The sequence below is a fragment of the Erwinia sp. ErVv1 genome (genome assembly GCF_900068895.1).
Taxonomy (GTDB): Bacteria; Pseudomonadota; Gammaproteobacteria; order Enterobacterales; family Enterobacteriaceae; genus Erwinia.
In genome coordinates, this window is the sequence record NZ_CDPK01000005.1 from 299,580 (window position 1) to 403,109 (window position 103,530).

Sequence of the window (103,530 nt, forward strand, 5' to 3'; positions counted from 1 at the left end):
AAGTAATATTACAGGGTTACTTACCGCCACTGCCTGCGTGGCAGTGAAAAACGGCAAGGCTGGGGCTGCTAATGAAGCCCCAGTGTGACTGCTATTGACGGGGCAGGGTGAAGCTTACAAAACCTCTGTTTGTTGTTGCCAGCGGGGTATCCGTCGGGTAATAACCTAACGGAAGCGGTATAGCCTGAATAACTGTGTAATCCCGTTCCACACTGTCAGGTATCACGGTATCCAGTCCACTGCCGAAATGGCCCGTGAAAACACACGGCAGACATCAGCTCTCTGACAAAAGTGGTTCATTCTCTCTTGGTGCCCAGTCTTTCTCGGAAAAATCATCCGTTGGGTAGGTTCGTGCGCTCAGGCCACACTTTAAAATAAAATCGTTCGCGCCGGCTGGCAGGTTCTCTTCCCTGAAAAGTTCGGCCAGTACAAACAGGCTGTCGTTAAACGATAGCGATCTGATCTCGACGGGCAGCCAGCCGGTGCGTTTGAAAATCAGATGGTGCAGGGCATCCTCGCCTGAAAGGGGAAGGTAGCGCGTTGAATAGGTTTTGCGGTGTTTGGCCAGCAGCACCTCAAGGATAAAAATCTGCGCAATACGCTGTTTTGCCGCGTTTCCCGCTGCACTATTGCTGTCGCTGATCTCCGCAGGCGTTGTACCGCTATTCTGGCAAACTCTGGCAGCGATAACGTCCCACAGAACATTGTAGTGACTCATTGGATGGCCTTATCTGATATTCCTGTACGAATGAACATATCAGACCTCTGTCGGACCTGCCAGAGGCCTTCGGGCAATAATTTCTACCCTTGCCCGTCAGCGCGTACGGGGATTAATGGCGACTGGCGCAGCCGCATTTTGTCATTGTCTCATGGACCTCTTTTCCCAGATGTGAATGCCTGATTTGCAGCTCGCTTTTACGGCGTGCATCGCTCTGTATGGCACTGCCGCCCAGCAGCTGATCCAGTGCTTCGGCAATCTGCTGGTCGCAGGGCGGTGCCCAGCTGGTCAGGTGCCAGGTAGACGCGCGCGCTTCATCCACGTCGGCAAATCCCACCACGCCAATGTGCACTCCCTGGCCGAAATCACGAATCGCCTGCATAGCACCAAATGCCAGCAGATCGTTTTCACAAAACAGGGCATTAATGCGTTCGGATGCTCGCGTCTTTTTCAGGTAACCGAGCATCGCCTGATACGCCAGCTCACGGTCAGCGCCGCCTGCCGTCAGCACCTTGTTCAGCGTTTTATCCTGCTGGATTAAGGCATCGGCAAAGCCTGTCATTTTCTGTGCAGACGCGGGATTGCTCTCCCGTTCCTGCAGGTAGCCAAAGCGCTGGAATCCCTGCGACAGCAGCAGGCGTGCCGTCTCCGCACCTGCCGCAGCGTAGTCAGCGCCCGTCCAGGTTGTGCTGGCTTCGCTGATACTGCCCGGGCAGACGACGGGAATATCCGACAGCGCTTTGAGGGTGCTGATTAGCGCGTCGCTGTGATCCGTCCCGATGATAATCAGCCCGTCTGGCAGTGAACGCTGTGCCCCCTTCAGCACCGATTGCCAGTGATTATCAGATTCAACGTTCAGCAACAGCGTCAAAGCGCCGCGGTTATTAAGTTGCCTGGTAACTTCACCCAGCATGTTCAGGGTACAGGGATGGGTCAGCCCGTTAATGACCACGCCGACAGTTCGGGTGTCAGGGGACTTCACCGGATGCTCATTTATGGCGTTATTCATTATGGTTTATCCGATTTCACGTTGGACAGAACGACATATCAACAGGTTACAAAGTAAAGGAATCAATCCGCTTACGACAGTCTGGCGTCTGAAATTTGCGGCACATCTCGATTTTTAAATCCCGCTGCGGCCTAAACCAGGCTGTAGCCGCGAGAGCACATCGGCTTTTTTGCAGAATTAAATGGCCGCTTTTAAGATTTTATAGCATTGTGACTGAGTCATTACTGAGTAGAATCCCCTTCACTGAAAGAGGGTAATTTATGAAAAATGTCATACTGAGCATGCTGGCAAAGATATCCCGACTGGATGCGGAAACCAAACGGCTAACCGCCAGAGTGGAAGCACAGTCTCTGCTTATCAGCGCGCTGGTGTTAGCCGTCGGAAAGAAGGGCGGGGTGACACGCATGATCGAAAGCGCGAATAAGGCCATAAATACGGTGATTGAAACGTCTCAGGCTGATGAACTCCTGCGCTCCGACGCGGCACTGCTGCTTGCAGAATTTCAGGATTTACTGTTGATCGCCAAACTGATCGAAACGGCTGATGCTGAAATCAACCACGACGATCTCTCTAAGCTGATCAACTCGCCCGGCGGCCAGCTGGATAATAAAGGCGAATCTGATAGTAAAATATAATGTTCAAATAACGTTGTTGTTGATTCAAACAGCCGTCGTCAATAAACGTCATGTCTCATTATTCACAGACCCGCCCGTAATCTCCCGCTAAAGGGCGGTGCGCTTGCCCCTTGCTACCTTCCCTCTGCCCATATGGTAATAATGGTATCAATCAGCCGGTCTGAGATGCCAATCGCTAAGGTGAGTAATGCTGCCAACGTCAGAACAACATAAAGCCGCTTTATCGTCATTTTCCCGTCATCCAGTGGAGTTAATAGCAGAACAATATCATTCACGTCATGAATTTACTCAAAAAACGTAAATATATCCACAGAAGGGTCGATAATGTTAATACGGCTGAACATTGAGATAACTGACTGTGAATAAAGGGCTTAGAAGGTATTGTGCACTGATCCTGCTGGCGTTAACGCTTGTTACCACGCCTGCTTTAGCAAAAAAATCTCATCAAACAGCACCTGACAGCGCGCTGATGGAGCAGGGCAGCTACGTTAATGCTGACGGTGAAAGGATTCATCGGCCTGCCCATACAAAAAACAATCAGGTGCCCGAAGGGGCCACCGCACGCTGTCGCGACGGCTCTTATAGTTTTAGTCGCCATCATCGGGGAACCTGTTCGCACCATGGCGGCGTAGCGGAGTGGCTGGACCAGGAGTAAAGATGACATCACCCTTGTCGCTGGTATGATGATAGTTTGATACCGAACCCTGCGGCACTTTATGCACTCACTTGACGATCTCTTTCAGCGGCTTTCGCACTCCCCCTTTCGCCGGCGCTTTAAGCTCGGTAGCGCAGAGTACCAATACTGCCTCAGTAAAGGGGAAGAGGCGATCGGACAGCATGCGACGGACTTTATCAGCGCGCGGCTGGCACCGGCAGAGCCGCCAAATGATGGCCGGCAGACACCGATGCGTGGTCACCCGGTATTTATTGCTCAGCATGCGACAGCAACCTGCTGTCGCAGCTGTCTGCATAAATGGCACGGGGTTGATCAGCACCAGGAGATGACCGCTGAACAGCAGGCCAGGGCAATAGCGGCTATTTTGCGCTGGATCGGGCAGGAGATGCAGCGTCCCGCTCCCCTGACCAAACCCCGAAAGTCTCAAAAATCCCGCCCGAAAAAAGAGGGATCCCCTCAGCCGCAACAGCTCGATCTGCTCTGAGTGATTATTAATGCTAAAGATTTCCAGTTTGCAGCGGGTATAAATCCCCCGACATTTTTCCTGCGGCAAGGCCTGAATTCCACTTATTTACCCACCTGTGAAGATTTAACCACCACGACTACAGGGTTTTTTTGGTAAAAATTCTGAATGTAATAGGAAAGTGTATGTTTCGTTATATCCTCCCTATTTGAAGGTGTATTATCCCGTCGTTGTATAACGTGACAGCTATAGGATCATGATGGGCGATTATTATTATCTGGAGCAAAAACCGCACCAGCAGACTCTTAATGTAGTTCACCGCAACGGATGCCAGAAGCTAGGGATCCTCAGACGGCAGAGAGAGTTTTTAGGTACTTTCTACACCTCAGCAGATGCGTTGTTAATAGCGAAAAAGCGTTATGGTCGCAGTGGGCTTTGTCCTCTCTGCTGCCAGGAAAAGCGCTAAATAGCGGCCGCAGGCAGCGCGTTCTCCTTATTGCCTGCCTGCGGTACCGCTGATACTCTGTCGCCGAAAGTCTTACCCTCTACAGGACAATGAATGATCTGGCTGATGCTTGTAACGCTGGTGGTGGTGTTTATTATTGGATTTCGCGTCCTTAACTCAAAGGTGCGCCGTGCCACTAAGGCATTAAACCGACGGTTGAATCTCGATCCTGTCTATGTGGAATCACTGATAAGTCAGATGGGTAAAACCGCAGGAGGGGAGTTTGTCGACTACCTTTCCGCTGACGATGAGGCTCATACCGTCAACGCAGCCAGCGTGCTGCTTATCTATCAGGTATTTATTCTTGATGAATCGGATGAAAGCCTCACTTTCTGGCACGGTGTGCTGCGTAAAGCAAACATTCCGGTTGAAATAACGCATGAGCAGGTCAGGCTTGCGCTCGAATATCTTCGTGAGACAGAGCCTGATGCGCAGGAAATGCAGGCCTTTCGTCTGCGGTATAACGCCCGTTTCGCGCCGGAAGCGATAGTCATAGAGGGTGAGTACAATAATGTCTACTTTCTCAATACTCGCTCAGGACGCCACTGATCGGTCCCCCCCTCGTTGAAAAAAAAGGGTATTTTTTAGACGAGTTTTTCCCATTTATTTACTGGGGGTATGATTTCATTTCCATATTAATTTCCGGCACTGTCTGCCGTAATTTTGGGGTTTTGGGCACTAATAACGCAGGAAGCGGGGCTTTTCCACATATTTGATGCGGGATACCTGTGACTGCCTCCTGCAATAACATGAGCAACGCTTAACAAATATATATTTCCTCTTCAAATATTACATTCTGTAACTCTTGTTTCCATAACATTACGAATAGATCCGTCGATAACTATTTTAATTAACTCAAATTACATTTCGTTAGCATGTGAGAGTCGTAATGTTATGCTTCTTCAAAAAGAAACTACCCGTCGTAAGTTTTTACTAGGGTCGCTACTGGCATTGCCATTAAGTGACATGGTATTCAAAGGATTAACCGCAGCGCAGGCTGCAGAAATGGCCGCACCCGAGCTGGTCGACTATAAGCCGATTTTCTTTTCCGCAGATGAGTGGCAGTTCATTATGGCCGCCTGCGATCGCCTGATCCCGGCGGGCGGGAAGGGTAAAGCCCCAGGCGCGCTGGAAACCAATGTGCCGATCTTCATCGATCAACAGATGCATGGCGATATCGGCGACGAAATCTATATGCAGGGGCCGTTCGATGTTCACGCACCCGCAACTATGGGCTATCAGATCCCTTTCCGTCCCCAGCAGATCTATAAAACGGGCATCCGGCTGATTGACGTCTGGTGTCAGCAGCAGCATCAGCAGCCTTTCCATGAGCTGTCGACGGCCGATAAAGACGCGGTCCTGACCCAGGTGCAGAAAAACGATATTAACTTCGCCGAACTGGGCGAAGGCTCACTGAAGGGATCGCAGTTCTTTAGCGAACTGCTTTCGGATACCAAACACGGCTACCTTTCCGACCCGATGTACGGCGGCAATAAGGGGATGAAGGCGTGGATCGCCATCGGCTTCCCCGGCGCGCGCGCCAGTTACACCGAGTGGGTCAAGCAGCATAACGTGCCCTATCCGCTGGGCCCGGTCAGTCTTCTTGGCCAGCGTGCCTGAATTCACTGAGTACTTTCCCGTTTTTTGATACTGGCAGGATTTAAGATGGCATTGGTAAATAAAGAAGAAGTCGACGTCGTTGTCGTCGGCCTGGGCTGGGCTGGCTCGCTGATGAGTATTGAACTGGCGATGGCCGGGCTGAAGGTGCGTGCGCTGGAACGCGGCGGCGATCGCGATTATGCTGATTTCGCCTACCCGAAACCGGCGGACGAATATGCCTATGCGGTGCGTAATAAGGTGTTTGCCACACCCGCAGAGGCGGCAGTAACCGTACGCTATAATATGAGTCAGACTGCACTTCCGACCCGCAAATGGGGCGCATTCTGCCCGGGTAATGGCGTCGGGGGTTCGGGCCTGCACTGGACGGCGGTATTGATCCGTCCAACGCCAACCGATCTGAAGCTGAAAACCTATGCGGACCAGGCCTATAAGCCGGGTATTCTGCAGGACGATATGACTATCGGCGACTTCCCGTTCACCTGGGAAGAGATTGAGCCGTACTATGAGAAATTTGAACATATCTGCGGCCAGTCTGGCCTGACGGGTAACCTTCGCGGCCAGATTATGCCCGGCGGCGATCCTTTTGAAGGTCCGCGCGCGAATCCTTACCCACTGCCCCCGCTGGAGGATACGCTCAACAACACGATGTTTGTTGATGCGGCAAAAAAGCTGGGATACCACCCGTTCCCGAACCCATCCGCCTGTGTGTCTCGCGCATGGACCAACCCTTACGGCAACCAGATTGCACCCTGCAACTACTGTGGCTACTGCAGTAAATATCCCTGCCTGAACTACTCCAAGGCGTCGCCACAAACCGCCGTCATGGACTCGCTAAAACGTATGGATAACTTCTCATACGAAGTTCATGCCAACGTAATGAAAGTTGTGCTGCACGACGATAAGAAAACCGCCAAAGGCGTTATCTATATTGATGCCCAGGGCAATGAGTGCTTCCAGCCGGCAAAAATCGTGGTGCTGAGCAGCTTCCAGTTCTGTAACGTGCGCCTGATGCTGCTATCCGGTATTGGCCAGCCGTATAACCCGATTACCAACGAAGGGGTGATCGGGCGCAACTACGCGTTCCTGAGCAACGGCGGTGCCACGCTGTTCTTTAAGGATAAAAACTTCAACCCGTTTGCTACCGCAGGCGCCACCGGCCAGATGTTTAATGATATCTCTCCGGGCAACTTCGACGGTCCTTCACTGGGCTTTATCGGCGGGGCAAAAATTCACAGCTCGCAGGCGACCGGTACGCCAATCAGCACCGCGCTGCCAAAAGGCACGCCGACCTGGGGTACGGGCTGGAAAGAGGGTATGGAGGAGTGGTACGGCCACTCAATGAAAATCAGTATCACCACCACCTGTATGTCATATCGCGATATCTATCTTGACCTTGATCCAAACTATAAGGATGAGCACGGTTACCCGCTGCTGCGCATGACCTTTAACTGGAAAGAGAACGAACTGAAGCTGCAACAGCACCTGAAAGGGATCGTGGGTAACATTACCAAAGAGCTGAACCCTGACAGCTACAGTGAAAGTTTCCTGCCAATGGATGCCAACTTCGACCTGACCAAATATGTTTCCACCCACAACGTGGGCGGCGCAATCATGGGCGCAAACCCGAAAACGTCTGCGCTGAACCGCTACCTGCAAAGCTGGGATGTCCACAACGTCTTTGTGCCGGGCGGCAATGCTTTCCCACAGAATTTCCAGGCGAACCCGACCGATACTATCGGCGCGCTGACGCTGATGGCTGCGCAGGCCATTAAGGATATGTATCTGAAGAACCCCGGCCCACTGGTACAGGCATAGGCGATATGAAAAAAATGACACTGAAGGGATTGTTACTCGCTAATGTTTTGCTGATAAGCGGGGGATATGCGCAGCTGGCGCAGGCCGATGATGCCGCCCTTATCAAGCAGGGGGAGTATATCTCCCGCCTGGGTGACTGCGGCGCCTGCCACTCACTGCCTGGCAAACCGGCGTTTTCGGGAGGGCTGGCGATTGAATCCAATCTGGGCACCATCTATTCAACCAATATCACCCCGGACAAAGAGCACGGAATAGGGCGCTATAGCGAGCAGCAGTTCTCTGATGCGGTACGTAAAGGCGTGTTACCCGACGGTAAGCGTCTTTACCCGGCTATGCCTTACCCGGATTATGCGAAGATCAGCGATGCTGATATGCATGCCCTTTACGCCTACTTTATGCAGGGCGTGAAGCCCAGCGCTGAGCAGCCGCCAGAAACCGATCTGAGCTTCCCGTTCAGCCAGCGCTGGGGAATGCGCTTCTGGAACTGGGCGTTTACCTCTGATAAGCCCTTCAAGCCATTAGACGGGGCGTCTGACGAGGTTAACCGTGGGGCTTATCTGGTTGAAAGCCTGGGCCACTGCGGCAGCTGCCACACGCCGCGCGGGCTGGGAATGAACGAGAAAGCCATGGACAGCAGCGATGCGAAATTCCTTTCTGGCGGTAGCCTCAACGGATGGGAAGTGCCTTCGCTGCGCGGATTGCCGCGCTGGACCGCGCAGGAAACCGTGGATTACCTCCAGACCGGGCGTAATGATAAAGCGGCTACCGGCGGGGAGATGACCTCCGTGGTGGAGCACAGCACCTCATGGATGACGCCAGCGGATCTGCAGGCGATTAGCGCTTATCTTAAATTCCTCGGCGGTAATCCTGCCGTCCCGGCTACGGATGACAAAGCCGCCAGCGCGACGGAAGCGAAGCTGACCACAGCGAAAAACCTGTCGGAAGGCGAACGTCTTTATCTGGATAACTGTGGTGCCTGCCACTTTGTCACCGGTAAAGGCGCGCCAGGCGTTTTTCCACAGCTTGATGGTGCCACCATTGTTAACGCGTCGGATCCAACGGGTTTGATCCACACGATTCTGGCTGGCGCACAGCAGCCCTCAACGGCGAAAGCGCCTTCTACGCTGGCGATGCCAGGTTTTGCTCACCGTCTTAGTGATGAAGAAGTTGCGCAGCTCGCAACCTTTATTCGTCAGGGCTGGAGCAACAAGGCCGATGCCGTCACGGCCAGCCAGGTGGAGAAGGTAAGAAAAACCCTCCAACACTAAGAGGACACAGAAAGGGGGTGAAAACCCTCTTTCTGACCCTTCCACCCCTTCCACCCTCTCTGACCTTTCCAGCCGTTATGCCTCTTCACATCCCTTTTATCCTCTCTGTCGCGCACGCTGCATCGGCGGGCCCNCCCCTTCCACCCTCTCTGACCTTTCCAGCCGTTATGCCTCTTCACATCCCTTTTATCCTCTCTGTCGCGCACGCTGCATCGGCGGGCCCACCGGCTTACCCTAAGTTATTGTTCTTAATCGATGGCGGGGAAATAAATCCCCCCTGGCTGGGAACCTCGACGGATCCAGGACCACGTAATAACCGAGCTTTGATGTGAACCTTTCAGGAGAAAAGCCCATGTCTTCGGTAACCCAAAAACTTGCCTCGGCTTTCAGCCTGCACAACACCCAGCGATCGGCAGCCGTACAACGTCCTCAGCAGAGTCATCCTGCCCTGGCTCAGCGTCCGGCAGCAGCCAGAATTACCGGAAGCGATACGCTTCAAACCGTCGCGCAGGAGCAGGGGGAACCGACGCTGGACCTGGTCCAGGGAGAAGCCCGGCCAACGTCATCGAATAGTCGCTTCAGGGCATTCAGCAGGTTGCCGTTATTTAGCCGCAATGCTGCATCTTCCCGTAAATCGCCGGGGCAGGGTGCAGCGTCCTCCCGCATATCGCCGGGGCAGGCGGCAGAATCAATCGAAATGGTCGGGTTAAGCGGCCAGCGCCATGCACCGCAGATCGTGCTGGAGCACGAGATCCCGCATACCTCACCCGGCTCTCTGGAGCAGGACATTAATCAGGCGCTTGCGGCCGGGCAGGCTCACCCATCGGGTGCCGAAGGAGGAAGCGTCAGCGGGGCGGCGGTGCACAGGCTAGGGGAGAGCCAGGGGGAAGCCGCCGTTACGCTAAGTCTGGACGCGCACGGGAAGCCACAAATCACGGCACCCGCGCTGCGCCACACGCTGCTGAAACAAACCCTCGGACAGGCTACACAGCACTACCAGAGCGCGGTGTCCAGTGCCAGCGGAGAGCAACATGCCCTGCTGGAAGAGAGCGGTCGCCTGCTGGCGCTGCACTCGTCGCCTGAAAGCCTGGTGGGCGTGTCGGGCAGCGCCGCTAAGCCTGAATGGAAACACACTAACGCCGTGAAGGAGAGTCCCTGGTCAGGCACCAGTGGTAAGGCGGCTCTCTCGCACAGGCTGGCGCTGGATGCGGCAGAAAATGAAGTCAGCGTCAGTCGAACCGACACCCCGGCAATGGCAGTGGGCAGAATGAAATTACCCGATGCAACCCTACTCGGGCAGATTTCGGGCATATACCCTGAACGGACCGACGCGGGTAAGCAGTCATGGCGAGTACATGAAGGTAAACTCTATCGGCTGAACGATCATCAGACCGGCTGGCAACCAGCCTCGCTTCCCGGTAGCAGGCAACATGCGGCACAGCAGGGCGAATCCGACGAGGAGAAGTCGTACGGGCAGCTCTCCAGACAGGGTGATAATCAGCTTTACTGTGTTTATGACGACAGGCAGCTGCACAATGTGTCCACGTCGGGTCATAGCGAGCCGCTGGAGGATAAAATCAGTAAGGTCTCGGTCGCGGAAGAGGGTCAGACGCTGCTGTTGCTTAAAAATGAAAAAACGCACCAGCAAAGCATCAAACTCCTGCCGCAGCCCGATGCAGCCGTCGACAGCCACAGAACCCTCAGCGTTTCCCCTCCTGACATCCGGCTGGCTGCCCTGGCGCAAACGGCGCAGCACATTATTGCCGCCGATTATCAGGGGAAAATTCGGGTTGCCAGCCGTCCTGGCCCTGAGCAGAGCGATCTGGACTTTGCTGCGGTAGAGAATCGCAGCCTGCAACAGCATCTGCACGACCAGATAAAAGCGGTAGTGGGCGATCGCTTTCACCTGGAGGATATTTTGAATGGTGAAAATGGCCAGCTGCACGCGGTGGTAAAAGACGGGGCGGACCGCCAGCATGCCATTGCGCTTAATACCTCGGGCAGCACCCGGCAGGCTCCTTCGCACTGGAACCTGAGTGACAGCATGGTAATGAACTATCAGAAAGGATTGCCGGTGGTGACGCCCTCGCGCCACGAAATTGTCGATCTGGGTACTGACAGTCATCTGGCGCTGAAAGAGGGAAAGGTCCACTTTTTCAACGGGACGACGCAGAGCTGGGAGGCCTCTGACGTTAAGGCCGACCAGCTCCGGCTCGGGCAGGATCGGCAGGCCTGGGTGTTAAAGGATAATGAACTCAAGCGATTGAAGATAAACGTCTCCAGCAACAAGATTAACGCCGATCGCAATGTCTTCGCCCTGCCGCAGGTTAAGAAAAGCGTCAGCGACGACCTGGCCCTGCCGGGGGTCAACAAAGACAAGACGCTCACCTCGGCCGCCGTGCTCGATAATGGTCGATTTATCACTCTGGATGAAGGGGGCGATCTGCATCTTCACCATGTCAACGGCGAAACCCGGCGCGATATCAGGCTGCCTGTCACGCTCAGTCGCGCGTCGCTTAACCAGGCTATCCAGCAGGCTATCAGGTCACATTCTCCCGCAGGTGGCACACCTGAGGATCAAAAAGTCATGGACGTGGCCATTGGGCCGGGGCGCGATCTCTTTTTACTTACCGACCGGGGCGAAATGTACCGCGTACCGGAGCAGAGCTGGATGAAAGGAAACATGGCTCAGATGCGCCAGGTCCAGCTGTCCGCAAAACCCGCAAAGCTGTATAACGACCGTAATAATCATCTGATGCTGGAAATGGATAACGGCAAGCTTTTGTCGCTCAGGGATGATCTCTGGCACCCGGTGGCGGCGGTGCCAACGTCGCCTGCAAATGAGGTCACCCCGCCCGGCGGCAAAGAGAAGAAAAATATGGCCGATAAGCACTACGGTCGGCTGATGAGCGCCACCCGAGATTCCCGCCTTGGCCGCACCGGCATGACCTATAAGCGGGAGGTGAACACGTTCGGGCAAACGGGCCACGACGGTCACAAAGTGCATACGCCGTTTCGCACCCGTCTGAGCACCTTTGTCTTTCGCCCCACGCTGCAAACGCCCAGGCCATTGAAAAATCTCAGCTACCTGGCGCAGCACGGTCATCGCGGGCGAAACGGGCTGGCGCATATTTATGAACTTCAGAACGATCAGCTCACTCAGCTTAATCAACATCTGGAGAAGCCCGCTGCCGATCGGGGCCCGGCTGAGCCTCTTAGCCTTAAGCTAAAAACCCTTGCCGGTCAGGGGGACCTGCCCGCCTGGTTTGAGGATATGCAGAAATTTAGCGTTCGCCTGGCCGACAGCAGCGGACACAAAGCGGATCAGCTTAACCAGCACTATTCACAGCAGGGAGAAGTGAAAAAACAGCTTAATAATCTGACCGGAAGCCTCAACCCGGCCATGACGCGCGACGGCGATTTGACGGCGAAGCTGAAAGATATTTTTTCACGCTACCCCACCGGTAAGGGAAATACCGCGCTGCTGGCGCTTGCGGCGCTGGAAGAGAACGGCGTGAAGCTCTCGCATCAGAAGGCGAGTGAAGCGATCCCGCTGGGTCATCGCCGTGATAAACACGATGAGATGGGGCTGGCGAAATCACGTCTTATTATTGATGGCTTAGCCCACGTAAAAATGCATGACCTTATCGATCGGTTAACCGCAGCGACGGCACTCCCGGAGGATGAAAAACGCCAGGCGCTGGCAGCCATTGAAACCGATTTTCATACGCTTTATCAGGATTGGGATAACAATCCGCTTCGCCAGGTGACCAGTTTTGGCTACAACAGCATTAGTGCCCTTGAGGCGTCTTATGATGCGGTGAAATCGCTAACAAAAGCCTTCGCTAAGGAAAACCACAGTATCAACGTCACGGCGCGGACGGTGATGCATGCGAAGGATCAGTCGGTACTGGCGCAAAAGCTGGAGGACACGGTCAGGTCGATGGAGAAGGGAGAAAGTCTCTCTTTCAGCCGCTCTTATGGTGCGGCAACCACGGTGTCAGGCATTCCGGGAACCCAGGTGATTGCGGGCGTCGGGGGACGAGGCAGTCTGGATCGCACCTATAATTTGAGCTTCACCCGGGGAGAGGGTGGCGTTAACGTTAGCTTTGGCCGCGACGGGGGCGGAACCTTCACACCCTTTGTGGGAATGGGTTATAACCTGCTTACCGACTATTTAGAAACGCATAAAACTCATCTGGACGATCGGCGCGATCTTGCGCCTGCCGCGCGCCTCGGCGCGGTGGTTTCCGTCACCCCACTCGACATTAAAAAACAAAACGGCGTCAGCTTTGATATTACCGATGCCGAACTGCCGCACTTTATTGCCGGGCTGACCGAGGGGACACTTGACCCGCTGGCGCTGATTAACCGCGGGAATCAACACAGCGTCAAACAGGGTAACGTGATGAACGTGAGCCTGGACGTCAACGCTGCCGCGCTGGCCTCGGTGGGGTTTCCGCTCACCGACAAAAATGCCGGACAGGCGTCAGCCAGTTCGCGGATAGGCGGTGGCGCTTACGTGGGGGTTAACCTGATGTCTGGCACCCGCGAGCGCGGCCGGGCTACCACCGAAGAGAGCACGACCCTCAGCCAGAGTAACAACCGCCTGCGAGGGCTAAATAAAGCCTCCGTCGGCGCAAACGTAGCGCTACCGATAGGGACGATAACCAAAAGCGATGAGGGGCGTTTTGCGCTATTTGCCGGCCCGGCGGCGACTTTCCAGCTCTCGATTGATGATCGAACTCGCCAGAGCCTGTCGCTGCAAACCAAAAGGGCACAGCTGCTGGAACCCGTGCATATGGCAAAACTGATGGAGTCACTGGGCAAGAGCTTCAGCGACCCTGAAACCAGCGCGCTGCTGGCGTCGCTGAAAAACGACGAAGAGAGTGAGCCTCAGCAGGCGTCAGCCGCTGAAGACCGGCAGAGCACAGCCCGCACGGCTCGACAGAAACTCAATGCGCTTGACGTGCATTTTGAAAGTCGACGGGGGGAAGAGGGGACTAACGGGCAGAAGGCCGCTCTGCGCGAGCTGGATAAGCATCTGCGCCAGCAATATGCCGCTGAGCGTGGGCTAACGCTGCTGCAAAATGGTGAATATCAGACGACCTATGCGAATACCTCTAAAGTGGATAACAACGGGCTCTGGCATCAGTTTTCTCACTGGCTGGATGGTGAACTCAACGCCAGTAATGCCACCCGAATTCGCCAGCTGATGACGGACGATCACCGGCTGCAAACGCTGATTGCCCGGTTGAAAGATAATGTCAGCACCGATGCTACCGTCACGCTCGAGCTAAAAAATGATGTTCGTGAACGGCTGGAGCAGCGCTGGCTGAAAGAGGGGATCGGGGCTGATGAATTAACGGCTGAGCTAACGGATCGTAATAATCTCAGGCTTAAAGCGATTGGTTTTAGCAAGGGCCAGTCAAAAAGCGATGGTTTTTCAACCCCGGCGTTCCTTCTGGGCGGCGGAAACAGCGCAGCGGTGGCGATGAAGCGAAATCTGGGGAAAATCAATTTTAGCTACGGTGAAGATGAGGACAAACCGACCGGATATACCCTGGATGGCCGCATCGCGAAGATAAACGATGAGCTGGCTGCTGCGCTTTTGCATGGGCAGCAGGCACACTATCAGTTAAAAAGTTAAGGGGTCACGATGTCAGCAACCGAACAGCTTAATCACCTGCTTGAGCACTATGGTCGGCAGCATAATAGTGCACTCACGCTTAAAGATGGCGTATGCGCCCTGGTTGATCGCGATAACCGCGAGGCGGCAGTTATCGAGCTGCCGCCGGGCAGCGACAGCCTGATCTTTCACTGCAAAATAGAGGATCTTCACGAGCCGTGCAGCGAGCGTTACCTGCGAACGCTGCTGTCCCTGAACTTTGAAATGAACGCCATGCGCGGTTGCTGGCTGGCGCTGGACAACGAGGAGAGCCTGAGACTCTGTAGTCAGCTCTCCGTCAGCGGGCTGGATGCCGCGGGATTTCGGATGGCGCTGAGCGGCTTTATGACCCAGGCGCGGGAGGTCAATGAATTTATCACCTCACTGCGCGAGGCGGCCTGAGGCTCTGTGTTCTGCTCTTTAACACAAATTTTGCGCAGGCGGAAGATGCTTAATTCCTTCACACTGTTAAGAAAGCGAAAGTCTTGGTTAAGCTACCGCAAAATAAGGGGTTTTAGGATAGTTAGAGATTTTTTTACCGTCGGGTTTCGTCGATAGTGTCCTTCAGCGGCGGATGATAAGCCGTGCGCAAATGAGAGGATGTACCGATGAAAAAAACGACTCTGGCACTTTTAATGACCGTCTTCACAGCAAGCACCCTGTTTTCCACCGTCTCGCAGGCAGATGGCCCGCCGGATCAGCAGTGGCACCAGCAGGGTGGGCATGGCGACCACGGTGATGGGCCGGGGCGTGGTCCGGATCGTGGGCCTGGCGATCGCGGCCCTGGCCCTCACGATCGTGGCGATTATCACGACGGTCATGGTCCCGATCGCCACTTTGAAGAGCGCGATCGCTTTGCCTGGCAGGGGCACGACTTCCGCAGGGGACGCCCGTTGCCGCCGGATTTCCGCGGGGACGACTACCGGGTTAACGACTGGAACGACCGCGGCCTGCGCGAGCCACCGCGTGGTCAACACTGGGCTTATATTGACGGTAACTATGTGCTGATTGCAGCCGCTACCGGCGTCATCACCTCAATCCTGTTGAACAACGCTTTCCACTAATCCCTGTTCTGCTGCGGGTCCGTCAGGGCCCGCATCTTTTCCAGCAATTATCTCTTAGCTCCGGTTGGACCGGGCACAACCACGATACAGGGCCAAATCTAATCTGCCAGGTTAGTATGTGCCAGGAGCGGGCGTGGCTAACATTAGTTCGTGCTGAACAATGGGTAGCACATCAACACAATGCCTTTGCGAAACAGACTGCCTCTTCTCTGCCTATGTATGGGCCATAATTCTCAATACGGGCATACCCATTTTTCTCGTAAAAATATACGGCCCGATTGTTGATATATCGGGTTTCTAACCTCAGCTCGAGATATCCCATTTCTTTGGCGGAGTTTTCCAGAAAAGTGAGTAAAGCGCGTCCAACTCCGGGCACACTTCGGTCTGAATACATTCTTTTAAGCTCGGCTACATTTTGCGTTAATGGCCGAATAGCGCCGCATCCTATCGGATCACCATGGGCATTTTTTGCCAATACCCATAACGCTTTATCACTATTCAATGCATCAATAGTGAAATTGCTTTTGCCGTCATCACCAGTAACAGCGGCAAGTTCTACTGACAGCATTTCGATTAAGCGATGAGATTCTAAAGAAAATGGATCTGATTTCTCTACTGTTATCATGGTCATATCCTACAAAGAGATTATGGCCAGTATAAAGTATACTACCTGTAAAAGCTTAATACTGTAACGGGTGATGGGACACCTCTGATTCCTGTCTGTCCTGAGGATGTGATGTTCGCTGTTCGCTCACAGCGGCCCGCTGGTTCTGTCTGATGTCCGCCGTGCCAAAAGCGGTGTCTATCCATATTGATAATGTCACCCTGACTTTTTGTCCCATTCGGCGTGGGTCAGTGTAAACAGCATGCTGGCGGGCGCATTTTTCACATCGTGAATGTCCCGTACATACCTGAGTGCGGCATTCGCCAGGACTTTCTGTGATGCCGGGTGATTTGCTCTTACTACTGCAGATATCTCAGGCAATTTGAGCTCACTAAATCCATAGCTGACCGCATGTTTAGCAAACTCTGTCGCCAGGCCTTTTCCCCATGACTCAGCAGAGAAGCGATATCCCAGGTTATTGATGGAGGCATCGGCATAACTGCGGATACTTAACCCACCAAAACCGATGATCCTTTCGGGATTATCCCTCAATGAGATAGCCCAGTTTCCAAAACTGTAATCTTCCCAGTGTTTAAGCCAGCGAGCCAAAACATCGCGGGCATAATCAGTATCAGGATACGGGCCTGCAGGATTAAACGTATTCGTGGTAGGATCGCCATAAATTATGAAAAGGACATCTGCGTCTGAGTTGATTACAGGCCGAAGATGCAGTCGAGAGGTAATTAGCTGCAAAGTGTCTCCTGAGTTTTTGATTCATTCTATGAGTTATCTTTCTGTTTTATAGCCAGAAACCTTCAGGTTTACAACAGCACTTTTATGTAAAAAGCGTGATAACTAGTAGGCACTAAATATTTCTTTTTGGGTGCGCTTATGCCTGGACGGCGGATGCCGATAATAATGATGTGACACACCTGGTACGTGACGACCGAATCCACTGCATTAATTCGGCTCCCATGCTGGAGCCAGCTCTTTGCGCAGTAAATTGCGAACGATTTTCTGTTGTTCAATCCGCTAAAGATGACGGATTTTTCATTTATTAAAACTAAACCGGGAAAGATTGAAGTGCGCGGGCTGATGAAAATATTTAGGAGTGTGCCGAAAAAGGTCTGCTGTTCGCTCAAAGCGGACCTCCTGCCTCACCCACTCTGTCCGCTCCGTGCCATAAGTGGACATTGAGTATATTACTGTGCACCCGTGTTTGCATACGTATGTTGCTGATCACATCGCGTCGGAAGACAATTCCACGGGTGTGTCTGAGCTCCTTCCGTGTCCACTCATCGCGTGCACAAATCACTTAATACACCTCACCAGAAAGATGGGGTTCGTCAGTAATCTGACTACGCTTTCACGGCGTATTTTTTTTATGTGGTGAATTCCTGCTTAGGATGATGATCCATAGCAGGCCGCCAAGCATTGAGAGGGCTATGGCGAGGCATACGGCGAAGTAAATACCCGCAGCGAGAGGTTTTACAGCGCTAAGCAATCCGCCAAAGATGGCGACTCCCAGCGCAGATCCCGTTTGTCGGCTAGCGTTAAGTACCCCGGCGACAATTCCCGCCTGCTCTTTGACTATTGAGCCCATGACAGCTGCCGTGGCGACCGGTGTAATGACTCCTGCGGCAAGACCGAGAGCCGGAAAGCAAAGCGCGATCCGCCAATAGGATGCATTTTCTCTTAATATCAATAACCCTGCGAATCCGGCGACGTAGAGTCCGCAGCATCCTGCTATCAGCCAAAAGGGGCCAAACAGGCGGTTAAGTTTTCCGGCGCTAAAGCTGCCCAACGTAACCAGCAAGGTCAAGGGAAGAAAAGCGAGACCCGCGTCCAGCGATGACCAGCCGCGCACGGTCTCGAAGTACAGGCTGAGCAGGAAAAACAGCCCGTAAAATACTAACCCTGAAATAAGCGAGACGGTAACCGAGGCCGAAAAATCAGCAAGACGAAAGAGCTTCATCGGCAACATCGGCTGGCTGATTGTGCACTCGGTAAAGATGAAAAGCCCCCAGGCCATGGCCGCCACCACTATTCCACCGCTAATCCACGGGTCATACCATCCTCGATGGCCCCCTTCAATCAATACGGCAATAGACAAGCCCAGCGCGATAATGGCGAATAACTGCCCTGCAATATCCATCGTTCTCTCGTTGGCAGAGATTTTTATCACAGGAATGCGCGTTGCCAGCACAATCCCGAGCAGCACGATTGGAACATTGACCAGAAAAATACTTCGCCAGCCTAATAGTTGGATCAGCAATCCGCCAAATAACGGGCCGGCAGCCATCGCAATTCCACCGCAACCAGCCCAGATACCTATGGCTTTAGCGCGCTCCTTAGACTGTGGAAACTCACTGTTAATCAAAGCAAGAGAGGCGGGGACCAGCAAGGCTGCACCGATGCCCTGCAATATTCTCGAGAAGATCATAGTGGACAATGTTGATGAAAAGCCGCATCCCGCCGAAGCAAATCCAAACAGCAACAGGCCAGTGAGATAAACGTTTTTTGCCCCCAGTTTGTCGCCCAAAGCACCACCACTGAGCAGCAAACTGGCGAAAGTGACGGTGTAGGAACTGACGACCCATTGTAGTCCGCTAATGGTCGAGTGCAGAGCTGCTGCCAGCGGTGCAAGTGCAACGTTCACAATCGAGGTATCAAGAATCACGATGATGTAACTGATACTGGTTGCAGCTAACAACCATTTTTTAGCCGAAGAAGTGTTGTTCATTGGTAGAAGCAATTGTCCAAATATGGGATTCATTGACTATACCTTGAGCGCGCTAAATAATGGTTCGAGCTGTATCGAACTATTAACTCCCTGGTAAACACTGACTTCACTTTCAATGGCGCGCAGAATGAATCAATTTCATATTTCAGTCGTGGCACATCTCATCGCCGAGCCGGTGCGTTCGATAATGCTAATTAACCTGTCTGGAGGCGAAGCGCTTTCTGCCAGCGCTCTGGCTGAGGCCGCCAGCATTACAGCGCAGACCGCCAGTTTTCATCTCGCAAAACTGCGTGATGGCGGCCTGATCACCGTAGAGTCTGTGGGGCGCTATCGTTATTACCGCTTAGCCGGGCCACATGTTTCCCAGCTCTTAGAAAGTCTGGCCTCGGTAGGGCAAGTCACTTCTCAGTGGCAAACGACACCGAATCTTTCAGCGAAGGAGCTGCGTTTTGCGCGCTGTTGTTACGATCATTTAGCCGGGCAAATCGGCGTGGTCATTTCGCAGGGGATGCTCTACCGCCGATTGATTGCCATGCAAGAAGATCAACAGTACGTACTGACGGTTCAGGGGCATCTCTGGCTTAAACAGCAAGGCGTGGAAATCAGTGCAGATCGCGCAGGAAATAACCGAATGTGCCTCGACTGGACCGAGCGACAGTATCACCTCGCAGGACCTCTTGGTTCCGCGCTGCTGGAGGCTTTTATCGCGTGGAAGTGGCTGAGCTGCTCGAGTAAATCAAGAGCGTTGAAAGTCACCGCATTGGGTTGGATAGCCTTAGAGCAACACTTTGGAATTCGCCAGCAGCAAGGGATCATCTTTGCGGAAGAATAATGCTCTTTTGTTTCCTTTGCTAATGGCGAAAATAGACGTATTTAATTTCCAAGACCGTGGCTCGCAGCCATGGCTGTTGGGATTTTACATTGCACTGCTGACTTCGATTTCGACAAATCCGAATCAATGCTGTCAGGAATGCATTTTCAAGCCTTAAACGTCCGCTTCTCGCTGTGAGTTCAACCAATGGACGCAACACACTTATTGAACCGCTCTGCGGGTGATTCATAGTCTGGCGTTTTTCTCGGCCTTTCGTTGAGCTGTCTGGCAACACTGTTAAGTCTTTGCTGGCTGTGAACCGATAAGTCAGTTCCTTTTGGAAAATATTGTCTGAGCAATCTGTTCGTATTTTCATTTGAGCCACGTTGCCAGGGAGATTGAGGATCACAGAAATAAATCTGAATGTCTGTCGCTACAGTAAATCGGGTGTGGCTGGTCATTTCAGCGCCACGATCCCATGTTAATGTTTTATAAAGCTCAACAGGCAATTCCCGTGCTTGTTTGATGAGCGCTGATATAACCGTTATGGTCTTGTTGTCCCTGATTTTGGCGAGCATAACAAAGCGGGAATGGCGCTCTACCAGAGTGACGATATAGGAGTTTTTCGAACCCTGGATCAGGTCTCCTTCCCAGTGACCCGGTATGGCTCTGTCTGCGGCTTCAGATGGTCTTTCGCTGATAGGTATCGCATCCGGGATTGACCCTAATCCTTTCCCTTTAAGCGATGAGGTTCTGGATCTACGCACTGCTCTTCCGCTTCTGAGGCATTGCTGCAGCTCTTTTTTTAATGCTCCCCGGGTTTGTATAAAAAGCGTTTTATAAATTGTTTCGTGTGACACATGCATTTCCTGATTATCGGGATAACAGCGTTTTAGCCAACCGGCGATTTGTTCCGGCGACCAGTCCTGATGCATCTTCTCTGCAATGATTTTACACAATGTGGGGCTTTCAATTAGCTTGCAAGGTTTTGGTCTCAGGGCACTTTCCCATGCAGTAGCATCCGCTTTTTCTGCACGATATTGTTTTGCACCTCCGTGCCTCTTGATCTCGCGGCTAACCGTTGAGGGAGCTCTTGATAATTTGGCAGCGATGTCCCTGATGCTGCGTTTTGCTACCAGCCCTCTGGATATCTCCTCTCTTTCATCAAGCGAAAGCGCTAACCGGTGCCGCTTTCGGACAGGGGGACGGTATCCACCACTCTGGTGGATAGTGGGCATGATAGAAGAATGATATCTGTCGAACATTCTGGCGATATCATGCAGGGAATCACCTTGCTTATATCTGTCCCAGATAATCGCTTTCTGTTCTGGCGTGTAGTAAATGCGCGTTCTTCGTTTCATGGCAACGTCCCCCTCGTTTAAGGATAGCGTTGCATCGACCTGTTGAACTCACAGCCACACGCGGACAAGCGCCCGCCTGCCCGTTAACTTCTCTATGAATGAATGGTAGCATTGCCCGGTTCACTGGCATGCCTTATAACCTACAGGGAGCGTTTAATGCAGTTAATGAGAATGACCTACGACGATCTGACAAAGGGCGGCGGCGAGGCAAAGCTGCACGTTTACGGCGTGGGTACCTTCCCGGTCTTTTCCGGCCAAAAGCCTTATACCAATGATCCAAACTGTACCTACAAGCCTAACAGTGCCATTCCGGTCGGGCGCTACTGGATTGTTCCGCGTCCTGAAGGCAGTATCGCTAACCGGATCAGAGGATGGGCCGTCGATACCTGGAACAACTCAAATCATTCAGAGTGGTTTGCGCTCTTTAATTCGAAAACGATGAGTGATTCCATCTTCATCAATGGCGTTGCCCGCGGCGGTTTCCGCCTGCATCCTCTTCGGCCAGACGGCTCCGGAGAAAGTGAAGGGTGTATCACCTTCGTGCGGCGTACTGATTTCTATACGGTAAGACAGGCGCTGCTCCGGAGAAAAACAATTCGCGTGCCGGGTTCGCGAAACAGCTTGATGGCATACGGCTACGTTGACGTTCAGGGAGAAAGTAACTTTGCAAACTGCAAAATTCGCTAGAAAAGCAGCGGGTTTTTTCGTCTGCTTTATTGTGGCCTTTATGGTGTCGCGTTACGGGATGCCACTCTATCCGCTGACGGCGTGGCTCGTTGAACATTCTCACCAAATTTTCAGCAGTTATCAGGATGACGTATACGAAGCCGGTACGGATCCGGTTACGTTCTTTTCCCTTGTGACCGTTATCGCGTTTTACGCTTTAGCCATGTATTGGTTAGTAAAAATGGCAATTAAAAAAGTAAAACGTGGATAGACTGGTTGCAGTAAAAACCGGGGGTTTTATGCTGCCCTGCACTTCCGTCTGAAAAATCAACACCAAAAAGGGTTCGCGAGCGGGTTGTTATATTTATTATGGCAGAACGTCCCTGCCGCTATCATTTTGACGTCCGCTTTTCGCTCATAGATGCCCTTTGGTATTGTCGTGGGTAGTCCTGTGCCAAAAGCGTAGGTTACCCCTCGGGGCCATTAAAGATTAGCCTTGGGATGTTATGATAAATTCCTTCAACTGTCAGGGTTCAATTAGGGTGAGCAGAATGCTCCTGGAAAAGCTAAAAGCACTTGAATGCAGTCTTCACGGTGCCCGGAGGAATGATCGGAAATGGCTTGAACAGATTTTGCATCCGGAATTTCGGGAAATTACACGGTCAGGCGTAATAGTTGACCGCGCGGAGACGATAGCATCTCTGACTGGCGAATTAAGTCCTACGATCATTCTTAGCAGTGATTTCCGGCTGATCAGCATGGGAGAGTACTGCGCCATTCTGCACTACAAGACGTACAATTCGGACGGCAGCCGAGCATCCCTGCGTTCTTCCTGCTGGATGTATTCTGACAGGGAGCGATGGGAGCTGGCATTCCATCAGGGAACACCAGAGGCAGGTGCGGTATAAGTTTGGCAATGACATAGTGAAAAAGCCTACCCAGCCGGTGGGTATCTCTTATAGGCACGAAAAGCCAATGTCCGTCCCTCGCTCAAACCAGACTGTCAGATTTGATAATGTTCTACCTACAAAATCTGTCAGATCAAGTCTGAGCTAAAACCCATTATCCTCGGTCATTCATTCTTGTGTATTCGGCCTCGCTCCTTAATCCTCCTGCGTTATTCCATTTAGCCCGAAATCACTGCACCTTATACCACTTCAGCGTGTTACTCCCCCCGGATGCGCCATGCATAATTCATTATCAGGCCAGGTTGCATATTTTTCATGCAGTTTCTGGAGGTGGCCTCGCAGGAATACGTCGCCTTTTAGCTGACTCGTGTTTGTTGATCGGGTATCGTTTTGTTGAGAATTTGAACATGTCGTTAAAAGGAGAAAACGATGATTGAACGCGTTACGCTGCTGGAAAGTAAGGTGGAAAGGCTGTTGATTGACGTTGCCGTTATCAAGGCCAACTACGCCACACGGGAAGATGTCGAAAGCGTCAGAATAGCGCTCCACTCCTCGCTCTCTACGCTGACTAAATGGCTGGTAGGGGTATTACTGATTGTACCGGGTGTCTGGCTGGGTCTGGCCCGGTGGCTGAACTGAGGGTACCCGTGGCTGAATAATGCCAGAGGGTACATCGTCGTATGAAGCACCTGGCGAAAAGAGGCTTTCACCAGGTGAGTGACATTAGTGGTGGGTGATAACGGAGGTGATAACGCCCGTTGCGACGGCTATCAGCACGTAGTTACCATCGATATTCTGCCAGCGATGACCGGCAGGAGGTGCCTTCAGGCCGCGCTGATGCCAGTCATTGACCTGGTAACCTTCACCCCGGTATTTCTCCGGTAGCGGTCGACCCTGACGGAAGTCGGGCTGTGAATGACGGGGTTGCTGGTGGTGACGCTGCCCCGGTGCGCGATCTGCCTGAGCCATATGCTGCGGCTGCTGGCGTTCGCCACGCTGAGGCTGAGAATGCTGAGCCTGCCCACCGCGCCCGGGCTGTGAGTTCTGCTGTGCCCGATCTCCGCGCCCGGGTTGTGAATTTTGCTGCGCCTGCCCGCCATGCTGCGCTTGCGCATTGTGTTCACCGCCACCCTGCTGGCGTGCGTTGCCATTCTGTTCGCCCTGAGGCGGACGCTTTAGCGGTGACTGCTGCGTGTTACCCTGTCCCGGCTGGGGGCCATCGGCAAACGCGCCGGTGCTGGCTGTCGCAAACAGCAGTGCGCTAAGGGCAATAATGCCTGATTTTTTCATCATGGTTCCCTTCTGGTGTGATTCATTTGCTGACGGACAGGCACAATCTGCGGGCGAAGCCGGCGTATAACAATGTCAATAATCCTAAGCCGGGCGGCCTTAACGTAAAATTTACGCTTAGCTTGCGAAAACCGCCCACTATCCCTGTGCAGCCAAAGGGTTACGCCATCAGTATTTACACCAGGGTAAATGCCGCCTCGAGCATCTGGCGCTGCTGCTCCACGCTGTAATTCACCAGCGAGTTTTTGCTGCCCGAACGGGCCAGGATCCACTGCATCTCATCCTCCGTCAGCGTCGGTGGCTCCTGCCAGAAGGGCATAATGGCATTGTCCTTCAACCACTGGGCCAGCTGCCGTGCAGGCGGGAGCGTAAATCCGGGGAACAGCGCGTCGCCCAGCGCGCTCATCAGTTCCTGCTGCTGGGTGTTTTCACTCCGTTCCAGTATGGTCAGGAAGGGTAGCAGCAGACGGCCACAGACTTCACCGTGGTGGTAGTCTTTGATCGCGCCCAGCTCGCCGGCAATGCCGTGGATAACGCCCAGGCCCGACATGCTGAGACTTAATCCTCCCTGCCATGACGCAAACAGGATCTGCTCACGCGCGCTGTCGCCCAGCGCATCAGTGCGGTTGAGATGGGGCCAGGCGCTAATAAATGCACGCATGCCGTTCAGCGCCGTCAGGCGGGTAAGCATGTTCCCCTTGTTGGAGAAGTAAGCCTCAAACAGATGGGTAAATGCATCAATGGCGCAGCAGGCAAGCACGTGGTCGGGCGCACCGCGCAGCAGGTCAGCATCGAGGATGGCTATTTGTGGCACAAAATTAGCGTGGCGCAGCGAGGCCTTTACCTTAATCTCCGCCTTATCCGTGACGACGGCATTCTGCGTCACTTCGCTACCGGTTCCCGCCGTGGTAGGAATGGCGATCAGCGGCAGCGTGTCACCGCTCACCGGCGTATCGCCCACCTTCTCCAGATAGCGCAGCGTGTTAAGCGGATGCTGGCTCAGCGCAGCAAAGGCTTTTGCCGCATCCAGTACGCTTCCTCCGCCTATCGCCACCACGCGCCGGGCATCGCCGCGCCAGCGGCTTACCCAGGCGTCAATCTCATCCGGAGATGCCTCATGGCTGACAATTTCATGTCCGATAAGGAGCGGTTCCAGCTCAGATTTCAGTGTCTGCCACGCTGTGCCATTCAGAAAAGAGCGTCCGCAGAAGAGTAGCGTGGGCATCGGTGCCGCGCGCAGTATCGGCAGCAGCTGCTGCAGGCTGCCACGACCAAAAAAGGTTTGTCGGTTGTTGATCATCTGGCTGGCGAACATGGGCATTATCCTCAGAGGAAGAGTTAAAAGGGTAAAGGTCAGAGCGCGCGGGCAGGGCAGGACAAAATTATCATCCTGTCCTGTGGCGCGCCGATAACGCTAAAGCGGGTGTCGGAAAGCCTCTGCGCCAGCCAGCCCTCTTTGGTTACCGCCGAGGGAATATACTGGCGTGGATCGCTGCTCTTAAGCGGCCCGCTTTCCAGCGCGAGTTCAGGCTGCGACAGGGTGAGTCTGAACGAGGTGAAGCGATCGGTAACCCTTCCTTCAACGTTGCCTAACGGCGCACCGGCCAGCGTTTCCATTTTCCCGTGGCAGGCCATGCTGTGGTTATCTGAAGAGCAGCCGCTCAGCAGCATCAGCGTAAGGAGAATCCCCCCGCCAATGATACGAGCGGGTGAGCATAACTGCATAAGCCTGTTGGTGGCATTCCTGCGCATAGCCGGTCCTTTTTTGTAGGTGTAAGTTGATTATAGTCGCTACTCCTGTACGGATGAGTCTGAAAAAAACCGCTTATAAATCATGGTTAAACACACCTTATATATTAACTTTCACACCCTTTTTACCATTTTGTGGCTTTTAGTAAATCAAATGGGCGAAAATCATAACAACGATTCGCAAAGTCATTATTGAGTGCTACACTTTTGCCGCCTTTAATACCCCCGTCTCTTATTCGGTGGCCTGATATGCACGCCGCTGCCCCACACTTTGGTGGCCTGAAATGCGTACCGCATGGCCCACTGGACAGGCGCTTTTTTGCTCTTTTTTTATCAGCAAAGCGGGGCAGGCGGGCAAGTTTTCAAACTGCTTGTATACTTTCGCTGCAATGATGCGCACGGGCTTTTCGCGCTGGCGACCGGGCAGGAGAAGGATTTCTGCTGCCGGGCTTCAGGCTGAAAGGGCTAAATGACGGATGACTCTTTAGATATTGAATCGACCCAGTGAAAAACAAAACCTCTGCTTTTCTGCTAACGCCGCTACTCTGCCTGCCCGCTTTTGCAGCCAGCTCTGCGCCGAACTCATCCGCTCAGGCATCGGCTGCGGCGGAGGGATCCCTTATCGTCATTCGTCAGCGCAGTGGGGTATCCGAACTGGATACGCCGGCTGCGGTCAGCGTGTTGAACGGCCAGGATCTGCGTAGCAATAATGCTCAGGTCAACCTTTCCGAAGGTCTGGGGAGCGTACCCGGTCTGCAAATCCAGAACCGCCAGAATTATGCGCAGGATTTACAGCTGTCGATACGTGGCTTTGGCAGCCGCTCCATGTATGGCGTACGGGGCGTGCGGGTTTACGTCGATGGTATTCCAGCCACGATGCCCGATGGGCAGGGGCAAACCTCGAATATTGATATCAATTCAATTGAGCGTGTAGAAGTGCTGCGAGGCCCCTGGTCAGCGCTCTATGGCAACGCTTCCGGAGGCGTGGTCAACATCGATACCGAAACCGGCAGCCAGCCAGCCACCCTTACCGCCGGGACATACTTTGGCAGCTACGGCAGCTGGCGAAACAGCGTCAAAGCCAGCGGCGCAACGGGGGATGGCACGCACGTCGGCGACGTGAACTACACCCTTTCAGCTTCGCGCTTTACTACTCACGGCTATCGCGATCATAGCGGAACGCAAAAAAGTCTCGGTAACGGTAAATTTGGCGTGCGCCTGGATGAAGCCAGCACGCTGACGCTGATGTTTAACACCGTCTCCGTGGACGCCAACGACCCCGGTGGACTGACGAAAGCGGAATGGCAAAATAATCCCCGTCAGTCTCCTCGCGGCGATAGTTTTAATACGCGCAAAAGTCTCGATCAGACCCAGGTGGGCCTGCGCTACCAGCGTGAACTGACGGATAATGACCAGTTAACCCTGACCACCTGGCACGGTGAGCGGCACACCACCCAGTATCAATCTATCCCGCTGGCACCTCAGCTAAAGCCCGCCTATCCCGGCGGCGTGATTGTGCTGGAGCGGAAATATTCCGGCATTGATACCCGTATCAGGCATGACGACCAGATAGGTACCGTGCCGTTCTCGCTTACTGGCGGTCTGGACTATGAAACCATGACCGAACGCCGCCAGGGTTTTGAAAACTATCAGCTTGTTAACGGCGTGCCGGCGTTTGGCGAGAAGGGCCGCCAGCGGCGCAATGAAAGGAACCAGATGTGGAATCTGGACCCCTATCTGCAAACGCACTGGGCGCTAACGCAGAAGTGGGCACTGGACGCGGGCGTGCGCTACAGTACGGTGAGCTTTGACTCACAAGATTATTACGTGACCACCGGGAACGGCGATGACAGCGGCAGCAAACGCTACCATAAATTGTTGCCGATGGGATCGCTGAACTATGCGCTGACAGACGCATGGAACCTCTACTTCTCCGCCGGACGCGGCTTTGAAACGCCCACCATTAATGAGCTCTCCTACCGCTCCGTTGATGGCAGTCAAACCGGACTTAATCTGGGGCTAAAACCTGCGACCAGCGACACGTTCGAGCTGGGAAGCAAAACCCGCCTCGGCTATGGACTCCTGACCGCCGCGATTTTCCAGACCAACACCGACAATGAGCTGGTGGTGGCGGACAGCAGCAACGGGCGTTCGGTCTATAAAAATGCCGGTAAGACGCGTCGGCGGGGTATTGAAACCTCGTTTGATCAGCAGTTCGCTGAAAACTGGCAGATGAAAGCGGCCTGGACGTATCTTGATGCCACCTACCGCAATGAGTCCTGCGACGACAGTGGTAATTGCACACCCGCTGGTAATCGCCTGCCGGGTATTGCGCGTAATATGGGATACGCCTCGCTGGCCTGGGCACCGGAGCAGGGCTGGCACGCGGGCGCGGATATCCGCTATCTCAGCAGCATTCAGGCCGATGATGAAAATGATGCTAAGGCGCCCTCCTGGACGGTGGTCAGCCTGAATACCGGCTATCGCTTCAACTGGGACAAGTGGTCGCTCGATCTGTTTAGCCGCGTCGATAACCTCTTCGACAGGGCGTACGTGGGCTCGGTTATTGTCAATGAGGGCAATGGCCGCTTTTACGAACCCGCACCGGGCCGAAATTATGGTGGAGGAGCAACCCTCACCTATGCTTTTTAATCAGATATCCACAACAGTCTGCCACTCTGGCGTAGGCCAGCGGGCAGGGTAAAAACACCGGCATGGATAAGCAGTAAGAAACCGGGTGTTTTAAGCGGTTAAGATCCCGATCTAAATCGAAGACGTTAAATATTGGTAAGGTTCATACTATGCAAACTAAAGCACCGTTATCACGGAACCTCGTGATCCTCACGGCTGTGTTTGCCGCCCTCAGCGGGTTATACCTGCTGATTGGCGGTATCTGGCTGGCTAAGCTGGGTGGTTCAGTCTATTACATCATCGCTGGTGTGGTAGAACTGGCTGTCGCCTGGCTGCTGTTCCGTCGCCGCTCATCAGCACTGTTGCTGTATGCGGTGTTCCTGCTCGCGACCCTTGTCTGGTCGCTCTGGGAAGTCGGGACCGACTTCTGGGCCCTGACGCCACGTCTGGACGTCACCTTCTTCCTCGGCCTGTGGATGGTTCTGCCATTCATTTACCGCGGCCTGAGCACGGGGCGGTTTGCACGCGGTGCGCTGGGCGTAGTGCTGTTGGTCACGGTGATTGCCCTGGGCTGGTCGGTCTTTAACGACCCGCAGGAAATTAACGGTTCGCTTAGCCCGGCACAGGCGGCGAACGTGGAGAAATCCGCTGACGGCGTTGCAGCCGGTGACTGGCCAGCCTATGGCCGTACCCAGGCGGGAACGCGCTACTCACCGTTAACGCAGATTAACGATAAGAACGTGGGTCAGCTCAAAGAAGCCTGGACTTTCCGTACCGGTGATATGAAGCGCCCAACCGATCCGGGTGAGCTGACGGATGAAGTGACGCCAATCAAAATTGGTGATTCGCTCTATCTCTGTACCCCGCACCAGATCCTGTTTGCACTGGATGCGGCTACCGGTAAAGAGAAATGGAAATTTGATCCACAGCTGAAAACCGATCCCTCTTTCCAGCACGTGACCTGCCGTGGTGTCTCTTATCATGAGACGCCTGACGCTGCTGCAACGCCTGCGGGCGGTAAGCCTGCTCTGTGCTCACGCCGCATTATCCTGCCGGTGAACGATGGACATCTGTATGCGCTGGATGCTGAAACCGGTGCGCTCTGCCCGGGCTTCGGCGACAACGGTAAACTGAACCTGCAGCAGAATATGCCTTTTGCACGCGCGGGGGCCTATGAGCCGACTTCACCTCCCGTCATTACCGATAAAACTATCGTTATTGCCGGTGCGGTAACCGATAACTACTCGACCAAAGAGCCATCCGGGGTCATCCGTGGTTTTGATGTGAACAGCGGTAAGCTGCTGTGGGCATTTGATACCGGCGCGAAAGACCCTAACATCCTGCCGCAGGGCGAGCAGAACTACGTTGCCAACTCGCCTAACTCCTGGGCACCTGCCGCCTATGACGCGAAGCTGGATCTGGTGTATCTGCCTATCGGCGTTGCTACGCCAGATATCTGGGGCGGCAACCGTACGCCAGAAATGGAACGCTTTGCCAGCGGCCTGCTGGCACTGAATGCCACCACCGGCAAACTGGCCTGGTTCTACCAGACCGTTCACCACGATCTGTGGGATATGGATGTACCGGCACAGCCAACTCTGGCCGATATCAATGACAAAGACGGCAATAAAGTCCCAGTCGTTTATGTTCCGGCCAAAACCGGTAATATCTTCGTGCTGGATCGCCGTAACGGTAAGCTGGTTGTGCCTGCGCCAGAAACGCCGGTTCCACAGGGCGCCGCTAAAGGTGACCATGTTTCCCCAACTCAGCCTTATTCAGAGCTGACCTACCGTCCGAAGAAAAACCTGACCGGTGCGGATATGTGGGGGGCAACAATTTATGACCAGCTGATCTGCCGCGTGATGTTCCACCAGCTGCGTTATGACGGCCCGTTCACTCCGCCATCCGAGCAGGGCACCCTGGTATTTCCGGGTAACCTGGGCATGTTTGAATGGGGCGGTATTTCTGTTGATACCGACCGTCAGATCGCCGTGACTAACCCAATGGCGCTGCCGTTTGTTTCCCGTCTGATCCCGCGTGGGCCAAATAACCCACTGTGGCCAGGCGAGAAAGATAAAGGCGGTAGCGGCACTGAAACGGGCGTACAGCCTCAGTACGGCGTACCGTTTGGCGTGACGCTGAATCCGTTCCTGTCACCGCTTGGCTTCCCCTGCAAGCAGCCGGCATGGGGCTATATCTCCGCCGTTGATCTGAAAACAAATGATATCGTGTGGAAAAAACGCATCGGTACCGTGCGTGACAGCTCGCCGGTTCCTCTGCCGTTTAAGATGGGTATGCCAATGTTGGGTGCGCCAATCTCGACTGCCGGTAACGTGATGTTTATCGGGGCAACGGCAGATAACTACCTGCGTGCGTTTAACGTCACCAACGGTAAGCCGCTGTGGGAAGCTCGCCTGCCAGCGGGCGGTCAGGCCACGCCAATGACTTATGAAGTGAATGGCAAACAGTATGTGCTGATCGCTGCCGGTGGCCATGGCTCATTCGGCACTAAGCTGGGCGACTATATTGTGGCCTATGCACTGCCGGACGACGCTAAGAAGTAACGCCTGGCGCCGGCTCCTGCCCGGCGTCAAACGATAAAAAAAGGGCAGCCCATGGGCTGCCCTTTTTGTTTTTTTATCCGGTATTAAGACCCCATTCCATATACAGCCGCTCGATCTCTTTGACCGATCCTGCCCGTACCCTGGGTAATCTCAACTGTTCAAACAGGGCGGCATTACGTTTCCGTCCCCCGGGGGTGACAAAGAGAATGTGGTGGAGCATTTCCCAGCTCAACCGATCCTGCCCATCCATTCCGCCATAGCGCCCGGGCTGCCATAACGTTCTTCGGATATAGCGCAGCAGGCTGGAAGCCGTTGAAATATCGAGCAGAATCACGCCGGTTGCCCGCTCAAGGCGCTGTGGAAGACAGCGTGAATAGTTTCCTTCCATTATCCAGCTTTCTTGTGCAATGGCTTTCTCATGAAGGGCCAGGAATTCGTCAGCAGGGCGGGGATACCAGCTGGACTGTGGGTAGTGGTGATAAAGCCGGTCGAGATGAATAATCGGTAGTTCGCACTTTCGGGCGATGGCCGTTGCAAGTGTGGATTTCCCGCTATTTGAAGGACCGAGAATGCAAATCCGCGGGCCTAATGCGTTCATATTCTTCCCGGAAGAGAGAGTGCAGCGGGCCACTATAGCCTGGCGAGCAGCCGCCCGGGAATCGGGTACTACTGTCCATCGGACCGTTGGTGGACAAAATGTGATCTGGATCGCACAAATGGTTAAGATGCTAATAGTTAGCAGGCTTATTATAAACACATCCAAGGCGAGCTGCCTTGTCCCAAACATCTCAAAGAAGGAATTTGACCATGAAAACCATCAAAACACTGAGTATTGCCGCCGTTGCCGCGCTCTCTATGATCTCTTTCGGTAGCTTTGCTGCCCAGAGCATTTCGGCTCACGGCAGTACGCTGGACAGCGCTCAGGCGCACATCGCCGCCCAGGCTAAAGCGGCCGGTGCCTCCAGCTATAAAATCACCAGCGCCCGTGCCGAAGATGGCGTCTATATGACCGCCGAAATCTATAAATAAACCCGGGACGTACCGTAGCAAATCAGAACAGGCTGCCATCAGGCAGCCTTTTTTATTGGGTTCTTGTCCCGGGCAGGGCAAAACGCCGCGCTGAGCGCGCCTGAGTCGTTTTGGACACTGTCATAAATATGAAACTTTGCTTAAGTTTCAATCTTCCCCCCATTTTTCAGTTCCACCCCCTCGCAAACATCCTCTAAGAGTAAACCGATTCTAAATCATCTTTAGATAATTTCCGGTTCGACCGCATTTATCGGGAGTTCTTAATTTTCAACTAAGAATTGTTGTTTATCGTTCATTAAGCATTGAAATTTGGCCTTTTTGCTCATGCGATAATGCCGCCGCTGAAAAGTTAGCCATTTATGACCTGCGCGGAGAAAGAGAGTTACCGATGAGAAAATTCACAGCAAATTATATGTGATGGTTAAATTTCAACGCATAACAGTTGCCAGTGGACTGGAAATAGCACACTCTGCTAAAGTTTATTTTGGTTACAATTAAGGAAATTTTAATGATGTCGGATTTTCTTCCTTTTTCGCGCCCCGCAATGGGGGAAGCTGAGCTGGCAGCGGTCAGGGACGTGATGAATTCCGGCTGGATCACTACCGGGCCTAAAAATCAGCTGCTCGAAGAGGCTTTTTGCCAGTTAACGGGTAACCAGCATGCGATTGCCGTCAGTTCGGCAACGGCAGGCATGCATGTGACGCTGATGGCGCTGGGCATCGGTCCCGGGGACGAAGTTATCACCCCTTCACTGACCTGGGTTTCCACCCTGAATATGATTGCGCTACTGGGCGCAGAGCCGGTCATGATTGATGTCGATCGTGACACGCTGATGGTGACCCCTGAGCTTATTGAAGCCGCGATTACGCCGCGTACTAAAGCCATTGTGCCCGTACACTATGCAGGCGCTCCGGCGGATATTGATGCCATTCACGCATTGGGTAAGCGCTACGGCATTCCGGTCATTGACGACGCCGCGCATGCGGCCGGAACCGGATACAAAGGCCGCCACGTGGGGGCAACCGGCACGGCTATTTTCTCCTTCCACGCCATTAAAAACATGAGCTGTGCGGAAGGCGGCCTGGTGGTAACCGATGATGAAACCCTGGCGAGCCGTATCCGCAGCCTGAAGTTCCACGGTCTGGGTGTCGATGCCTTTGATCGTCAGACCCACGGCCGCGCGCCCCAGGCTGAAGTTATTGCGCCCGGCTATAAATATAATCTGCCCGACATCAGCGCCGCTATTGCGCTGGTGCAGCTGGATAAACTTCCCGAACTGAACGCCCGGCGTGCGGAGATTGCCGCCCGCTACCTGAAGGAGCTGGCGGATACGCCGTTTTTACCGCTGTCCGTGCCGGAGTGGGCCCATCAGCACGCCTGGCACCTGTTTATTATCCGCGTTGATCCTGAGCGCTGCGGGCTGTCCCGTGACGAACTGATGCAGGCCCTGAAGGATCGTAATATTGGCAGCGGCCTGCATTTCCGTGCGGCGCACACGCAGAAATATTACCGTGAACGCTTTCCCGACTTAACCCTGCCTGAAACCGAATGGAACTCCGATCGCATCTGTTCGATACCGCTGTTTCCAGGTATGACCGACGGCGATGTCAGCCGCGTCATTACCGCCCTGCGCGATATTGCCGAGAGATAACATGACGCCCGAACAACCTATCAATAAAGTTTCTATTGTCATTCCCGTTTATAACGAGCAGGAGAGCCTGCCCGAACTGCTCCGCCGCACGACAGCGGCCTGCGACCAGCTGCCGATGGACTATGAAATCCTGCTGGTCGATGATGGCAGCAGCGATAACTCTGCCGAGATGCTGGCGAGTGCCGCGTCCGAAGAGGGCAGTCATATCGTTGCGGTATTGCTTAATCGTAATTATGGCCAGCATTCGGCCATTATGGCTGGCTTCAGCCACGTCAGCGGCGACCTTATCATCACCCTTGATGCGGATTTACAGAACCCACCTGAAGAGATCCCGAGACTGGTTGCGGTGGCTGCCGAGGGGTATGACGTGGTGGGGACCGTGCGGCAAAATCGCCAGGATAGCTGGTTCCGCAAGCGCGCCTCGCTCCTGATCAATCATCTGATCCAGCGCACCACCGGTAAAGCGATGGGCGATTATGGTTGTATGCTGCGCGCCTATCGCCGCCATATTATTGACGCCATGCTGCACTGCCATGAGCGCAGCACCTTTATCCCTATTCTGGCCAATACCTTTGCCCGCCGGGCCATTGAGATCCCGGTTCATCACGCCGAGCGCGAATTTGGTGATTCCAAATACAGCCTGATGCGCCTGATCAATCTGATGTATGACCTGGTGACCTGCCTGACCACCACGCCGCTGCGTATGCTCAGCGTGGTCGGTAGCCTGATTGCCCTGGCCGGGTTCGCCTTCTCACTGTTTTTGATCGTCGCGCGCCTGTTTTTCGGTTCGCACTGGGCTGGCGACGGCATGTTTGTCCTGTTCGCCGTGCTGTTTATTTTCATCGGCGCACAGTTTGTCGGAATGGGTCTGCTCGGAGAGTATATTGGCCGCATTTATAACGACGTCCGTGCCCGCCCGCGCTACTTCATCCAGCGCGTTGTCAACTCATCCGTTTCTGTTTCCGAATCCTCAGAGGATAACAAAGAATGAAAGCTGTTGTTTTTGCCTACCACGATATGGGATGCGTCGGCATCAATGCGCTGGTTGAGGCCGGCTATCAGATTGAAGCCATCTTTACCCATCCTGATTCCGCCAATGAAAACCACTTTTTCGGTTCGGTCGCGCGTGCGGCAGCGGAGCTGGGTATCCCGGTTTTTGCGCCGGAAGACGTTAATCACCCATTATGGGTTGACCGCATTCAACTGATGGCACCGGACGCTATCTTCTCGTTTTATTACCGTAATCTGCTGAGTGACAAGATTCTGGACTGTGCTCAGCATGGCGCATTTAACCTGCATGGTTCTCTGCTGCCGAAATATCGTGGCCGCGCGCCGCTGAACTGGGCGCTGGTCAATGGCGAAACCGAAACCGGCGTTACCCTGCACCGTATGGTCGCCCGCGCGGATGCCGGTGAGATTATGGCGCAGCAGAAAGTGGCGATCGCGCCAGAAGATAACGCGTTAACCCTGCACCGTAAGCTGACCAGCGCGGCCACTGAGCTGCTTACCGACGCGCTGCCCGCGCTCAAACTGGGCAAACTTCAGGGATGGGCGCAGGATGAAAGCCAGGCAACAACGGTTAGACGCCGGTCGCCGGAGGATGGCTGTATCGACTGGTCGCTGCCCGCAGAGAAGGTCAACAACCTGGTGCGTGCGGTTACCGATCCCTGGCCTGGCGCGTATGGCTACGTTGGCTCGGCAAAATTCATCGTCTGGAAAGGGAAGGTTCATCATGACCTGCCTGCGGCCAAAGCCGGTACGGTACTGTCGGTCGCACCATTAATCATTGCCTGCGGTGAGGGTGCGCTGGAAGTGATGACGGGGCAGAGCGAAAACGGCGTGTATATGCAGGGTTCACAGCTCGCGCAAACGCTGGGCCTGGTTAGCGGTGCGCTACTGCACAACCAGCCGGTATCGGCAGTTAAGCGCCGTACCCGGGTACTGATCCTGGGCGTTAACGGATTTATCGGTAACCACCTGACCGAGCGACTGCTACAGGATGATAACTTCGATATCTTCGGTCTGGATATCGGTTCAGACGCTATCAGCCGCTTTGTTGGCCATCCGCGCTTTCAGTTTGTTGAAGGGGATATCAGCATCCACTCGGAGTGGATTGAATATCACATTAAAAAATGTGACGTCATTCTGCCGCTGGTGGCCATTGCCACGCCAATTGAGTACACGCGCAATCCACTGCGGGTGTTTGAGCTGGACTTTGAAGAAAACCTGAAAATTATCCGCGACTGCGTGAAATATAAAAAGCGTATTATTTTCCCGTCGACTTCCGAAGTGTACGGCATGTGTACCGATCCTAATTTCGATGAAGACAGCTCAAATCTGGTGGTCGGTCCGATCAACAAACAGCGCTGGATTTACTCGGTCTCCAAACAGCTGCTTGACCGGGTGATCTGGGCCTACGGCGATAAAGAAGGCCTGCGGTTTACGCTGTTCCGCCCGTTCAACTGGATGGGGCCGCGTCTCGATAACCTTAACGCCGCGCGTATTGGCAGCTCCCGTGCGATTACCCAGCTAATCCTGAATCTGGTTGAAGGGTCGCCCATTAAACTGATGGACGGCGGGCGGCAGAAGCGCTGCTTTACCGATATCAGCGACGGGGTAGAGGCGCTGTTCCGTATTATTGAAAACAAAAACAATAACTGCGACGGCCAAATTATTAATATCGGTAACCCGGACAACGAGGCGAGCATCAAAGAGCTGGCACAGCAGCTGCTGGAGAGCTTTGATCGCCATCCGCTCCGCAGCCATTTCCCTCCTTTTGCCGGCTTCCGCGACGTTGAAAGCAGCAGCTATTACGGCAAGGGCTATCAGGACGTGGTGCATCGTAAGCCCGCCATCCGCAACGCCCGCCGCCTGATTAACTGGACGCCGGAAGTGAAGATGGAAAAAACCATCGATGCTACGCTCGATTTCTTCCTGCGCACGGTTGACGGCGTGGATACGGAGAAATGAAAAAAGTCGGCCTCCGTATAGATGTCGATACCTGGCGGGGAACGCGTGACGGCGTCCCCCGGCTGCTGGAAACGCTCAGTTTACATCGCACTCAGGCCACCTTTTTCTTCAGCGTAGGGCCGGATAACATGGGGCGCCACCTGTGGCGCCTGATGAAGCCGAAATTCCTGTGGAAGATGCTGCGCTCGGGCGCGGCCTCGCTGTATGGCTGGGATATTTTGCTGGCCGGTACGGCCTGGCCCGGGCGCAACATTGCTAAGGGCCTGTCAGAAACGATCGCCGCCGCAACCGAACATCATGAAGTCGGTCTGCATGCATGGGATCACTTCGCCTGGCAGACCTGGGCAGGCGTATGGCCTGAGGAGACGCTAACAAAGCAGATCCGCCGGGGGCGCGATGCGCTGCAAAACGTGACCGGGCAGCCGGTGACCTGCTCAGCGGCCGCGGGCTGGCGGGCAGATGGTCGGGTGATTCACGCAAAGGAGTCTTTCGGCTTTCACTATAACAGCGACTGCCGGGGGACGACGCCTTTCCTGCCCCTATTGCCGAATGGCGCACTGGGTACGGTGCAGATCCCCGTTACGCTGCCCACCTGGGATGAGGTCGTCGGTTCGGTTGTCAGTAAAGAGGCGTACAACGCCTTTATCCTGGAGAAAATTCACCAGGATAAAGGTACGCCCGTTTACACCATCCACGCTGAAGTTGAAGGTATCGCCATGAGCAGCCAGTTTGACGAACTGCTGCGGCTGGCCGCAGAGCAGGGCATTCAGTTCTGCCCGCTTGGTGACCTGTTGCCTGAGGACCTGTCTGGCCTGCCGACGGGAAAAGTTGTCCGGGGAACCCTTCCCGGGCGTGAGGGATGGCTGGGATACCAGCAACTATCTGAGTAAGCCAGTATGAAAATAATGAGAAACGGTGCCCTGCTGCTGGCACTGTTTGCCCTGTACTACCTCGTTCCTCTTGAGTTCCGCGACCTGTGGCAACCTGATGAAACCCGCTATGCCGAAGTCAGCCGGGAGATGCTCGCCAATGGCGACTGGGTGGTGCCACACTTTTTTAACCTGCGCTATTTTGAAAAACCCATCGCCGGTTACTGGATAAACAACCTCAGCCAGCTACTGCTGGGCCATAACAACTTTGCCGTGCGCTTTGGCTCCGTTTTTTCCGTCACGCTGACCGCGCTGATGGTCTACTGGCTGGCGCTACGCATCTGGCGCGAACGCTACACGGCGATAATGGCCAGCGTTATTTTCCTGACCAGCCTGCTGGTGTTTAGCATTGGCACCTATGCGGTGCTCGACCCGATGATTACTCTGTGGCTGGTGGCGGCCATGTGTAGCTACTGGTTGACCATTGCCGCGTCCAGCCGTAAGGAAAAGGTGCTGGCCTGGCTGGTGATGGGGCTGGCCTGCGGTATGGGCTTTATGACCAAAGGCTTCCTCGCGCTTGCCGTACCGGTGATCGCCATTGTGCCCTGGGCGATTCATCAACGGCGCTTCAAAGAGTTGCTGCTCTTCGGCCCGCTGGCGGTGATCGGTGCAGCGGCAATTAGCGCGCCCTGGGCGATAGCGATTGCCAAACGCGAACCCGACTTCTGGCACTACTTTTTCTGGGTGGAACATATTCAGCGCTTCGCCGATGAGAGTGCACAGCATAAAGCGCCTTTCTGGTATTACCTGCCGATTATGGCAATTGGCTGCCTGCCCTGGCTGGGGCTGTTACCCGGCGCACTGAGTACCGGCTGGCAAAAGCGCAAAGAGAACGTTGGAAGCCTCTACCTGCTAAGCTGGACGGTAATCCCCCTGCTGTTTTTCAGCATTGCTAAAGGCAAATTACCGACCTACATCCTTCCCTGCTTTGCCCCGCTGGCTATTTTAATGGCGAAACGGGCCACCGATCTGATGTTGGTCAGCGGCAAAGCCCTTAAAGTGAATGGCTGGATAAACTTTGCTTTTGGGCTGCTGTGTACCCTGGCGATTATTGGATTTCTGGCCCCCTGGGGGCTGGCACGACATCCTGTATATGGCCATAGCGAGCTGCTCAAGGTCATATTGGGCGGGGGCGCCTTTCTGCTGTGGGGCATTACAGGCTGGCTGACGCTGGCATCACCCGCGAAGCGCTGGAGCTGGGCAGCCTGCTGTCCGCTGGCACTGGCTCTGGTGGTAGGAATGGTGATCCCCAATCGGGTCATTGACTCCAAGCAGCCGCAGCAGTTTATCCGTGCCATTAAAAGCGATATCGCGCCGAGCCGGTTTGTACTGGCAAATAACCCGGGGATCGCCTCCGGGCTGGCCTGGGAGCTTAAGCGCAGCGATATCAAGCTTTACGATCAGCCGGGTGAGGTGCAGTACGGATTAAGCTATCCCGACGCAAAAGGGACATTTATTTCCGGGGCTGATTTCGCCGGCTGGCTGGCTGCGCATCGCCATGAGGGGGAGGTCTCACTGATAATGCTGCTGTCGCACGATGAGAAGCTTACTCCAGGCGATCTGCCCGAAGCGGACCGGGTACTCCGCCGAGGACGGCTGGTGATGTTCCAGTACAGACAGCTGCCATGAACATCCTGTTTATCGCCTTTGCCAGCCTGTTAAGCTGTGCCGGCCAGCTCTGCCAGAAGCAGGCCGCACAGCATGGCCTGCTGAAGGGGCGATGGCATTTACTGTTCTGGCTGGGACTTAGCGCCATACTGCTTGGCTGCGCCATGCTGGTATGGCTGATGGTGCTGCAAAAGGTGCCGGTAGGCGTGGCGTATCCCATGCTCAGCCTGAACTTTATTTTTATCGTGCTGGCGGCCCGCTGGCTGTGGAAAGAGCCGGTTACCCTCCGTCACTGGCTGGGCATTGTGCTGATTGTGGCTGGCGTAGTGATAATGGGCGTACGGGCATAATGGATATGTACCGATGTTTGCAGGCAGCAGAATGACCAGAGGTAGCGTCTGATGGGTATTGTACTGGCACTTTGTAGCGTCCTGCTGGTCAGCGGCGCACAGCTGCTGATGCGCTGGGCGATGATGAACCTGCCGTCGGCCAGCGATCCGGCCCGGCTGTTTAACGCGCTGCTCAGCCTGCCGCCGGCTGCTCTGGCGCTGGTCGGCGGCCTGTTTGCCTATACGTTATCAATGCTGTGCTGGTTTCTGGCGCTGCGGAGAATACCGCTCAGCAAGGCGTATCCGCTGTTAAGCCTGAGCTATGTGCTGGTGTGGGGGGCAGCGCTCTGCCTGCCCGCGCTTAATGAAATCTTCGTCTGGAGTAAGCTGGCCGGGGTAGTACTGATTTTTGGCGGCCTGTTGCTGATCTGCTGGCCCTCGCGGGTAAAAGGCTGAACGCCTCCTTCTTCTCCACCTTCTTTATTCCTTTCTGAGCCGTTATCGGTCCAGCCTAATGTAATGCTAAGTTTCCCCCGGCAAACTGGGTTCATCTCTGTTTTCCTGGAGGGGAACGATGCATTACGCCATTAGGCTAGCGGCGGCAAGCCGCAAAAACGTCAGGTTCACGCAGTTAACACCTGTTATTCGGAGGGTGGGATGAGAATTCTGCTGACTGAAGAGAATTGCCTGCAAAGTGAAGCAATTCTCCCCCCGCTCAGAGAGGCAGGCTACGCCATGGAGTGCATAAAACACCCGACGGGGGAGCTGCTGGCGGATGGCCATTTTGATATTGTCATTCTCAGTGCCGGACTGCCGCCAGGCGAGAGGGAGAGTCTGAAGGATCTGCTGCGCGTGACGGGCCGTGAGTTACCCCTGCTGATTATGATGACGTGTTCGGAGACGGCAGGCGAACGTTCAGGCTGCACAGATACCGACATTGACGGCTACATTGCCACGCCCTTCGATGCCGAATCACTGCTTGCCTGCCTGCATAATGCCCGGCGACGGCGGGAGGGGCAGGGCGCACCGCTGATCAGCAATGGTGAAATCGTGCTGGATCCTGCCAGCTATCAGGCCGTTAATCTGCTCAGCGGTGAGGTGCACCGCCTGTCTATTCGCGAGTTCGCGTTAATGCAGGCACTGATATCCCAGCCGGGCAGGCCGCTTTCACGGCGTGAGCTTGAGTCTAAACTCTACGGCTGGGGAGAGGGGATTGAGAGCAATGCGGTTGAATTTTTTATCCATTCGCTGCGAAAAAAAATGGGCAGTGGCGCCATTAAGAACATTCGGGGCGTGGGATGGATGGTATCATCATAAATGATTCTTGCTCTGATTCTTATTCTCAGGAGACAATTAGTGAAAACTCGTTCGTGGCTGTTATTGGGCACTATGCTGGCCAGCGCAGGCTGTGCCGCCACCACCTATCCGGTGCAGATCACCGATATGGACAATCAAAAAATCACCCTGAGTAAGGAGCCACAGCATGTGATCCTGCAGGACGGACGGGATGTACTTTCTCTGGCCCTGCTGGACAGGGAAGATCCCTTTCGGCGGGTGGTCGCATGGAATAACCTGCCGAAAAAACAGGATACCCAGACCTGGGATTTGCTGAAGAAAACCTGGCCGGAAGCGACGAAAATTATCGATATGGGCTTCAGCGATCGCGGAGAGGTCAATCTTGAAAGCGTCATTGCTGAAAAGCCCGACCTGATGATTGCCCAGCTGCGCGCGAAGCCTGCTCTTAAGCAGACGGGCGTGCTGGACCAGCTGCAAAAGCTGCATATCCCGGTGGTGTTCATCGACTATGAACTGCACCCGGCGCAGAACACGGCAAACAGCATCACCCTGCTGGGAACCATTCTGAATCAGGAATCCAGGGCAAAGGCGTACACCGACTTCTACCAGGCACATTGGAACAATTTACAGCAGAAAATTGAACCGATTAAGCCTAAGCCCACGGTCTTTATCGAACCTATTGCCGGGAACTCAGATGGCTGCTGCTTTACCCACGGACACAACGGCTGGGGCGGTCTGGTTGAGGCGGTAGGCGGGAAGAATATTGGCTCCAGCCTGCTGCCCGGTGCTTCAGGGTTTGTTGCGCTTGAGAAGATTATTGCGATGAAGCCTGACGTCTATATTATGACCGGATCAAAGCGCCCGGATAAAAACGTGCTGCCGTTTGGCTTCGGCGTGGCACCGCAGGAGGTGACGGCCCCCTTTAAGAAACTGATCGAACGCAATGGTCTCCAGCAGATAGCGCCGGTCAAAGCGGGGCGTGTCTACGGGGTTTATCACCATTTTTATAACCATCCGTACAATATTATCGGCATGGAAATCCTGGCGAAGGACCTCTACCCGGCGCAGTTCAGCGATCTGAATCCAACGGCAGACTTCCATCAAATCCTCACCCGCTTCACAAAAATTCCGGATGGACCTGTCACCCTGAGCTATCCCTCAGACAAGCCGTAAACTAAAGCCATACCAAATAGATTTCATCCCTGAAAAGGCGACATTTTGTTGCCTTTTCGCGTTATGATCGGCGGCATAAATAATTTGCAGGACGCCACTATGTCGACCCATCCTCCCCTGCTGGACGTACAGGGTGTGAGCTATGCACTGGCCGGAAACACGCTGCTGGCTCCCGTATCGCTTACGCTTAACGCGGGTGATTTTCTCCTTCTGACCGGACCGTCCGGCTGCGGGAAAAGCACGCTATTAAAAATTATCGCTTCGCTACTCGATCCCACGCACGGCAGCGTGCTGTTTAAAGGTCAGCCCGTCAGTGAACTGAGACCCGAAACCTACCGTCAGCAGGTCTCCTGGTGCTGTCAGACGCCCGCGCTGTTTGGCAAAACGGTATGGGATAACCTGGCGCTGCCGTGGGAAATCCGCCACAAAAAAGCTGAAAGAGAGGGACTGCAACGCTGGCTGCAACGGGTCAATCTCCCGGCAGAGACGCTGGACAAAGAGATTGAGACGCTTTCCGGCGGGGAAAAGCAGCGGGTGGGGCTACTGCGTAATCTGCAGTTCTTACCTGACGTGCTGCTGCTGGACGAAGTCACCAGCGCGCTGGATGATGAAAACAAGCAGGCCATCAATGGGCTGATCAACGAGCTGATGGCTGAAAAGGGCATGGCCGCCATATGGATCAGTCACGATAGCGCCGAAATTCATCGGGCGCAGCGGGTATTGACGCTCAGCCCATCCTCAGCCGGGAGTGCAGATGAACCAGCATAACATTACAAACGAATCCCTGGGGCTGGCGCTGATCCTGGTGCTGATTGCCCTGCTGGTGAGCAGGAAAGAGAAGCTGGGGCTGGAAAAAGATATTATCTGGAGCGTATCGCGGGCCATCGTTCAGCTGATTATCGTCGGCTACGTGCTGAAGTATATCTTTATGCTCAACAACGGCTGGCTGACCGTGTTGATGGTGCTGTTTATCTGTACCAATGCGGCGCTGAACGCCCGTAAGCGTAGCCGCAATATCGACCGGGCGCTGGCTATCTCTTTTGTCGCCATCACCCTGAGTACCACCCTGACGCTGACAATTCTGGTGCTGTCCGGCTCCATTGAGTTCCTGCCGATGCAGGTTATTCCGATATCAGGCATGATCGCGGGCAATGCGATGGTGGCCGTGGGGCTGTGCTACAGCAACCTGAATCAGCGTTTTGCCGACAACCGCCAGAAAATACTTGAAAGGCTTAGCCTCGGCGCGTCAATTAAAGTGGCTTCCGGCTCGCTAATCCGCGACAGCATTCGCGCCGCGATGATCCCTACCGTCGATGCAGCGAAAACCGTGGGTCTGGTGAGTCTGCCGGGCATGATGTCCGGGCTGATTTTTGCCGGGATCGATCCGGTTAAGGCGATTAAATACCAGATTATGGTGACGTTTATGCTGCTCGGTACCGCCAGCTTCTCGACCATTATTGCCGGATACCTCGCCTATCGGCGTTTTTATAACGCGCGGGCGCAGTTAAAAGCGGGAATTTGAACAGGGCCGGGCCGCATTGCGGCCCGGACTGAGGATCAGAAGTTGATGTTGGCGCTAATGCCGCCGATAAAGGCATCTTTCACTTCGCCTACCGCACCCGGAGAAGCGACATATTGCAGGTTCGGCCGCAGGTTCAGCCAGCTGGTAAGATGGGCATTGTAGTAAATCTCATAGTCGTACTCCGATCCGCTCTGGATCGGCAGATAAGTCGGGTTATTGTAGTCATTTACCCCATTATCCCGGTTAGTCTGACGCAGCATATTGCCGTAGTCATCGTTGACGTGAATGCGCGCCGCGCCGATGCCAATTTCATCTTTAGCACGGGAAGCAAACGGGCTTTTCCAGACAAAAGAGACCGACTGGTAGTTGTCCGTTTTAGAGGTTTTGTGATCGTTCATCACCGCCTGTACGATAACGCCCAGACCCCGCTGATTGTCGCCGTCCATTGAGGTCAGCTGTTGTTGCAGCAGCAGGTAACCACCGTAGGCGTGATTCTGTTCGCCGTACTGTCCGTCACGGTATGAGCTGTAGTTATCGCCTTTCACCGACGAGTAATACATCCCTACGCGGTAGTTACCCGGCAGTTTGTCGGCGCCAAAGGCTGGCTGCCAGCCCAATTCAACCGGGACCATATTCCCTTCGGTGTGGCTGGTATCCAGGCGGAAGCCGTTACCGGTATCGTAGTTCGAGGCAGTTTGGTTATAGAAGCCAACCTGTAAGAACACTTCAGGCGTGAAGCTGAATTTTACCCTGCCGCCCCACTGAGATACCGGCCAGTTATACCAGCGATCGCCCCGCCAGTTTCCCGCCTGACCGCTACCGAACGCGAGGTTCTGGAAGTTACTCTGAAACGCATCGAAGTCTTCGCCAACGGTAACCCGTCCTGCCTTCACTTCAACCGCATGGTCAAAAAAGCCTTTATTCAGCCAGAACTGAGTCAGGCGCCAGGTTTGTCCACGTCCCCAGACTTCCTGCACGGATGAGAGCCCACCGGATCGCGGGTCATTAATATAATCCGACAGGTTTTGCCCATTACGGCTGGTGATAGTGGTCTGAAACTGCGTGTCATTCCAGTTGAGGAGTTTTTCCAAATCCAGCGTGGTGCCGAATGCCCACTGGTCCGTGTAGCGGGCGGTAGTTGAATGGTTATATCCACCGGAGAAGTTGCTGGCGGATTCCATGGTGTAGTTAACCTGGAAATCCACACCGTCATTTTTTAACTGGGTGCGGGAGCCGCCCCAGTCGCCAAAAGCATAGGGGGAATCAATGCTGAGCGGGGCATAATCTGCCAGTGCAGATCCTGATGCCAGCATTAATCCCAAACCACAGAACGCCACCGATCTTTTTAATGTGGTTTTAGGGAGCTTGCTTTTCATTTTGGAACACCTTCTTGTTATTGGAATAATTTTTTTCTGTTGCCTGTCAGGCAGGAGGGTCTGGGCCGTTGCGCCTGAGGTCAGTTTTTTCTCCGGCTTATCAGGCGCGGAAAAGGGAAAATGCCTGACATGAGCGGGTTTTACGGTCCGTACGGACGGCATGAAACCACCATTAGCGGAGATAGTTGTTATAAATAGTGCTGAAATGATTTGGCTGCTAATTGAAATTGCTGGATTTGAAATGTCGATCACATATTTAAGTGCGCAGGCACAGGAGGGGGCGTCAATTAATTCGGTTTATTTCAAAAACGAGGTGTGTTGGGAGCAGGGCGGGTCGAATTGAGGGTATTAACCGGGGCACGGAAGCCGAAGTGAGTAAGGGGGTGCAGCAGACAGAGATTTAGCAAAAAAAGAGGGGAATGGCGAGGTAACCGATCGGTACTAATGCGACGATAAAGGCGATAAAGGCGATAAAAAAGGCCGACGATGTCGGCCTTTCAGGGGGGGCGCTAGCGATTAACTTAGCGCCTCGGGCTTAGCGACGGCCGAAAATCTTCGCCGCCAGGAAGCCAACGCCAGCGGCAATCGCCAGCGAAACAAATGGGGCATCCTGCGTTTTGGTTTTCACACAGTCCAGCGCATCATCAACAGCGTAAGATGCTTTGGCCGCGCCCTGACGCACTTTACCTTTTAACTCATGCTCGGGAGAATCAGTCGCTTTACCGAGCTGCTCCTGGCCTTTACCCAGTGCTTCGTCAGCTTTGTCACTCGCTTTATCTAACAGACTCATAATATCTCCTTCTTAGTGGCATGATTTCCTCATAGGGAACATTAAGAGTAGACCATCCCGTACGAGTTGCCGTTGCGGTTGTGTGAAAAAATATGACGAAGGTAAAGAATTTGGCAGTTGGGGTGTTTTTTTAGCCTCGGAATGTCTACCTCGTGAATTGATGGGTGTTTGGTACTGCACAGGCCTGGGGTGTCGGCTACGGGTGGGGCCCGGTGTGACAGAGGTCCGTGTGGTCGCCAACGGGTGGTGCCCGGTGCTGCACAGGCCTGGGGTGTCGCATACGGGTGGGGTTCGATGTGACAGAGGTCCGTGTGTTCGCCAATGGGTGGTGCCCGGTGCTGCACAGGCCTGGGGTGTCGCCAACGGGTGGTGCCCGGTGCCAGGCGGTCCTCGCGCCGCGCGTGGCGCGGTGCCTTCGCTCCGCTCGTCGACCTTTCGGACCGGGCATGACGTGACATCCCTGTCCCGACATGCCCTTGTGCCAGCATCCCTGCTGGCCCATCCGGGTCTTCCTCCCTGCGCTCAGCGCTGCGGATTGCCTGTCACCGGGCCCCACCCGCCTGCTTATTGCATTGTGCTGGCTGCGGGTAAGAGCGGTTGCGGGGGTTACATAAACTCTTTTGGCAGGTTTGGAAGAGTAAGAACTCTGCAAATATGAAAACCGCTGTGCTAAAGATTCAGTGCCGTCGCCAGCTGGTCGTATCTGGTCTGCGGGGGACCTGGCGAATATCGCCTGTGTATTGAGCCCATAGCTGTAAGGGCAGGGGTGGTCGCCTACCGTTGGGGCCCGGTGCTGCACAGGCCTGGGGTGGTCGCCAACGGGTGGGGCCCGGTGCCAGGCGGTCCTCGCGCCGCGCGTTGCGCGGTGCCTTCGCTCCGCTCGTCGACCTTTCGGAGCGGGCATGACGGCACATCCCTGTCCCGGCATGCCCTTGTGCCAGCCTCCCTGCTGGCCCATCCGGGTCTTCCTCACTGCGCTCAGCGCTGCGGATTGCCTGTCACCGGGCCCCACCCGTCTGCTTATTGCATTGTGCTGGCTGCGGGTAAGGGCGGTTCCGGGGGTTTCAGGAAACTCTGTGGCCGGGTTTTATTGAAGAAAGAACTCTACAAATAAGAAAACTGCTCTGCTAAAGACTCAGTGCCGTCGTCAGCTGATCGTATCTGGTCTGCGGGGGATCTGGCGAATATCGCCTGTGTATTGAGCCCATTGCTGTAAGGGCAGGGGTGGTCGCCTACCGTTGGGGCCCGGTGCCTGGCGGTCCTCACGCCGCGCGTGGCGCGGTGCCTTCGCTCCGCTCGTCGACCTTTCGGACCGGGCATGACGTGACATCCCTGTCCCGACATGCCCTTGTGCCAGCATCCCTGCTGGCCCATCCGGGTCTTCCTCTCTACGCTCAGCGCTGCGGAATGCCTGTCACCGGGCCCACCCGTCTGCTTATTGCATTGTGCTGGTGCGGGTAAGGGCGGTTCCGGGGGGTTACATAAACTCTTTCGGCAGGTTTGGAAGAGGAAGAACTCTGCAATTAAGAAAATCTTTGCGTTAAAGACTCAGAGCCATCGGCTGGGCAGGCGCTGTCAAATGCACATTACCGAATTACCTGCTAATGGGCCGGGCGGGCTACAAAGCCTGAGTGTTATCAGGGCTTAACTTGAAGTCGTGCTGATGATGCCTGCGGATAGACAAACGGTTTTACTGAAAGCAGCTCAGCAGCCCGCGGACAGACAAACGGTTTTACTCAAAGCGGCTCAGAAGCCTGAGAGGTGGATAATCCCAGCGGGTGACGGGCATTCCGCAGCGCTGCGGCGCAGACGGAGGGCCAGGCGAGGGCAGCAGGGATGCTGCACTCAGGGAGCGGCGGGCAGGGATGCCCGCTCGCGACCGGGCCGTCCGGCCCGGAGTCGGAGCCAAAGGCACCAGGCAAAGCCTGGCGCGAGGACGCCCGGCAAACGCTGGGATTATCCACCGGCAAGCCGGCATTGCAGCCGACACACGTCGGAACTGTCCACCAGCACCGAAGATATCGCAGCCTGCGCAACAAACCTGCGCTTTGGGCCAACCGCCACCCGCAGGGATTATCCACCAACCCACAACGAAAAAAGCCCGGCAGACACTTATGTCTACCGGGCTTCGATGTAAATTTATTAGCGTCAGAAACTGTCCAGCGGGCGGCATATCGACAGCCTTTTAACGACCGGGCAGCCCTCCGGACAACGTGCGATTAGTGTGATTTCATACCGGCCGCGGTCATCATCATACGGAACAGCGTTGCCACCACGCCCAGCGCCATAACGCTGCCTGCATAAATGACCGCCATCCACAAAATGCGTTTCCACACCGGTGAAGGTGTCGCCTGCTGTGTTTCAATCATACTCATCTCCCGTTCACTCAATCAGTGGTAGCCTTCATCCGGATTGATTTTCCCTCGGAACACGTAGTAGCTCCAGAAGGTATAAACCAGGATAACCGGAATAATCAACAGCCCGCCGACCAGCATAAAGCCCTGACTCTGCGGCGGTGAGGCAGCCTGCCAGATAGTGATGGACGGTGGAATAATATTCGGCCAAATGCTGATCCCAAGGCCGGTAAAGCCCAGGAAAACCAGCGCCAGCGTCAGCAGGAACGGGGAGTAATTCGCATGGCGCTTGAGGGCGCGCAGCAAACTCCATGCAGCCAGCAGAACCAGCACCGGTACTGGCAGGAACCAGAACAGATTTGGCAGGGTAAACCAGCGATGCATAATGTCCGCGTGGGCCAGCGGCGTCCAGACGCTGACGATGGCAATAAACACCAGCAGCACCAGCAGCAGAGGCTTCGCCAGCGCGGTCATTTTGCGATGCAGCTCGTTCTCGGTTTTCATAATCAGCCAGGTACTACCCAGCAGCGCATATGCCACCACCAGACCCAGACCACAAAACATCGAAAACGGCGTCAGCCACAGCAGTTCCGGGCCACTATAGGCACGATTCGTTACCTGGAAACCGTTGATAAAGGCGCCCAGCACTACACCCTGGCTAAACGTCGCCAGAATAGAGCCCACGATAAAAGACTTATCCCAGAACGGACGATGCTCCTCGGTCGCCTTAAAGCGAAACTCAAAGGCGACGCCGCGGAAAATCAGGCCAATGAGCATCAGCGTCAGCGGCACCGACAGGGCGTCGAGGATCACCGCATAGGCCAGCGGGAAAGCGCCGTACAGCGCCGCACCGCCCAGCACCAGCCAGGTTTCATTACCGTCCCACACCGGCGCAACGGTATTCACCATCATATCGCGCTCGGCTGCATCTTTATTAAATGGAAACAGCAGACCAATACCCAGGTCGAAGCCGTCCATCACGATATACATCAGCGTTGAAAAAACAATGATGCCAAACCAGATGACAGAAGTATCAATGACCACGTTATTTCTCCCCCTTCTGCGCGTTTAACTTTTCCTGCACGGCAGACAGCGGACGTGAAGGGGTATGTTTGGTGCCAGGGCCACCATCCGGATCGTCATTACCTTCACCCTGTTTCGGACCCTTCTTGATCAGGTTAAACAGATAGATGTAGCCGACGCCGAACACTGACGTGTAAACCAGAATAAAGGCGATCAGGCTCAGGCTCATGTGCAAATCGCCGTGAGCGGATACCGCATCCTTCGTTCGCAGCAGGCCATACACCACCCAGGGTTGACGCCCTATTTCAGTGGTAAACCAACCGGCCAGAATGGCAATCAGACCCGACGGACCCATCAGCAGTGCGAACCACAGGAAGGGACGACAGGTATAAAGGCGATTGCGTATGCGCAGCCACAGGCTGACCACGCCCAGCAGCACCATCAGCATGCCCAGGCCTGCCATTACGCGGAACGACCAGAATACGATAGTGGAATCGGGACGATCTTCTTTTGGAAAGGTTTTCAGCGCCGGAACCTGCTTATGCAGACTATGGGTCAGGATCAGGCTGCCCAGATATGGGATCTCCACCGCGTAGCGGGTTTTTTCCTGTTCCATATCCGGCAGACCAAAGAGAATAAGCGGCGTGGCTTCGCCCGGCTTATTCTCCCAGTGGCCTTCAATTGCCGCGATTTTGGCAGGCTGGTGTTCCAGCGTATTCAGACCGTGTGCATCGCCCAGTCCCGCCTGAATCGGCGATACGATCAGCGCCATCCACAGTGCCATCGACAGCATTTTGCGAATCGCTGGGGTGTCATTGCCGCGCAGCAGATGCCAGGCCGCAGAAGCGCCAACAAAGAAGGCGCTCGCCAGGAAAGCGGCGGTGGACATGTGCAGCAGTCGGAATGGGAAAGAGGGGTTGAAAACAATCTTAAACCAGTCAACCGGGACCACCAGGCCATTCTGAATCGCGTAGCCCTGTGGGGTCTGCATCCAGCTGTTAGAGGCGAGGATCCAGAAGGTTGAAATGATGGTGCCCAGCGCAACCATGCAGGTCGCAAAGAAGTGCAGGCCACGGCCCACACGATGCCAGCCAAACAACATAACGCCAAGGAAGCCAGCCTCAAGAAAGAAGGCGGTAAGCACTTCATAGGTCAGCAGCGGGCCCGTTATACTGCCGGCGAACTGGGAGAAGCCGCTCCAGTTGGTGCCGAACTGATAGGCCATCACCAGGCCTGATACCACGCCCATGCCGAAGTTAACGGCAAAAATTTTCGACCAGAAATGGTAGAGGTCGCGATAGTCCTCATTTCTGGTTTTCAGCCACATCCCTTCCAGCACTGCCAGAAAACTGGCAAGCCCGATGGTGATAGCCGGGAAAATGATATGGAAGGAGACGGTAAAGCCGAACTGTATCCTTGCCAGGTGGAATGCATCTAATCCGAACATTGCTTACCTCGATCTAACATAGACTGCCTTTTCTTATTAATTAACTCGCACCTGACAACAAGGCCACATTTGATGTGATGGGGCGATCGTCAGGCGAGTATTTCATCGAAGGATTGATCCAGAGACCAAATCATTAGAAGGAGTGACAACAGTAATAGCGATTACGGCAATAATAACGGGGTTCTTTGCGATGAATTGTTTCACCGCTGCGTTAAATCGGTTGTCCATACTGTTAAAATGGGATCTGGGAATGATGCTGTTATGTAAAAATAATGTATCCGCATAGCCCTAAAGGTTTTTTTCGCGCCGTGGACGACTCCTTCAGTCATACCGATCCCCATTATCCGATGTAAGAATTATTTATATCGCGGCGGGCGGCTATAACTATTTGGTTGTTTTAGCTGTCGATTAAGGCACAAATTGGAAATTATTACGCCTAATGGTGTCATGGGCAGGCGTGTTGTTGTTTAATTGTTGCATTAAGGGTCGCAAGCGTTTAATTAAAATTAGATTTAATGTTATCAATGATTTCGTCACCCTGGTGTATAACCCAGCCGCAGTAAGCGCATGTAAATGTTAAACCATAATGACATATTTTGATTCTGATAGAATTAATTAGTTACATTTACGCTCGTAATTTATCGCGATTTTATGTCGAAGGTCAAAGTTATTGCCACTTTACTGTGAGTGCGTCGTCAATTGCCTCTATCCCAGCGGGAACGAGATGACCTGATGCAAATGAGTGAAAGCAATGGTCGAGCCGACTGGCGTTATTCTTTGGCGCATCCGACTTAGGGATAATTTTTTTAGCGGCTAAAATCCGAATTTTAGCGGCAGGGTAATCCTGCGGCGTCGCCCCGATGAAGGAGATTTAACGCTTAAATTTAAACGAATTAATACGCTCGGCCAGGGCAAAAAACAGCGAACTACAGGCAGGGAGAAGTGGATCGTCAGGCAGGAAAACCGCAGGCGCTATTGCACTGAATAACACTTCATAAGTATACTATCACCTTGAAAAGCTTTGATTTTTTTGACTAAAGTCAAATTCACTGCCGTTTGAAATCATTGTCTTATATTGAATACTTGCCACATTTAGGCGTACGCCATCCAACACCCAGTTACTTATTTATCGCTGTATTACCTTAGCGGTATAACCCTTTGTCGCTTGAATCTTGTTTGGGCCGTTGCCTTTGGGGATACGCAGTATGGAACATGAAGAAAATAATGCAGCGCCGGTGCCGGAACTGGCGCTGGACGGTATTCCGCAGGCCATCCTCCGGTTGGGTAAACGTCTGGCTGATACCAAATATCAGATAGATATGTTGGGTAAAAACGGCTGGGGGGATTTGACCGCGAATCTGCACGGTCTTGAGGCAAGCGGCGAATGGAACGGACCGGATGATGCGCTGACCTTTTTTAGCAAAATATTCCCCTTTGCGCGCCTGCCTGCGGAAACAGAATCCCTTGGAATATTCCAGGTGCCAACCGAGCGCGTTATCGGCCGCAGCTGGCGCTGGTGGCCTGAACATCTTAGCGCCAACAGCGAAGCGCGCCTGAAAGAGCATCTGGAGAGCCCTTTTGCCGCCAGCGGTACCTCGTTCTACTTTTTACCTGCGTTAGGCGTCCTGCTGGCGGCGCAGGGGCAGGGACGGGTAAACTACTGTCGCCAGCATAATATTCCCTTTATTACTGCCCGCGTCAGTAACCTGAACTACCCCCCGGCCGACCGGTTCCGCCTGTACCATGTCACGCGGGGGGAAACGCGCCAAAGCTGGATCGTGCTAAACGATCGCTATTTGCAGCCCGTAATATGGCCGCGGATAACGCTTCCTGCACTGACCGCCTACGGTGTGCATACCGGCAGCTGGTCGCTGCTATTCCCGCCGGTCAGCAGAGTGTTTGACGAGCTGTACACGCCGGTGGCGGCTGAGGATTTTATTGCGCCCTGTGTTGATCTGCTTGCCGTAAAAGAGCGGATGCGCGCCGAGCAGGAAGCGGCAAGACAGGCGATTAAACCGGTGAAAATGGCGCTGAGCGATATGGATATCACCAATATCTGGCCGGTCAGCCTGACGCTCTCCTTCTGCTTTATTTTATCGCTGGTTGTGGCGGGCGTCACGGCTGGCAAGGGCTGGACGGGCAGTATCAGCCTGCTGGTCTGCGGGATGGCCGGTAGCCTTTTACTGTTTATGGCAACGCCGGTATTCCTGGTCAGTAAGCGGATGCGCCGCCGCTATGATGCAATAGCCCCGGTCGCGCCAGCCAGCCCCACCGATGAAAAGCGAGAGCAGGACGACAGGCTACCGCCATCCTGAGGATCACGCACGGGGCAAGGGGAGAGTATGCATTGCGGCAGCGAGCCGCCAGACTGAATTTACTGCACAAGATGATGGCTTATCGCGTACTTCACAATATCGGCGTTGCTGCTGAACTGCATTTTGTCCATCATGCGTGACTTATAGGTACTGACCGTTTTATTGCTGATTGAAAGCGTCTGGGCGATGGCATTGATCGTCTCACCGTGTGCCAGCAGCATCAGAATTTGCCGTTCGCGGGTGGTCAGCGTCTCGTGTAGCGCCCGGTTACCGTTCTGGTATTCAGCAAAAACGATCTCCTGTGCGAGGTCGTGATCGATATAACGCGATCCTCCCGCCACGCTGCGGATCGCGGTCAGCAGCGCATCGGGATTTTTATCCTTAGTGATATAGCCCAGTGCGCCACAGTTCAAAACCCGGCGGGCGATCTGCGGCTCATTAAACATACTGAGCACCAGGATCGGCAGGTTTTCGTATTGCAGGTGAATGCGTTTGATCAGTTCCTCACCGCTGATGCCGGGCATAGAAATATCCAGCAGCAGTAGATCCAGCCCGCCGAGGCGCAGCCGCTCAAGTACCTGACCGCCATCTCCCGCTTCACCCACTACGGAAAGACGCTTATCCAGAGCAAAAATTTGCTTCAATCCTTCACGCATCAGCGCGTGGTCATCGGCAATGACCAGTCGTATCACGTCATTCATTCGGTTTCCCTCGTCGATACTGCCTTATTAAGCCCGGCGCAGCCGGCGATCACGGCTTTTTTGCCGGCAGAGGGAGGGTCAATTCCAGCTGGGTGCCTTCACCGGGCTGGCTATTGATAGTGACCTGACCATCAAGCATATCCATCCGTTCCTGAATGCCCAGCAGGCCAAAAGCATCCCTACGCACGGATTGCATCTGGAAACCCCGACCATTATCGCGGATCTGAATAAGGAGCGCGTCGCGCGAAGCCTGCACAATAATGGATACCTTACTGGCCTGGGCATGTCGGGATATATTGGTTAGCGACTCCTGGACAACGCGAAATATTGTCGTTACTGCGCGATCGCACAGCGTGACCGGTTTCGTTTCCGGAACGAGCAGCATGCAGCTACAGCCGCTGGTTTTTACAAACTCGTCGCGCAGCCACTCCAGCGCGGGCACCAGCCCCATGTTCAGCATATTTGGCCGCAGGCGTGTGGAGACGTCGCGTACCACCTGAATAGTGCTGTCGATGAGCGTCATCAGATAGTCTACCTGCTGCGTCACCTGTGACGGGCTGCTGGCCTGCATGCCAATCAGCGACAGGCCAGCCCGCAGGCTGGTCAGGTGCTGACCCAGCTCATCATGGATTTCGCGTGCCAGATGTTTACGCTCATCCTCGGACTGCTGCTGCTGCTTACTGGCCAGCAGTCGCAGCTGATAGTGCGCGGCCCGCACTTCATTTTCGACTTCGCGCAGGCGGCTGATGTCGCGACCCACAGCTAAAACTGACACGATATCGCCCTTAAGATCGTATTCCGGCACGCAGCGAACGTGAAGGACCATCGAGCGTTTACCGTAGTGGGCTTCCAGCTCGGCCTCGCTCTTTTCTCCGCTGGCCAGCGTGTTCGATACCAGACGGAACAGGCGCATTCCCACCTCATCGAAGGGAATGGAATCTGTCAGACGCCACCCGCGCGCACGCTCTTCACTACAGCCGGTCAGTTCAAGCACCAGCGGGTTGGCATACTGACAGCGCATCTGGGTATCAAAACGCGCAATCAGATCCGGTGAGTTTTCCACCAGCGAGCGAAACTGCTGCTCCTGTTGCAAATAGCGCTCGGTCCGCTGCCTGAGTTCACGAACATCGCGTACCACGCAGAGTACCAGGTTTTGCCCCTGATGCTCATACACGCTGGAGCTGACCTCAACCGGGATAATCTCACCGTTTTTCATCCGGTGTTGAGACGTGAAGCGGATACCTTCAGGACGCAAACTCAGTTTCCACCATAGCGCGGCGACATCGGGATCCTGGAGTTCGCCCTCAACGTCGGAATAGCTTAAACGTATCAGCTCCTGATATTTATAACCTAACATTTCGCAGGCTTTATTATTGATATATACCAGCCTGGAGTCCTGGCCGACTAAATAAATAGCGTCATTCACTTTGTCAAGCGCAAAGTCGGGCAGGATAGCCCGCGCATCAAGCGAAATTTTGCTCACGTTGAGACTGAATATTTCAGATGAAAGCATGGCTCTCTCTGTATGACAAATAGAAAAGAAAATTCAGGCATAACTATTACCACTCAGTTACATTAACTAAGATTCTACACCTGAGAGACTAATTACAACAAATATTTACTACAGTGACTACCTGAAATGATCTGAATATTGACCCAGCGCCAAATATAAAACTTCCCTCCCATATTGCCGCTAAAAAGTTAGCTTTAGTCAGCTTATTGTGCTTTTAAGCGTCTCACGAACGCGTGACAGACGCGATTTCACCGTGCCGAGCGGGATATCGAGCGACGTGGCGACATCCTGGTAGCTGCCATTGCGCTCGACCAGGATCGAGAGCATTTCACGGGTATCCGCAGGGAGTTTATCAATGGAGGTCGCCATTACGCTAAGTAGCTGATCGTTGGCAATAATATCACTTGGGTCGCACTCCTGGACCAGCTCAATCACATTATCTTCATTCAGGCTGTCGAACAAAAAACGATTCTGATGCGTTTTATAGTAGTTGCGGATGAGGTTGGCGGCAATACCAAACAACCACGTCTCAGGGCGCGATGCGCCGAGAAACTTATGGCTGTTGCGCAGCACTTCCACGCAGGTCATCTGGGCAATATCCTCAACGTCTTCGCGGTTGGATACGCGCTTGCGAATAAAGTTAATCAGCTTGCGATTCTGCTGGCAAAGAATATCCTGCCATAAAACGGGCATGGGTGCTTCAGACATATATGACACTTCGGCTATTGAGGTCGCTAACATTGCATCACTCCTTAAATAATGAATACGGGTTTCAATAGACACTGCAAGGAGTGTGCCAGACCGGTAGATTTTGCTCAGGCCTTATTATTGCTACACGGGGCTCTTTGCTTAAGAATTATCTGAGACAAAAGTCTTACTTTCGGGGAAAATACCTGTGCCATAATTTTCACTAATAACGCGCGGGTAAAGTTTCCCCCGAAAAGACTTATTTTTTTTGCAGGGAAGGGTTAACGCGGTTGGGAACTTATGGTCATTTTCGACCACGTAATGGCATCGTGTTCACCACATTGAGTTTGCCATGATCAAAATCCAGTCCACTTTTCATTCTCAGCAGGCACTGTCTAAAATGCTGCTGAAACAGGATACCCCGTCCGCGGCTACGAGTGCCGTGGCTGGGGCGAATACGCAGACGCGAGCGGTGAATACCCGGTCGGCAGCGGATTCCCTGTCAGACTCGCTGGAAGAGATTGGTATGTTGTTCAGCGAGAAGATGGAGAAAAGGAGCAAAGGACTGGCGCGCCGTCAGATTAATACGGCGCACCTGCGCAGTAATCGCGGTGCCGTAGAGCGTATTGAGCGGCTGGGTGAGCTTTATCAAATGCTCGATGGCCAGCAGCAGGATCGGCTGGAGACGCGCCTGAGCGCGCTGAGCAGCGTGTTACGCGGCGAAGGGGAGCCGGAAGCGAGTGCGCTGGTCGAGGCAGCGGAAGGGGATCCGGCCCGCTGTGACCTGCTGCTGCGGATGACCCTGCGCGAGGCCGATCGGGCCGGTGACCATCAGACCGCCGCCGCCGCCAGCAGCAGTCTGGATAAGCTGCATGCCCGCTACGGCGATGAGGTCAGAGCCGGTCTGAATACCGCGTCCGCCATCGCCAGCTTTACTACCGACCCCACCGAAAAGCAGTCGATGCGTAACCTCTATTATCGCGGCATTGTGAAACACCAGTCGGCTTCGGTGATCCTCGACAGCCTGCTGGAACGTTTTGGCCACGAGCAGTTTATGCCGGGGCTCCGTACGCTTCAGCGGGCGCTGTCCGAGGATATCGCCTCGCTGACGCCCTCACTTTCCTCCCAGTCGCTGCACAAAATCCACACGGGCCTCAGCGAGGCCGGACAGATAAGCCATGTCCTCGCGGGCAGCGGTAAGCTCCTCGAACGGCTGCGCGCGGGGGGGAAAATCCCTTCCGCGTCGCTGGGCGCCATTGATTTGACCCGCAGCCTGCTCGGGTTTGCTCATAACGGACTGACGGGGCGGGATATCCAAAAAATAGGTAAGGACTATGCAGGCACGCATCCGGCGGCCCAGATGCTGTTCTTCAACGGCCTGCTGCCACTGATGCACGAGATGCCCGTCATGCTGTGGCAGGACCGTAAACAACGCTCGCCCGCGATGAATATGCTGCGCGATACGATCAGGGTTCTGGTGAACAACGAAAATAATGCAGCGGCGAAAGGCTAGCAGGGGAAAGCGATGAACGGCATCTTTTTAATATTAAATCGCATTGCCCTGGCCGCGATGCAGCGTTCTGAAATCATTGGCGCCATGTTTGCGATGGCCATTGTTTTCATGCTGATCATTCCGCTGCCGCTGGGGCTGATTGATACCCTGATTGCCGTCAATATCTGTATTTCTTCTCTGCTGGTGGTGCTAGCGATGTACCTGCCCCGACCGCTGGCCTTTTCAAGTTTTCCGGCTGTGCTGCTGCTGACCACCATGTTCCGCCTGGCGCTGTCGATCTCCACCACCCGTCAGATCCTGGTACAGCAGGATGCGGGTCATATCGTGGCGGCGTTCGGAACCTTTGTGGTCGGCGGTAACCTGGCCGTGGGCATGGTGATGTTTTTAATCCTCACCGTGGTGAACTTTCTGGTTATCACCAAGGGGTCAGAGAGGGTGGCCGAGGTTGCCGCGCGTTTTACCCTGGATGCGATGCCGGGCAAGCAGATGTCGATCGACAGCGATCTGCGTGCCGGTCTGATTGACGTCGGTACCGCTAAACGCCGCAGGGTGGATCTGGCCAAGGAGAGCCAGCTGTTTGGCGCAATGGACGGGGCAATGAAGTTTGTTAAAGGGGATGCGATTGCCGGGCTGGTTATTCTGTTTATCAACCTGATTGGTGGCTTCAGCATTGGCGTAATGCAGCTGGGAATGCCAGCGGGCGATGCCATGCAGACCTACTCCGTACTGACCGTGGGTGACGGCCTGATCGCGCAGATCCCGGCGCTGCTTATCTCGCTGACCGCCGGGATGATTATCACGCGTGTCTCATCGGACAGTGATAACAGCGTCGATAACAATATTGGCCGTGAGATAGCCGAGCAGCTTACCAGCCAGCCGAAAGCCTGGATCCTCTCCTCCATCGGCATGTTCGGTTTTGCGCTGCTGCCGGGTATGCCCACCGGCGTATTCGTGGTGCTGTCGGTATTGACGCTGGCGACCGGCAGCTTTCAGGTGTGGCGGGCGCGGCGCGAGCTGGTTTCAAACCAGCCGCAGATGGAGAACGAGGTGGTGCCGCCCGAACTTAACGGCACCGAGGATCTGCGCCAGTTTAATCCCACCCGGCCCTATCTTCTGCAGTTCCCCAGCGCCGCGCGCGGGACGGCAGAGACGCTGGAGCTGGTCCAGGCCATTCGCCGGATGCGCAACAGCATTGTTTATAACTACGGCTTTACGCTGCCTGCGTTTGATATTGAATTTCAGGATCAGCTGCCTGCCGATGAATTCCGCTATTCCGTGTATGAAATTCCCCGGGTGATCGGCACGTTTCGGGTGCCCCTGCTGGCGGTGAGCCGTAAAGAGCATGAGAGGCTGGCAGAGGAGGAGGGGGTAGTCCCCGGCAGCGATGCCCGGCGGGAGGGCGACCTGCTGTGGCTGCCGCCCGACCATCCCCTGTTGCAGAGCGACGAACCGGCCCGTTGGGGCTTTCACGATCTGCTGATGAAGCGGATGGAGAATGCCATCCACGCCAGCGCACCGCATTTTATTGGACTACAGGAGACGCGGGCGCTGATGGGCTGGCTGGAGACGGAGCAGCCAGAGCTGGCACAGGAGCTACAGCGTGTTATGCCCATCGCCCGTTTCTCTAACGTGCTGCAAAACCTGGTTTCTGAACGTATTCCGCTGCGCTCGGTGCGGGCGATTGCGGAGGCGCTGATCGAACATGGTCAGCATGAGCGTGATATCAGCCTGCTTACCGATCTGGTCCGCATCTCATTAAAAGAGCACATCTGCTACCAGTATAGCCAGGAGGATGGCCTGCACGTCTGGCTGCTTACGCCGGAAATGGAGGAGCAGCTGCGTGACGCGCTGCGCCAGACCCAGAGCGAAGTCTTTTTCGCCCTGACGCAGGAGCAGAATATGGCCATTCTCGCCCAGATGCATAACGCTTTTGCGCCGGGAAATGCCGCCTCCGCCGTGCTGCTGGTCGCACAGGATTTGCGCAGTCCGCTACGCGGTCTGATTCAGGATGAATTTCATCAGGTGCCGGTGCTGTCTTTCGCCGAGCTGCAATCAAACCTGTCGATTAATGTGGTGGGTCGCCTGGACTTGGACGATTCAGCCGAGTCCTTTGATGCTTAGGAGCTGAAAAATGTTTGAGCTACGCGTGTTAACAGGCCGTCACCAGGGGGCGGCACTTCCCGTCACCGGGGGAGAATGGACCCTGGGACAGAGTGAGGACGCCGGTCTGCAACTGACGGATGCGGGGGTGGCCGCACGACATGCGACGCTGATTTTTGCGGAGGATCGCTGGCTGCTGCAGGCAGTGGAAGGCAAGGTGCGTACCGCAGCCGGAGAGAATATCGACCTGCTGGATCCTCTTCCTGTTGACCAGCCGTTCGCACTGGGGGAGGTCTGGCTCAGCCTCTCACCCGCGAACAGCCCGTGGGAAGCCATGACCGCGGCGCCTCAGCCGGTAGCACAATCGGTAGCACAACCTGCCCCCCCAGAGGCGCCACCCGTACCGTCACCGACCTTCTCGCGCGGGGTTCAGGTGCTCTCCATCAGCCTGATCCTGCTGCTGAGCTTTACCATTATTAGCTGGATCCTACAGCCCACCGTGGCGCAAACCTCTACCGGCGGCTCAAACCGTAAGGTGCTGGAGACATTGCAGGAAGTTCGCCCGCCGCTGGTGGCGATGCTGCGCGATCGTGGACTGACGCCCGGCGTTAAAATCGATATGGGCAAAGGCACGATGATTCTGAAGGGAGAGTTAAACAAAGAGCAGCTGCAGATCCTGGAAAGAATGCTGGTGCGCTTTGAGGCGCAGTACAACGTGGTGCCAAAACTGGTCAATACCACCCGCCTGCGCAGCGCCAAACTGCCATTCCGCATTGTGCAGATAACCACCGGCAAACGGGCGAACGTGGTGACCGACGCCGGACAGCGCCTGTTTATTGGCGATCAGGTCAAGGATCTGCGACTGGTGGCCATTACCTCCAGTGAAGTTGAATTCGCCGGCAGTGAGCATATCAAGGTGAACTGGTGAGGCTGGACGTCAATGGGCTCATCCGCGACTGGACGCAGCGACATCAGCAGCGGCTGGCAAACTTTGCGCCAGTTAGCGTCTTTGGTCGCATTACGGGCATCAGCGGCATTCTGCTTGAAAGCAGCCTGCCCGGCGCACGGATTGGCGACCTGTGCCGCATTGAGGGCAAAAATAACCGTCGCGTACTGGCCGAGGTGGTCGGCTTTAACCCGCAGCACACCCTGCTTTCCGCGCTGGGTCAGCTGGATGGCATCGCCCAGGGCGCGAGAGTGACGCCGCTCTATCAGCCCCACAGTATTCGCGTCTCAACGCAGCTGTTAGGCAGCGTGCTGGATGGTTTCGGTCGTGCCGTCGAGCAGGGCGGCATCAGCGCCTTTGCCGAGCCGGAAGAGGGCTACCGTGACGGGATCAAACCCGTACTGGGGGATGCGCCTCCGCCCACCGAACGCCCCCGCATTGATACGCCGCTGCCGACCGGTATGCGGGCCATTGATGGCCTGCTGACGCTGGGGGTCGGGCAGCGCGTGGGGATTTTCGCCGGCGCAGGCTGTGGTAAAACCACATTGCTGGCGGAGCTGGCGCGTAATACGCCCTGTGATGTGATTGTTTTTGGCCTGATTGGTGAACGCGGTCGTGAACTGCGCGAGTTTCTTGACCACGAGCTGGACAGCGAACTGCGCAGCCGCACCGTGCTGCTGTGCGCCACCTCAGACCGCAGCAGCATGGAGCGCGCACGGGCGGCCTTTACCGCCACCGCCATTGCGGAAGCCTTTCGTGACGAGGGGAAAAGTGTGTTGCTGATCCTCGATTCCCTGACGCGTTTTGCCCGCGCCCAGCGAGAAATCGGTCTGGCGCTGGGCGAACCGCCCGGTCGCGGTGGCCTGCCGCCTTCGGTCTATACCCTGCTGCCAACGCTGCTTGAGCGCGCCGGGCAGACCGCCACCGGTGCAATTACGGCCCTTTATTCGGTGCTGATCGAACAGGACTCAATGAACGATCCGGTGGCCGACGAGGTGCGATCGCTGATTGACGGGCATATCGTGCTCACCCGTAAGCTGGCGGAGCGCGGCCACTATCCTGCGATTGACGTGCTGGCCAGCCTGAGTCGAACCATGAGCAGCGTGGTGGCGCGGCAGCAGGTGAGCGAGGCGACCGACGTGCGTCGTCTGATGGCCGCCTGGCAGCAGGTAGAAATGCTGATCCGCCTCGGCGAATACCAGCCGGGTAACGACAGCCTGACCGATGCGGCAGTGCAGGCTCAGGATGCGATAAACGGTTATCTCCAGCAGCCGATGCGCGATCCCTCCAGCTTCGATCTCACCTGTTCTCAACTTGCCGAGGTAAGCCGTCATGCGCCGCCACGCTAATCCCGAACCCGAACTGACCACCGACCCCTCGGCGGTCGAGCTACAGCATACCCTTAATCTGCTGCTGCCCATCCGGCGGCAGCGCCTGAGCCGCAGCGAGCGTCAGCAGCGTGAGCAGGAGAGGGCGCTTCGTACCCTGATCGATAAAAAGGCCGAGGCCGACGAGCGGTTGGCCGGGCGGCAGCAGGATTACCAGCAGGTGCGTCGGGCATTTGACGGGCAGAACTGCGGTGTACGCCAGGAAAAATTTCGGCTGGAACGTGCGCTACAGCAGGAGCAGCAGGCGGCAGAGCGGGTGGGTAGGGAGCGGATGAATATTGACCAGCTGGCGCAGCAGCACGGCGAGCAGCAGGTAAAGGTGGAGCAGGCCCAGCAGGAGACGCGGCGTCGCCTGCGGGAAGCAGAAAAGCTGGAATATTTGCTACAGCAGGAGAGGTTTGCATGATCCGTACTCTTTCACAATCGGCCATTGCGCATCAGCTTCGTCAGGCCTCTGAGCGCCAGGCGCAACAGCAGCGTGAAAATCAGCGGCGGGCACAGGTGCATCCGGCCCCGGCGGGAAGAACCGCGCGGCCGGATGCGCGAGCCGCGCGACTGCCGGAGCCTGCCGCTGGGCAGAAGCGCGGCGCCCCGTCGCCTGCCAGCCGTAGTCAGGAGCGTGCCGCATCCGGTCGGCCTGCCTCGCGTAGCGAGTTCAGGCGGCCTTCAGAGGAGGAAGACGATCTGTTTAGCGCCCTGCTGGAAAAGGGTGACGATGTGATGATGCCTTTACTGACGCTCAACGGGGGCGGTTCGGATCCGCAGCAGAATTTTACCCCGATGGCGGAGACGGCAACGCCGTCTGCTCCGCCTGCGATGGCCCTGTGGCAGGAGATTGAACCGGCGCTGGCTTCGTCGCTAACCGGGATCCCGCCGGGTGAGATGATGCTGACCCTGATGCTGCCGAAGCTTGGCAACGTTGACGCGCAGATGGTCGCGCTGCCCGGTGGCGGCTGGGATATCGCGCTGCGCCTCGAGTCCGGGGCCTGGCAGGCGCTGCTGCCTCATCAGGAACGGTGTCGCCTCTCGCTTCGCCAGCGCATGGCCTGCCGGGTGCGACTGCGCGTTGAGCGTCGTCAGCCCGATGACTATCAGGCGATTGAAGCATGACGGCCCTGACATTACGGCAGGTCTCTGCGCAACATGCCCGTCTGCGGCAGCGCATCGGTGCGGGCTGTTCATGGCCTTTTACGCTGGCAGGCCAGCCCGGCGTAATGCGGCTGACGCTGGCGAATATGCCTTGTCCCGAAGGGATGAGCCACTGGGTCTGTGACGCGGGTTCGCTACAGTTTTCCGACGCGGAGGCGGTCTGTTCGCTGATGTCCACCTGTCCGCTATTTGCCCTTGAGCCGGAAGCGCCCGAGCAGGCCTGGTACTGGCCGTGGTGGCAACAGCAACTTTCTGCCGAACTTCTTGCGCTGTTCGGCCACTTATCTCTTACGCAGTCTGTTGCCGAACCCGCTGACATGCTGCTGACGTTAACGCTGGTGCGGGGGGAACAGCAGGCTGAAAGCCTGCTGGCGCTCAGCACCGCGAGCCTGGAACACCTTATTAATAAAACCGGATGGCAGCAGGACGCGCAACCTTTACCGGATAGCATGATGCTTAGCCTGCCGATTACCGTCGGCGAATTAGTGCTGTCGCCTGCCGGGCTACAGTCCCTGCGCTGCGGGGATGTATTGCTGCCTGAGACGCTCCACTTCACCCCAGAGGGGCGGGGAACGATTCGCAGCGCTGGCTGGCAGCTGCAGGGCGAATTGCAGCTGCAGCCCGGCACGATGGCCCATTTTTATCTTACCGAGATGGAGAGAAGTAACGTGACCCTTACCCATGACGAGTATGAGCAAGAGAATCTTAACCCAGCGGATCCCAGCCGGGACGCCGAACCGACCGGCGGGGCAACAGACTTTGCCCCTCTGCCACTCGCTCTGTCGGTTCGCTGCGGCCAGCTGAAACTGACGCTGGGTGAACTGACTCGTCTCAGCCCCGGCGCGATGGTGATGATTGATAACGTAAAGCCCGGCGAGGCGCTGCTCTGCCACGGTGACTATCCGCTGGCCAGGGGGGAGCTGGTCGACGTAGAGGGCAGGCTGGGCCTGCAAATCACCCATCTGCTGCCCGCCAGCAAAGACCCTCTGTGCGGGAGCGTTTGATAATCAATGGATTCACTTTCGCTCAACCCGATGACGCTTGCCCTGTTTCTTGGGGCACTGTCGCTGATACCGATTCTGATGATTGTCTGCACCTGTTTTTTAAAAATATCCATGGTGCTGATGCTCACCCGCAACGCGATGGGGGTCCAGCAGGTACCGCCAAATATGGCTATCTATGGCATTGCGCTGGCGGCCTCGCTCTTTGTCATGGCACCGGTATTTAATGAGATGAGTCAGCGGGTTAAGTCACTGCCGATTGATACGCAGTCGACCGAACGGCTGGATTATACGGTGAGCAACGGCGTGGAGCCGTTGAAGCGATTTATGGTGAAGAACACCGATGCCGATATTCTGACGCATCTGCAGGAAAATGCGCAGCGCATGTGGCCAAAAGAGATGGCACAAAGCGTGCAGCACGACAGCCCGCTATTGTTAATTCCCTCCTTTGTGCTTTCGGAGCTACAGAACGGCTTCAAGATTGGCTTTCTGATCTATATCCCCTTTATCGTCGTCGATCTGATTGTCTCCAACGTCCTGCTGGCACTGGGGATGCAGATGGTGTCACCCATGACCATCTCCCTGCCGCTAAAAATCCTGTTGTTCGTGCTGGTCAGTGGCTGGACACGGCTGCTTGACGGCCTGTTCTACAGCTATATGTGAGGAACAGATGGATATTCTAACGCTGTTTCGCCAGGCGATGCTGCTGGTGGTGGTGCTCTCCGCGCCGCCGCTGATTGTGGCAGTCATTGTTGGCGTGATCGTCTCGCTGCTCCAGGCCGTGATGCAGCTTCAGGATCAGACCCTGCCCTTCGCCATCAAACTGGTGGCGGTGGGGCTGGCGCTGGCGCTGAGCGGGCGATGGATTGGTATTCAGCTGATTGAGCTGACGCAGAACGCGTTCGCCATGATGCCCTACGTGAAGTACTGATATGTGGAACAGTGTCCTCTACGATGGCTACCACTTTATTCTTGCGATCACGCTCGCCATGGCCCGCATATTCCCCTGCCTGCTGCTGTCGCCGGTTTTCTCGTTTAATGTCATAAAGGGCGGCCTGCGATCGGCCATCGTGCTGGCACTGGCGCTGTTCCCTTCGCCGATGATTCAACAGCAGCTGGCGCTGGAGGATCCTTCCCTGTTCCTGCTGGCCGCGCTGGCGCTGAAAGAGATAGCGATCGGCGTGGTGATCGGCCTGCTGATGGCAATGCCGTTCTGGCTGTTTGAATCGGTCGGCGCGCTGTTTGATAACCAGCGCGGCGCGTTAATGGGCGGACAGCTTAATCCGCAGCTTGGCCCGGATGCCACCCCGCTGGGGGTACTGATGCAGCAGTCGGTTATCCTGCTGCTGGTGCTGGGTTTAGGGCTGTCAACGCTGACGCAAATTATCTGGGACAGCTACCGCCTGTGGCCGGCGATGCAGTGGCTCCCCTTTCCCGGTGAAGCGGGTTTCAAGGTGTATCAGACGCTGCTGGCAGGCGTGTTTACGCACATCGTTCTCTACGCGGGTCCGCTGGTGGCCCTGCTGCTGCTGGTTGATTTTAGCATTGGCATCCTCAGTATCTACAGCCCTCAGCTCCAGGCGACGGTGCTGGCCATGCCGGCAAAATGCCTGCTGGGGATGCTGTTTTTCGTGCTTTATCTGCCGATCCTGAACTACGTTGCAGGCGAACGCCTGTTTGAACTCAAAGATCTCATTCCACAGATGAGCCAGATTTTGCGCGGGGTGACGCGGTAATGGCCGAAAAAACCGAAAATGCAACGCCGCAAAAGCTAAAGGAGTCGCGTAAAAAGGGCCAGGTCGGTCAGACGCCGGATATCCCTAAGCTGCTGATCTGCATCGGCGTTATGGAGACGATTTTTGCGCTGGTACAGGGCGGCATGGCGCGGCTGGAGTCGATGATTATGCTGCCTCTTGCCCGGCTAAACGATCCTTTTGGTCATGCAATGGAGGAGGTGGCCACCGACGGGTTAATGGTGCTGCTCTATTTCTGCGGCATTGTCTGCGCGCTGATTTTCCTGCTGCGTATTATTGGCGGCTGGATCCAGTTTGGCCCGCTGTTCGCGACCGAGGCCATTAAGCCTAAGTTTGACGCCATCAATCCGGTGGGCCAGCTGAAGAACATGTTTTCTGCCAAAAAATTCACCTCGCTGCTCACCAGCGTGCTGAAGTCAGTGGCTATCGGCGTGGTGTTCTATCTGGCGATCGAACCCGATCTCGGCCCGCTGGCGCAGCTTGCCTACAGTGACGACCTCAACGGTTTCTGGCAGTCCATTCTGGCGCTGTTTATGAAAATTGTCCGGGAAACGCTGGCCCTGCTGCTGGTGATGAGCTCGCTGGATTTCGGCCTGCAAAAGTACTTCTTTCTTAAGCAGCAGCGCATGAGTCATGAGGATATCCGCAACGAGTTTAAGCAGAGCGAAGGCGACCCGCATATGAAGGGGCACCGAAAATCCATGTCGCAGCAGATCCTTAATGAAGCGCCGAAACCGGCACGGCGAGAAGTGGCGGTCGAGGAGGCGGATATGGTGTTAATTAATCCGACGCATTTCGCGGTAGGACTCTATTATCGCCCCGGTGAAACCCCCTTGCCGAGACTGCTCTATAAGGCAGAGGGCTACGAAGCGCAGGATATTATCGCTTACGCGCAGCAGCGAAATATGCCGGTTATCCGCTTTGTCTGGCTGACCCGTACGCTGTTCCGCACGGTTAAAGAGGGCGAATACATTCCTCGCGAAACGCTGAAGGCCGTGGCGCAGGTTTACCGGCTGCTCAGGGAGCTGGAGGATCAGGAGCTTGATGAGGTGCTGGAGATGGATGACGTTTAATTTTCTTACTGCCTAGCGTAAATCCCCCAGCGAACAGAGTGTGGTAATGAGATCGTGCGGGTCATCATCGTCAGTGGGGAAACAGATCAGGCTAAGGGCACCCCCGGCATCCATACTGATATAGCACCCTTCGTAGCGGTCGGAATGCTGGAAGCGCCAGGTTAACACCTGACGCACGAGGTCGTCACGGCGTGAACCCGGCAGGATGCGTAGCGTCAGCACGGGGGCGGGCAGGGGGGCAAAAATTAACGCGTTCCCGGGCTGTAAGGCCCAGCAGCAGGCCTCACCCTGCTGCCAGGCATGCATAAAGGCCGCTATGCTATCAACCTGCGTCATTCATTCACCGATGCCCGGGAGTAATCGAATGGCCCGTTGCGCATATCCGGCTGCCACCAGATGGTCATGGCATGATCGTCAGAGACCGGCCTGCAGGAGACATCGTTACAGCCAGCAAATTTCGGGTGGGCGCAGGCCGATAATAAGGTGACCAGCGCCAGAATCCCCAGCGGCTTTTTCATACTTTTCTCTCCCTCTCTTTTACCGCGACAGTAAGCGATCCGATGAACGGACAGGCGCGGAGACGGCAGGCATATAGCCGTCGCTGGATTTGAGCAGTGATACCCGGGCCGGACGGGCGGGTATCTGTGTATCGTAGGCGACATACACCTCGGTCGACTCACCAGGTTTCAGCTTACTGTGTGGCCATGCCGACACGGCAAGCGTGCGATCGCTGCGGCAGGACGACTCGTCGAAACGCGCTTCCGCGCTGCTGGTATTGGTTAATACGCCGACGGCAATCTGCATTGAGCTATTGCCGTACCACTGATGACGCGCGCTGCTGCGAAAGGTCAGCGGAATATTACACAGCGAACTCAGCGTCAGGCCGGTTTGATTAGCCTGTAAGCCGCCGGGCAGCCGGTCTTCAGCCAGATCCTGCATCGCGCTCTCAATGGTGTGTTTCATATCGCCAAACTGATGACGGCGATTGATATCCCGTAGCGTATCGTTCACCTGATCGCGGTTTTCCGCGTCCACATAGCGTGAAGGATCCACCTGGTCACCAATCAGATGCGGCGTAATAATAAACAGTCGCTCACGCTGGGAGGTGGTGTGATTATTTGAGGTAAACAGTTTGCCGATAAAGGGGATCCGGCCCAAAATCGGTATCCGCTGCTCATCATCCCCGCTCTGCCGGGTATGAAAGCCGCCCATCACCAGCGAACGCTTTTCCTGTACCAGCGCCTGCGTGCTGATGACGCCATTTTCCGTCCCCTGGGCGCTGCCGTCCTGATTTTTGTCCAGCCGGCCATCCTCAACGTCCACCACCAGCTGTACCGCCGCTTTACCGGGATTATTGCCAATTGAACGAGGCGTAACGCGCAGGCTGGTCCCGGCGGTCACTTCGCGGATATCCGCTACCCGCTCACCAATCGCGGTGATAAATGCGGTGTTGCTAAAATCAATGACCGCAGGCTGATTTTCCAGCGTCAGAACCGAGGGGTTAGCAATAATCGATGCGGTGCCTTCTCCTTCCAGTGCCTGAATATCCGCGTAGAAGCGGTTAAAATCGGTGACGAACAGGGTGCTCGAACCATTAAGCATGTTTGACCCACCGGCCACGTTGCCAGCCTGTCCTCCCCAGCTTGAGGAGAGACGCGCCAGCTCGTTACGATCGATATCGACAATGACCGCGTCAATCTCAACCAGCTTTTGTGGCACATCAATCATCTTCACCAGGGCGGCATACTCGCTGTGCAGCTTTTTATTGTCGCGCACCAGCAGGGTATTATTCCGCACGTCGGCGGAGACTTTGCCCTGTAGATCTTTACCCTGGCTTTGGTCCTGCGCGTTGCTGCGGCCCAGGCGGGTATTGCGGCCAATCATCTGCTCCATAATCCCACGGCTTTGCTCCTGCATGGCCTGATAAGGATCGCTCCCGCCGCGTCCATCCTGCGAGGTGGTGGTGCCGCTGGCCGTACCGCCGCGGTTTTGCCCAAGGAGTTCATTCAGCATGGTGGCCACGCCGGGCACCACCAGCGTCTGATCGCGAAATTTAATGGTGCGGTCAGCCACGTCGGCATACTTCAGCGGGAATGCCATCATCTGTTTATCTTCGCTGGTTTCCGGCTCGGATTTTTTACTGAACTCGGCAATCATATCGACATATTTCGGCGGACCGGTGACCAGCACCACGCCCTCGTCGGGCAGCTCGCCCCAGCCAAAGCGGGATTCAAGCAGGCCTACGCCCTCCAGCGCCTGTTTCAGGTCTGGCGCGGCATCGGGGCTGATTTTAAGACGGCGTGAGGTTTGCTCAGACTGCGGGCTGACGTAAAGTGTGTTGTTATAAACAAACCACTGGAAGCGATACTCCAGCGCCAGCCGGTTCAGAAAGGCCTCGGCGTTATCGGAACGCAGGCGTGCGGTAACAAAGGTATCCGGCAGGCCGGTCACGTTGGCATCCACGCCATGACTGCTGGCGAAATCCTGGAGTATCACGCTGAGCGGCGTATTGTCGGCAGAGTAGGCGTAGGCCCCCTCTTTCCATTCGTCGGGCGTACTGGCATAGCTGTGTGTTACGGATAAGCCGAGCGCCAGCGTTAACAGTAACGGGCGAAACGGCAAAAAAGTCGTCAGCGGTCGGGGCACGCTTCTCTCCTTATTATACGGGCATTGCAGTGCGCTGCCGCGTTAACAGACTCAGCAGGGTTTCCTGCCAGACTTCACACTGGTTACAAAGGCTTTCCAGCAGGATGACGGCATCTTCGGTCCGATCGTTTTTAAGACGGACAAGTAAATTCAGTGACGCATTCTGTGGGTTAAGGCACAAGGCTGCCGTGCGTTCGCCAAAATGCTCGAGCGCGGGGCGGGTAAGCCGAAGTGCCACGTCAAGGACCTGCTGATTAACCTCAAGAGCCAGGGGGATCTCTGCAAGATAAAACCAGCCACCGGGACGGCGCTGTAGCCTGACCGACATATCATCAATCCACAGCGCCAGTTCACCGTTCGTCTGTTCAAAACGGTGTTCAATCAGTGCCGCAACATCAGTTGATGGCATCAATAATTGCCTTACGGATGCCGTGCTTGTACTGGGTATACTGTGAACTGGCCCAGTTAGCATTAGAAACATCCTGCATTTCATTCTGGAAGGCATACATATCGGCGGCATTATAGGGCTGGTCCTGACTCTCCTTTGCAGACTGGTACATATCCTTTTGCGCGTGAACCACCTGACTGGTTAAGCGGCGCTGGATTGGGTCATTACTGCTCATGATAGGGATCTCCTGTAAGGGTGCCTGGATTATGTGGCGCGCAACGGCTTAGGGTTCCGCTGAGGCGAAAAAATAGTGGCAGGATACCAGGGTCAGGAGAGGTTGCCCGGGTATTGGTATCAGGAATCAGATATCAGGTATCAGGGCCGGGCAGATCTGCGCCCAGCTGAGGTGGAGTTCGCCCTGCGGCGTGGTAAGGATCATGCTGTCCGCTGCCAGCGAGCCGTCGCTGCTAACCTGCCATTCAAGCTGGGGACGGGTCGCCAGCCAGCGTTCAACCGCCGGGTGTTGTTCACTGGCGCACAGCAGGGTGGCGGGAGCGGGGCGCCCCTGCGCTTTCAGTAGCTGCTGCAACAGGGCCTGGACGCGCTCTGATGGGGGAAGTTCGGCGATCAGCTGCGCCAGCGCCTGACTCAGCAGGGCTTCCGCATTGGGCAACAGGTTTGCCTGCCACTGCGCCTGCTGCTGCTGCCATTCAGCGAAAAATTGTTCAGCCTGATGCAGAAAATCCTGCTGATGCTGAGCGAGTTGTTCAGCCAGCACTTGTTCGTGCTGCTCACGCATCTGTCTCTTGAGCCGATCCGCCTGATGACTGGCGCCGTTAAGCCGCTGCTGCGCCTGTTGCTCAGCGGCCTCAAGGATCGACAGCGCCTGCTGATGTTCAGCAATAGCCTCCCGGGTGATGATGCCACCCGATAACAGCCGTGGGTCACTCAGTAAGGGGATTTTCTTGCGGATCCACATGTATCATCTTCTCCGGTTGCTGGCTTTGCCAGATTACGGCATCCCACAGGGCGGCCAGCCGGGACTCAGGCAGGTCAGGCACAGGATACTCGCTGACCTGTTTGACCCATTCCCGCGGAAACCGCAGTCGCAGCCGGGGCCAGCAGGCGGGCGACAGCGTATGCAGTAACAGCAGGCTACCGGTGGTATAAGGGTAAAAACAGTCATCACCCAGCCAGCTTTCACAGCGCAGGGCCTTAGTCAGGCGTCTGCACCAGATACGGTTGGCGGGGCTCAGTTCATCAGGGGCCAGGTGCGGTGCGCAAACGCCCGCCAGCAGCGTCAGGAGACGCGCCCAGCAGGCATCGGGCAGACTTACCAGCGCGAGTAACCGCTCCTGAGGGGCCGGGGGCAGGGCAGGGCGAATATCAAATCCGGCGGCGACCGCCAGGGGATGCTGCCATGCCAGTGCCTGCTGCTGCGCGGCAGGCAGCGCAAAGAAGCCGTTAATATGCCAGCTTTCATCCGCCTGCTGCCAGTATCCCTGATGCCACCACTGCAGCCAGCGCTCAGCCTGCTGTTCGCTCACCTCCATCGGCTATTTCCCCGCTGCGGCAGCAGCATTTTTCGCTTTACCGAGCCTGAGCTTTTTGCCAGGTCTGAACAGCGTCAGGCCAACGGCTGCCAGCACCACAATGGCCAACAGTGAAAAAATCCACTTGACGGTCGAATAGCTTCCCGGTGAGAGCTGGAAAGGCCCCATCTGCACCACCTCAACGCGATCTTCATAGGTTTGTGCCGGAACAAAGACAATCGCGAGGTCTTTATCGCTTTTTCCGGCCAGCCCCGGAATACTGGTGGCGACCATCTGACGAATTCGTGGCTCAATGCTGTCGGGATCGAGATTGTTGTGATACTTGATAAATACCGAGGCGGAAGCCGGCTGGACAGGCTCGCCGGGTGCCAGGCGCTCAGGCAGAACGACGTGTACGCGGGCAACAACAACGCCATCAATCTGCGCCAGGGTGGATTCCACTTCCTGAGAAAGCGCATAAATATAACGGGCGCGTTCTTCCATCGGGCTGGAAATCACCCCGCTTTTCTGAAATACCTCACCCAGGTTGGTTCGCGCCTTACGCGGCAGCCCGGCAGAGTCGAGGATCTTCACGCTGCGTTCAATATTCTCTGCATCCACCGCGACGGAGATGCCCGATTTCTCAATCAGCTTTTGCGCGGCAATCTGGTGCTGATTCAGCTCGGCAATAATGTCATTTGCGTCATTTTCTGCCAGCCCGCTAAACAGCACGGTTTTATCACCGCAGCCCGCAAGCAGCAGCACCAGCGCCAGGCACGCCAGCCATTTCAGCAAAAGTGTTTTCATTACGTCGCTACTGTAGGTTGGTCAGTTTATCGATGCTTTGTACGCCTTTGGCGACAATTTTCGCGTTCATTAAATTTTCAATATAATAGTTCGATAAAGTCGAATTAGCCTGGCTAAATTCCAGTAAATTGGATGAGCGTGATGCTTTCTGTAAATCCTGAAAGGTCTCTTTTCTTTGCCGCTCGCTATTACTAAAGGAGCTGGCAAGGCCATTCATAAAGTGACTCACGCCATTAGGTGCGGAAACTTTTTCAACCTGTGGGTCTTCTTTTAGCTGGGCAGAAAAAAAATCAACGTCATTTTGTTCAGGCTGAGGCAGCAGGGACTTGTCATTAAGCTCGGTATGGCCTGGCCCTGATGGCAATTGTGATATTTTCATGGCTGTTGGCTCATCGTTGAAGGGTAAAATAGTGCGGTGAAGGTGGCACAGGCATCAAAGATGCCCATGCCATAGCGTATCACTAATACTGGATTTTAACCTGGGAAGCCGCAGAGCCGGCCTGGGCTGCACTGTCCGCAATACCTTTGATCTTACTATTCTGTGCATCAAGTTTAGCTTTATCAACGGAGTCCTGCTGCATCTGTCCCTGGATCGCCTGCATCTGGGACATAAAATCGTTGCCATCAGCTGAGCTTTGGAGTTTGGTTGCTGACGAACCCAGTTCAGTATTTAACTGGCTGCCATCACTTGAAACTTTGCCTAATAAGTCTGAGATCAGGCTAGTAGCGCCACCACCAACTTTGAGACCTGCCATAATTTAACTCCTGATTTAAATGGATAGGGATAATTAACATCAGCGTCTTCATTTGTTAAGTGGGAGCGCGAGGTAAAGGGTTCCAAATTAATTTTAATTTTTTCTGCAGAGAGTTAATCCCAAAATAACTGAATGAAAAATGTTCTCAGGCAACGATATTCAGGGACTTGATGCGATGATAAAGCGTACGACGGGGGATACCCAGTTCATGCACCACATCATCAATTTTATGGCCGTGTCGGTTCAGACAGTCTTTAATCAGGCTGCGTTCGATGCGGCGCAGACGATCTTTTAACAGGGTCGCCTCGCCATCGCCCGCTGAAATATTGCACAGCGGCGGCAGGCGTAATACGTGACGCTCGGCGGCCGCTTTCAGTTCACGGATATTTCCCGGCCAGCTATGCAGAAGCAGCGCTTCGTCCAGCGTTAACGATGAGGGAGGCACGGACTGCTTCAACCGCATGGCCGCCTCCAGCGTAAAGCGGCGAAACAGCGGAATAATCAGCTCGGCGTGAGAACGCACCGTTGGCGTCTCAATTTTGATGGTCGAAAGGCGAAAGTAAAGATCCCGTCGAAAACGCCCCTGCTCAACCAGCTCCGCCAGCGGCGTCTGCGAAGCGGCGATCACCCGCAGGTCGAGGGGCACGGGCTGAGTCGACCCCAGCCGCTGAATTGAACGGGTTTCGAGTACCCTCAGCAGCTTCGCCTGCAGAGTCAGCGGCATGCTGTCTATTTCATCCAGAAACAGGATGCCCTTATCCGACACCTCAATATAACCTGCACGCGAATGACTGGCCCCGGTATAGGCACCGGCCATCACGCCAAACAGTTCGCTTTCTGCCAGATTTTCAGGAATAGCCGCGCAGTTTACCGGCACCAGCGGCCCCGTCACGCCAGAGAGCTGATAGATGCGGCGGGTTAACGTGTCTTTACCTGTCCCGGTCTCGCCTTCCAGCAGCAGATCGACCTTCAGCGGAGCGAGCGTATTAACCATGGGATACAGATTGGCATGAATATCCGCCATCGCGGGTCCAATAACGCTGGTTGACGCTGTGTTATCCCCCGTTAAGGGAAATATCTCCTTACACCGCCCGGCAACATCGTGACAGATAATCCTTTTAATTGGCTGCTTATCACTATCTGTAATCATAATTTCTCCTGGATTCCCTCAGACGAATTTGAAAAATTCTGTTAGCACCCTGATACGAAATAAGAGATGGAACGGCATCTGCTGCGAGGCACGCTTTCAGCATCAGATTGTTCCGTAATGATCCTTAACTTTCGTTCACTATTTACCAGCCCGATGCAGGCGGCTATCAGTTTCCTCTGAACTTGTTGTGGGGATCTCCGTGCCATAAAGTAAGGAAATCCTTACCTGACGGGCCGTGTCTGATGATAAGTTCATGTAAGTAATTGCATTATTATTGTTATTAATCGTTAGGATTTCGTAATTATAATTGCGAGATTTGTGTCTTAAATTTCTTTTGCTGGAACCTTTCTGGTTAGTTCCCCACCAAAAAAACGCGAAGAAGCCGGAAAATTTCCGGGCTATTAGGGTGCGCTGTTTCACAGTGGCACTTATCTCATTCACTGGAGGTACTCATGAATCCCATGAATAGCGTAAATATTGGTAGTCAGTTAGGCGGTAGCAGCACAGCAAATAACAGCCCTTTTTTAAGTCAGATGGAGGCGATTAATCAGGCTAAATCTGAGCGCGCAGGGCAGGGCGTTAACTTTGGCACGCAGGGGGGCAACGGTACGGCGAACAGTGCGCTGGCCATACCGCTAAAAAATAGCCAGAGCGGTCAGGAAGTGAGTGAGGATCAGGATAGCACTAACGCGATTACTCAACTGCTAAACGCGATCATTCAACTGCTACAGGGGCAGGGAAAAACGGGTGATAGCGGTAAAAGCCCCAGTGAGGCCAGCGACGGCAGTAACGCCAGCGCTAACGGACCAACGGCTACCCAGAATGAGCAGGGCAGTAGCGATATGCTGACTCAGCTAATGGACATGATTAAGAAGATGCTGGGCCAGTCCTCTGAAGGCAGCGATAGCGCAGGCCAGTCAGCGAATGGCGACAGCGCTGCCGCACCCGCCTCGGCACAGAGCAGCAATGGCACTCAGGATAGCGGCTCGGAGAGTAACGGTATTGCCGGTAAACTGGGCGCCGCCCTGCAGATGTTGGGTCTGGGGGCTATCCTTTCGGCTCTTCAGGGCAGCGGAGCCAGCGAGCAGGGCAGTGGTGATGTCAGCAAGTGAATGTGTGCTTTAACTGAGAAAAGGGGGGCCGCTCCCTTATTTCAAATGGGGGAATATGGCCCGTAACGCTTATTCCCCGGCTTATTCAGCTACCTGATGTATCGGACAGGCGCGAAGTCAACCGCGCTTCAATTTGTCTGGCGCCCCAGTCAACGGCTTTTGGCAGTGCTTTCTGCAGCGCTTTACTGGCGCGTTCTGCCGCCAGGGGGGCAAGAATTTCAGCGGCCGGCACGGAGGCAAAAACGGGCATCGAGAGAGCCAGGTTGGTCAGGTGATTCATCGCTGCCGTAGAAGCCGCATTGAATCCTTTGCTCGACATTGCCTGACTGACGGCCGTACGCGCCGAAAGCGTAGCCGCAAATCCGCCTGCCAGCAGGGCATTCTTGGTCATCCCGCTGGCCGTTAATACTTCACGACCCGCACTAAGCGATTCCGTTGCCACATCAACGGGGAATTTAGCCAGGCGTTTACCCGCGCCCTGTAATGGCGCAGTCAGGCCGTGGCTATTTTTCAGTGCGCTGTAGCGTTGCTTCCAGTCCATCCGGCCAAAAAGGTATTCAGCGCCCTCGCGGCTATATTTGCTGTTTACCGCATGGGTCACGGCGGACATCGCTCCACCGGCCGCCAGGCCGCCTCCCGCAGTAAGCCAGCTGTCTACCGCTGCTGCCGTCTTAGCCCCTGCGGTTGCCGTTACGGCGGCAGCGGTTCCCAGACGCACCACATTTCGCACGCTGTAGGCCTGGATAGCGGCGGCATATTCCGCTGCCAGTCGCCCGGTTGTCGGTTGTTTGGCCTCAGCCGCCTGCTGCATTACCGGTTCAAGCTCGTTGTGTTCAGCGGCCAGCCACTGCGTATCCGCCGTGGCTTTATCAAGTAACGCGCAGCCGAAGGTGTCGGCAATCCCCGACTGTAATCCTGCATGCATACCAAGCTGAGCAGCGCCATGGGCAAAGGCGCTGAGCTGAGGGATGCGGTCAAAGGCAACCGATGCCACAGCAAACGGGATGGCGCGAACAGCGCCTCGGCTAACCTGTGCCACGCGGTCAAGCCGGCTACCTTTTGTGAGTACCGCTTCAATTGATTCGGGTGTTTCATTCATTGCATGAAGCTGGCGGGTGCGATCTTCGATCAGCTGGTGAAAATCAGCCTGATTATCGCCGTCAGTGTGATTCTCAAACAGCGCAGCCAGCTTGTAATGAATGGCCGCTTCGTTAGCAGAGTGATACTCAGTGCCCTGAATATGATAGACGCCGCGCTGGGTTGCGGCGTGGGTCTGGCTGGCATCGCTGTGTGTTGATGATGGGGATGCGTGGGGATGTTCCGGAAGGGCATCATGAATGTCAGGTGTTATGCTGTTGCCGGATGAAGGGAGAGCAGGTGTGACCATGGGTTTACCTTATCGATACAGACGAATAAGGCTAGGTGGTAAAGAGCAGGCCAGGGTTCCCTCAGGCAATAAAGCGAGACGGCAAAAGCACACCCTGAAATCTTCATCTATACTCAAGCCACTACATCGTAGTGACTTTTAATTTTGTTTGAGGGAAATGGAATGAAGATTATTCTCTGGATTATTGCCATCATTTTTATCGTGGGTCTGCTAACGCTTACTGGCGTGTTTAAAATACTGTTCTGATGGTAAAGGGATGACGGCTGCGCAAACGCGGCTGTCATCCTTTTCGCTTCGACTCAATTAACCGCTCCCCGGATGACGTCCAGCACTCATTATTTACCTGATGAAGTGAGGTTAAGCGTCCCTCCTGCGTTACGTCTCCACCTGCTAAAATCTTATAGTAAGGGGTATCTGACAGCGTAAGAGGCCTGATGCAGTCCGCGCAAACCGCACCATAATGCCCCCCGTAACGCTTCTGCCCACTGGTAAAGATAAACTTCCCGCAGCCACATTTCGCGCATTTTAATACCATCATGCTTCTCTCGAATTTCAGGACTTATCCTATTTACTTAAGGTGATATTATCAAAAATTACCAGGATATCCATAAGATATGTTAATTGATTCTTGCTGAGCATTGTTTTTTAATGAAATTAATTTTCAGGAAACTTAAGGTGTAGGTTACTGAAAATGCTTTAATAGAGTCTGAAAGGCGTAAAATAATTTTAAATTGATTGAGATCAAATTTTAGTTAAGACGCAGGAAATAAAGACAATATCGGTGTGCTGTGCTTATCATTTTTCTGACTCGCCCTGGGAGTGGCACGATGGGGAGTTTCAGGCGTGTACCTGGATCTGAAACCGCGGCGTGAATAATAATGTGTCAGCAAAAAAGGCGATATTTATCACTTTTTCGCGTTTCGCTACTGGACAAAAGGCTCGGCAATTGCTGTACTAACCGTCGACACAGTTTTGTGTCCATTTTTCATGTAAAGGTAATATAGATGTCTAAGATCAAAGGTAGCGTTAAGTGGTTTAATGAGTCCAAAGGATTCGGTTTCATTACTCCTGAAGATGGTAGCAAAGACGTGTTCGTTCACTTCTCTGCCATCCAGAGCAATGGTTTCAAAACTCTCGCTGAAGGTCAGCGCGTAGAGTTCGAAATCACCAACGGTGCCAAAGGCCCATCTGCTGCTAACGTTGCCGCTATTTAAGTTATCAGACAGAATTTTTAAAACCCGCCGATCGGCGGGTTTTTTTTTGTCCCATTCACCCTTAATTAAGACGCGTTGCGATAACCGCGATGGCTTATCGGGCAAAGAACTGCTGAAGCCACAGTACGGCAATCAGGACGCTTATCATCACAGCAACGGCTTCACTTACAGATTTAGGTAATGCGCTCATTCTGCTTCCTTCTGTCTTTATTCTTAAGCAAGAGTGTGACGAAGGATTATGAAGGAAACATTAAAACGCCCCGACTGACATCCCACCCAGTATTGCAGGCTTAACGTGGAGCAAAAGTATGATAATTCGACTCGCCGCAGAAAAAGACAGTTTTGCCCTTAGCGCCCTGTTAACCGAATTAGGTTATGAAGGTACCCATCGCTTTATTGAGCGGCGGCTGGCGCAGTTAATTAACGATGATACCGAACGCCTTCTGGTGGCTGAACAGGATAACAGCGTGCTGGGCTTTCTTTCGCTGCATTTTATTCCTCAGCTGGCACTGGAGGGTGATTTTGCCCGGGTCAGTTACTTTTGCATCGCCGATGGCGAACGCAGTAAAGGCGCCGGTCAGCAGCTGCTGCAATATGCTGAAAACCTGGCTCAGGCGCGCGGCTGCGACCGGATGGAAGTGCACTGCCATGAACACCGTATTAAAGCCAATGCGTTTTATGCCCGCGAAGGCTACACCGAATCACCCTGCTATCTGGTTAAACCTCTGCTGATAGCGGGCTGAGATCCGTAGGGTTAAACCTCTGCTGATAAGGGGCTGAGATCCGTACCACTGGCCAGGATCAAGGCATCAGCGATGGGAGCAATATCTTCATCGGCTAGCCTGGACGTGGCGACGCGAATAAACTGTACGCCGCCGCTGCGGCAGCGATCGCCTGGCAGGACGGCAATCCCCCGTGCCGCGAGGGTAATCATCGCAAACTGCTCTGACTGCACCGGCACAAAAAGGCTCAAGCCATCCCTGTCCGGCAGCGACAGCCCGCGTTTTTCCAGCGCGTTCAGCAGCAGACGCCGCCGCGTGGCGTAGACGACTTTCGCCTGCTGGATCAGCTGCTGGGTGTTGCGGTCATCGAGCATCCACGCGACAGCATGCTGGAGGATCCTGCTGGTCCAGCTGGCACCAAAATTACGCCACGAGTGGATGCGTTTAATCAGCGGTTCTGGCCCTGATAACACTGCAAGCCTCAGGTCCGGGCCATAGGCTTTAGAAAATGAGCGTACATGCAGCGTCCTCTCCGGATAGTAGCGCCCCAGGCTCCATACGGGGTGGGCAGAGAGTTCCCCAATCCCATCATCCTCAATAATCAGCGTCCGCGTTCCCAGCAGCACTTTTGCCAGCGCCTCGTTTCGGGCTTCACTGACTCTGATACCGGTGGCGGAATGCGTTCCCGGCTGATAAATCATCGCCGTCGCACCCTTAGTCAGCAGCTTTGCCAGTGCCCCAGGCAGCGGTCCATGCTCATCACAGGCAAGCGGCAAGACATCGGCACCGACATTGTCCAGCATATCCAGCAGCCGGGCCGCACTGGGATCTTCTATGATCACTTTCTCTCCTGGGGCGATAAGCGTCTGCATAATGCAGTTCATGGCATCGAAGCCGCCATCCGTCGCCAGCCATGCCTGGGCAGGGAAGGGCCAGCGGGGTTTTACCGCAGCCAGCAGCGCAGGCGCGATAGGTTCACGCTGGTAGCTATTGAGCTGCGGGCATGCAATACCCTGCATCATCGCTTCCTGCAGATTGGGTAGCAGAGCGGGATCGGGCGAGGCCATGGCGAGATCGGCACGGATGGCATCGCCATAGTTGCCGATTTTCTCAAAACGCACCGGACGCGGCGAGATGTTGTCGCCACATACCCAGACGCCGCTTCGTCCTTTTCCCGCAATGACCTTTTGCTTCCGAAGCTGCCCCCAGGCGGCAGAAACGGTAGCCGGGCTGACTGCCAACGCTTCCGCCAGCCCGCGTACCGAAGGCAGGTGGGTACCCATCGGGATCTCTCCATCGCGGATCAGCGCTGACGTCACTGCCGCAATGCCCTTTACGCTGGCGTCGGTAATCCGTTCTGCCAGCCAGTTAACGTCAAGCGATCCGGTCATAAGAATTCCCTTTGTTCAGTAACAAAGTAAATATTGTACAGCTATTACTCTCGATCTAGTATCGAATTCAAGCAAAAAGTGAACGCTTTTTACACGGTTTAGCGGCCGATCCCTGATACAGAGAGAATGTCATGATTACCATCAGAGTGGCAGTACGCGACTGGGACTACTTTACCCCGCTGGCCCTGGGCGATATTAAGCCGCAGGGCTTTAGGCTGGAAGTTCACCGCGTGGGAACGCTGGTGGGCGATCTGGCGAACAGCCGCGACTATGATGCGGCTGAGATATCTTTCAGCCGCTATGCTCAGAGCAGGGCCAGGGGAGAAGACCCGGTGCTGGCGCTGCCCCATTTTCTGATGCGCGGCTTTCGTCAGCGCTGCATCATTACGACTGAACGCAGCCCGCTGGTATCACTGGATCAGCTCGAGGGGAAAAAAATAGGCGTTACCGGCTGGCAGGATTCAGGCAATACCTGGACCCGGGCGCTGCTGCGTGAGGCCGGCGTTGATATCGGGAGGGCTTACTGGTTTGCCGGCCGCTTAACGGCAGACCATCCTGTAGAGGATCGGCTCGCCGGGTTTGGTCGTCCGGGACGGATTGAAGCCGCTCCGGGAGAGCGCCCGCTGATTGAGCTGCTGAGGGCAGGTGAACTGGATGCGGTATTTACCCCTTTTATGCCGCAGGGCTTCTTCCTGAAAGGGTCGGGCCTGCGGCAGTTGCAGACTGATTTTCGTCAGGCCGAACGCGAATATTTTGATCGGGTGGGTTATATCCCCGGTCATCACCTGCTGGCCTACAAACACGAGATCGCTAACGCCCACCCTGACATCGTGAAGGAGCTGAGTGAGCTGATCGATCAATCGGCCAGACTGTGGCAGGCAAAACGTGAGAAATATGCGGATACCACCCCCTGGCTGCTGGATGATTTGCGACGTACCGCGCAGGATTTGCCGGCCAGCTGGAATGACAACGGTTTTGACGCTAACAAAGAGATGATTGCTGCGTTTGGCAAAGAACTTTTCGAACAGGGCATTACCACCACCTGCCTGACGCCCGCCATGCTATTTCCGGCAGTAACCTGAGGAGCACTGAAATGAAAGTTGCATTAGGACAGTTTGCGGTCAGCCGCGAATGGCAGGAAAACGCCGCGATTTGCACCGATCTGATGACGAAGGCTGAAGCAGGGAGTGCCGATTTGTTGGTGCTGCCCGAGGGCGTACTGGCGCGGGATATTGCTGACCCGGATCTGGTGCTAAAGGCCGCCCAGCCGTTGGATGGCCCCTTCCTTAGCGAAATATATGCCGCCAGTCGTGGAAATACGCTCACCACCATGATGACCGTACATGTGCCTGCGGACGCGGGTAAGGCACTGAATGTTTTGATCGCTATTCGCAATGGGGAAATTATCGCCCGTTATGACAAGCTCCATCTTTATGATGCCTTCGCGATGCAGGAGTCGCGCAATGTTTCTGCGGGTCTGACCGTGCCCCCGCTGGTGGACGTGGCCGGAATGAAAGTCGGCCTGATGACCTGTTATGACGTGCGTTTCCCCGAGCTGGCCCGCCGCCTGGTGCTCGATGGAGCCGATGTTCTGGTCTTGCCCGCCGCCTGGGTCAAAGGCCCGCTGAAAGAAATGCACTGGGAGGTGCTGGTAACCGCCCGTGCGCTGGAAAATACCTGCTATCTGGTGGCTGTGGGTGAGTGTGGCCCGCGCAATATCGGTAACAGCCTGGTCGTGGATCCGCTTGGCGTGTCGATAGCGAAAGCCGCAGAAGCGCCGGCGCTGGTTTTTGCCGAGCTGGATCCGGCCCGTATCGCCCACGCGCGCAGCGTATTGCCGGTTCTTGAAAATCGTCGTTTTGATCGTCCTGAACTGACCCAACCCTGAGATAAAGGGCGTGGCAGGCTATCCACCATTAAGACACCGGGGAAACGAACAATGAAAAAAATTGCGCTGGCACTGGCTCTGGGCTTATCCGTTAGCCTGGCACAGGCCGCAGAGGCCATTCCTGTACAAAAGGTCGACCAGGCACTGCATGACCGTCTGCCGCCTGATATCCAAAAGGCGGGCAGGATGATTTCGGTGAATAATGGCTCCTTTCCGCCCTATGAAATTGTAGAAGGGCCCTCTTCGATGAGCGGTGCATCAGCCGACCTCACCGAGGCGCTGGCACAGCTGCTGGGTATCAAAATCGAGCACGCTACCGTCAGCGGGCTGTCGGGCGTGCTGGCCGGCATCAAATCTGGCCGCTATCAGCTGGCGATTGGCCCCATTGGGGATTATCCGGAGCGCCAGCAGAAAAATGATTTCATCGACTTTGTGCAGGAGTTCGTGGTGTTTGCCGTACAGAAGGGCAATCCGTTGCAGATTAACGATCTGGAGAGTACCTGCGGTAAGCGAATTGCGGTAATGGCGGGAGGCTGGGCGGAACAGGTCATTCGCAGGCAGTCTGACGTCTGTACCGGGGCGGGTAAACCAGCGGTGGTTATCCAGTCATTCGCCGATCAGCCCTCGTCGATTCTGGCGGTGCGCTCTAAGCGTTCGGATGCCTTTTTCTCTTCTCAGGCACCGCTGGTGTGGTTTGTTGACCAGGCGAACGGACAGCTTGAGCTGACCGGGCAGGGCAAGAAAAATGGCTTCGGCGATATTTTCCAGGGCACCGTGGTGCCGAAAGACGCCGCGCTTGGCAAAGTGGTGCTTGCGGGGTATCAGAAGCTTTTCGCTAACGGCACCTATGCCGCCATTATGAAGAAGTGGAAGCTTGAGGGGAACGCACTGACTGCCCCGGGGATTAACCTGGCGAAAGGGGCAGCAAAATGACCCCAGGCGGCAGCGATCCGCGCGCTGAGGCAGGGCAGAATGCTGTGACCCCAGGCGGCAGCGATCCGCGCGCTGAGGCAGGGCAGNCCAGGCGGCAGCGATCCGCGCGCTGAGGCAGGGCAGAATGCTGTGACCCCAGGCGGCAGCGATCCGCGCGCTGAGGCAGGGCAGAATGCTGTAACCCCAGGCGGCAGCGATCCGCGCGCTGGGGGCAGTGCGAGCGCTGGCGAATGGGCTGACGTGCAGCTGCGCGATGTGGCCTGTGCCCGCAGCGCCCCGCGCTACGGACGGCTGGTCAGCTGGGTCCTGGTACTGGCGATCGCCGCCAACGTCCTGTGGCTGGTGGCTACTAACCCCAATTTTGAATGGGGCGTGGTGGGCAAATGGTTTACCGAAGGCTCGGTGCTCAAGGGCTTGCAGGTCACGCTGGGGCTGACTGTTGTCTCCATGATCCTGGGCACCCTGCTGGGGCTGCTGCTGGCGGTAGCGCGGCTGGCGGATAACCGCCTGCTGAGCGGACTGGCCGGATTGTATATCTGGTTTTTTCGCGGGACGCCGCTGCTGGTACAGCTAATTTTCTGGTACAACATGTCGACGCTCTTCCCGACGGTTACCCTGGGTATTCCCTTTGGTGGGCCAGTACTGGCCAGCTGGAATACCAACGATCTGATCACTCCCCTGACGGCGGCTATTGCAGGCCTGGCGCTGAATGAAGCGGCCTATATGGCAGAAATTATTCGCGCAGGTCTGCAATCAGTCGACAGCGGGCAGGTGGAAACCACCCAGGCTTTTGGCATGAGCCGCGCGCGTGCGCTGCGCCGTATCATTATCCCCCAGGCCATGCGGTCAATTATTCCCCCTACCGGCAATCAGCTGATCGGTATGATCAAGGCGACCTCGCTGGTGAGCGTGATTGCGATGGGCGATCTGCTCTATTCCGTTCAGTCGATCTATAACCGCACCTTTGAAGTTATTCCGATGCTGCTGGTGGCCGTTATCTGGTATCTGCTCATCACCTCTGTATTGAACGTCGGACAGTCGGCGATTGAGCGCTACTACTCACGCAGCGTCCGACGCACGCTGTCGGCAACCCGTCGGCGATTACCCGCAGCGGACAGCAAAGCCACTCCGATGGTTAACCGTCCTTTTATGCATAAGGAGGATCTGTGAACGAGACTCAGCCGCTGGTGCGGGCGCGAAACGTGCAGAAAAGCTATGGCGATAATGAAGTGCTCAAAGGGGTGGATCTGGATGTTATGTCGGGTGAGGTGGTGGTGATCCTCGGGCCGTCCGGCTCGGGAAAATCGACCTTTCTACGCTGCATTAACCACCTTGAAGAGCTAAATGCGGGTTCGATTATGGTGAGCGGTAGCCAGCCCGGCTATATCCTGAAAAAAGGACGGCTACAGCGCCTGCCGCCGCGTAAAATCGCCCGGCAGCGGCAGAAAATTGGCATGGTGTTTCAGCAGTTCAATCTTTACCCGCATATGACCGTTTTGCAAAATATCATCGAGGCACCCATTGGGGTACACAAGGTGCCGCGTGACGAGGCTACGCGCTATGCCAGAGAGCTACTGGCCACGGTGGGACTGAGTGACAAGGCGGATGCCTGGCCGGGGAATCTCTCCGGCGGTCAGCAGCAGCGCGTTGCCATTGCCAGAGCGCTGGCGATTCGTCCCGAGCTGATGCTTTTCGATGAGCCTACTTCGGCGCTGGATCCTGAGCTGGTGGGCGAAGTGCTGGCAATCATGCGCAATCTGGCTGACCAGGGACTGACAATGATTGTGGTGACGCATGAGATAGGCTTTGCCCGTGAAGCCGCAGATCGGGTGGTATTTATGGATGGCGGGGTGGTGGTTGAGCAGGGGCCGCCAGAAGACGTTTTGGTTAATCCGCGACATCCCCGTTTCCAGACTTTTCTCAGCCGTTTTATCTGATATCATTTAGCGGTCAATCTGTGCAGATATTACTCTGTTACAGATTGCGGTTGTATTGACCGGCGTTCTGCGCGTTAATACACGTTATCGTTATTGGCCGTAACACGGGTCAGATTAGAAAAGAAGGTGTGTATGGAAGGTATCAGTATTGCGAAGCTGCTGATTATCGGTGCTCTGATCGTATTATTGTTCGGAACCAATAAGTTGCGTTCTCTCGGTGGCGATCTGGGGTCGGCGATCAAAGGCTTCAAAAAAGCCATGAGTGACGACGATTCTTCCGCTAAAAAAGCGCCGGTTGCCGAAGAAAAGCCCGCAGAGCAGGTTATTCACAAAGATTAATCGCCGTTGGGTGAATAAAAAAACGGATGACACAGTCATCCGTTTTTTGTTTGTGTTGCATGTATGTAAATAAATATGACAAATGGGCGGGCTGCCGCACGCCCGTCACATTATTTCACTTCCAGCCCTTTTGCCTGCATATCCGCATGATACGACGAGCGCACAAAGGGACCGCAGGCGGCATGGGTAAAGCCCATTTCCATTGCGGCTTCTTTCATTTCATCAAATTCCGCCGGGCTGACGTAGCGCTGAACCGGCAGATGATGGCGGCTGGGCTGGAGATACTGGCCGAGCGTCAACATGGTCACGCCGTGACGTCGCAGGTCGCGCATCACCTCAATAATTTCCGCATTGGTTTCACCCAGCCCGACCATCAGACCTGATTTGGTCGGCAGTTCGGGGTGGGCCTCTTTAAAACGCTCCAGCAGCTTAAGCGACCAGTCGTAGTTTGCACCGGGGCGAACCTGCCGGTAAACGCGCGGCACGTTTTCCAGATTGTGATTAAAGACGTCCGGCGGCGTGGCGTTGAGGATCTCCAGCGCACGATCCATACGACCCCTGAAATCAGGCACCAGCGTTTCAATTTTGATGGTCGGGTTTTTAGCGCGGATAGCGCTAATGCAGTCGGCAAAGTGCTGAGCGCCGCCGTCGCGCAGATCGTCGCGGTCTACGGAGGTGATGACCACGTAGCGTAACGCCATATCCGCGATGGTCTGTGCCAGCTTTTCCGGCTCATTCATATCAGGAGCGACGGGACGGCCGTGGGCGACATCACAGAAGGGGCAGCGGCGGGTACAGATGGCGCCGAGGATCATAAAAGTGGCGGTGCCGTGGTTAAAGCATTCTGCCAGGTTAGGGCAGGAAGCCTCTTCGCAGACGGAGTGCAGGCCATTTTTCCGCATGGCCGCTTTAATACCCTGGATGCGGCTGGAATCCGCGGGGAGCTTGATCTTCATCCATTCCGGCTTGCGTAAAATTTCCGTGCGCTCGGTGACGACGGTTTTTACCGGGATCAGCGCCATTTTGTCTGCGTCGCGGTATTTTACGCCGCGTTCCATCTGAATGGGTTTACTCATAATCTAGCAGGTTCCAGGTTGGCATGCGCCGGGTGCGCATAACACTTAATGAGTTGTTTAACCATCATCCTTCAGATAATCAGCGGGGCTGTTTCCTGAAGGCCAGGGGTGAGGCTCAACTTTTTTTGATAAAAGCGCGAAAATTATATCATCCCGGCAGCCGCTTTTCAGCCAGGCCGCCGCATTAAATGTGACGGAATTGTAAATCAACTCGCGCTTATACGAGCGGCAGACTGTTGCCTTCCAGCCAGATAACCTCGGAGCAGCCCAGCTGCCGGGCGAAGTTTTCAATCAGCAGCGGGCCAACCTCAGCGGGCTGAACGTCCGGCTTCAGCGCGCTAAGCTGCGTCATTTCCAGACCGGCATAGCCGCAGGGGTTGATGCGCAGGAAAGGCGAGAGATCCATCGCGACATTTAACGCCAGACCGTGGAACGAACAGCCTTTACGGATACGCAGTCCCAGCGAGCAGATCTTTTTGTCATCCACGTACACGCCCGGTGCATCGGGTCTTGCACAAGCGGAGAGAGAAAAGTAGGCGAGGGTGTCGATAACCGTTTGCTCAATAGCCGTCACCAGCTGTCGCACGCCGATTTTTCTGCGCTTGAGGTTAACCATTACGTACATCACCTGCTGTCCGGGGCCGTGATAGGTTACCTGACCGCCGCGATCGCTCTGAACGACAGGGATATTCCCGGTCATAAGCAGATGTTCTGCCTTACCCGCCTGTCCCTGAGTAAATACCGGCGGATGCTCAACCAGCCAGATTTCATCGGGCGTCGCGTCGTCGCGTCGATCGGTAAAAGTATGCATGGCCTGTGAAACAGGCTCCCAGGGCTGGAGACCCAGCTGGCGAATAAGCAGCGTATCTGGTGACAAAACGAGTGGTCCGTTCAATATTCGGCAGGGGAGTATAGCGTTTGCGGCGGGCAACAACCAGTTACCCACCGCAGTTTGGCGGGATTACAGCACCATGCGAACAATTTCAATCTGGCCCAGTTCATCATAAAGCGTTTCTACCTGCTCAATGTGGGTCGCATTAATGGTGATAGAGACGGAGTGGTAATTGCCTTTGCTGCTCGGCTTAACGTCCGGGGAGTAGTCGCCTGGCGCATGACGCTGAACCACTTCCACGACCTGATCAACCAGCTCTGGCTGTGCCAGGCCCATAACTTTATAGGTAAAGGGCGTGGGGAATTCGAGCAGTTCTTTAAGATTGGTTTTCATTGGGGGGCTCCGGTAACGCAAAATCAAAGGTTCCCGCCTGAGCGGGAACCTGAACATCCTTCAAATATGGGGGGCTTTCGGGTCGAAATCAAGAGGCAATATGACAGTGTATAAGGCAGGCCGGGGTGGCCTGCCCGGAGCGATTAGCCAAACCAGTGATGGAACATTAGCTTAATATAATCGACGATGCGACCCAGGAAGCCACCTTCCGGCATATCATTCAGCACCACCAGGGGATGCTGCTCAACGGTTTTGCCATCCAGCTGGAAGTTGATCGTGCCAACGACCTGGTTTTTGGTCAGCGGGGCATGTAGCTCAGTATTGCTAAGCGTGTAGCTCGCCTTAAGATCCTTCATGCGTCCGCGTGGGATGGTCAGATAAACGTCTTTTTCCACGCCCAGCTGGACGCGATCGCTGTTACCAAACCACACCGGCTCAGAAGCAAACTCTTTACCTGCCTTCAGCGGCGCGACGGTTTCAAAGAAGCGGAAACCCCAGGTCAGCAGCTTTTTACTTTCGGTTTCACGCCCTTTATAGGTGTGACCGCCCATTACCGCAGAGATCAGACGCATCTGACCTTCGGTAGCGGAAGCAACCAGATTGTAGCCCGCCGCCTCAGTGTGTCCGGTTTTAATCCCATCGACCTGGAGGCTGGTATCCCACAGCAGACCGTTGCGGTTGGTCTGACGAATATTGTTAAAGGTAAACTCTTTCTCTTTATAAACCGCGTATTCATCCGGGACGTCACGGATCAGCGCCTGGCCGATCAGCGCCATGTCGCGAGCCGAGCTGTATTGTCCGTCAGCATCCAGGCCGTGTACGGTCTGAAAATGGGTATTTTGCAGACCGATGGCTTTAACATAGTTGTTCATCAGGCCAACAAAGGCATCCTGACTGCCGGCAACGTAGTCTGCCATGGCCACACAGGCGTCGTTACCTGACTGGAGCACAATACCGCGGGTAAGCTGTGAGACAGGTACGCGGTCACCCGGTTTAAGGAACATCAGGGACGACCCTTTAAACACCGGGTTACCGGTTGCCCAGGCATCTTTACCGACGGTAACGATGTCATCCTGATGGATTTTCCCGGCTTTAACTGCCTGACCAATCACATAGCTGGTCATCATTTTTGTCAGGCTGGCTGGATCGCGACGCGCATCGGCATTTTTTTCTGCCAGTACTTTGCCCGAGTTGTAGTCGATAAGCACATAAGCTTCAGCGTCGATATCGGGTACGCCGGGGATCATGGTCTTAATATTTACGTCGTCTGCGTGAGCAAAGGAGGTCAGGCTGAGTGCAATCAGCGAACCCGCCGTCAGGCGCTTAATCAGGTGGTAGGAGGTAAGATTGTTCATATTAAGGACTACAACATCCATGGGCTAAGTTAGAAAAAGTGACTCACTATAGCAAAATCAGTCCTGCCCGGCATCCGTCTTTACCTGCTGACGGCTAACGGATTTAATCGGTCCGCTAGCCGTCATACGCCTGCCAAACAGCCTCAGGTTTCGTTAGTGGGCGACGGTTATAAATGATTGCTGCTGCGCTTCGCTTAACAATCTGCGTTGCAGTTCGCTGGCCTGCTGGCGTGAGCTGAAGTGCCCCAGCTGAACCCGGTAAACCTTGCCCTGGTTACTGACGGTACCGGGAACGCCGAACTTTCTGCTCAGGGCATTTTTCAACTGTTGAGCCCGGGCGCTGTCGCTTAGTGCACCGACCTGCACAGCCCAGTTGCCACCGCTTGCAGCGGCGGGTGTCGAAGCGGCGGCGGCTGGTGAAGTGACCGGTGCAGCGGCGGCCTGCGAGGCGACCGGAGAAGGTGCCGTTGAAACTGTGGCGGAGGAGGCGCCGGAGGAAGCGGTCGATCCCGCAACCGTGGACGCTTCACTGCCTTCCAGTACGCCGTTGCGCAGCGGCTGCGGCGCACCCAGGAAGCCGTTGCTGCGCACCGGCGCACCCAGGTTATCATCACTATTCAGACTGCTGTTATCAACCGGGTGGGATTCAGTCTGCTGTGCGGCGGGCTGCTGATAACCCGACTGCTGGGTATCTGGCTGCTGCATTGCGGTCTGCTGATAACCGGACTGCTGGGCATCTGGCTGCTGCGTTGCGGTCTGCGGTGACGCCGCGCTGGCCGCTGCGCCTGCGCCCATTACCGTCATGCCGCCGGCAATATCCGGACGCGGTGGCAGCGCGTAACTCTGTTTCGCCACGGTGGTCCCGATGGTGCCAGGGCCGGAAAGCGAGCCGTCCGGTGCCACGGCAATGTAGTCCACCTTGACGCGGGTATTGTTGGAAATATTCAGACGATCGCCCGCCGCCTGCGACAGGTCAATAATGCGGCCAGGTATATAGGGACCACGATCGTTAACGCGCACCACAATCATCCGGCCATTCGCCAGGTTAGTGACGCGAACATAGCTCGGGAGCGGCAGAGTAGGGTGGGCGGCGGTCAGCGCGTTAGCATCAAACTCCTCACCCGTTGCGGTACGGTTACCGCTGGCCTCACTGCCATATGCGCTGGCAAGCCCGGTTTCACTGAAATTCGACGGGTCCTTTATAATGTGCCAGGTTTTTCCATTGACCGTATAATCCTGACTGGTTGCAGGATTGATCGGTTCGTAATGCGGGTCTGCGCCGCTAATTTCGACCACCGGGCCGTTGTAGGCTGGCGCGTGTTGCTGCACCGGTGCCTGCTGGTCGGTGGTGGTACAGGCTGCCAGCAGAGCCGACGCCAGGCCAATCCAAAGCCAATCCTTACGCATTTTCCAAGCCTCTTTAAACGCTTTTCGACAACAGTTTTCGATGAGTGTGGATTGACATAATAATCCCAAACCCGGCCATCAGGACGATCAGTGCCGAGCCGCCGTAGCTCACCAGCGGAAGCGGAACGCCAACCACAGGTAAAATGCCACTTACCATGCCAATATTAACAAAAACATAGACAAAGAAGATTAGCATCAGCCCGCCCGCCATCACCCGTCCAAAGGTCGTTTGCGCGCGGGCGGCCATGACCAGGCCGCGCATAATCAGCAGCACGTAGAGTACCAGCAATACCAGCACGCCGACTAATCCTAACTCTTCAGCCAGCACGGCAAAAATAAAGTCGGTATGCCGTTCGGGCAAAAACTCCAGCTGCGACTGGGTGCCGTGCAGCCAGCCTTTGCCGCGCAGGCCACCGGAGCCGATGGCAATCTTGGACTGAATAATATGATAGCCCGCGCCCAGCGGATCGCTTTCCGGGTCCAGCAGCATCATTACCCGGTCCCGCTGATAGTCATGCATCAGAAAGAACCACAGGATAGGCACAAAGGCCGCCACTAACAGGAGCGCCACAAGGATCAGCTTCCAGCTCATGCCAGACAGAAACAGGACAAACAGGCCGGAGGCGGCGATCAGAATCGCGGTTCCCAGGTCCGGCTGTGCGGCCACCAGCAGCGTGGGCATAAAGATCAGCACCAGCGCGATGGCGGTGTTTTTAAGCGTGGGGGGGCAAACATCGCGATTAATAAAGCGGGCCACCATCAGCGGCACGGCAATTTTTGCTATCTCCGAGGGTTGGAAACGCACGATCCCCAGGTCAAGCCAGCGCTGGGCACCTTTACTGATATGACCAAAAGCGTCAACGGCAATCAGCAGCACCACGCAGAGAATATAGAGATAGGGTGCCCACCCCTCGTACACCCGGGGCGGGATTTGCGCCATAACCATCATCATGACAAAGCCCATGGCGATTTGGCCAATTTTTCGCTCCATCATGCCGGGATCCTGGCCGCTGGCGCTCCAGATAACCAGAGCGCTGTAAACCAGCAGGGCCGAAATCAGAATAAAGAATGTCGGATCGACGTGTATTCTGGTCCAGAAAGTACGCTTCTGATGACGATCGTTCATGTCACTCACCTTCATAGCCCGACGGAACGGGTGCCGCATCGGGCAGATTGGTATTGTTGTCGCCAAGCATGATGTGGTCCAGAATCTGTCGCATGATGGTACCAACCGCAGGGCCAGCACCGCCGTTTTCCAGAATCATCGTCACCGCCACGCGAGGATTATCATAAGGGGCAAAGGCGGTCATCAGCTTATGATCGCGCAGATGCTCGGCGATCCGGTGCGCATTATAGGTTTCATTCGCCTTCAGGCCATAGACCTGGGCGGTACCTGACTTCGCGGCAATTTTATAAGGCGCATCCTGAAAGCTTTTACGCGCGGTACCGTTGGGGCGGTTAGCCACGCCGTACATCCCATCTTTCGCAATCTCCCAGTAACCGGAATGAATATCCGCAATGGGAGGCGTCTCGGGCTGACGGTAAGGGACTTTGACGTTGTCGACGACGTTCGCCATCATCAGATGAGGCGTTTTTACCACGCCGTCGTTAATCAGCGTCATCATCGCTTTATTCATTTGTACCGGGGTCGCGGTCCAGTAGCCCTGACCAATGCCGACCGGAATGGTATCGCCCTGATACCAGGGTTTTTTAAACCGCTTCATTTTCCACTCGCGGGTAGGCATATTGCCCGGCGTCTCTTCCACCAGGTCAATACCGGTCAGGTGTCCGTAGCCAAATTTGTTCATCCATTCCGACAGGCGGTCAATGCCCATATCGTAGGCAACCTGATAGAAAAAGGTATCTGCCGATTCCTCAAGGGACTTGGTGACATTCAAACGTCCATGCCCCCAGTGTTTCCAGTCGCGAAAGCGTTTCTCAGAGCCGGGAAGCTGCCACCATCCCGGATCGAACAGGCTGGTATTTCTGTTAATCACTCCGCTGGTTAGCGCGGAAACGGCAATATAGGGTTTCACCGTCGAGGCAGGAGGATAGGCTCCCTGCGTGGTGCGGTTAATCAGCGGACGGTTGGGATCGTTGAGCAGCATGTTGTAATCCTTACTGCTGATGCCATCCACAAACAGATTAGGATCGTAGCTGGGCATGGAGACCAGCGCGAGAATGTCTCCGCTGCGGGGATCGGTGACGACCACCGCCGCGCGACTGCCCGCCAGCAGGGTTTCGATATACTGCTGGAGCTTGAGGTCGATGGTCAGGTAAATGTCCTGTCCCGCCTGAGGTGGCTGCTCATGAAGCTGGCGAATAACCCGGCCGCGGTTGTTAACTTCCACCTCTTCATAACCGGTTTTACCGTGCAGCATCTCTTCGTAAAAGCGCTCAATCCCCAGCTTGCCGATATCGTGGGTGGCAGCGTAGTTAGGCCATTTCCCTTCTTTATCCAGCCGGTCAACGTCGCGATCGTTGATTTTGGACACATAGCCTAACACGTGAGTGAGTGCGGAATTATAGGGGTAGTAGCGGCGCTGATAGCCTTTGACTTCCACACCGGGAAAAGCGTACTGATTGACGGCAAACCGGGCAACCTGAACGTCGTTCAGGGCGGTTTTTACCGGAATAGAGGTAAAGCGGCGGGAGCGTTTACGCTCCGCTTGAAAGGCAATCAGATCTTCATCACTCAGATCGACAATGGGTCGGAGGGCCTGAAGGGTTTTTTCAAGGTCTTCCACCTTTTCCGGCACCAGCTCAATCTGATAAATGGTTCGGTTGAGTGCCAGAGGAACGCCGTTGCGATCGAAAATAATCCCGCGGCTGGGAGCGACCGGCACCAGCTTGATGCGGTTATTGTTAGAACGGGTACTGTAGTCACCGTAGCGAATAATTTGCAGGTGATACAGGTTGACCACCAGTACGCCGGAGAGCAGTAAAATGCCTAAAAAAGCGGTCAGCGCCCGGCGGACAAACAGCGTCTGTTCGGCGGTGTAGTCACGAAAAGAGTTGCGTTGTAGTTTCATCCGCTGTTTTAGTGTATCCGGTTGATCCTATCGCCTATTCGCGGTGATAAGGATGATTCGCAGTAATGCTCCATGCACGATACAGGCTCTCAGCCACCAGCACGCGAACCAGCGGATGGGGCAGGGTAAGCGCGGAGAGTGACCAGCTCTGTTCTGCCGCCGCTTTGCAGGCGGGAGACAGCCCTTCCGGTCCACCGATCAACAGGCTGACGTCCCGGCCATCCTGCTTCCAGCGCTCCAGCTGGGTAGCCAGGTGTGGGGTTTCCCACGGCTGACCGGGAATATCCAGCGTAACGATACGATTTCCTTTCCCCATCGCTGCCAGCATCAGCTCACCCTCTTTATCGAGGATGCGCCTGATATCAGCATTTTTGCCGCGCTTGCCTGCCGGAACCTCAACCAGCTCCAGCGGCATATCTTTCGGAAAGCGACGGAGATATTCCATAAATCCGCTTTGCACCCAGTCCGGCATTTTCGTGCCGACGGCGACAAGCTGCAGCTTCACGTCTTAACTCCAGAGCTTTTCAAGTTCGTAGAGGAGGCGGCTCTCTTCCTGCATAACATGCACAATAACGTCACCGAGATCGACAACGACCCAGTCGGCGGTCGCTTTGCCATCGACGCCGAGCGGCTTCAGGCCTGCGGCACGGCTTTCCTGTACCACATGATCGGCAATGGAGGCGACGTGACGCGTTGAGGTACCGGTGCAGATAATCATGCAGTCGGTGATGCTGGATTTGCCCTGAACGTTAACAGAAACAATATCCTGGCCTTTTAAATCGTCGATCTTATCAATGACGAAGTCTTGGAGTGCTTGACCTTGCAAAAGGTTCCCCCTTGGGTTTTAAGCCTGACAGTGATTTTTTCCGGTGGATCCGGAAAATTTAGCGGCGAAGTATACCATGAGCTTATGGGTTGCGATATAAACCCGCATCATTGATGAATGCCAGCACGGCGGCGGGAAGAAGCCCGTCGCAGGATTGATTATGATGGCGCCGTTCGCGTATTTCCGTTGCTGAAATTGCCAGCAGCGGGGTGGCGGCCAGATAAATAAGCCCTGCCGGAGATGCATGCAGCTGCCGGGGATCGGTGGTCAGGTGTTTTGAGAGCCACTGTTGCAGCTCAGGCGTTTCCAACTGGCTATCGTAGCCCGGACGCTTAAGCACCAGCAGATGCGTCAGAGAGAGCAAATCCTGCCAGCGATGCCACTTGTGTAAACTTAGCAGTGAATCCTGGCCAATGATAAACGCCAGAGATTGTTGTTCACCGCGCTCCTGGCGCAGCGCGGTGAGCGTTTCAAACGTCCAGGAGGGCGTTTCACGCTGCATTTCGCGCAGGTCAACATCAAAAAGCGGATTACCGGCAATCGCCAGCCTGACCATCGCGACCCGCTGGGCCGGTGTGGCTTCAGGCTGAGGGCGGTGCGGCGGTACGTTATTAGGGAGCAGCGTAATTTTACTCAGGCCGGTCAGCGCCGCCAGTGCCTCAACCGGTTTCAGATGGCCGTAATGGATGGGATCGAAGGTCCCGCCAAAAAGAGCATGCAGCCCCGGGTTATCAGACATCGCAAAAATGCTCGGGGAAGGTACTGCTGCACAGCAGCAGCGACAGCGTTTCCAGATCGGGCCAGATATCCTGACCGTAATCCTGTTTAAGCGTCAGCTCAATACGCGTTAGCAGGCTGAAAGCCTGGGCGAGCTGCCGGGCGGAAAGTCTCTGTAGCGCTTCGCCGTACAGCGCCCGCCGGTTTTGCCAGACGCGATGCTGATCGAATAGCGTACGCAGCGGCGTGCCTGCCATCTGACGCTGCAAATTCAGCAGCATCATCAGCTCCCGCTGGACGGTACGCAGCAGAATAACCGGCTCGCTGTCTTCCGCCTGCATCTGCCTGAGAATGTGCCGGGCGCGCTTGTTCTTGCCCGCCAGTAGCGCATCCACCCAGTGGAAAGGGGTAAAGTGTGCAGAATCATTGACTGCTTCCTCAACCCTGGGCAGCGTTAGCTTGCCGTCCGGCCACAGCAGCGACAGTCGCTCCAGTGCCTGAACCAGCGCCAGCAGATTACCTTCGTAGCAGTAGCAAAGCAGCTGCGTTGCCGCGTCATCCAGCGTTAGCTTAAGACTTTTTGCCCGGGCGGATACCCAGCGGGGGAGCTGCGCCTGCTCTGGGGTCTGGCAGGGCACTACAACGGCATGGGCGCTAAGGGCTTTATACCAGGCGCTATTCTCCTGGGCTTTAGTCAGCTTTGTGGCACGCAGGATCAGCAGGATATCGGCATGTAGAAGCGTGGACAGCGTGACCAGCTGCTCGCCGATCGCCGCGTTCGGGCCGTTTTCCGGCAGGGTAAGAAGCAGTGTCTGGCGGCTGGCAAACAGACTCAGCGCCTGGCAGGTAGAGAAAATAGTGTCCCATTCGGTATGGGCATCAATGACAACGCTGAAATGTTCGGTGAAATCCTGCTGCTGAGCCGCTGCACGTATGGCGTCCTGAGACTCCTGAAGCAGCAGGGGTTCATTACCGGTAAGGATATAGCAGGCGCGCAGCCCCTCATGGAGCTGCGCGCTGAGCTGTTCAGGATAAATCCTGATCATTTCGCCAGAGAACTGTCAGGCAGGACAGAACGTGGGGACATCTGATCGATCGCGGACGGGGAGGCGTTCAGCGTATCAATCGCGCTGTCGTTTTCCGCCGCGTGCACGGTCAACAGCTTACGCACCAGCTGCTGGGCCGCCTGGGTCCGCATTTCGGTGATGATTATGTTCTGCTCTGAGTCTTTTGCCAGAGCCGCCAGCGGGTTATCGAAGAAGGAGCGATAGACCGTTGCGCTGATCGGGTAGATCCCCTTGTTCGGGATCAGCACCTGGGCATTGACCGTCATCATCAGTGAGTACTCGGCGGTTTTACCGTCCTGGAAGATTGAGGCGGTATCCCGTCCCTGCGTTTCACCCTGCAGGCGCAGCGACGGAACGTCTTTACGCAGGCCGGGTTTTTCAAGGATGGTCACGTTATTCAGACGGAGCTGTTCGCGCACGGCGCGGGCCAGCGGACCGTAGGGGTCTTCGGTGTCGACGATCATGGTTTTCATCTCCGGTGGGACCGAGGTGGTCCCGCGCAGATGATAGCCGCAGCCCGCGGTGATCAACACCGCCAGGCCAACTAACAATGACATTACTGGATTTCGCACAATTCCTCCTGACATCAACCCACGACCAGGTTAAGCAGCTTGCCCGGTACGTAAATCACTTTACGAATGGAGACGCCATCAAGATATTTGGCGACCAGATGCTCCTGCGCGGCCCGCGCCTGAACCTGTTCCTGCGTGGCATCAGCCGGAACGGTAATTTTGCCACGTACTTTACCATTAACCTGGACGACCACCAGCAGAGAATCTTCGACCATCGCCTCTTCATCCGCCTGCGGCCACGGGGCGTTATCCACCTCGCCAGCGCCACCCAGCGCCTGCCACAGCACGAAGCTGGCGTGCGGGGTGAAAGGATAGAGCATCCGCACAACCGCCATCAGCGCTTCCTGCATCAGGGCGCGGTCCTGCTCGCTCTCCTGCGGAGCGCGCAGCAGCTTGTTCATCAGCTCCATCACCGCCGCAATCGCGGTATTGAAGGTCTGACGGCGACCAATATCGTCGGAGACTTTAGCAATGGTCTTGTGAAGATCGCGACGCAGTGCTTTCTGCTCATCATTGAGGGTGGCGATATCCAGACTCGCGCATGCGCCTTTTTCCGTATGCTCAAAGACCAGCTTCCACACGCGCTTCATAAAGCGGTTGGCACCTTCCACGCCGGACTCCTGCCATTCCAGCGTCATGTCGGCCGGAGAAGCAAACATCATAAACAGACGGACGGTATCTGCGCCGTAGCGCTCAACCATCACCTGCGGATCGATACCGTTATTCTTCGACTTGGACATTTTACTCATGCCCGCGTAAGTCAGCTCGCGGCCAGTGCTGTCGGTTGCCTCGGTGATGCGGCCTTTCTCATCGCGCTGGAGGGTGACCTCAACCGGTGAAACCCAGTTGCGTTCACCATTCTCGCCGGTGTAATAGAAAGCATCGGCCAGGACCATGCCCTGGCACAGCAGGCGCTTAGCTGGCTCATCGGACGTGACCAGGCCCGCGTCGCGCAGCAGCTTGTGGAAAAAGCGGAAGTAGAGCAGGTGCATAATCGCGTGCTCGATGCCGCCAACGTACTGGTCCACCGGAAGCCAGTAGTTTGCCGCCGCCGGGTCCAGCATGCCTTTATCGTAATCCGGGCAGGTGTAGCGGGCGTAGTACCATGACGACTCCATAAAGGTGTCGAAAGTATCGGTCTCACGCAGCGCGGGCTNCAGGCGTTGGCATAACGGTGCCGTCTTCCAGCGTGACCATCGGGATTGGCGCACCCCAGTAGCGCTGGCGTGATACACCCCAGTCGCGCAGGCGATAGTTTACCTTGCGCTCGCCAACGCCTTTCGCCACCAGATTGTTGGCAATGGCGTTAAAGCCCTCTTCAAAGGATAATCCATTGAATTCACCAGAATTGAACAGGGTGCCTTTCTCGGTCATGGCCGCAGAACTTACGTCTGGTTCATTGCCGTCGGCGTTCAGGATAACCGGTTTGATCGACAGGGCATATTTGGTAGCAAACTCCCAGTCACGCTGATCGTGGGCTGGAACAGCCATCACCGCGCCGGTACCGTACTCCATCAGCACGAAGTTAGCCGCCCATACCGGTACTGTTTCACCGGTCAGCGGATGCTGGGCGTACAGGCCGGTCGGCATGCCTTTTTTCTCCATCGTGGCCATTTCGGCCTCGGCAACTTTGGTGTTGCGGCATTCAGCGATGAAGTCTGCCAGGGCAGGGTTAGAGGCAGCCGCCTGGGCTGCCAGCGGGTGACCCGCGGCAACGGCCAGGTAGGTCACACCCATAAAGGTGTCCGGGCGCGTGGTATAAACGCGCAGCGTTTCGCTGCTGTTTTCGACCTTAAAAGCGATCTCGACGCCTTCTGAGCGACCAATCCAGTTACGCTGCATGGTTTTGACCTGCTCAGGCCAGCTCTCCAGCGTATCCAGATCGTTCAGCAGCTCATCGGCATACGCAGTGATTTTCACGAACCACTGCGGGATCTCTTTGCGCTCAACCTTGCTGTCGCAGCGCCAGCAGCAGCCATCAATAACCTGTTCGTTAGCCAGCACGGTCTGGTCGTTCGGACACCAGTTAACCGCCGAGGTTTTTTTATAAACCAGGCCCTTCTCATAGAGCCTGGTAAAGAACCACTGCTCCCAGCGATAGTACTCCGGCTGACAGGTCGCCAGTTCGCGATTCCAGTCATAGCCAAAGCCCAGCAGCTTCAGCTGCTTCTTCATATAGTCGATATTTTCGTAGGTCCAGGGGGCGGGAGCAGTCTTGTTTTTGACCGCCGCGCCTTCAGCGGGCAGGCCGAAAGCGTCCCAACCGATAGGCTGTAATACGTTTTTACCCAACATGCGCTGGTAACGCGAAATCACGTCACCGATGGTGTAGTTGCGCACATGGCCCATATGTAGGCGACCAGAAGGATAGGGCAGCATGGAGAGGCAGTAGTACTTCTCTTTACCTGTATCTTCGGTAACGCTGAACGTTTGCTTCTCATCCCAGTGCTGTTGAACATGGGATTCTATCTCTTCCGGGCGGTATTGCTCTTGCATGGCAGCCAGTGGTCCTTTGTAAACTTTATGATTTCGTTTAGATCGGCATAGCATAGCTGATAAGCAACCAGCGCAACAATAGTAACTGGCCACCCGGGTGGCATTTCTCTGCAAGCTGGAAGACGGCAGGCAAATTTTGCTGTCGGTGGAGGACTTCTACGCGCAATTTCTGGTTTCAGGCTAGACTTTAAAGCGAAACGCGTTGGAACGTTCAGGAGAGAAAATGAACAAGGTTGCTCAGTATTACCATGAACTGGTCGCTTCGCTGACCGAAAGAATAAATCAGGGCGAGCATAATATTGATGCGCTGGTCGAAAGCGGCAGGCAGCGGATGATCAACCGGGGGGAGCTGACTCACGCACAGATTGACGACGTAACCCGGGCGGTTCGCCGCGATTTACAGGAGTTCGCCCGTAGCTATACCGAAAACACGCGCGACAGCAGCGACAGCGTTTTTATGCGGGTAATACGTGAAAGCGTCTGGAAGGAGCTGGCAGACATCACGGATAAAAGCCAGCTCGAGTGGCGCGAGGTCTTTCAGGATCTCAACCATCATGGGGTTTATCAAAGTGGTGAGGTTGTCGGACTGGGAAATCTGGTTTGTGAACAGTGCCACTTTACCCGCGCAATCTATACGCCAGAAGCGCTTACCCGCTGCCCGGAATGCGGCCATGACCGGTTTAATCGCCAACCCTTTGAGCCGTGATCCCTTAAAGGGCGACGCGAGTCGCCTTTTAGGTTTCCACCAGACAGCGAGCTTAGTTTTAACCAAAGCCACGCAAGCTCAGGCTTTAGCCAAAGCCACATTAGTGCAGTATTTTCGCCAGGAAATCTCTGGCGCGATCGGACTGCGGGTTATTGAAGAAATCATCTTTTGGCGAGTCTTCCACGATTTTTCCCTCATCCATAAAGATAACCCGGTTAGCCACCTTACGTGCAAAGCCCATTTCGTGCGTGACCACCATCATGGTCATCCCCTCATTAGCCAGCTCCACCATCACGTCCAGCACTTCGTTGATCATCTCGGGGTCCAGCGCCGACGTTGGCTCATCGAACAGCATGGCGATCGGATCCATACAAAGCGCCCGGGCAATGGCTACGCGCTGCTGCTGCCCGCCCGAAAGCTGGCCTGGGTGCTTGTTGGCATGAGCTGAAAGGCCAACCCGGGCCAGCAGCTTCAGTCCTTTCTCCCGCGCTTCGTCTTTGTTGCGTTTCAGCACCTTTACCTGCGCAATGGTCAGGTTTTCGACAATCGTCAGATGAGGAAACAGCTCGAAATGCTGGAATACCATGCCGACATGAGAACGCAGCTGGGCCAGATTGGTACGCTTGTCGTTAACGGCGGTGCCGTTGACTTCAATATTGCCTTTCTGCACCGGCTCCAGCCCGTTGACCGTTTTGATCAGCGTGGACTTACCTGAACCTGACGGGCCGCACACCACCACCACTTCGCCTTTTTTGACTTCGGTAGAGCAGTCGGTCAGCACCTGAAAGTGACCGTACCACTTAGAAACGTTTTTCAGGGTAATCATTTAAACTGTCCTTTTTTTCTTTAAGTAGCTGACCAGCAGTGAAGCGCTAAGGCTGATAACGAAATAGACCGCACCGGCAAACAGCACCATTTCAATCTCCGTGCCGTTATTAATGCCGATGGTATCTGCGGTTCTGAAGAAGTCTGCCAGGCTAAGCACGTAGACCAGGGAGGTATCCTGGAACAGTACAATCCCCTGAGTAAGCAGCAGGGGGATCATGGCGCGAAAGGCCTGCGGCAGTATAATCAGTTTCATTGACTGCCACGGGGTCATCCCCAGCGCCAGCGCGGCTTTCCCCTGTCCGCCCGCGATACTGATAATCCCGGCGCGAATAATTTCCGAATAGTAGGCCGCCTCAAACAGCGAGAAGGCCACCATCGCCGAGATCAGACGGATATCGGTTTTTGGCGAGATGCCCAGTACCTGTTGCAGAAAGCTGGGGACCACCAAATAGAACCATAGCAGCACCATAACCAGCGGCACCGAACGGAACAGATTGACATAAAGTTTCGCAAACCAGCTGACGGCTTTGATGCTGGACAGACGCATAATCGCCAGCAGCGTCCCCCAGATAATGCCAAAAACAATGGCCGTCACGGTGATTTTCAGCGTGATGACCAGACCTTTTGCCAGATAAGGCAGGTTAGGAACGATGGTGCTCCAGTCAAATTCGTACATTATTTGCCTCCCATGCCGCCGGGGAGCCGCACTTTGCGCTCAACCAGGCTCATCAGCAGCATCACCACCACGTTGATCGCGATATAGGCGACGGTGATAGCGGTAAAAGATTCATAGGCATGTGCGGAGTAATCCAGCAGCTTGCCCGCCTGCGCGGCCATATCGACCAGCCCGATAGTTGAGGCGATAGCGGAGTTCTTGACCAGATTAAGCATTTCTGAGGTCATCGGCGGCACAATAACCCGATAGGCATTAGGCAGCAGAACGTAGCGATAGGTCTGCGGGAGCGTTAGCCCCATCGCCAGCCCGGCATTTTTCTGACCGCTCGGGAGTGACTGGATAGCGGCCCGCACCTGTTCGCAAACGCGGGCGGCGGTAAACAGCCCCAGGCAGATGACCGAGCAGCTAAAAAACTGAATATTGGGATTGAGCTCCGATTTAAACCACATGCCGATACTTTCAGGCAGCAGTTCCGGTACCACCAGATACCAGATGAAGAACTGTACGATCAGCGGAACGTTACGAAACAGCTCGACGTAGCAGGTGCCGAGGGAGGAAAGCAGGCGATTGGGCACGGTTCGCAAAATGCCAAACAGCGAGCCGACCAGGAAAGCAATTATCCATGCGCAGATTGAGACGGCAATGGTGACCTGAAAGCCGGACCACAGCCATCCCAGATAGGTGGTATTACCGAATGGGGCCTGTTGCAGAAAAATTCCCCAGTTCCAGTCGATTGACATAAATGGCTCCGTTAAAAAAAGGGTAGCGAGGCTACCCTGAAGATTGATGAGAGGCTCTTTCAGTGCGCCGTGGGGAACGACCACGTTACACTCTTCGCCTGGTACGGCCGTTACGGTCACGACCGGTCAGGCTGTTGTCTGTCCGGGCCTGTGTTCAACAATCAGAGGGCGAAGATGAACGCCCTTATTTTCATTATTAGTTCAGAACCTTGTCGTTTGGCGTTTTGAATGTCGCTTTCATATCATCCGACAGGCTAAAGTTCATATTGAGGTTTTTAGGAGGAATGGGCTGGCTGAACCACTTACCAAACCATTTTTCTGCCTCGCCGGACGTCTGGGCTTTCGCAATGGTGGCATCCATCAGCTTTTTGAAATCGCTGTCACCCTTGCGCAGCATGCAGCCATAGGCCTCTTTCGACTGAGGCGTACCCACGATTTCCCAGTTATCCGGTTTTTTCGCTTTAGCTCGCTCACCGGCCAGCAGGGCATCATCCATCATAAAGGCCACCGCACGGCCGCTTTCGAGCGTACGGAAAGAGTCGCCGTGGTCTTTGGCGCTGATGATGCGCATGCCCATTTTTTTGTCATCATTGAGCTTATTCAGCAGAATTTCGGAGGTGGTGCCGGAGGTGACCACCACGGTTTTGCCTTTAAGATCGGGGAAGTCTTTAATCGGGCTGCCTTTTTTCACCAGCAGACGGGTGCCGATCACAAAGATGGTATCGGAGAAAGCGGCCTGCTGTTGGCGTTCTGCGTTGTTGGTGGTCGATCCACACTCAAAATCGTAGGTGCCGTTTTGCAGCAGGGGGATACGGTTTTGTGAGGTGATGGGTAACATTTTCACCTGTAAATCCGGTTTATTCAGTTTGGCTTTGATCGCCGCGACGATGGCGTCAGAGTAGTCCTGTGAATAACCGATAACTTTCTGCTGGTTATCGTAATAAGAGAAAGGAACCGACGATTCGCGGTGGCCGACAACTACCACGCCATTTTTGGCAATTTTGTCCAGGGTGGTGGTTTGAGGTGCATCTGCTGCGTGGGTCATCCCAACTGCAAGGCCAGAAAGTGCAAGGCATAGCCCAAGCTTCCGAAATTTCATCTCCAACTCCTTCATTTAGTGCGCTCAATAAAGCGCGCCGATTATGATGTTATGGTTTTTGACTGCTTGCTGCTTTTCTTTATATCCCAGGGCATAGCCGCACGGTGGACAGCCCTAACATAGCCGAATGTTAACGTAATGAAACAAAAAAGTTTCCTTTTTGCGAACTGTGCCGCACCAAAGAGGGGCATCTTTTTTGCGCTGCGCCGCCGTGGGGCGGGAAATGAACCGTTACAGTGCGGACACTCTGTTTTAAGAAGAATGATGCAGGCCGGATACAATTTCTGCGTAATATTTTGCAATCATCGTGCCAACGTGTGCTTGCTGAAACCGTTGTGGACACAGGAGGTTATGTGGGGCAATTGGGTTGGGGGTTCCAAAAAAAATCAGCGGGGGATGTTGTTCTGTTTTTAGATGGCACGACGTTGGGCGAGATAAGACCGGGAGTGTCGTCTGTGGCTGGTACCTGGTGCTGTAAGGGCTGGGATGTCGCCAATGGGGGTGCAAAGGCTGGGGTGGTCGCCAACGGGTGGTGCCCGGTGCCTGGTGCGGTAAGGCTGGGGTAGTCGCCAACGTGTGGGGTCCGGTGTGACAGAGGCCCTTGTGGTCGCCAGGGGGTAGGGGTGTGGTCGCCAACGGGTGGTGCCCGGTGCTGCACAGGCCAGGGGTGTTGCTTACGGGTGGGGCCCGGTGCCTGGCGGTCCTCGCGCCGCGCGTGGCGCGGTGCCTTCGCTCCGCTCGTCGACCTATCGGACCGGGCATGACGTGACATCCCTGTCCCGGCATGCCCTTGTGCCAGCATCCCTGCTGGCCCATCCGGGTTTTCCTCTCTGCACTCAGCGCTGCGGAATGCCTGTCACCGGGCCCCACCCGCCGGCTTATTGCATTGTGCTGGCTGCGGGGTAAGAGCGGTTCCGGGGGTTACATAAACTCTTTTGGCAGGTTTGAAAACGGAAAAAAGTCTGCAAAAAAACAAGAAAACTCCTCTGCTAAAGACTCAGTGCCGTCGCCAGCTGGTCGTATCTGGTATGCGGGAGATCTGGCGAATGTCGCCTGCGTATTGAGCCCATAGCTGTAAGGGCAGGGCCTGGTCGCCTACGGG

100 protein-coding genes and 1 pseudogene (1 of these 101 cut by a window edge) are annotated in these 103,530 nt (G+C 55.1%); 52 read left to right on the plus strand and 49 right to left on the minus strand.

All coding sequences use genetic code 11. The features are described from left to right. Positions 1-6: the 3' end of a hypothetical protein gene (locus A1830_RS10155; RefSeq protein ID WP_067705367.1), read on the plus strand. It extends 234 nt beyond the left edge of the window; 6 of the gene's 240 nt are visible here — the last part of the coding sequence; the start codon falls outside the window, past its left edge; it ends in the stop codon at positions 4-6. Positions 7-274: 268 nt separating this feature from the next. Here A1830_RS10155 and A1830_RS10160 read toward each other — a convergent pair whose 3' ends face one another. Beyond that, positions 275-718, minus strand: coding sequence for an ECs1072 family phage-associated protein (locus tag A1830_RS10160; protein WP_067705369.1), 444 nt, complete (start codon positions 716-718; stop codon positions 275-277). Positions 719-830: 112 nt separating this feature from the next. After that, a complete protein-coding gene (locus A1830_RS10165; RefSeq protein WP_067705371.1) occupies positions 831-1,727 on the minus strand; it encodes a LacI family DNA-binding transcriptional regulator in 897 nt (298 codons plus the stop codon). A gap of 260 nt (positions 1,728-1,987) precedes the next feature. Between A1830_RS10165 and iraP the strand changes: the two genes are divergently transcribed. The 10 genes from iraP (at position 1,988) to A1830_RS10215 (ending at position 15,441) form a co-directional block, all read left to right on the plus strand. Then, positions 1,988-2,362 carry an anti-adapter protein IraP gene (gene iraP, locus A1830_RS10170; protein WP_067705375.1) on the plus strand — a complete coding sequence of 125 codons (375 nt, stop codon included), beginning with the start codon at positions 1,988-1,990 and terminating at the stop codon, positions 2,360-2,362. A gap of 358 nt (positions 2,363-2,720) precedes the next feature. Then, a complete protein-coding gene (locus A1830_RS10175; protein ID WP_231877603.1) occupies positions 2,721-3,017 on the plus strand; it encodes a DUF3761 domain-containing protein in 297 nt (98 codons plus the stop codon). A 61-nt stretch (positions 3,018-3,078) separates the two neighbouring features. After that, positions 3,079-3,522: a DUF4186 domain-containing protein gene (locus A1830_RS10180; RefSeq protein WP_067705377.1), complete on the plus strand. Its 444-nt coding sequence runs from the start codon at positions 3,079-3,081 to the stop codon at positions 3,520-3,522. A 538-nt stretch (positions 3,523-4,060) separates the two neighbouring features. Further along, a complete protein-coding gene (locus A1830_RS10185; RefSeq protein ID WP_067705379.1) occupies positions 4,061-4,555 on the plus strand; it encodes a DUF1198 family protein in 495 nt (164 codons plus the stop codon). Between the two features lie 345 nt (positions 4,556-4,900). After that, positions 4,901-5,626, plus strand: a complete 726-nt coding sequence (locus tag A1830_RS10190; RefSeq protein ID WP_067705381.1) for a gluconate 2-dehydrogenase subunit 3 family protein — start codon at positions 4,901-4,903, stop codon at positions 5,624-5,626. A gap of 45 nt (positions 5,627-5,671) precedes the next feature. Continuing rightward, positions 5,672-7,441 (plus strand): GMC family oxidoreductase, encoded by a 1,770-nt coding sequence (locus tag A1830_RS10195; protein WP_067705383.1) that lies wholly within the window; start codon positions 5,672-5,674, stop codon positions 7,439-7,441. A gap of 14 nt (positions 7,442-7,455) precedes the next feature. Then, a complete protein-coding gene (locus A1830_RS10200) occupies positions 7,456-8,709 on the plus strand; it encodes a c-type cytochrome (protein ID WP_369815702.1) in 1,254 nt (417 codons plus the stop codon). Between the two features lie 352 nt (positions 8,710-9,061). Continuing rightward, positions 9,062-14,359, plus strand: a complete 5,298-nt coding sequence (locus A1830_RS10205) for an AvrE-family type 3 secretion system effector (protein ID WP_067705387.1) — start codon at positions 9,062-9,064, stop codon at positions 14,357-14,359. 9 nt (positions 14,360-14,368) lie between these two features. Next, the gene (locus A1830_RS10210; protein WP_067705389.1) at positions 14,369-14,779 is read left to right on the plus strand and encodes a type III secretion system chaperone; all 411 of its coding nucleotides are present in this window, start codon (positions 14,369-14,371) and stop codon (positions 14,777-14,779) included. 206 nt (positions 14,780-14,985) lie between these two features. Next, positions 14,986-15,441 (plus strand): RcnB family protein, encoded by a 456-nt coding sequence (locus tag A1830_RS10215; RefSeq protein ID WP_067705391.1) that lies wholly within the window; start codon positions 14,986-14,988, stop codon positions 15,439-15,441. A 172-nt stretch (positions 15,442-15,613) separates the two neighbouring features. Here A1830_RS10215 and A1830_RS10220 read toward each other — a convergent pair whose 3' ends face one another. The 4 genes from A1830_RS10220 to A1830_RS10235 form a co-directional block, all read right to left on the minus strand. After that, positions 15,614-16,066 carry a GNAT family N-acetyltransferase gene (locus A1830_RS10220; protein ID WP_067705393.1) on the minus strand — a complete coding sequence of 151 codons (453 nt, stop codon included), beginning with the start codon at positions 16,064-16,066 and terminating at the stop codon, positions 15,614-15,616. A gap of 195 nt (positions 16,067-16,261) precedes the next feature. Continuing rightward, positions 16,262-16,798, minus strand: coding sequence for a GNAT family N-acetyltransferase (locus A1830_RS10225; protein ID WP_067705396.1), 537 nt, complete (start codon positions 16,796-16,798; stop codon positions 16,262-16,264). Positions 16,799-16,866: 68 nt separating this feature from the next. Further along, a complete protein-coding gene (locus A1830_RS10230; protein ID WP_067705398.1) occupies positions 16,867-17,187 on the minus strand; it encodes a hypothetical protein in 321 nt (106 codons plus the stop codon). Between the two features lie 224 nt (positions 17,188-17,411). Next, positions 17,412-18,821, minus strand: a complete 1,410-nt coding sequence (locus tag A1830_RS10235; protein ID WP_067705399.1) for an MFS transporter — start codon at positions 18,819-18,821, stop codon at positions 17,412-17,414. Positions 18,822-18,915: 94 nt separating this feature from the next. On the opposite strand from A1830_RS10235, the gene A1830_RS10240 reads away from it, so the two are divergent. Beyond that, positions 18,916-19,620 (plus strand): helix-turn-helix domain-containing protein, encoded by a 705-nt coding sequence (locus A1830_RS10240; protein WP_067705401.1) that lies wholly within the window; start codon positions 18,916-18,918, stop codon positions 19,618-19,620. Between the two features lie 179 nt (positions 19,621-19,799). Here A1830_RS10240 and A1830_RS10245 read toward each other — a convergent pair whose 3' ends face one another. Continuing rightward, positions 19,800-20,960 (minus strand): IS30 family transposase, encoded by a 1,161-nt coding sequence (locus A1830_RS10245; protein ID WP_067705402.1) that lies wholly within the window; start codon positions 20,958-20,960, stop codon positions 19,800-19,802. Positions 20,961-21,116: 156 nt separating this feature from the next. Here A1830_RS10245 and A1830_RS10250 point away from each other — a divergent pair, with 156 nt between their 5' ends. The 4 genes from A1830_RS10250 (at position 21,117) to A1830_RS10265 (ending at position 23,173) form a co-directional block, all read left to right on the plus strand. Further along, entirely contained in the window at positions 21,117-21,647 is a 531-nt protein-coding gene (locus A1830_RS10250; protein WP_031592436.1) for a DUF2778 domain-containing protein, read from the plus strand. Next, positions 21,625-21,897: a hypothetical protein gene (locus A1830_RS10255; RefSeq protein WP_067705404.1), complete on the plus strand. Its 273-nt coding sequence runs from the start codon at positions 21,625-21,627 to the stop codon at positions 21,895-21,897. Before A1830_RS10250 ends, A1830_RS10255 begins: the two co-directional genes overlap by 23 nt. 280 nt (positions 21,898-22,177) lie before the next feature. Next, positions 22,178-22,534 (plus strand): nuclear transport factor 2 family protein, encoded by a 357-nt coding sequence (locus tag A1830_RS10260; protein WP_041692050.1) that lies wholly within the window; start codon positions 22,178-22,180, stop codon positions 22,532-22,534. Between the two features lie 429 nt (positions 22,535-22,963). Next, positions 22,964-23,173 carry a hypothetical protein gene (locus A1830_RS10265; RefSeq protein ID WP_067705406.1) on the plus strand — a complete coding sequence of 70 codons (210 nt, stop codon included), beginning with the start codon at positions 22,964-22,966 and terminating at the stop codon, positions 23,171-23,173. Positions 23,174-23,257: 84 nt separating this feature from the next. Here the strand turns inward: A1830_RS10265 and A1830_RS23325 are convergent, their stop codons facing one another. From A1830_RS23325 to A1830_RS10280, 3 genes are all read right to left on the minus strand, one after another. Beyond that, on the minus strand, positions 23,258-23,827 hold the full coding sequence (locus tag A1830_RS23325) for an RcnB family protein (protein ID WP_067705408.1): 570 nt from the start codon (positions 23,825-23,827) through the stop codon (positions 23,258-23,260). 172 nt (positions 23,828-23,999) lie between these two features. Continuing rightward, positions 24,000-25,139 carry an iron-containing alcohol dehydrogenase gene (locus A1830_RS10275; RefSeq protein ID WP_067705409.1) on the minus strand — a complete coding sequence of 380 codons (1,140 nt, stop codon included), beginning with the start codon at positions 25,137-25,139 and terminating at the stop codon, positions 24,000-24,002. A gap of 38 nt (positions 25,140-25,177) precedes the next feature. Continuing rightward, complete coding sequence (locus A1830_RS10280) at positions 25,178-25,576, minus strand: hypothetical protein (protein WP_231877604.1); 399 nt, start codon at positions 25,574-25,576, stop codon at positions 25,178-25,180. Between the two features lie 492 nt (positions 25,577-26,068). Between A1830_RS10280 and pqqU the strand changes: the two genes are divergently transcribed. Beyond that, positions 26,069-28,225 (plus strand): TonB-dependent receptor PqqU, encoded by a 2,157-nt coding sequence (gene pqqU / locus A1830_RS10285; protein ID WP_369815703.1) that lies wholly within the window; start codon positions 26,069-26,071, stop codon positions 28,223-28,225. Positions 28,226-28,374: 149 nt separating this feature from the next. Further along, positions 28,375-30,768 carry a glucose/quinate/shikimate family membrane-bound PQQ-dependent dehydrogenase gene (locus A1830_RS10290; protein ID WP_067705413.1) on the plus strand — a complete coding sequence of 798 codons (2,394 nt, stop codon included), beginning with the start codon at positions 28,375-28,377 and terminating at the stop codon, positions 30,766-30,768. A gap of 73 nt (positions 30,769-30,841) precedes the next feature. Here the strand turns inward: A1830_RS10290 and A1830_RS10295 are convergent, their stop codons facing one another. After that, a complete protein-coding gene (locus tag A1830_RS10295; protein ID WP_067705415.1) occupies positions 30,842-31,366 on the minus strand; it encodes a P-loop NTPase family protein in 525 nt (174 codons plus the stop codon). Positions 31,367-31,575: 209 nt separating this feature from the next. Here A1830_RS10295 and A1830_RS10300 point away from each other — a divergent pair, with 209 nt between their 5' ends. The 12 genes from A1830_RS10300 (at position 31,576) to fetB (ending at position 43,275) form a co-directional block, all read left to right on the plus strand. Further along, positions 31,576-31,797, plus strand: coding sequence for a YdgH/BhsA/McbA-like domain containing protein (locus tag A1830_RS10300; RefSeq protein WP_067705417.1), 222 nt, complete (start codon positions 31,576-31,578; stop codon positions 31,795-31,797). 511 nt (positions 31,798-32,308) lie between these two features. Beyond that, a complete protein-coding gene (arnB, locus tag A1830_RS10305; RefSeq protein ID WP_067705587.1) occupies positions 32,309-33,448 on the plus strand; it encodes a UDP-4-amino-4-deoxy-L-arabinose aminotransferase in 1,140 nt (379 codons plus the stop codon). Between the two features lies 1 nt (position 33,449). Further along, positions 33,450-34,439 carry an undecaprenyl-phosphate 4-deoxy-4-formamido-L-arabinose transferase gene (gene arnC, locus A1830_RS10310; protein ID WP_067705419.1) on the plus strand — a complete coding sequence of 330 codons (990 nt, stop codon included), beginning with the start codon at positions 33,450-33,452 and terminating at the stop codon, positions 34,437-34,439. Further along, positions 34,436-36,418 carry a bifunctional UDP-4-amino-4-deoxy-L-arabinose formyltransferase/UDP-glucuronic acid oxidase ArnA gene (gene arnA, locus A1830_RS10315; protein ID WP_067705421.1) on the plus strand — a complete coding sequence of 661 codons (1,983 nt, stop codon included), beginning with the start codon at positions 34,436-34,438 and terminating at the stop codon, positions 36,416-36,418. The genes arnC and arnA overlap by 4 nt, the downstream gene beginning before the upstream one ends. After that, positions 36,415-37,308, plus strand: coding sequence for a 4-deoxy-4-formamido-L-arabinose-phosphoundecaprenol deformylase (gene arnD / locus A1830_RS10320; protein ID WP_067705423.1), 894 nt, complete (start codon positions 36,415-36,417; stop codon positions 37,306-37,308). Before arnA ends, arnD begins: the two co-directional genes overlap by 4 nt. A 6-nt stretch (positions 37,309-37,314) precedes the next feature. Continuing rightward, positions 37,315-38,976, plus strand: coding sequence for a lipid IV(A) 4-amino-4-deoxy-L-arabinosyltransferase (gene arnT, locus A1830_RS10325; protein ID WP_067705425.1), 1,662 nt, complete (start codon positions 37,315-37,317; stop codon positions 38,974-38,976). Then, the gene (arnE, locus tag A1830_RS10330) at positions 38,973-39,305 is read left to right on the plus strand and encodes a 4-amino-4-deoxy-L-arabinose-phosphoundecaprenol flippase subunit ArnE (protein ID WP_067705427.1); all 333 of its coding nucleotides are present in this window, start codon (positions 38,973-38,975) and stop codon (positions 39,303-39,305) included. Before arnT ends, arnE begins: the two co-directional genes overlap by 4 nt. Positions 39,306-39,356: 51 nt before the next feature. Further along, positions 39,357-39,740: a 4-amino-4-deoxy-L-arabinose-phosphoundecaprenol flippase subunit ArnF gene (arnF, locus tag A1830_RS10335; protein WP_067705429.1), complete on the plus strand. Its 384-nt coding sequence runs from the start codon at positions 39,357-39,359 to the stop codon at positions 39,738-39,740. A gap of 201 nt (positions 39,741-39,941) precedes the next feature. Next, the gene (locus A1830_RS10340) at positions 39,942-40,601 is read left to right on the plus strand and encodes a winged helix-turn-helix domain-containing protein (protein WP_067705431.1); all 660 of its coding nucleotides are present in this window, start codon (positions 39,942-39,944) and stop codon (positions 40,599-40,601) included. Between the two features lie 72 nt (positions 40,602-40,673). Continuing rightward, positions 40,674-41,753, plus strand: coding sequence for an ABC transporter substrate-binding protein (locus tag A1830_RS10345; RefSeq protein ID WP_067705588.1), 1,080 nt, complete (start codon positions 40,674-40,676; stop codon positions 41,751-41,753). 99 nt (positions 41,754-41,852) lie between these two features. Beyond that, on the plus strand, positions 41,853-42,521 hold the full coding sequence (fetA, locus tag A1830_RS10350) for an iron efflux ABC transporter ATP-binding subunit FetA (protein WP_067705433.1): 669 nt from the start codon (positions 41,853-41,855) through the stop codon (positions 42,519-42,521). Then, positions 42,508-43,275: an iron efflux ABC transporter permease subunit FetB gene (gene fetB / locus A1830_RS10355; protein WP_067705434.1), complete on the plus strand. Its 768-nt coding sequence runs from the start codon at positions 42,508-42,510 to the stop codon at positions 43,273-43,275. The genes fetA and fetB overlap by 14 nt, the downstream gene beginning before the upstream one ends. A gap of 35 nt (positions 43,276-43,310) precedes the next feature. Here the strand turns inward: fetB and A1830_RS10360 are convergent, their stop codons facing one another. The 5 genes from A1830_RS10360 to A1830_RS10380 form a co-directional block, all read right to left on the minus strand. Continuing rightward, positions 43,311-44,651, minus strand: coding sequence for a carbohydrate porin (locus A1830_RS10360; RefSeq protein WP_067705436.1), 1,341 nt, complete (start codon positions 44,649-44,651; stop codon positions 43,311-43,313). Positions 44,652-45,186: 535 nt separating this feature from the next. Continuing rightward, entirely contained in the window at positions 45,187-45,441 is a 255-nt protein-coding gene (locus tag A1830_RS10370) for a CsbD family protein (protein WP_067705439.1), read from the minus strand. 2,219 nt (positions 45,442-47,660) lie between these two features. Continuing rightward, positions 47,661-47,810, minus strand: a complete 150-nt coding sequence (locus tag A1830_RS21410; RefSeq protein WP_082804139.1) for a DUF2474 domain-containing protein — start codon at positions 47,808-47,810, stop codon at positions 47,661-47,663. Positions 47,811-47,831: 21 nt separating this feature from the next. Next, positions 47,832-48,839, minus strand: coding sequence for a cytochrome d ubiquinol oxidase subunit II (gene cydB, locus A1830_RS10375; RefSeq protein WP_067705440.1), 1,008 nt, complete (start codon positions 48,837-48,839; stop codon positions 47,832-47,834). Position 48,840: 1 nt separating this feature from the next. After that, positions 48,841-50,265: a cytochrome ubiquinol oxidase subunit I gene (locus A1830_RS10380; RefSeq protein WP_067705442.1), complete on the minus strand. Its 1,425-nt coding sequence runs from the start codon at positions 50,263-50,265 to the stop codon at positions 48,841-48,843. A 1,205-nt stretch (positions 50,266-51,470) separates the two neighbouring features. Between A1830_RS10380 and A1830_RS10385 the strand changes: the two genes are divergently transcribed. Then, positions 51,471-52,580, plus strand: a complete 1,110-nt coding sequence (locus A1830_RS10385) for a hypothetical protein (protein ID WP_197473320.1) — start codon at positions 51,471-51,473, stop codon at positions 52,578-52,580. Positions 52,581-52,639: 59 nt separating this feature from the next. Here A1830_RS10385 and A1830_RS10390 read toward each other — a convergent pair whose 3' ends face one another. From A1830_RS10390 to A1830_RS10400, 3 genes are all read right to left on the minus strand, one after another. Beyond that, positions 52,640-53,281 (minus strand): response regulator, encoded by a 642-nt coding sequence (locus A1830_RS10390; protein WP_067705443.1) that lies wholly within the window; start codon positions 53,279-53,281, stop codon positions 52,640-52,642. 49 nt (positions 53,282-53,330) lie between these two features. Beyond that, a complete protein-coding gene (locus A1830_RS10395) occupies positions 53,331-54,794 on the minus strand; it encodes a PAS domain-containing sensor histidine kinase (protein ID WP_067705444.1) in 1,464 nt (487 codons plus the stop codon). A gap of 198 nt (positions 54,795-54,992) precedes the next feature. Beyond that, positions 54,993-55,535 (minus strand): RNA polymerase sigma factor, encoded by a 543-nt coding sequence (locus A1830_RS10400; protein WP_067705446.1) that lies wholly within the window; start codon positions 55,533-55,535, stop codon positions 54,993-54,995. Between the two features lie 298 nt (positions 55,536-55,833). On the opposite strand from A1830_RS10400, the gene sctW reads away from it, so the two are divergent. The 11 genes from sctW to sctU are packed head-to-tail and all read left to right on the plus strand — an operon-like array spanning position 55,834 to position 66,405. Beyond that, complete coding sequence (gene sctW / locus A1830_RS10405) at positions 55,834-56,994, plus strand: type III secretion system gatekeeper subunit SctW (RefSeq protein ID WP_067705448.1); 1,161 nt, start codon at positions 55,834-55,836, stop codon at positions 56,992-56,994. A gap of 12 nt (positions 56,995-57,006) precedes the next feature. Beyond that, positions 57,007-59,115, plus strand: coding sequence for a type III secretion system export apparatus subunit SctV (sctV, locus tag A1830_RS10410; RefSeq protein ID WP_067705450.1), 2,109 nt, complete (start codon positions 57,007-57,009; stop codon positions 59,113-59,115). Between the two features lie 10 nt (positions 59,116-59,125). After that, positions 59,126-60,022 carry an FHA domain-containing protein gene (locus A1830_RS10415; RefSeq protein WP_067705452.1) on the plus strand — a complete coding sequence of 299 codons (897 nt, stop codon included), beginning with the start codon at positions 59,126-59,128 and terminating at the stop codon, positions 60,020-60,022. Between the two features lie 20 nt (positions 60,023-60,042). After that, a complete protein-coding gene (sctN, locus tag A1830_RS10420; RefSeq protein WP_197473322.1) occupies positions 60,043-61,389 on the plus strand; it encodes a type III secretion system ATPase SctN in 1,347 nt (448 codons plus the stop codon). Further along, a complete protein-coding gene (locus A1830_RS10425; protein ID WP_067705456.1) occupies positions 61,373-61,834 on the plus strand; it encodes a hypothetical protein in 462 nt (153 codons plus the stop codon). Before sctN ends, A1830_RS10425 begins: the two co-directional genes overlap by 17 nt. Further along, on the plus strand, positions 61,831-62,538 hold the full coding sequence (locus tag A1830_RS10430; RefSeq protein WP_067705458.1) for a type III secretion system HrpP C-terminal domain-containing protein: 708 nt from the start codon (positions 61,831-61,833) through the stop codon (positions 62,536-62,538). Before A1830_RS10425 ends, A1830_RS10430 begins: the two co-directional genes overlap by 4 nt. After that, positions 62,535-63,581 carry a FliM/FliN family flagellar motor switch protein gene (locus A1830_RS10435; RefSeq protein WP_067705460.1) on the plus strand — a complete coding sequence of 349 codons (1,047 nt, stop codon included), beginning with the start codon at positions 62,535-62,537 and terminating at the stop codon, positions 63,579-63,581. The genes A1830_RS10430 and A1830_RS10435 overlap by 4 nt, the downstream gene beginning before the upstream one ends. Before the next feature lie 6 nt (positions 63,582-63,587). Beyond that, positions 63,588-64,241, plus strand: a complete 654-nt coding sequence (gene sctR / locus A1830_RS10440; RefSeq protein ID WP_067705462.1) for a type III secretion system export apparatus subunit SctR — start codon at positions 63,588-63,590, stop codon at positions 64,239-64,241. Positions 64,242-64,248: 7 nt separating this feature from the next. Then, entirely contained in the window at positions 64,249-64,509 is a 261-nt protein-coding gene (sctS, locus tag A1830_RS10445; RefSeq protein ID WP_067705464.1) for a type III secretion system export apparatus subunit SctS, read from the plus strand. A 1-nt stretch (position 64,510) separates the two neighbouring features. Next, a complete protein-coding gene (gene sctT / locus A1830_RS10450) occupies positions 64,511-65,314 on the plus strand; it encodes a type III secretion system export apparatus subunit SctT (protein WP_067705466.1) in 804 nt (267 codons plus the stop codon). After that, complete coding sequence (gene sctU / locus A1830_RS10455; protein WP_067705468.1) at positions 65,314-66,405, plus strand: type III secretion system export apparatus subunit SctU; 1,092 nt, start codon at positions 65,314-65,316, stop codon at positions 66,403-66,405. The genes sctT and sctU overlap by 1 nt, the downstream gene beginning before the upstream one ends. Before the next feature lie 12 nt (positions 66,406-66,417). Here sctU and A1830_RS10460 read toward each other — a convergent pair whose 3' ends face one another. From A1830_RS10460 to A1830_RS10510, 11 genes are all read right to left on the minus strand, one after another. Next, positions 66,418-66,741 carry a hypothetical protein gene (locus tag A1830_RS10460; protein WP_067705470.1) on the minus strand — a complete coding sequence of 108 codons (324 nt, stop codon included), beginning with the start codon at positions 66,739-66,741 and terminating at the stop codon, positions 66,418-66,420. Then, positions 66,738-66,923: an HrpT family type III secretion system protein gene (hrpT, locus tag A1830_RS10465; RefSeq protein WP_067705472.1), complete on the minus strand. Its 186-nt coding sequence runs from the start codon at positions 66,921-66,923 to the stop codon at positions 66,738-66,740. The genes A1830_RS10460 and hrpT overlap by 4 nt, the downstream gene beginning before the upstream one ends. Before the next feature lie 19 nt (positions 66,924-66,942). Continuing rightward, entirely contained in the window at positions 66,943-69,051 is a 2,109-nt protein-coding gene (gene sctC, locus A1830_RS10470) for a type III secretion system outer membrane ring subunit SctC (protein ID WP_231877605.1), read from the minus strand. 13 nt (positions 69,052-69,064) lie between these two features. After that, complete coding sequence (locus A1830_RS10475) at positions 69,065-69,460, minus strand: type III secretion system chaperone family protein (protein ID WP_067705475.1); 396 nt, start codon at positions 69,458-69,460, stop codon at positions 69,065-69,067. Beyond that, positions 69,447-69,674, minus strand: a complete 228-nt coding sequence (locus A1830_RS10480) for an HrpF protein (protein ID WP_067705477.1) — start codon at positions 69,672-69,674, stop codon at positions 69,447-69,449. Before A1830_RS10480 ends, A1830_RS10475 begins: the two co-directional genes overlap by 14 nt. 126 nt (positions 69,675-69,800) lie before the next feature. Continuing rightward, positions 69,801-70,418, minus strand: coding sequence for a type III secretion system stator protein SctL (sctL, locus tag A1830_RS10485; RefSeq protein ID WP_067705479.1), 618 nt, complete (start codon positions 70,416-70,418; stop codon positions 69,801-69,803). Continuing rightward, positions 70,384-70,992 carry a hypothetical protein gene (locus tag A1830_RS10490; protein WP_067705482.1) on the minus strand — a complete coding sequence of 203 codons (609 nt, stop codon included), beginning with the start codon at positions 70,990-70,992 and terminating at the stop codon, positions 70,384-70,386. Before A1830_RS10490 ends, sctL begins: the two co-directional genes overlap by 35 nt. A gap of 3 nt (positions 70,993-70,995) precedes the next feature. Further along, positions 70,996-71,778: a type III secretion system inner membrane ring lipoprotein SctJ gene (gene sctJ, locus A1830_RS10495; RefSeq protein WP_067705484.1), complete on the minus strand. Its 783-nt coding sequence runs from the start codon at positions 71,776-71,778 to the stop codon at positions 70,996-70,998. Between the two features lie 7 nt (positions 71,779-71,785). After that, on the minus strand, positions 71,786-72,157 hold the full coding sequence (locus A1830_RS10500) for an EscI/YscI/HrpB family type III secretion system inner rod protein (RefSeq protein ID WP_067705486.1): 372 nt from the start codon (positions 72,155-72,157) through the stop codon (positions 71,786-71,788). 82 nt (positions 72,158-72,239) lie between these two features. Continuing rightward, positions 72,240-72,533, minus strand: coding sequence for a hypothetical protein (locus A1830_RS10505; protein WP_231877606.1), 294 nt, complete (start codon positions 72,531-72,533; stop codon positions 72,240-72,242). A 145-nt stretch (positions 72,534-72,678) separates the two neighbouring features. Beyond that, positions 72,679-73,680 carry a sigma 54-interacting transcriptional regulator gene (locus A1830_RS10510; RefSeq protein WP_369815704.1) on the minus strand — a complete coding sequence of 334 codons (1,002 nt, stop codon included), beginning with the start codon at positions 73,678-73,680 and terminating at the stop codon, positions 72,679-72,681. 455 nt (positions 73,681-74,135) lie between these two features. Between A1830_RS10510 and A1830_RS10515 the strand changes: the two genes are divergently transcribed. Next, positions 74,136-74,795, plus strand: coding sequence for a hypothetical protein (locus tag A1830_RS10515; protein ID WP_067705488.1), 660 nt, complete (start codon positions 74,136-74,138; stop codon positions 74,793-74,795). An 85-nt stretch (positions 74,796-74,880) separates the two neighbouring features. Here A1830_RS10515 and A1830_RS10520 read toward each other — a convergent pair whose 3' ends face one another. Continuing rightward, a complete protein-coding gene (locus A1830_RS10520) occupies positions 74,881-76,182 on the minus strand; it encodes a hypothetical protein (protein ID WP_067705490.1) in 1,302 nt (433 codons plus the stop codon). A gap of 1,004 nt (positions 76,183-77,186) precedes the next feature. Between A1830_RS10520 and cspE the strand changes: the two genes are divergently transcribed. Next, the gene (gene cspE, locus A1830_RS10525; RefSeq protein ID WP_004156612.1) at positions 77,187-77,396 is read left to right on the plus strand and encodes a transcription antiterminator/RNA stability regulator CspE; all 210 of its coding nucleotides are present in this window, start codon (positions 77,187-77,189) and stop codon (positions 77,394-77,396) included. 308 nt (positions 77,397-77,704) lie between these two features. After that, positions 77,705-78,139: a GNAT family N-acetyltransferase gene (locus A1830_RS10530; RefSeq protein ID WP_067705492.1), complete on the plus strand. Its 435-nt coding sequence runs from the start codon at positions 77,705-77,707 to the stop codon at positions 78,137-78,139. Between the two features lie 11 nt (positions 78,140-78,150). On the opposite strand, the gene A1830_RS10535 is transcribed toward A1830_RS10530, so the two are convergent. Then, positions 78,151-79,509 carry an aminotransferase class I/II-fold pyridoxal phosphate-dependent enzyme gene (locus tag A1830_RS10535; protein ID WP_067705494.1) on the minus strand — a complete coding sequence of 453 codons (1,359 nt, stop codon included), beginning with the start codon at positions 79,507-79,509 and terminating at the stop codon, positions 78,151-78,153. Between the two features lie 131 nt (positions 79,510-79,640). On the opposite strand from A1830_RS10535, the gene A1830_RS10540 reads away from it, so the two are divergent. The 6 genes from A1830_RS10540 (at position 79,641) to tatE (ending at position 84,606) form a co-directional block, all read left to right on the plus strand. After that, entirely contained in the window at positions 79,641-80,591 is a 951-nt protein-coding gene (locus tag A1830_RS10540) for a substrate-binding domain-containing protein (RefSeq protein ID WP_067705496.1), read from the plus strand. Between the two features lie 11 nt (positions 80,592-80,602). Further along, complete coding sequence (locus A1830_RS10545) at positions 80,603-81,397, plus strand: deaminated glutathione amidase (RefSeq protein ID WP_067705498.1); 795 nt, start codon at positions 80,603-80,605, stop codon at positions 81,395-81,397. Positions 81,398-81,448: 51 nt separating this feature from the next. Then, positions 81,449-82,330: an ABC transporter substrate-binding protein gene (locus A1830_RS10550; protein WP_067705500.1), complete on the plus strand. Its 882-nt coding sequence runs from the start codon at positions 81,449-81,451 to the stop codon at positions 82,328-82,330. A 240-nt stretch (positions 82,331-82,570) separates the two neighbouring features. After that, on the plus strand, positions 82,571-83,500 hold the full coding sequence (locus A1830_RS10555) for an amino acid ABC transporter permease (RefSeq protein ID WP_067705593.1): 930 nt from the start codon (positions 82,571-82,573) through the stop codon (positions 83,498-83,500). Beyond that, positions 83,497-84,267, plus strand: a complete 771-nt coding sequence (locus tag A1830_RS10560; protein WP_067705502.1) for an amino acid ABC transporter ATP-binding protein — start codon at positions 83,497-83,499, stop codon at positions 84,265-84,267. The genes A1830_RS10555 and A1830_RS10560 overlap by 4 nt, the downstream gene beginning before the upstream one ends. A gap of 132 nt (positions 84,268-84,399) precedes the next feature. Beyond that, positions 84,400-84,606 (plus strand): twin-arginine translocase subunit TatE, encoded by a 207-nt coding sequence (tatE, locus tag A1830_RS10565; RefSeq protein WP_067705504.1) that lies wholly within the window; start codon positions 84,400-84,402, stop codon positions 84,604-84,606. 110 nt (positions 84,607-84,716) lie between these two features. Here the strand turns inward: tatE and lipA are convergent, their stop codons facing one another. From lipA to leuS, 13 genes and pseudogenes are all read right to left on the minus strand, one after another. Beyond that, positions 84,717-85,682, minus strand: coding sequence for a lipoyl synthase (gene lipA, locus A1830_RS10570; protein ID WP_067705506.1), 966 nt, complete (start codon positions 85,680-85,682; stop codon positions 84,717-84,719). A gap of 217 nt (positions 85,683-85,899) precedes the next feature. Continuing rightward, entirely contained in the window at positions 85,900-86,559 is a 660-nt protein-coding gene (gene lipB, locus A1830_RS10575; RefSeq protein ID WP_067705508.1) for a lipoyl(octanoyl) transferase LipB, read from the minus strand. A gap of 84 nt (positions 86,560-86,643) precedes the next feature. Further along, complete coding sequence (ybeD, locus tag A1830_RS10580; RefSeq protein ID WP_067705510.1) at positions 86,644-86,907, minus strand: DUF493 family protein YbeD; 264 nt, start codon at positions 86,905-86,907, stop codon at positions 86,644-86,646. A gap of 143 nt (positions 86,908-87,050) precedes the next feature. After that, positions 87,051-88,262 (minus strand): D-alanyl-D-alanine carboxypeptidase DacA, encoded by a 1,212-nt coding sequence (gene dacA, locus A1830_RS10585; RefSeq protein ID WP_067705512.1) that lies wholly within the window; start codon positions 88,260-88,262, stop codon positions 87,051-87,053. Between the two features lie 153 nt (positions 88,263-88,415). Further along, positions 88,416-89,669 carry an endolytic peptidoglycan transglycosylase RlpA gene (gene rlpA, locus A1830_RS10590; protein ID WP_067705514.1) on the minus strand — a complete coding sequence of 418 codons (1,254 nt, stop codon included), beginning with the start codon at positions 89,667-89,669 and terminating at the stop codon, positions 88,416-88,418. Between the two features lie 13 nt (positions 89,670-89,682). Next, positions 89,683-90,795 (minus strand): peptidoglycan glycosyltransferase MrdB, encoded by a 1,113-nt coding sequence (gene mrdB, locus A1830_RS10595; RefSeq protein ID WP_067705516.1) that lies wholly within the window; start codon positions 90,793-90,795, stop codon positions 89,683-89,685. Between the two features lies 1 nt (position 90,796). Beyond that, a complete protein-coding gene (mrdA, locus tag A1830_RS10600; protein ID WP_067705518.1) occupies positions 90,797-92,701 on the minus strand; it encodes a peptidoglycan DD-transpeptidase MrdA in 1,905 nt (634 codons plus the stop codon). Positions 92,702-92,735: 34 nt separating this feature from the next. Then, the gene (rlmH, locus tag A1830_RS10605) at positions 92,736-93,206 is read right to left on the minus strand and encodes a 23S rRNA (pseudouridine(1915)-N(3))-methyltransferase RlmH (protein WP_067705520.1); all 471 of its coding nucleotides are present in this window, start codon (positions 93,204-93,206) and stop codon (positions 92,736-92,738) included. A gap of 3 nt (positions 93,207-93,209) precedes the next feature. Continuing rightward, entirely contained in the window at positions 93,210-93,527 is a 318-nt protein-coding gene (rsfS, locus tag A1830_RS10610; protein WP_067705523.1) for a ribosome silencing factor, read from the minus strand. Positions 93,528-93,609: 82 nt separating this feature from the next. Beyond that, the gene (gene nadD, locus A1830_RS10615) at positions 93,610-94,266 is read right to left on the minus strand and encodes a nicotinate-nucleotide adenylyltransferase (RefSeq protein WP_067705525.1); all 657 of its coding nucleotides are present in this window, start codon (positions 94,264-94,266) and stop codon (positions 93,610-93,612) included. Continuing rightward, positions 94,259-95,290: a DNA polymerase III subunit delta gene (gene holA / locus A1830_RS10620; RefSeq protein WP_067705527.1), complete on the minus strand. Its 1,032-nt coding sequence runs from the start codon at positions 95,288-95,290 to the stop codon at positions 94,259-94,261. Before holA ends, nadD begins: the two co-directional genes overlap by 8 nt. Next, the gene (lptE, locus tag A1830_RS10625) at positions 95,287-95,883 is read right to left on the minus strand and encodes an LPS assembly lipoprotein LptE (RefSeq protein WP_067705530.1); all 597 of its coding nucleotides are present in this window, start codon (positions 95,881-95,883) and stop codon (positions 95,287-95,289) included. Before lptE ends, holA begins: the two co-directional genes overlap by 4 nt. Before the next feature lie 14 nt (positions 95,884-95,897). Continuing rightward, positions 95,898-98,379: pseudogene (gene leuS / locus A1830_RS10630) on the minus strand (leucine--tRNA ligase). 223 nt (positions 98,380-98,602) lie between these two features. Between leuS and A1830_RS10635 the strand changes: the two are divergent. Then, on the plus strand, positions 98,603-99,085 hold the full coding sequence (locus tag A1830_RS10635) for a zinc ribbon-containing protein (RefSeq protein ID WP_067705531.1): 483 nt from the start codon (positions 98,603-98,605) through the stop codon (positions 99,083-99,085). A 100-nt stretch (positions 99,086-99,185) separates the two neighbouring features. On the opposite strand, the gene A1830_RS10640 is transcribed toward A1830_RS10635, so the two are convergent. The 4 genes from A1830_RS10640 to A1830_RS10655 all read right to left on the minus strand — a co-directional run bounded on the left by A1830_RS10640 (position 99,186) and on the right by A1830_RS10655 (position 102,428). After that, on the minus strand, positions 99,186-99,911 hold the full coding sequence (locus A1830_RS10640; protein ID WP_067705533.1) for an amino acid ABC transporter ATP-binding protein: 726 nt from the start codon (positions 99,909-99,911) through the stop codon (positions 99,186-99,188). Continuing rightward, positions 99,912-100,589, minus strand: coding sequence for a glutamate/aspartate ABC transporter permease GltK (gene gltK, locus A1830_RS10645; protein WP_067705535.1), 678 nt, complete (start codon positions 100,587-100,589; stop codon positions 99,912-99,914). It lies immediately after the preceding gene. Continuing rightward, positions 100,589-101,329, minus strand: a complete 741-nt coding sequence (locus A1830_RS10650) for an amino acid ABC transporter permease (RefSeq protein WP_067705536.1) — start codon at positions 101,327-101,329, stop codon at positions 100,589-100,591. The genes gltK and A1830_RS10650 overlap by 1 nt, the downstream gene beginning before the upstream one ends. A 196-nt stretch (positions 101,330-101,525) precedes the next feature. Continuing rightward, positions 101,526-102,428, minus strand: a complete 903-nt coding sequence (locus A1830_RS10655) for an amino acid ABC transporter substrate-binding protein (RefSeq protein WP_067705537.1) — start codon at positions 102,426-102,428, stop codon at positions 101,526-101,528. Between the last annotated feature and the right edge of the window lie 1,102 nt (positions 102,429-103,530).

Bases quoted from the DNA above. Each gene is read 5' to 3' on its own strand.
- A1830_RS10650 (WP_067705536.1), bottom strand. From the start codon at position 101,329: ATGTCAATCGACTGGAACTGGGGAATTTTTCTGCAACAGGCCCCATTC.
- A1830_RS10480 (WP_067705477.1), bottom strand. From the start codon at position 69,674: ATGAGCAGTAATGACCCAATCCAGCGCCGCTTAACCAGTCAGGTGGTT.
- arnT (WP_067705425.1), top strand. From the start codon at position 37,315: ATGAAAATAATGAGAAACGGTGCCCTGCTGCTGGCACTGTTTGCCCTG.
- arnE (WP_067705427.1), top strand. From the start codon at position 38,973: ATGAACATCCTGTTTATCGCCTTTGCCAGCCTGTTAAGCTGTGCCGGC.
- A1830_RS21410 (WP_082804139.1), bottom strand. From the start codon at position 47,810: ATGATTGAAACACAGCAGGCGACACCTTCACCGGTGTGGAAACGCATT.
- sctS (WP_067705464.1), top strand. From the start codon at position 64,249: ATGGATATTCTAACGCTGTTTCGCCAGGCGATGCTGCTGGTGGTGGTG.
- sctR (WP_067705462.1), top strand. From the start codon at position 63,588: ATGGATTCACTTTCGCTCAACCCGATGACGCTTGCCCTGTTTCTTGGG.
- A1830_RS10290 (WP_067705413.1), top strand. From the start codon at position 28,375: ATGCAAACTAAAGCACCGTTATCACGGAACCTCGTGATCCTCACGGCT.
- A1830_RS10490 (WP_067705482.1), bottom strand. From the start codon at position 70,992: ATGGAGGTGAGCGAACAGCAGGCTGAGCGCTGGCTGCAGTGGTGGCAT.
- A1830_RS10380 (WP_067705442.1), bottom strand. From the start codon at position 50,265: ATGTTCGGATTAGATGCATTCCACCTGGCAAGGATACAGTTCGGCTTT.
- A1830_RS10340 (WP_067705431.1), top strand. From the start codon at position 39,942: ATGAGAATTCTGCTGACTGAAGAGAATTGCCTGCAAAGTGAAGCAATT.
- nadD (WP_067705525.1), bottom strand. From the start codon at position 94,266: ATGTCTGATAACCCGGGGCTGCATGCTCTTTTTGGCGGGACCTTCGAT.
- iraP (WP_067705375.1), top strand. From the start codon at position 1,988: ATGAAAAATGTCATACTGAGCATGCTGGCAAAGATATCCCGACTGGAT.
- arnB (WP_067705587.1), top strand. From the start codon at position 32,309: ATGTCGGATTTTCTTCCTTTTTCGCGCCCCGCAATGGGGGAAGCTGAG.
- A1830_RS10520 (WP_067705490.1), bottom strand. From the start codon at position 76,182: ATGGTCACACCTGCTCTCCCTTCATCCGGCAACAGCATAACACCTGAC.
- A1830_RS10300 (WP_067705417.1), top strand. From the start codon at position 31,576: ATGAAAACCATCAAAACACTGAGTATTGCCGCCGTTGCCGCGCTCTCT.
- A1830_RS10430 (WP_067705458.1), top strand. From the start codon at position 61,831: ATGATCCGTACTCTTTCACAATCGGCCATTGCGCATCAGCTTCGTCAG.
- arnF (WP_067705429.1), top strand. From the start codon at position 39,357: ATGGGTATTGTACTGGCACTTTGTAGCGTCCTGCTGGTCAGCGGCGCA.
- sctT (WP_067705466.1), top strand. From the start codon at position 64,511: ATGTGGAACAGTGTCCTCTACGATGGCTACCACTTTATTCTTGCGATC.
- tatE (WP_067705504.1), top strand. From the start codon at position 84,400: ATGGAAGGTATCAGTATTGCGAAGCTGCTGATTATCGGTGCTCTGATC.
- A1830_RS10370 (WP_067705439.1), bottom strand. From the start codon at position 45,441: ATGAGTCTGTTAGATAAAGCGAGTGACAAAGCTGACGAAGCACTGGGT.
- A1830_RS10185 (WP_067705379.1), top strand. From the start codon at position 4,061: ATGATCTGGCTGATGCTTGTAACGCTGGTGGTGGTGTTTATTATTGGA.
- holA (WP_067705527.1), bottom strand. From the start codon at position 95,290: ATGATCAGGATTTATCCTGAACAGCTCAGCGCGCAGCTCCATGAGGGG.
- A1830_RS10205 (WP_067705387.1), top strand. From the start codon at position 9,062: ATGTCTTCGGTAACCCAAAAACTTGCCTCGGCTTTCAGCCTGCACAAC.
- A1830_RS23325 (WP_067705408.1), bottom strand. From the start codon at position 23,827: ATGATGAAAAAATCAGGCATTATTGCCCTTAGCGCACTGCTGTTTGCG.
- sctL (WP_067705479.1), bottom strand. From the start codon at position 70,418: ATGTGGATCCGCAAGAAAATCCCCTTACTGAGTGACCCACGGCTGTTA.
- A1830_RS10275 (WP_067705409.1), bottom strand. From the start codon at position 25,139: ATGTTCGCCAGCCAGATGATCAACAACCGACAAACCTTTTTTGGTCGT.
- lipA (WP_067705506.1), bottom strand. From the start codon at position 85,682: ATGAGTAAACCCATTCAGATGGAACGCGGCGTAAAATACCGCGACGCA.
- A1830_RS10515 (WP_067705488.1), top strand. From the start codon at position 74,136: ATGAATCCCATGAATAGCGTAAATATTGGTAGTCAGTTAGGCGGTAGC.
- A1830_RS10345 (WP_067705588.1), top strand. From the start codon at position 40,674: ATGCTGGCCAGCGCAGGCTGTGCCGCCACCACCTATCCGGTGCAGATC.
- cspE (WP_004156612.1), top strand. From the start codon at position 77,187: ATGTCTAAGATCAAAGGTAGCGTTAAGTGGTTTAATGAGTCCAAAGGA.
- A1830_RS10425 (WP_067705456.1), top strand. From the start codon at position 61,373: ATGCGCCGCCACGCTAATCCCGAACCCGAACTGACCACCGACCCCTCG.
- A1830_RS10360 (WP_067705436.1), bottom strand. From the start codon at position 44,651: ATGAAAAGCAAGCTCCCTAAAACCACATTAAAAAGATCGGTGGCGTTC.
- arnA (WP_067705421.1), top strand. From the start codon at position 34,436: ATGAAAGCTGTTGTTTTTGCCTACCACGATATGGGATGCGTCGGCATC.
- A1830_RS10295 (WP_067705415.1), bottom strand. From the start codon at position 31,366: ATGAACGCATTAGGCCCGCGGATTTGCATTCTCGGTCCTTCAAATAGC.
- sctJ (WP_067705484.1), bottom strand. From the start codon at position 71,778: ATGAAAACACTTTTGCTGAAATGGCTGGCGTGCCTGGCGCTGGTGCTG.
- A1830_RS10195 (WP_067705383.1), top strand. From the start codon at position 5,672: ATGGCATTGGTAAATAAAGAAGAAGTCGACGTCGTTGTCGTCGGCCTG.
- A1830_RS10540 (WP_067705496.1), top strand. From the start codon at position 79,641: ATGATTACCATCAGAGTGGCAGTACGCGACTGGGACTACTTTACCCCG.
- gltK (WP_067705535.1), bottom strand. From the start codon at position 100,589: ATGTACGAATTTGACTGGAGCACCATCGTTCCTAACCTGCCTTATCTG.
- A1830_RS10250 (WP_031592436.1), top strand. From the start codon at position 21,117: ATGCAGTTAATGAGAATGACCTACGACGATCTGACAAAGGGCGGCGGC.
- A1830_RS10220 (WP_067705393.1), bottom strand. From the start codon at position 16,066: ATGATAACAGTAGAGAAATCAGATCCATTTTCTTTAGAATCTCATCGC.
- arnC (WP_067705419.1), top strand. From the start codon at position 33,450: ATGACGCCCGAACAACCTATCAATAAAGTTTCTATTGTCATTCCCGTT.
- A1830_RS10550 (WP_067705500.1), top strand. From the start codon at position 81,449: ATGAAAAAAATTGCGCTGGCACTGGCTCTGGGCTTATCCGTTAGCCTG.
- hrpT (WP_067705472.1), bottom strand. From the start codon at position 66,923: ATGAAAAAGCCGCTGGGGATTCTGGCGCTGGTCACCTTATTATCGGCC.
- A1830_RS10460 (WP_067705470.1), bottom strand. From the start codon at position 66,741: ATGACGCAGGTTGATAGCATAGCGGCCTTTATGCATGCCTGGCAGCAG.
- A1830_RS10530 (WP_067705492.1), top strand. From the start codon at position 77,705: ATGATAATTCGACTCGCCGCAGAAAAAGACAGTTTTGCCCTTAGCGCC.
- fetA (WP_067705433.1), top strand. From the start codon at position 41,853: ATGTCGACCCATCCTCCCCTGCTGGACGTACAGGGTGTGAGCTATGCA.
- sctV (WP_067705450.1), top strand. From the start codon at position 57,007: ATGAACGGCATCTTTTTAATATTAAATCGCATTGCCCTGGCCGCGATG.
- A1830_RS10165 (WP_067705371.1), bottom strand. From the start codon at position 1,727: ATGAATAACGCCATAAATGAGCATCCGGTGAAGTCCCCTGACACCCGA.
- arnD (WP_067705423.1), top strand. From the start codon at position 36,415: ATGAAAAAAGTCGGCCTCCGTATAGATGTCGATACCTGGCGGGGAACG.
- A1830_RS10190 (WP_067705381.1), top strand. From the start codon at position 4,901: ATGCTTCTTCAAAAAGAAACTACCCGTCGTAAGTTTTTACTAGGGTCG.
- A1830_RS10500 (WP_067705486.1), bottom strand. From the start codon at position 72,157: ATGAAAATATCACAATTGCCATCAGGGCCAGGCCATACCGAGCTTAAT.
- sctW (WP_067705448.1), top strand. From the start codon at position 55,834: ATGATCAAAATCCAGTCCACTTTTCATTCTCAGCAGGCACTGTCTAAA.
- dacA (WP_067705512.1), bottom strand. From the start codon at position 88,262: ATGAACAATCTTACCTCCTACCACCTGATTAAGCGCCTGACGGCGGGT.
- A1830_RS10265 (WP_067705406.1), top strand. From the start codon at position 22,964: ATGATTGAACGCGTTACGCTGCTGGAAAGTAAGGTGGAAAGGCTGTTG.
- A1830_RS10505 (WP_231877606.1), bottom strand. From the start codon at position 72,533: ATGGCAGGTCTCAAAGTTGGTGGTGGCGCTACTAGCCTGATCTCAGAC.
- A1830_RS10245 (WP_067705402.1), bottom strand. From the start codon at position 20,960: ATGAAACGAAGAACGCGCATTTACTACACGCCAGAACAGAAAGCGATT.
- A1830_RS10475 (WP_067705475.1), bottom strand. From the start codon at position 69,460: ATGCCATCAACTGATGTTGCGGCACTGATTGAACACCGTTTTGAACAG.
- mrdA (WP_067705518.1), bottom strand. From the start codon at position 92,701: ATGAAACTACAACGCAACTCTTTTCGTGACTACACCGCCGAACAGACG.
- fetB (WP_067705434.1), top strand. From the start codon at position 42,508: ATGAACCAGCATAACATTACAAACGAATCCCTGGGGCTGGCGCTGATC.
- A1830_RS10535 (WP_067705494.1), bottom strand. From the start codon at position 79,509: ATGACCGGATCGCTTGACGTTAACTGGCTGGCAGAACGGATTACCGAC.
- A1830_RS10200 (WP_369815702.1), top strand. From the start codon at position 7,456: ATGACACTGAAGGGATTGTTACTCGCTAATGTTTTGCTGATAAGCGGG.
- A1830_RS10260 (WP_041692050.1), top strand. From the start codon at position 22,178: ATGCTCCTGGAAAAGCTAAAAGCACTTGAATGCAGTCTTCACGGTGCC.
- A1830_RS10280 (WP_231877604.1), bottom strand. From the start codon at position 25,576: ATGCGCAGGAATGCCACCAACAGGCTTATGCAGTTATGCTCACCCGCT.
- A1830_RS10385 (WP_197473320.1), top strand. From the start codon at position 51,471: ATGGAACATGAAGAAAATAATGCAGCGCCGGTGCCGGAACTGGCGCTG.
- A1830_RS10435 (WP_067705460.1), top strand. From the start codon at position 62,535: ATGACGGCCCTGACATTACGGCAGGTCTCTGCGCAACATGCCCGTCTG.
- A1830_RS10655 (WP_067705537.1), bottom strand. From the start codon at position 102,428: ATGAAATTTCGGAAGCTTGGGCTATGCCTTGCACTTTCTGGCCTTGCA.
- ybeD (WP_067705510.1), bottom strand. From the start codon at position 86,907: ATGAAAACCAATCTTAAAGAACTGCTCGAATTCCCCACGCCCTTTACC.
- A1830_RS10545 (WP_067705498.1), top strand. From the start codon at position 80,603: ATGAAAGTTGCATTAGGACAGTTTGCGGTCAGCCGCGAATGGCAGGAA.
- A1830_RS10240 (WP_067705401.1), top strand. From the start codon at position 18,916: ATGAATCAATTTCATATTTCAGTCGTGGCACATCTCATCGCCGAGCCG.
- A1830_RS10640 (WP_067705533.1), bottom strand. From the start codon at position 99,911: ATGATTACCCTGAAAAACGTTTCTAAGTGGTACGGTCACTTTCAGGTG.
- A1830_RS10635 (WP_067705531.1), top strand. From the start codon at position 98,603: ATGAACAAGGTTGCTCAGTATTACCATGAACTGGTCGCTTCGCTGACC.
- A1830_RS10235 (WP_067705399.1), bottom strand. From the start codon at position 18,821: ATGAATCCCATATTTGGACAATTGCTTCTACCAATGAACAACACTTCT.
- A1830_RS10395 (WP_067705444.1), bottom strand. From the start codon at position 54,794: ATGCTTTCATCTGAAATATTCAGTCTCAACGTGAGCAAAATTTCGCTT.
- mrdB (WP_067705516.1), bottom strand. From the start codon at position 90,795: ATGAACGATCGTCATCAGAAGCGTACTTTCTGGACCAGAATACACGTC.
- A1830_RS10210 (WP_067705389.1), top strand. From the start codon at position 14,369: ATGTCAGCAACCGAACAGCTTAATCACCTGCTTGAGCACTATGGTCGG.
- rlpA (WP_067705514.1), bottom strand. From the start codon at position 89,669: ATGCGTAAGGATTGGCTTTGGATTGGCCTGGCGTCGGCTCTGCTGGCA.
- A1830_RS10180 (WP_067705377.1), top strand. From the start codon at position 3,079: ATGCACTCACTTGACGATCTCTTTCAGCGGCTTTCGCACTCCCCCTTT.
- A1830_RS10400 (WP_067705446.1), bottom strand. From the start codon at position 55,535: ATGTTAGCGACCTCAATAGCCGAAGTGTCATATATGTCTGAAGCACCC.
- A1830_RS10415 (WP_067705452.1), top strand. From the start codon at position 59,126: ATGTTTGAGCTACGCGTGTTAACAGGCCGTCACCAGGGGGCGGCACTT.
- sctU (WP_067705468.1), top strand. From the start codon at position 65,314: ATGGCCGAAAAAACCGAAAATGCAACGCCGCAAAAGCTAAAGGAGTCG.
- A1830_RS10390 (WP_067705443.1), bottom strand. From the start codon at position 53,281: ATGAATGACGTGATACGACTGGTCATTGCCGATGACCACGCGCTGATG.
- A1830_RS10215 (WP_067705391.1), top strand. From the start codon at position 14,986: ATGAAAAAAACGACTCTGGCACTTTTAATGACCGTCTTCACAGCAAGC.
- A1830_RS10160 (WP_067705369.1), bottom strand. From the start codon at position 718: ATGAGTCACTACAATGTTCTGTGGGACGTTATCGCTGCCAGAGTTTGC.